Source organism: Oceanobacillus halophilus (genome assembly GCF_003628505.1).
Classification (GTDB): domain Bacteria; phylum Bacillota; class Bacilli; order Bacillales; family Amphibacillaceae; genus Oceanobacillus; species Oceanobacillus halophilus.
In genome coordinates this window covers 57,672-173,014 of sequence record NZ_RBZP01000001.1, presented here as the reverse complement: position 1 = coordinate 173,014, position 115,343 = coordinate 57,672, and the positions used below count along the sequence as shown (strand labels likewise).

The window sequence follows — 115,343 nt, the reverse complement described above, 5'->3', positions numbered from 1 at the left end:
TTTTCTTGAAATCCTTCCATCTCTTTCACTACCTCAATGGCAGCTTTCATGGATGTTGGAGAGGCATTATATGCATCATTAATGATAGTTACACCATTCATACCCTTTATTAAATCAAAACGCATGCCAGTTTTCTGAACCGAAAGCAAAGCGTCTTGTCTTTTTTTAACATCTATTCCCAAGCAATCACTAATAGCTATTGCGAATGATGCATTTTTCGCATGATGTTTCCCAAATAGAGGTACCTTATACGTTTCTCCATCTGATAAAGTGAAAATAGTTTCCTTTGCAGTTACTTTACATTCAACAATAGATAAGTCATTGGCATCGCCAAAACCGCATGTAATGGTATTGGTTTTATTGTGCAATAATTGAAGAAGACTTTCATCTCCATCAATAATAACTTTCCCATTTTTACTTAATCCATTAAGAATTTCGATTTTTGCTTTAGCAATACCTTCTCTCGAGCCTAAAAATTCAATATGTGATTCTCCAATATTGGTAATAATAGCATAATCTGGTTTTGCTATTTTGGATAATAAATCAATTTCACCAAAACCACTCATTCCCATTTCTAAGATGAGTACTTCTGTTCCCCTTTCCATCGAAAGGATGGTTAAAGGCATTCCAATATGATTGTTGAAGTTTCCATTTGTATAATGCGTAACAAAAGATGACTTAACGACTGAAGCCACTAAATCTTTTGTAGTGGTCTTACCGTTAGAGCCAGTAATTCCTATAACAATAGGATTGACCATTTCCCGATAATAACTAGCAAGTTTTTGAAGTGCATCTAACGTGTCTTCCACAAAGAATACAGGAAAATCATTAGGAATGCTGGAAGGGAGAGTTCTCTCTTTTTCCCACAAAACAGCAACGGCACCTTGTTCCAACGCTTGCATAACAAATTGATGCCCGTCAAAGTTTTCACCAACAAGTGGAATAAAAAGAGAATTGCTCGTATCAATCCGACTATCCGTATTTACCTCGTGTATTTCTATAGGTTCATCCACTTTTCCTTGTGTAGTAGGGAACAAAGTGATTAAGCTTTTTGTCGTAAATAACATTCTCATTTCCCCTTAGCTTTCATTGCTTTTTTGGCAATCTCTCTATCATCGAAATCATACTTAACATGACCGATTTGCTGGTATGTTTCATGTCCTTTTCCTGCAATTAATATAATATCATCTTTTTTTGCGTAATGGATTGCTTTTTGGATTGCTTCTTTTCTATCTGCAATAACTTCATAATCATTTGCCTCGACTAATCCTTCCACCATATCCTCTAGAATCGCCATCGGATCCTCCGTTCTCGGATTATCGGATGTTAAGATGGCCAAATCTGTATACTTTTGAGCTATCTGTGCCATTAAAGGCCGCTTCGTACGATCACGATCTCCTCCACAACCAACTACTACATATATATCGTTCTCTGCAAATTCCTTAACAGTTTGTAATACATTTTCTAACGAGTCGGGTGTGTGTGCGTAATCAACAATTACTGTGTAATCCTGACCAACATCTACTGCTTCAAAACGGCCATTTACTCCTTTTATGCTCTCTAAGGCTGATTTGATAACCTCTAATGAAACACCTCTAGCTATAGCTGCAGCAGAAGCAGCAAGCATATTGTAAATATTAAACATACCTATTAATTTGCTATGGATATGAAGGCTACCAATAGGAGTGACTAACATAAAAGAGGTACCAGAAGCGTCGAGTTTTATGTTCTCTGCTGATATATCAGCTTTTTTCTGACATCCGTATGTTAGAGTATGTTGCGCTGTACTCCTCATTAGAAGATCAGAAGAAGTATCATCTGCATTAATAACCGCAAATTTTTGTTTATCTTGATTGTAATTATTTCCTAATTGACTAAACAACAGACTCTTCGCACGAAGATAATCATCTAAATCCTTGTGATAATCTAAATGATCCTGGGACAAATTGGTAAATATGGCAACATCATAATCACAACCATACACCCTCCCTAAATCCAGAGCATGGGAAGATACCTCCATAATTCCTTGTTCAACCTGCTCATCAGACATTTTCTTAAAGAAGCGTTGGAGATCTAAAGCATTCGGAGTTGTATTAGGAGTAGAATATGTATCTCCACCAATTTTCATCTGAATGGTTCCAATGATACCAGTCTTTTCTTTATTATCATTAAAAATCTTTTCTAATAAATATGTGACTGTTGTTTTTCCATTGGTTCCTGTCACGCCTATTAGAGGAATATTGCTTGTAGGAAAATCATAAAACTTATTTGCTAATATTGCTAGAGTTCGTGAAGTGTCATTCACTATTATTACTGGCACCTTAGCTTCAATATGCTTTTCTGCAATAATGGCCACAGCGCCATTTTTCACCGCTTCGTCCGCATACTGATGGCCATCTACCGTAAAACCTGAAATACAAACAAATAAAAATCCTGGTTTAACCTTTCTTGAATCCATTTCAATATCAACTATCTCTAAATCTTCATCAAACCTATTCCCATTGTAGAATGGAATTGCTGATAATAATTTTTTTAATTTCATGGAAAACATCCTTTATTTAATTTAATCTTTCGTTGGTAATTTATATTCTTTGCAGTGGCACTACATATGTATTCTTATAAAAACTCATTTTTTAGAGGGTGCTAGCACCCTCTAAAAAAGTTCGAAATATTTATACAGTATCGCGTTTTATTTAATTAGCATTTTTCCATCCATATATTATAGCAAATTTTAGTCATCTTCACGATTCTTTTTTTCATTTTTGTCTTCACTTAAATAAATTCGGACAGTCGAGCCAGGTTCTAACTTCGTACCTGGACTAGGTGCTTGCTCAATAATATATTTTCCAGTTCCGCTTGTTTCAATAGACAGGTTTGTAAGCATTTCAGCTAAATCACTTGTGGATAACCCAATTAAATCCGGTACCTCTACAGCTGGTTCTTCCGGCCACTGATATTCTTTCTTTATACCACCAGTACGTGGCTCAACATTCATTGCTCGAAGACTATCTCCTATGATTGTACCAACAACTGGCGCTGCAACTACGCCACCAAATTGAATGGTGTTTTTCGGGTTATCTACTGCAACATAAACAACTATTTCAGGATCATCTGCTGGTGCAAACCCAATGAAAGATACAATATAATTATTTTCAAGATAACCACCATTTGGTCCTACCTTCTGAGCTGTACCTGTCTTTCCCCCAACCCGATATCCTTCAACATATGCCGGTCTCCCTGTCCCCTGTGCAACTACGCTTTCAAGTGCATATCGAAGCTCTTTGGAAGTAGCTTCTGATAGGACTCTCCCTTTTAAATTAGGTTCCATTTTTTCAACTACTTCTTCATTTTGTGGATTTATCCACTCATCAGCAAGATGTGGTTCATATAAATAACCTCCATTAATAGCCGCTGCAACGGCCATAACTTGCTGAATTGGAGTTACTGAAACACCTTGACCAAAAGATGTCGTTGCAAGCTCTACAGGGCCAACATTCTCAGGTTTAAATAAAATCCCATTGGCTTCCCCTTGCAAGTCAATTCCTGTTTTCTCTCCAAATCCGAAACCGTCAATATATGAAAACAATTTTTCGGTACCAAGCATTTGACCAAGATTAACAAATCCTGGGTTGCAGGAATTTTGCACAACTTCTAAATAAGATTGGTGACCATGCCCACCACTTTTCCAACAGTGAATATTGGCTCCACCAACTTCAATTGATCCATCATCATTAAATTCATCTTCCTCTAAATCAACAGCATCTTCTTCAAGTGCTGCAGCAAGCGTAATAATCTTAAAAGTAGAACCAGGCTCATAAGTACTCCAAATCGGCAAATTCCTGTTAAAGATAGACTGATCCACATCCATATAATTTTCTGGATGAAAGTTTGGTCTTGAAGACATACCAAGCACACCACCAGTTTTAGGATTTACCGCAATGGCTAATGCTGAATCCGGATCATATTTAGTCTCGACTAAGTCTAATTCCCGTTCAATAATTGTTTGTACCTTTGAATTAATCGTTGTTTTAAGGTGTAAACCATCCTTTGGTGGATAATATATATCAGCTAGGGTTTCTAATCTTCTCCCCTTCGCATCTGAATAAAAGGCAAGACTCCCCTTTTCACCTTTCAATTTGTCATCATAATAAAGCTCCAGCCCCATTAGCCCTTGATTATCAATTCCCGCAAATCCTAACACATGTGATAAGTCATCTCCCAATGGATAATGACGTTTTGAATCCTTCGAAAGGTACACACCATTCATATTCAAAGTTCGTATTGCTTTTTCCTGATTCGCTGATATCTTAATTCCTTCTGGGCGTATATTGACACTGGAAGCATTTTTTGTGATTTTTTCCAAAACCTTTTCTTTTTCCATATCTAATATTTCTGACAGCTTAGCAGCTGTATCTTCAGGATTTTCAATTTGTCTTGGGACGATTACTATGGAAGGAGCTGTTACATTCTCCGCCAACACCTCTCCTTCTGTATCCAAAATATTTCCTCGTTCTGGTTCAAATTCGATATCCCTTGTCCATAAATCCGTAGCTTGTCCGACCAATTCATCGCCTAAGAAAAATTGAACATAACCTAGTCGAATGGTAATAATAGTAAAAATTAAGATGGCAAAAAGAAAAACAGTTACTATTCGTTTTCTAACCGTAACAGTGGATACACGCTTCATCTTCTAAATCCCCTTTTCATAGGTAGGCTTGTATCAACTATATGATGTTAAAAAAATGAATAGAACACTGTTTCTAAACTAGCTTAATCATTTGAGTTATTTTCCATATCTTCTATATTTCCCGCTTCATCTTCATCATTTTCTCCACTAGTCTCTTCACCAGGAGGAATCAATTCGATAGCTACATAATCATTTTCTTTAATTGCAGCTCCTTCTTTAATATTTTGAGAGATAACATAACCATTACCAAAGGTCTCCAGTTTCAAATTGGTCAAGTCTGCCAATTGTAAGACATCTCTTATGGACCAACCAATTACGTTTGGCATAGTTGGTTTATCAGTCACTAAAATAATTCTCTCGTGTGGTATTACGGTGTCTCCTTCTTTTACATTTGCTTTCACTATTTTCTCACCTTCACCAATTACTGTTACATTTAGATCATTTTCAGCAAATTGGTGCACCACTTGGGATGTATCCTTTTCCATTATTTCTGGAATTTCAAATACAGTTGATTCATTTTCTTGCTCTTTATCTGGATTAATATCTAAATAATGTAAACTATTTTCCATCACATTGCGGTAAATGAATGAAACAGGATCCGAACCTACTTCATAGTTTTCTAGTTTCGGTTGTTTAACAGATACATACATTACTAATTGAGGATCATCAATTGGTGCTGCACCAAGAAAAGAAAAAATATAATTGTTCCTACCCGTTAAATAACCACCGCCATTAGGATTAGGAATCTCTGCAGTACCTGTTTTTCCACCTGTAGTGTAATCTTCTAATTTAAACTTTTTACCTGTTCCATGTTCTCCTACAACCACTGATTCCATCAAAGCTAATACATGATTCGCTGTATCCTCGGATATTGGTTGCCCGACTATATTTGGTGACTTTTCTTCAATTATTTCACCAGTAGTGGAATCTACTATTTTTTCAATGACATATGGTTGGACCATTTTTCCTTTATTAGCAATGGCAGACACTGCTTTTATTTGTTGCATTGGTGTCATCGTGGACCCTTGTCCAAATGAAGTAGTAATCTTCTCAAGCGGCCAATTATACAGAATCTCTCCAGCCACTTCACCTGGTAAATCAATATCAGACTTCTCATCTAAATCAAATGCTTGTAGATAATCAAAATATTTTTCCGTCCCTATCTTTTCCCATGCCAGTTTAGCCGCAGCTACATTGGATGATCGAGAAAAACCTTCATCATAAGAAATAGTTCCCCAACCCTTCCCACCATTATGATCATGGATTGGAGAAATTTGCTCATTTACTTGGTAACTACCAGTTTTATACCCTTCTTCACCATTATAAACACCTTCTTCAATTGCAGCTGCCCAGGTGAAAATCTTCACGGTAGACCCTGGTTCGAACGGGGTAGAGATGACATCATTATACCAGTTCTCTACATTTGCTGGATTATTCGGATTATAACTTGGCCGATTACCCATAGCTAGTACTTCTCCTGTTTTGGGATTCATTACTACCGCTGTCATTCGTTCAGGATTGTACTCTTCTTCTACTTGGCTTAGAACATCCTCCACTAAGGTTTGTATTTTCTGGTCAATGGTCAGATAAACATCGTCCCCATCTTCTGGCTCCGTAATAATTTCATTTGGATTTAATAAACGATCATTATATTTATCACGCTGGTAAGAAATATAGCCATCTTTCCCTTTTAGTAATTCATTCATTTCATTTTCAATTCCGGCTATACCAGTGATTTCTTCAATGATTGTTCCGTCTTCTAACTCCTTTTCCTCATTTCTAGCAAATCCTATAATATGAGAGGCGAATGTTCCGTTGGGATAATTACGTAAGGAGTCTTCCTGGAAATTAATTCCTGGTAGATTTAACTTTTCAATCTGTTCTTTATCCTGTTGTGAAATTTGATTCCCTGCTTTTCCAAACTCTACTTGGAATCTATCACTTTCTATACCTTCTTCTATCCGTTCCAGTATGACACTTTCTTCTACTTCGAGAATAGGTGCTAACGCTTCAGCAGTCTTCTTAGGATCAACGACGTGTTTTGGTTTGTCCAGGTTTTCAGAATATTCCTCCCGAACAATCGCATACATCTTGTAAACTGGCATATCATAAGCAAGTGTCATTCCGTTGTTATCATAAATCTTTCCTCTTTCAGAATTAATTGTATAGGAAGATGTCCGTTTTTCTTTTGCAAATTCCTCTAATGAAATTCCATCAATTTCTCCAGTTGCCTGAATATACATATACCTTCCTGTTAAAATAATAAATACTGTTGAAAAGAAAAGTATTAATACCGCAGACATGAAGTGGGTCGTTTTACTCTTTCTCATACTAATTCACCTTACCTAGTTGCTAAAACTCTTAGCTTGTTTCACTTCAGCATCTTGAATTTTTAAACCTTTCTCCTTTGCGATTTCTAGAATTCTTTCTGGACGACTTAGTTCTTTTTTCTCAAAAACAAGTCCTTCATTGGTAATTTTTTGGTTATTAACCGTTTGTTCCAATGTTTGAACTTCTCTGTTTAAAGTATCCGTTGTGGATGCATAAGAAACCATAAAAACACCTGAGATTATCATTGAAACAAAGACAAGAGAATAGATTACCTTTTCACCTTTAGTAATCCATCCATTTTTTCTCACTTTCACATTGACTTTTGGTTCTTTTTGAGGAGTTCGCTGTGGATTTAAATGTTGCCAGCTGCGGGCATGATTTGCACTCATTACTTCTTCCACCCTTCTTCATAAGTAAATTCTTCATTCCATGGATTAACCTTCTCAACGATTCGAAGTTTCGCCGAACGCGATCTTCGGTTTTTTTCTAATTCCTCGTCCCCTGCAGCAATTGGTTTTCTTGTAATTAACCTGAATGGAGCTTCGAACTCTTTAGGTATAATCGGCAGATTCCGGGGTGTATCTTTGGGTGTACTCCATTTTTTGAAAGCTTGTTTACATAATCTATCTTCTAATGAGTGAAACGTAATCACTGCAATTCTTCCGTTAGTATCCACAACTCTAGCCGCTTGATGAATCGCATCATTAAACGCTTCTAACTCATCATTTACAGCAATACGCAGCGCTTGAAAAATTCTTTTGGCCGGATGTCCACCTTTCCTTCTAGCAGGCGCAGGAATTGCATCTTTAATAATTTCTACTAATTCGTGTGTTGTATCAATTGATTTTGTTTCGCGGTATTGCTCAATCTTTCTAGCAATTTGTTTAGAAAATTTTTCTTCACCATAGCGAAAAAAAATGGAAACTAATTGGTTATACGACCAATTGTTTACAATTTCGTAAGCAGTTAAAAGATCTGTTTGATTCATACGCATGTCCAGTTTGGCATCTTGATGATAACTGAAACCTCTTTCTCCCCTATCTAATTGCGGAGAAGAAACACCTAAATCAAATAAAATACCATCTACATGTTCAATACCATGATCCTGTAATTCTTTTTCCATTTGTCTAAAATTAGCATGGACAAAGAGAATCCGACTTTGGTATTTCTGTAATCTTTTTTTTGCTGCTTCTAATGCATCCAGATCTTGATCAAATGCTATTAATAAACCATTATCATTTAATCTGGAAGCTATTTGTTCTGAATGGCCTCCACCGCCAAGTGTACAATCTATGTATGTGCCATCTTCTTTAATCGCTAATCCTCTAATTGTTTCATCTTTTAATACACTGTAATGTTCAAACATACTTACACCCACTTTTTTATTCTAGATGTTGTTTATAGACACTCTTCAAAAATTGCTATATATCAAAGTCCATGAGATTCTCGGCAATTTCAGCAAAGGATTCTTCAGATTCCTCCACATATTCTTCCCAATTTTCATTAGCCCAAAATTCAATACGATTCGATACACCAATTACTACACATTCTTTTTCCAATGCAGCATATTTCCTAAGTGTCTGTGGAATATTTATTCTTCCCTGTTTATCCACTTCGCATTCTACTGCGCCGGAAAAGAAAAAACGAGTAAAGGCTCTAGCATCTTTTTTTGTTAGTGGGAGTTTCTTTAATTTTTCTTCTAAAATTTTCCACTCTTCCATCGGATAAGCAAATAAACATTTATCTAGTCCACGGGTCACAACAAAAGCTTCTCCAAGATCTTCACGGAACTTGGACGGGACAATAATTCTACCTTTTGGATCAATGTTGTGTTGAAATTCACCCATGAACATACAATGCGCCCCACTTTCATAATTCTAATATTACCACATTCCCCCACTATTCACCACCAGTATTACAAAAATATTTATATTTTTTATAAATCTAGTTTTATCATTCATTTTCAAACAATAAAAAAAGCTGTTATCACTTGTGATAGCAGCTTTTTAACATGTATTATTCAATTGGTGGTGGAAGGTGGGGGAACCAGTGGAAACTTTTTAATAATGGATGATTCTCTAAGTTATTTTCTAAAAGATTTTTGCTTTTCACACATAACTTTGTTCCATATTTTACATAGAACGTTGATATATTTAATTCAGAATAGTGTAGTTCTCGCTCACACTTATGTTTGATATGTGCGATCATTCGCTCCGGCTGCTTCATTAGTTATTTATTCTTAATTAAATAAGTCAACAATTTCTATCAACTGTAACATTTAAAAGCACTACAAGTATACAAGATAATGTTCCTCAGAAAATGAACACTCATAATTTGTGGTCGCCTTAATAAAATCGAGCCCATATTTATTAATAAAGGGTAGCGGATTCCATGTACGTTCCTGAAAGCCGTCTGGACGAAGGGTCAATTGAATATAATCTAATTCCCTTAATTCACGTTTATATTTTTCTTCCACCGCTTTAATTATACGACCCTCTATGAATTCAACATCTTTATATAAATAGTCTAAGTTTTTTTCAGCTAACTCTCCTATGTCCGAACGTATTTCCTGCGCAAGGTCCCTTATAGGGGCGTGCGCTGTTTCTATTGCCTTTTTTAGCTGATCAGCCAAATCTTGAATTGGTGGCTCAGACTTACTTTTAAGCCATTCGTGTTTATAATTTTCTAGACCATGATTCACCACCGGTTCTATTGAAAGATCAAATCGTTCCAGTACTTTTTCTACTTTACGATCAATGTAAGTAAAGGATAATCGCGGCAAAACTGGTGGCATTTTTATGTTAAAGGATTCAAAAACTGGTTTAAGAGCAGACCAATAACTGATTTCCCCTGGCCCGCCAACAAAAGCTAGAGTCGGAAATAATAATTCCTGCATCAAGGGTCTTGTTACAACGTTATTACTTAATAGCTCAGGTTTGTTCTCAGCAATACGAATTAATTCTTTAGTAGATAAAACTACTTCATTTTGTTTCCCCACCCAGTTATTCTCACTATTTCTCATGAGTAACACACGCTCATTATCTCGATGATAAAATAAATTGGCACTATTCTCATCAACATCTAATGGAACCGAATAACCATAAGCTTTAAGTTTCTCCAATGTTTTATTTACTTCACTACTGATTAATGACTGTTTTTCTATCAATTGTACAAAATAGGATTTCTCAAGTTCACGCACAAGCGGATGTGCAGAATCCATTAACACCAAGCCCTCATCAGGAAATAATTGGAAAATAAGTCTTGCGAAAAAGTCTGTATATGACCTGGATTGCTCTAAACATGCCATTATTGAGGTATATAATTCGTTCGTATAAGCGGCTTCTTCTAATTGCGTAAAGAGCTGATTTAGCCAGATAGTTACTTCTTCTTTGTCCATCCCAATGTGTGAAACAGAACTTTTACCTGCTCCCTGTTGCTTTACCTTGTATTTTCTCATCCGTGATTCTTCAGGCAAATAGATATGATTAATTTCATCAAAATCATGATCTTCTCCCGCTATCCAAAATACTGGAACAACAGGTATTTGTTGTTTAGACTCACGTTGTTTTGCTAACTGTAAAATTGAGATTATCTTATTTATTGTATACATCGGGCCTGTTAGTAACCCAGCCTGTTGACCTGCTACAACCACAACGCTATCGGTGTCTTTTAATCGTTCGATGCTTTGCAAGGTAGATTTTGGCGCACTCCACTCTTTGTTTATTTTATGTAAGACTTCTGTTAAACCTATCCGATCAAAATTTCTCCTTTTTAAATCATTCACCCTTTGCTCAAAACTACTAAATGGGGAATAATCGAAAAATTCCATGACATTATCCTTCATTTGTCGATAATCGGAAACCAGTTTATTTTGATTAGATATCCGTATTGGATCAATCCGCATAAATTCTGTACTCCTTTAACTAAATAGTCCATCTTGTATTGTACATAAATACCCTGTATTTTTCATTTAATCTGTTTACCTTTTCTAAACCGACGATTTTTTACATTTTAAAATATTCTCATTATAATACCGATACATACCAATAAAATATAGATCAATAGAAATAATAAAAAGCAAAATCGCCATAAAACTCTAAATGCCTTTTTTAATTCTATTTCTACACCAACTTTCCATTGATACAAAATAATTATCGTTAGAACACCAAGAATAAATATTAATATATAGCCCGTAGATTTAATTGAAAAATTAATTTGGAAAAGAATTATTACTGCTATCACATAAAAAATAGTTGTCCAATTCACAGCTGTATGAAATGCTTTCTTTTTGATACGTTGCAATTTCAAAGAAATGAAATATACGAGTGCTGTAGCTATCATAGGTATTGTAATAAGAAACGCGAAGATATAAACAATGAAATTAACCATCCCTAAACCCCTAACCCTTTATTCACATAGCAAAACCTTTTACTTTTTTTCAGTTACCACTTTCTCATATATTGTATCAAATGAATAATAATTTAGCTCAAAGAATATCATTTTTAAGTAATTTTCTTATTGTTTAAAAATTAACGCTTTTATATTATAATATCATTATAAGACTTTATTTATAATTAAAAATCATGTTAGCGTCTTCAAGTGCTACAGTACTAACATTCGGGAGAGTGAGTTACATGGAAGACATAAAAGTAGAAAGATTATTAATCAATTATAAAACACTTGAAATGTTTAAACGTTTCAGAGAGTATGGGCATCAGGAATTATCGATGATGGAAGAATTACAGAATAATATAGTTGAGAATAATAGTGAATCCCCATTTTACGGAATTTATTACGGAAATAATCTTGTAGCCAGGATGAGCCTATCAGAAATAAAAAAAGAATACGATAATTATTTTGATCCTCCACAAGATTACCTTACACTTTGGAAACTAGAAGTCCTGCCCGATTATCGAGGAAGAGGTTACGGAAAAGCATTGGTTGACTTTGCGAAAAGCTTCAACTTGCCAATTAAAACAAACCCATTAATAAATTCTCACGGTTTCTGGGAAAAAATGGGTTTCCAAAAAGCACAATATGATATACAGCGTGACTTAGGAGAGAATCCGCTAATTTGGTTACCAGTCGGTGTGAAAGAGAAGGAACTAGCAAGCAAGTAAATACTTCCTGAAAAAGACATGAATGATGAAAACATTCATGTCTTTTTTACCTGCAAGCTATATATAGCTTAACTAGACTTCACTTCATTCAAAAGTTTTTCAATATCAGTCCATATTTCTTCATGTCTTTTTAAAACTTCTTTTAATCTTTTATTTTCATTTTTTAAGTTTGACACAATCTCTTCATGTTCTTGTTTTGTCAAACTATTTTCTTCAAACTTCGCTTTCATCTTTTCTAATAAAAAAATGGCAGATTCAATGGTATCTTTTTCCTGTATATCGGTTTTCACTAATTTCCATACATCTTTTTTGGATCCTTGTTTTCTTTCTTCTTTTGCTAATTCAATGGCATCTTGGTACTGTTTACGTATGGTTGCATTCCAACGAAAACCACACGCGGCCGGTGTACGTGATAATTTGTTAGCCACTTCTTTAAAAGCTTCTAGTTGTGTTTTTCCTTCTCTAATATAACGAAGAACTGTTTCTGCTAAGATAATATCTTCATCTTTCATCCAAGCGTCCTGACGAGTTTCATTCATTCACACCCCTCCTTCTTTCTTTGCTATCAATGTATGCAAAAAATAGGTGTGATAGAATAATTGTTTGCTTATTTACGTGCTAAAAATTTTCCAACAGCCAATTTATGTTCCTCAGAACCCCATATCGACGCGGTTTGCTCTACTTCCGCTGACATATCCCCATAAAGCGTATTCCTTTTCCTATTTTTAATATATTGTTTTTTTAATAATAGCATCTGGCGAGAATTTTTAGATATGTAAGATTGCAATAGTTTGTCATAATCCTCTAACTCATGCTCCGCCACTATTCTATTTATCCATCCTTTATCTTTCAGAAGATGAGTGTCATATACTTTGCCTTCCATTAACCATTGTAACGCGAAGGTCGGATGAACCTTTTCATATAATAGGACACCACCACCCCATCCAGGAAGAATACCTAGATTCGATTGTACAAAACCAAACTTTGCACTTTCCTTTGCAATACGAATGTCGCATGCTGTTGCTAGTTCGCATCCGCCACCTAGAGCGTCTCCATTTAACACTCCAATAACAGGTACAGGAAAAGATGCAATCTCGTATAAAACATCTTTCATAGGATTTAATCGTTCAAGAGCCTCACTTTCTCCTAAATTAGCGTGTAAGTACGTTAAATCACCACCGGAACAAAACATCTTCTCACCAGCAGAAGTAATAACTAAAAACTTTATATTGTCCTTTCTGGCTTGTTTAAGACACCTACGGAACATCGCAATCATCTCTTCTGATATAGCATTTCTTTTCTCTGGTCTATTGATTAATATTATTCCATAACCCTGATCTGCTTTTTGATATTCTAATGCCACCATAAACTCCCCCATCCCCACTTATCTAATTATCCCTTTTTTAATTTTATAATGTAAGTCTACCATAACATATGAAAAAATATTTGCTTTAGAAAGCGTTATCCTTACCATTTAAAAGTTATTTTCAAGATAATTAGTACGATGGCTATTCTCAAGCATCAGAACTCTAAAACAAATCGCTTTTGTATAGATTCTTCATTTATTTAAACGTAAGGCTTTTTTATAAAACATTATAACAATTTAAGATGACTCTACTTTATATTTTATATAGACTGTTGATATCTTTAATTCAGAATAGTCTAGCTCTCGCTCACACTGATGATTATTTTGTGCAGTTATTCGCTCCGGCAGAATACTTGCGGTTCGTGGGCACGGCCTCTGCCTCCTCGCGGAAAGACATACCTGCGCCTGCGTCTACTAGTAACGCTCCGAAGTAGGCTTCCTCGGCGCAAGGGCCAAAGAAGCTTAATCAAGTAGTTCCCTCGCTGCTCAGGTCTGGACACGTGCTTTTCCCGCAGGACAAGGAAGGCTTCGTCAGCATTACATCACACGAAAAAAATTGCACTTTATTTTCGAGGAGTCTCCGCATTCTTCCTCCGCTTAAATAGGAGCTCAAAATTATTTTGGGCTTATAGCTCTAGAAATTACGTTTTAAGACCGTTATAATCCCAGCATATTTCTTGTTTATACAAGTAGAGCAGACACACAGCGGAGTGTATTTCCGTAGCGGTGTTAACGAATCGCTCCATTAGTTATTTATTCTTAATTAAATATATCAACAGTTTCTATCAACTGTAAAATTCTTCAAAGGACAAACTATAGAAAAAGAGAAAAACATAAATGTCTACAACAAAAAAACAGACCACGTTATGTGATCTGTTTTTTATTTATGGAAATTAGTCGTTTACAACTTCTTTTCCATCATAATGTCCGCAAGATTTGCAGACATGGTGTGGCTTAGTTAATTCTCCACAGTTTGAGCATTCTACCATGCCAGGTACGTGTAATTTTTTATGAGTACGACGTTGATTTTTTACTTTTTTAGACGTTCTTCTTTTAGGTACTGCCATGACTTACACCTCCTTTAAATGAAAGAAAGTATTAATTTTCTTTCGACTTTTTATCAAGTAATGATTGCAATTTCTGAAAACGTGGATCAATCTTACTCTTTTCTTGCTCTTCGGAGAGGAACTCCCAGCCATCACCACTAAAAGGAGCATCTTCAGCATCTTTATCAGAAATAACTCTAAAAGGCTTTTCTAATAAGATGTTCTCCTTTATGTATGGAGTCAAGTCGATAACATCTCCATCTATTGGATGGATTTCCTGTTCCTCTTCTTCCGCACTTATATATGATGAAATGGAAAATACCTCGTTCGCTTTTATTTTAAAAGGATAAGGAACATCCACTAATGTACGTGCGTCAGGTAAAATCATTTCTCCCTCAATAGTAAATGAAAAGAAGAATTGTTCCCCTCTTTGTGTACAGTGTCCATGAACCCGCACAGGATTTATTTCACGTATATCATTATTCATCGATTCAAGTTCGGAAACGTCCACATTATCATCAAATGTGAAAGGTTCATTATTAGCATGTTTTCTAATTTGACCTAATGTAAATTTCATTGTTTTCACCTCAAGGCAACAAGAGTTATTTTAAAAGAAAAAGAGACTTTTGTCAATATGTTTTCATTACACCAATACTATTATTCCCTATCACGTATTCAAGTAATCATTAAATCAACCTCATTTTTGGTTAGGATTTCTTTAATTAAGATGTTCTTTTCTAAAAGATTGTTGCATTTTAACACATTATATATAGACTGTTGATCTTTAATTAAATATACTGCTTAACCCTCGCTCCGAATATCTATCAACTACTTAATTATAATACTTACATAAATAGGTGCACGACACCTTATATTTTGGTACAATAATTAGCAAAATATTACAGGAGTTGAACCTTATGAAAGCATGTGGCCTTATTGTTGAATACAACCCCTTTCATAACGGACATGCCTATCATATTCAAGAAGCTAAAAAAGTATCCAATGCCGACTGTATGATAGCAATTATGAGTGGTTCTTTCCTTCAAAGAGGAGAACCTGCAATAATCGATAAATTTCATCGAACAAAAGCTGCAATAAGTGCAGGGATAGATATAGTTCTAGAACTCCCATATGTCTTCGCAGTACAAAATAGTGATATCTTCGCTAAAGGTGCCGTTCTAAGTTTAAATGAGCTAGGTGTATCGAGCATTTGTTTTGGTAGTGAATCTGGTAATATATCTTATTTTATAAAAAGCTATGAGAACTATAAAGAAAAAGAACCCATTTTCAAAAACATTTTAAAATCTAGACTGGCAGAAGGTATGTCTTTCCCAGAAGCAAGTAAACTTGCTTATCAAGAAATTGGGCTTACTAACAAGGAATTAGATTTAGCACAACCAAATAATATTCTAGGATTCAGCTATGTGAAAGCTATAATGGATAATCAATTACCTATAGAGCCACTGACAATTGAACGAACAAAAAATAACTTCCATGACCAAATGATAACAGATAAAATAGCAAGTGCAACCAGTATAAGAAAAAATCTAATAGATATGAATCAGCTAACTGAAGAGATTACAAAAGCAATTCCAAATGCGACAATCAATCAATTGGAACATTATAAAAAATTAGCAAATATCTGGCATACATGGGAGCATTACTTTCATCTCCTTCATTACCGAGTAATGACAATGTCCAAAGAAGAGCTTAGAGAAATACATGGAGTAACGGAAGGTATAGAAAACAGAATAAAAAATGCAGCAAAACAAGCTAACTCCCTATATGAATGGATTGAGTTAGTGAAGACCAAAAGATATACATGGACTAGAATCCAGCGCATCTTTGTCCATATTTTAACCAATACGACAAAAAAGGATATTGAACCAATCATACATAGTCAAAAAATCCCCTATACACGAATTCTTGGTTTAACAAATAGAGGTCGGAAGTTTCTTAATACCAGGAAAAAGGATATTTCAACCCCTATTATTACAAGTTTTAATCGTGAAACAAATCAAATGCTTGAAATGGAAGAAAGAGCTACTCATGCCTACTTGAGCATATTAAATCCTGATACTAGAAGAAAATTATTTCAGCAGGAACTTAGAGCCCCGATCATTTCTGAAACGGAAAAAGACTAGCTATATATAGCTAGTCTTTTTCAATCACTTCATTTTCAAGAAAATCCAATGCATCCGAGAATGTATCTACTGGGATAATTTTCATATCCGCTCCAATCTCTTCTGCTTTTTCCCTTGCTACATTGTAGTTGGAATCATCTGCTCCATCTTCATTAGGCGCGAAGAAGATATCAATCCCTTCTCTATCTGCAGCAACAACTTTTTTGTCAATGCCACCAATTCGATAAACATTTCCGTGATAATCAATTTCACCAGTACCAGCTATCTCGTAGCCTTTTGTTAAGTCCCCTTCTGTTAACTGGTCATATATCTCCAATGAGAACATTAAGCCCGCACTTGGTCCGCCAATACTTCCACTGGAAAAATCAACTCCTGGTTCAACTGTAACATTTCTATCTGTCACTAAGCTAATCCCTACTCCTACCTTATCTTCCATTCCTTCAAAAGCTTTAAGTATAATATTTTCTGTTAGGTTGTCATCATCCCGAATAAATTCTAATGTGATGGTTTCATTAGCTTGCTTCGTTTCCACATAACTGATTAAATCATTTGCTTCTTCAATGGGATTCCCGTCAATACCAATGATTCTGTCTCCTGTTTGCAGTATTCCTTCAGCTGGCATTCCTTCGACAACTGAAACGACATAAACACCATTATATTCAATTATTATATCGCTCCCAGCTGCTTCATACGCAACCACTGTCGCTGCCTCTTGGGAACTTTCCATCACTTGTAATTGTGCTTGCATATATTCATCTTGTGATATACCTTCAGGAAAAACTTGTTCAATTGGTAAGATATCATTATGAGGAAATATTTTAGCAATAGCGTATTGAACAGGTGTTGCTTGTAGGCCACTCACTGTAACCAGATGCATATCTCCTTCACTATCATATCCACCTTCTACTTCAACAATAGGATTCAGCGCGTCTGCGCCCCCAGGCCTTTGTATGTAATAAGGAAGCTGATAGGAAGCTAAAAAATAAGCCAGGATAACAACAATCACTAAATAAATAATATTTTTTTTTGTATATTTCATAAATGTGGTTTGTCCCCTTCCATTGCAGTTAAACAACAAAAAACAAAAATGTTTTATAAAAGTGTATGGCATAAAACAGCTATGTATGTGCGTATATTGTATAGACTTGTACAATCTTTCGGCTAAAATAATTCTACTATTAAACAAACTAGATGTACAGGATTAAAAAAGGCTTTCCTTTCACTTCAACGCACAAACCTTTGCACTGAATTACTTTGTATTCTCTACAACATGCCGGTAAGCATCACACGTCAACTAAGAAACAAACAGTAATTGTTTAGGGGGCATCCTATTGAAACAAATCATAAAAACATTAATCTATTCCAGTATAACCATATTTATAACCATATCCTTAATAAAATTTCCAGACCCCGCATTAGAAGCAAGTATTCGTGGTTTGAACCTGTGGTGGGAAGTAGTATTTCCTTCACTATTACCATTTTTTATTACCGCTGAGCTATTGCTCTCATTTGGAGTTGTGAAATTTATAGGTGTATTATTTGAACCAATCATGCGGCCACTATTTAATATACCTGGTGTTGGCAGCTTTGGTTGGATGATGGGAATGGCAAGTGGTTATCCTACAGGGGCAAAAATAGCTTCTCGTCTAAGAGAAGAAAAACACTTAACAAAAGTCGAAGCGGAGAGACTTGTTTCGTTTACGAACAATTCTAGCCCTTTGTTCATTTTTGGTGCAATATCAGTAGGTTTTTTTCACGATGCAAGACTCGGTATTTTACTTGCAACTTGTCACTACGTTGGAAATGCAATCGTAGGGATAAGTATGCGATTTTACGGTAGAAGGGAAGAAAAGCAAAAGCAAAAAGAAAAACCAAAAGGAATATCTTTTAAAAGAGCTTTTCAAGAAATGCATGAAACTAGAGTAAATGACAAACGGCCATTAGGAGAAATACTTGGGGATGCTGTTCTAAATTCTATTAAAACATTAGTTATGGTTGGTGGATTTATTGTATTGTTCTCTGTACTTATTAAGATTCTCTTTTTAGTTGGAGTTTCTTCTATCATTGCTGCCATTTTTGAATTGTTACTAATTGTGCTATCACTACCAAGTGAATATGCACTACCATTTTTCTCTGGTCTATTCGAAATTACAATTGGTGCAGATATGATATCTAAAGTAGCTTCTGACACATTGCTGCAACAAGCGGTTCTAATTAGTTTTATTTTAGGGTTTAATGGATTTTCTGTACAAGCACAAGTGGCGAGCATATTAGCAAAAACTGATATACGTTTTGCCCCTTACTTTTATGCACGGATACTGCATGGGACTATCGCTAGCTTTTTAACAATCATCTTATATAAACCATTATATCTTAACAAGCAAACGTTCGAAATTGGTGATATACCCGTGTCTTCCCCAGCCACAGGAAATATTTGGATAACCTCTTTAGAAATAATAAAAGATACAGGACCAATCATTACGTTTATCTTTCTTGCAATCGGTGTATTCCTTGTCATTAAGAGAAACAGGAAAGACTATAAGCAATTTCCACGACTATAACTATAAGTTAAAAAGCTTTGTATATATTTATGTTATTAAATGTCGCAATTGTTAGAAACTCCTGATATATTTAATTAAGAATAGTTAGCTCTCGCTTTCACTTATGAATGTTTTCAGCTGGCATTCGCTCCGGCAGAATACTGCGCTTTCCGCGGGCACGGCTCAGCCTCCTCGGAAGAAACCCACTTCCTGCGGGGTCTTCGGACACGTGCTTTTCCCGCAGGAGTCTCCGCATTCTGCCTACGCTATTTTACATGCACTAGATATTATTAAAGCTAAACTTCATAGATTCACGTTTAGGGTAGTTGGTCCTCCTAGAATACAGAATTTTTCCTAGTAAAAATTAAGTAGAGCAGGAACTAAGCGGAGGAAATACACGTAGACTCCTGCGGGAAGAAGAGCATTGGTGAGACTACGTAGTGCGTCAGCACGGAGGAGGCTCACCAGCTCCCCGCGGAAAGCGTAGTGTATTTCCGTAGCGCATGTTTAGCAGTATTCTGAATTAAAGTTATCAACAGTCTATATAAAAAGCGTAATAATGTTATATTGTAAAAAGGGACAGTCTTTTGGAAAACAGAGTAAAAAAAGAAATGATGCAAAAAATGCATCATTTCTCACCATACGCTATTCATACCTTTTTATATTTTACTTTTAGTGCTTCATCCACCACATCAGGAACAAGACCTGAAATATCACCATGATACTTTGCAGCTTCTTTTACCATACTGGAACTAAGAAAAGAATATTGATTATTGGTCATCATAAACAGTGTTTCAATATCAGGATTAAGTTTTTTGTTCATAGAAGTAATTTGCATTTCATACTCGAAATCACTTACCGCACGTAACCCTCTAACAATAGCATCTGCGTTTTTTTCTTTTGCATAATCCATCAATAAGTGATCAGAGGAGTCAATAACAATATTAGGTAGATAACTAGTAGAATCCTCTAATAAATGGATTCTTTCTTCAACAGTAAATAATGGTGACTTCGCTTCATTATTAAAGACAGCAACAATAACTTCGTCAAAAATCTTAGATGCACGCTCAATAATGTCTAGATGTCCATTGGTAATCGGATCAAAACTCCCAGGGTAAATCGCTAATTTTCCCATTAAATAAACTCCCTTTTAATTCTTTTGATATATGGTAATACCTATTGTTCCCCCATAATTATCTTGCTTCAACAAGTTCAAGTTCTCATTAACACCATTGAAGTCTTCTTTAGGATCATGTTCACAATAAATAAGTCCATCTTCATTTATTAAGTTAAATTGTATTATTTGATTTATTAATTTTACATAGTTAACTTTCCCATATGGTGGATCTATTATTATAAGGTCAAAGACTAGTCCTCTTTTTGCAGACGCTTTCACAGCTTGAAAAGCATCCGTACGAAAAACTTCAACTTTGTCTTCTAATTTGCATGTCTTAATATTCTCTTTTATGGTATGTATTGCTTTAGGATGTTTGTCAACGAAAACCCCTGACTCTATCCCTCTGCTAATTGCTTCAACTCCCAACGAACCACTACCTGCAAATAAATCTAACACTTTACCACCATTGAAGAATGGTCCAAGTACTTGAAATACTGCTTCTTTTACTTTGTCTGTAGTAGGTCTTGTTGATTTACCTGGAACTGATTTTAATTGTCTTCCTTTAAATTCACCTGCAATAACTCGCATGTATTCACCTCTATTACTGCCGCTCGCCTTATATCCTACCATAAAATTTAAAACCTGCAAATAGATATAGAAGTGTTTGTTGGGAAAAAAATATATATTTATATGTATAATATAAAATCGTCTGTACATAATACATAGTGATACAACTAAATTAACTTAGTTGTTTTCAAAACGCGGAGAAGACTTAAACTTCCCCATAAGTTCTTCCTCCGGTTTCTCCTCTCCCTTTGCCTATTTGTTTTTCTATGAAAAAACAAAGGGACCTGCAGAATAATTTCTGCAGGTTTATTTTTTTCATTCCGTTATATTCCCATTTTGTAATCATATTGTTTTGCTTTATCGGGTTTAGCATTTTCGTAACTCGTTCGAACATACGGTTTATATGATTTCTCTACCTTAGATACAAATGGAAGCTTTAATAGTTTCTTTTCAATTTGATCTATATCCGTTTGGTTTACATACACTATGGCATATTTTAACCTCTTAGAAGCGTATATTAAGTTTCCATAACGCTTAATTTGTTTTAAATTCTTCATATGCTTGAACCAAACAACTAACCCCTGTCGATCCATTCTCATTACTAATTCCTCACTAATTCATAATATTTATCAAGATTTTATGTATATTGTTATCAGTCATGTTAACGTATCAACTAACCCTCAGACCGCTCTGAAAGTTAGTTGAAATTATAGTTCTAGGACGCACATCCACAAGCCCCACCATGACCACAACCTGTATCTGTTAATGCTGCGCCATCTTTCGGCGCCTTTATATCATCGCTGACACTATGAGCAACGTATTGACTTATCTCATCCAAAAGATTTTGAAGGTTACGTTCTGCGATTTTGAATGAAGCAACTCTTTCATTCATGTCCATTTCACGCTTCGTGGAACGGACCTTTTTCATTATTTCATTATAATCAGGATGATATCTACCAAATCTTTGAATATCATCATAATGGCTTTTCATTTCAGTAAAAGCCTTAATTAGTTGTTGTGCCTCTATATCTTCATCGAGTGCAACCCGAGACTTCTTGTAGTTTTCCATCACATCGGATTCCAGAACCATTTTTCCAAGTTTTTCTGAATAATCTAGAATCTCTACATATTCTAAAGTTGCTATCATCAAAACACCTCCAGATATTATTTTAGCATTTATTTAACAATCTGAAAACACATTCAAACTCTCAAGTCTATCAAGGAGGTGTTAATCTTTCATTGCACCAGCAAATTGCATTAGCATGTTTAACATCTGAACATTGTTCCCTATCTTTTCAATCTTTTGTGGAAAAGTTTTTCCATAAAACCTTTTGGCTTCTTTTTCCATCTCACTTATTCTACTAGGATCTCTAGATAGGTATCGATACCAAATAGGATTATAACGTACAAAGTTTTGTAAATCCGGACGTTCTAATAAATAGTGGTAAACGGATGAATCCATTAAATCTCTCCTTAGTCATTAAACCAATTAAATGGCTGACTTTGAGTGTTTTGCGTTTCTTTTTTTGATTGTTGAAATTGGTCAACCAGTTCTTGTACTGTACCGATTGTTTTGCTTAAGTTCGATACTTGACCTTGAATTTTATTGATATCTATATTTTCTGTTATTTTAATTAACTGATCCAATAATTCAAAATTTTTATCCTTGCTATCTTCTCCATCTGTATCCTTTTTACTTTTAGTGGTTTTCTCTGTTGGTTTAGTAGTTGATTTAAATTGGTCCCAAAACGGATCATCTTCACCTAATAATAACCATTTTTCATAGTATTCTTGCCAAGATCTTCCACTTTTTCTGATCTCCCTGCGTAATTCTGGATGATTATTGATAAATTGTTTAAACGATGCCACAGTCGGGTCCAGTTTTTGTTCTTCCATGCATTTCCCCCCTGTAATAGTCATATTTACTAATTAAAATATGCTTTTGACACATATGTGTGCCTTTCGTAATATGGGTAGAGGAAAACAAAAAACAACAAGATGAACAAAAGACAAAACACCTTGTTGTTTCAGATTATGTATAGATTGCGAATTACTTTAATTCAGTATTGGGCGAAACACTTGTTCTTGAAACACACTTTGTATCTAGTACGACCTAAAAGCTACAAAAATAGGTAATATAAAACGAATGGACGTTCATCATCGTGCTTCTGCTAAAAAGTTTTGTGTATAATATAACCGATACACTCCTACCCCAATATGTGTGTACGCTTCATTAAATAAAGCCTCACGATGGCCCTCACTGTTTAACCAACCTTCCATAGCGGCTGGAGCGTCCGTATACTGTGCAGCAATGTTTTCACCAGCAGAAATGTAGAAAACTTCTTGTGCAGCTAATCGTTCCTTCAATCCACTACCATCCAATCCAAAATGAGAAAAATAATCATTTTCTGCCATATCCTTGCTATGAAGGTAAGCTACTTGTTGAATAGAATCTTTCCATTCAAGATTGTTTTTATCGTGTCTATTTCGCATTACATTCGTAATATCAAATATTTGCTGCTCCATTCCAGTTTCAATTTCTTGCCATTCTTCCTCAGATAAAACGGGGTTATCTGGAAGATCCCCACGATATACAATCTCATACGGACGATGTTTCAATAATGTACTAGCCGTTAATACACGTATAGAAGATAGCCTCTCTGTAAAAGTATCAAAATAAAATTGTACAAATATTTCATCCGTAACTTTCGTTAAAGGACGCATCTTTAAATCTTCAGCAGTTAATCGAAACGTATAGGATGATAATCCCTTATTATAAGTAACCTCATCTTCAAAACTAAATTCCTTCCTAATTTCTTCATAAGGCTTTCCAATATAATATGAATCTAAATCATCACCTTCACCTGTTGCATAAATAGTCACAATTTTATGATCCATAATTCCAATCTGAATATATTCTTTGTTAGAATCATTATAAATCCACCACTCATATTCATAAGCACTTACATCCCTACGAATTGGTTCACCAAGTTCGTCTAATAAATAATCTTCAGTTTTACCAATCCAAGAAGTTATATCATTTTTTAAAATCTTTTCTGGTACAACCTTAGTTTGTAGTACACTTGACTTTTCATTTACAACTTTTGAAATATGATCAATTGTTTCATTTTCGGAGAGACCATTTTGTTCAACAAAATAAAATACAATTAAGGCAATAATGGCTAGTAATACGAGGCTTCGAATAAACCGCATGTAAGATTCCCCTTCTTATGATATTTAAATATATTTCATTCTATGTTTGAAAAAGAGGATACATTCACTATTCTCTATCATTACTATGTTAAAATATATTTAAACGCTTAATTAATACTAAATTTCACGTATTTTACTTATAAATATATTATTAATAATATTTTCAATTGCATATTAAGTGTTTTCGTACTATTATAAATTAATGAAGACAAATATGCGAGGTGAAGGAAATGAAGATTGAAAACACTGGATTAGATGATGTAGTTATTGATCTGGAACCTTTAGATCATCTTACTGGTAAGCATGCATTTATTCGTGCTGGTCAATGGGATTACGAAAGAGTAACATATGATTACAAAATAGCTTCTGATGAGAAAAATATTACATACTACATTCGTATTCAAGGCCATGCACTAGAAGGCGATGTTGATAGTGGTAATGCCGTAATAAAACTACATACTCCATTATTAGGAAAACATTATTATCCTCATGGAGTAGAATATGGTGAAGAAGAGAACTTCTCTAAAGACTTAGTTGATCGAGCAAATACTTTATTAACTAATCTTGCTAAAGAACTTGTTCCATATAAAAAATAACAATAAAAAGGGTTCAGGCTAAATCTAGCTTGAACCCTTCCTTATTTAAAAATAAAAACTTTAATGAGCTACAGACAGTTAAAATCCCCATATCGCTCTAAATAAATTGGTTGTTTCCCCAACATCAAACAATACATATAAAAATAGATAAACCATAATACCAGTTATGGCAGTAAAGAACCAAATAACGGCTGTCACAGGACCTATCTTCCTATGCTTCCTAATATTGCGCTTAAAAGCTAAAATCAGCGTTATAATCCCAAAAACTGCACCTGTTGTCGCTAATATAATATGAAACACTAAAAATAGTGTGTAGTAAATTTCTAATTCTGCTGGTCCCCCAAAACTTGTATTCCCTATGAATATCGTACGAGACATATAGATTATAAAGAATAGCAAAGCACTTAAGGCAGCAGCAATCATCGTTTTTTTATGTGATTTAGCTTGTCCGATATGAATGAATCTCCATCCAATAGCAACTAAAACAGCACTTAATAAAATAAAAAATGTGCTAATTGTAGGTAATAAATACATAATCTGATACAACCCTTTCTTTTGGTTTAAGGTGTTTCCACTTCTGTTTTGGAGTTTGGTAGTGGATCAATGGTTGAGCCATCCTTTTTAAACCATTGGTACAATACCGATGATAAAACAGCCCCATAGGTAAGTTCCTGTATAATCTTCATAATAATACCCCCTAGTTGCTGATCCCACATTATACTTAAAGGGGAGAACATCTCAGGTCCAGATAACTCCGAACTAATACCACTCAATACCTCAGTCGGTACACAAAGGCTTAAAGCAGTTATCCAAGCTCCATCTTGAGTGTAAGCAGCGTACAACGGACTTGGAGCAAATATAATGAGAACACACGCCGGAGTGATTAACACACTGTTTACAAAAATATAGCCGACTTTTAATATTGGTTTTAGTTTATCTAATTCTTTAACTGGAGATAACAACGGAAGCCACATAATAAATGCAGCAACTAACAAGAGCAAATGAATCATTGTATGCGCCACTGGAGTTGATTTTGAGAAATCAAAAATCACTGGAATATGATATAAGCTAAAAAGCCCGTTAAAAAGCAACAGTGAAACAACCGGCTTCGTTAAAACCTTTAATATTCCCCCTAATTTTGTGCTAAACATGATTTTCTTCCATATCCACTCCGGAATACCTTTAATAATAAGAATTGGAGCAATTATTAAATATATTGCCATTTGGGTCATATGGGCAGTTAGCATAATATGAGATAACAAGTCTACTGGAGATCCTTTTGCAATATAGATCAATACCAATGCAAAGTAGAAAGAGAATTGCTGTATTGCAGCAGGTTTAATATCCCCACCTAATTTAGACCTAAATGGTCCAGTTATTAAATAATAAACAGCTGCTAATAATATAACAAAAATTAAAAAGTAGGGGCTCCATAACGCTCGAAAGCCAAATATCTGAAGTTCTAGCCACATACATTTTTCACTCCATTAAAAGGATTTTATTCTTATTATACAACATGAAGATAGGGAGAACCTACCATTTTGTGACGATATTCAAAACAAGTCACCGCAATTAGTCAAGTATTCTATCTCCACCTGCAAAAAAGGTCGAGATATATAATCCCGACCTTTTTTCTTCATTCCTTACTGAATTTTTCAAATTACTTTTACCACCAAATAATTGTTGTAAAAGTTAGAACTGTAACAGCAGCTATCCAGATCCCTCCAAAGATTAGAGAGGAAATTATTTCATGACCTTTATCCTTCATATGCATGAAATAATAAAATTGGAATCCAACTTGAACGACTGCTAATAGAAGTATAAACGGAATAACAAATGTCCTGCTCAATTCAGCAGCAACTACAAGAAATGCAATTAAGGTAAAAGCAATCATTAATACAAAAGTGATAACCTGATGTTTCATTTCTTCTTTTCTTCTAGTGTTCTCATAGGAATTAATTTTGTTAATGTTTGTATTATCAGTCATAAATTAACTCACCATCCCCATCAAGTATACTACTGTAAAGATGAATACCCACACCACGTCAATAAAATGCCAATAAATAGCAAATGTATTATATTTTGGAGCATTATACAAACTCAAACCCCGTTTTGCATTTCGAACCATTAAGGAAATCAACCAGCTTAATCCAAAAACTACGTGTCCACCGTGGAAACCAACTAAAGTGTAAAACGCAGATCCAAATGCTGAAGAACGAAATGTAAATTCATACTCAATTATATAGTGTGCAAATTCATAAATCTCACAAGCCAAGAATGCTATACCGAGTAGTGCAGTAATTCCAAACCATAACTGCATTTTTTTGAAGTTATTGTTTTTCATGTGATATATAGCATACACACTTGTTAAAGAACTTGTTAATAACAATACAGTCATAATGAATACAAGCTCTAAGCCGAATAATTCTTGTGAGGTAGGACCACCGGCAGTTGATTCTCTTAAAGATAAATACGTAGCAAAGAAACTAGCAAAGAGAACTGTTTCGCCCCCTAGGAAGAACCATAATCCAAGAAACTTGTTCTTCCCTTCCATTGTAGCCTTCGCTGGATCCTCATGTGAGTTTTTAAGATTCAAGGAATGATCTTGACTCATATTAGTCAGCCTCCCTTTCTAGATCTTCTTTATGGATGTGGTAACCATGATCATCTTTCAATGATCTAATTAACATGGATCCTAAAGCAATAGCAAATCCAATGAATACTAGAGCCAACCATGATTTATTATCTACTTGATAAATAAATCCAAAGGAAGCTATAAAGAAACCTATTGTCATAGTCACTGGTAAAATGGATCCGTTTGGCATATGAATGTCGACTAGCGGTTCAGCTGGTGTCATTTTATCATTGCCATCCATCTTCTCAATCCAGTATGCATCCAATCCACGTACTAATGGTAACTTTTTAAAGTTGTACTCTGGAGGAGGAGAAGAAACAGCCCATTCCAATGTACGACCAGTTCCCCAAGGATCTGCAGAAGCCTTCTCACCTTTTATACTAGTGTAAACAATATTGATTATAAAAATGATTGTACCGATAGTCATCAAGAATGCCCCTATTGTACTCACCAAGTTACCAGTATCCAAACCTTGGTTTTCTAAAAACACCCAATAACGACGTGGCATACCCATTAAACCAAGGAAGTGCTGTACAAAGAAAGTTAAATGGAATCCAATAAAGAAAATCCAGAAAGCAATTTTACCCATGCCTTCATGCAGAACTTTACCGAATAATTTTGGCCACCAATAATGTAATCCAGCTAAAATACCAAATAGAGTTCCTCCAACGATTACATAGTGGAAATGTCCGATTACAAAATACGTATCATGGTACTGATAATCTGCAGTTGCCGTTGCTAGCATAACACCTGTCATCCCACCTATTGTAAAGGATGGAATAAATGCCAATGACCAAAGCATTGCAGAATTAATTCTGATACTACCGCCCCACATAGTCGCTAACCAGTTAAAAATCTTAATACCTGTCGGCACGGCTATGGCCATTGTAGCAACAGCAAATATAGAGTTAGCTACCGGACCAAGTCCAACTGTTAACATGTGGTGTGCCCATACCATAAAACCTAGAAAGGCAATCATAAATGTTGCAAACACCATGGATGAATATCCAAATAAACGTTTCTTAGAAAATACCGGGAAAATTTCACTGAAAATTCCAAACGCCGGCAGAATTAAGATATACACTTCCGGATGACCAAAAATCCAGAATAAATGCTGCCATATGATCGAGTTACCACCTAAAGCAACATCAAAGAATGCTGAACCAAACATACGGTCAAACATAAGCAAAAACAAACCAACCGTTAATGCCGGAAATGCGAATAATATTAGAATACTAGCAATGAAAGTAGTCCATGTAAATAATGGCATACGCATATAAGTCATACCTGGTCCACGCATTGTAACGATTGTAACCAGGAAGTTAATACCACCAATTAGTGTCCCTGCACCAGATAATTGAAGACCCATTACATAAAAGTCAACACCATGACCTGGCGATTGGGTTGATAGTGGCGTGTATGCTGTCCAACCGGCATCAGGTGCTCCACCCAAGAACCAGCTCAGGTTCAGCATAATTCCACCAAACAAGAATAACCAAAAACCTAATGAGTTTAAAAATGGAAAAGCAACGTCACGGGCACCAATCTGCAAAGGCATAATGGCATTCATTAGACCTAGAAGGATTGGCATGGCCGCAAAGAAAATCATAGTTGTTCCATGCATGGTAATCATTTCATTATAAAGCCCTGCACTAATGAAATCATTTTCTGGTTTCATTAATTGAATACGAATTACGAGTGCTTCGATACCGCCAAGTATAAAGAAAAATGCACCTGCAACGATATACATATTACCAAGCTTTTTATGGTCTACTGTTGTTAAATAATCCCATAAAACAGCACCGAAGCTTTTCTTTTGAGTAGATGCTAGACTCAAAGCTTTAACCTCCCTTTTGTATCTTTCATCCCATTAATTAAAATACATAATTTCTAATTCCCAGCACTGTCTGGTGTAGTTTCTGAATGATCTAACTGCATTAGATACTCAGCTATACTACTTGCTTCGTCTTCAGATAGACTAGGATAATTACCCGTCATTTTGTTTCCTGGTTTAATTGATTCTGGATCCATTAACCATTCCACCATGTTTTCTTTTGATGGTTCAAGAATTCCTGCAATCGATGTTCTGTTGGCGTAGTTTGTTAAGTTCGGACCAGTTGCTACTGGGGAAGACCCAATTGCATGACATGCCATACAATTGTTTGCTTCAAACAACTCTTTACCTTCTTGGGCAACAGCATCTTGTGGTACTTCTTCAGCATCAACATTTTTCATATCTTCTACCCAAGCATCAAATTCTTCTTGACTAACTACAACAACCTTGAAGTCCATTAATGAATGGGACGGTCCACATAGTTCAGCACATTTACCCCAATATACGCCTTCCTCATATGCTTCAATAAACATGGTGTTCACATTTTCAGGGTTTGCATCAATTTTACCTGAAATAGTAGGAACCCAAAAAGAATGAATAACATCTGATGATTGAATGTCTAAATAAACTTTTTGATTAACCGGGATATATAAGTCCTGACTTGTTTGTATTTCTTCCCCTTCGTAATTAAAGTGCCACCAGTATTGATTTCCAGTAACTTCTACATTCACTGAACTACTAGCTTCTGTCGTATCCGCAAGATCGAAAACGGAGATTACAGTCGGTACAGCAAGAACTAAGACCAAAAGAATTGGTATAGCTGTCCACACTATTTCTAATGTGTGATTACCTTCTACTTGTTTCGGAATGTAATCCTCTTGTCCTTTCTTTTGACGGAAACGAATAAGAACAATGGTATATATCAACATTACTATGATAAAAACTGAAACCATAACAATAATTGAAAGAACCATTATATTCATTGCATCTTGTGCACCGTAACCTTTAGGATCAAGAGCAGTTAAGTTTTCTTTACCACAAGCAGATAACACTAGCGCTGCAAAACTTAACAAAACAAAAACTTTTAATTTTCCCATCCAACGACTCATGTATTCATACCTCTCTTTCTTTTTTTCTATTATTTATATTTATAAAATAAATAACAAACGAGGTGACAACTAATTAAAAACCGGTAATGTAACAACAATCATCAATAAAAAGATTACCATTAGATAATTTAAAGAAAAGATAAATATCATATTTGCCCATTTCAAATCATCTTTCATAAAAAATCCTCTTATACCGATTAATAGCCATATAATATTGAATATGCTAGCAATTACAACAAATGTAGTGCCCAAAGATGTCAAGAACAACGGTAATGGTAATAAACTAGCAATGTATATGACTATTTGACGTTTTGTCATATTAAAGCCATATACAACTGGAAGCATCGGAATTCCAGCGTCCCTGTAATCTTCTGTTTTCTTCATAGCTAATGAAAGAAAATGAGGTGTCTGCCATATAAACATAATTAAGAACAAGATGAAGGGAACGACATGAAATTCTGGATAAACAGCTGCCCAACCTATGACAGGGGGCATTGCTCCCGAGAAACTACCTACAATTGTATTTAATGTAGTTTTCCTTTTTGTCCACATAGTATACAGTACAACATAAACGAACCACCCGAAAAAGCCAAACAATGCAGCTTCAACTGTCGTTAAAAATAATAGTATTAAACCTATTAAAGTTGTTACTAGTCCCATAGTTAGTACAGCCTTTAGAGAGAAGAAGCCTGTTACGGTTGGCCGGTTTTTTGTACGACTCATTTTGGGATCGATATCTATATCAAACCAGTTATTTAGAATACAACCTCCCGCTATAACTAAAGCGCTTCCTAACATCGATAGTACGAATAAATCCCAATTTAATGGCAATGTGGATCCGGTAAAATAAATAGCTAACCAAAAACCCGCGAAAGTAGTTATTAAATTAGAATTAACTATTCCAATTTTTATTAATGATTTTAACTCTGAGATAATTCTTTTAATTTTTTGTCTATTTGATACAGTGGAATCATGTATCATTTCTGTATCTGGCGTACCCGCTTTATTCATATTCCTCTATACCCCCTTTTATCACAATGGCAATGTTGTTAATATATTCTAGCTTGTCATCAAAAAGGACACTAGTAAATATTAATTTTATCTTATCATGGATACTAAATTTAATCTATTTAGCCATATTGTATAATATCATACCACGGTATACGCCTGTATTATGTGACAAAAATCTGACAAAATTTCGAACTAATCTCAGTATTTCCAAAAATATGTACTTTCTCCCTAACGACTTGAATTAGCATTTATTCCCTATTCTATTTCTAGCAAACTCACACCAATAATGCAAGGAGTTTTTACTGATTCCATAGTGAAAATGTCAAATTCTCATGTTACTATGTTATAAGTGAAGTCTTTTGTTGGATTATTTCTTAATCTAATATTAATATAAATAGTAAAGGTTAATCATCTGGAATAATTTGTATGAGTATTAACATCATAAAGTGAGGCCTAGATAAAAAATGATTAAACAATTGAAATGGTTATCATTAGTAGCTACAATCGGCATGTTACTAATATTATTGGGAGGAGCACTTGTTACAAAAACTGGCTCAGAAGATGGGTGTGGGGATAGTTGGCCATTATGTGAAGGACAAATAATTCCTTCCGAATTTACATTTGAAATGGTAGTTGAGTTAAGTCATCGAGCAGTGTCTGGGATTGTTGGTATTGTTGTTGTTATCTTGGCAGTACTTGCATGGAAGAACATTGGATATATTCGTGAAGTAAAGTTTTTATCAGTAGCTTCTGTCTTCGTATTAATCTTGCAAGCCTTGATCGGCGCAGCAGCAGTTGTGTGGGGGCAATCAGACTTTATCCTTGCAGCACACTTTGGAATATCTTTAGTTTCGTTTGCTTCGGTATTTTTGCTAATGTTGCTTATCTTTGAGATTGACAAAAAATGGGACACAAAGACACTTTTTATCCAGAAGAAACATAGAATTGAAATATATTCCTTAACAGTTTACACACTCTTTGTTGTTTATACAGGGGCATTAGTTCGGCACACAGAATCAAATTTAATATGTGGCGACTGGCCGTTTTGTAATAATCAGTCTGCTCTGGCTTTTTCGGAATACAATTTTCAACAATGGGTACAAATGGGACATCGATTAGCTGCTGGGGTTCTGTTTATTTGGACAATCTTTCTCTTTATAAAAATGATTAAAAACTACAAATCAAATCAAGTAATGTACTGGGGTTGGATTATAACGGCTATTCTTATAACTCTGCAAGTGTTCTTTGGTGCGATGATAATATTTACGATGTTAAATCTTGGTGTTGCACTAATGCACGCTCTAGTTATTTCTTGTTATTTTGGAATGGTAAGCTACTTTATCTTACTTGCAACAAGAAGTGCAAAAATGGAAAAAAACGCGTTAGATCAAAAGAAACATTTAAACAACTCTGCTATTAAGTTCTAACAAATAAGTATAAGAAAACTTCTGCAATTGGCTCTTACCCCTGTCCAATGCAGAAGTTTTTATTTTTGGCACTTTTCTAAGAGATTGTTACTTTTTAATAATAACACTACTTACATTTTGTATAGAGTCCTGATATCTTTAATTCGGAATACTGCTCTGTCTCGCTACGGAAACACACTACGCTTAGTTCCTGCTCTACTTAATTTTTACTAGGAAAAATTCTGTATTCTAGGAGGACCAACTACCCTAAACGTGAATCTATGAAGTTTAGCTTTAATAATATCTAGTGCATGTAAAATAGCGGAAACAGAATGCGGAGACTCCTCGAAAATAAAGTGCAATTTTCTTTTTCAAGGAAGTGTGTTTCTTCCGAGGAGGCTGAGGCCGTGCCCGCGGAAAGCGCAGTATTCCGCCGCAGCAAATACCAGCAGAGAACATTCATAAGTGAAAGCGAGAGCTAACTATTCTTAATTAAATAAATCAGGAATCTCTAACAAATGGAGAACTTAAAAAACAACAAAATATGCGCAAAGAGTCATATTTTAAAACCAATGGCCATAATCCACTCTATAATCGCTATTTACATAAAAAACACAGGAAGTACTCCTTTGTGAGCTGACTTCCTGTGTTATTACTACTGTTTTTTATTCGAATTCAATTAGCAGGTCATCTACTGCTATACTATCACCTTTGTTTACATGTATTTCTTTGACTACTCCCCGATAAGGTGCTTGAATGGTGGTTTCCATTTTCATAGCTTCCGTGGTTAATAAATAATCACCTTTATTAACACTGTCCCCTCTAGAACAATTCACTTCCAATACGGTACCAGGCATTGTTGCCCCAATATGTTTCTCGTTACTTTTATCTACTTTCGGTTTTGAAGCAAAGGCAGACTCTACACTTTTATCTTTTATTTCAACTTGCCTTGGCTGACCATTCAACTCAAAATATACAGTTCGCATCCCATCAGGTCTTGCTTCAGAAACAGAAATTAAACGAACAAATAATGTTTTCCCTTTTTCAATTTCAACTTCTATTTCTTCCCCTAGCTTCATTCCGTAGAAGAAAGTCGGAGTGTCCAATACAGACATATCTCCATATTCTTCACAGAACTTTTGGTAATCCAAAAATACTTTTGGATATAGAGCATGGGAAATCACATCAAAGCTAGTAACTTGACGGTTTAATGTTTTAAACAAGGATTTTCTAACTTCAGTAAAGTCAATTGGATCCAACAATTCACCAGGTCGTACAGTGATTGCTTCTCTTCCTTTTAGGATAATACGCTGTAGTTCTTTTGGAAATCCTTGATAAGGCTGTCCGATAAACCCTTGAGCAAATTCTATGACGGAATCTGGAAAATCAATAGATTCTCCACGATCATAAATATCATCTTCCGTTAAATTATTTTGCACCATAAACAATGCCATATCTCCTATGACTTTTGAAGATGGTGTAACTTTTACAATATCTCCAAACATATCATTTACTTGACGGAACATCGCTTTTACTTCATCCCAGCGTTCTCCTAACCCAACTGCTTTTGCTTGTTGCTGCAGGTTACTATACTGCCCCCCAGGCATTTCGTGGAAATAGACTTCCGTATGAGGGGCATTCATACCACTTTCAAAATCTTTATAGTAACCACGTACGCCTTCCCAGTAAGATGAAAGACTTTCATAATTATCTATATCTACTTTTGGTTGACGTTGATTTCCTTCTAGAGCATAATATAAAGATTGTGCACTAGGCTGAGATGTATGTCCTGCCATTGATCCGCTTGCTACATCTACTACATCTACTCCAGCGTCAATTGCTCTAGCATAAGTATATATTCCATTACCGCTAGTATCATGCGTATGCAAGTGAATTGGTATATCCGTTGCTTCTTTCAAAGTTGAAATTAACTGGTAAGCAGCTTCTGGTTTTAACAACCCTGCCATATCCTTAATCCCAAGAATATGTGCACCAGATGCTTCCAATTCCTTGGCCATGTTCTTGTAGTAATCTAAATCATACTTCTTACGCCCTACATCTAAGATATCTCCTGTATAACATAAGGACGCCTCTGCAATTTTATTATTCTCTCGAACAGACTCAATAGCTAATCTCATTCCATTAATCCAATTCAGACTATCGAAAATTCGGAAAATATCGATTCCCGCATTAGAGCTTTTCTCAACGAATTCATGAATTAGGTTATCTGGGTAGTTTTTGTATCCAACAGCATTGCTTGCTCTCAACAACATCTGGAAAAGTACATTAGGCATTTTTTCACGTAATTTCAATAATCTAGTCCATGGATCTTCTTTTAAGAAACGATATGCGACGTCGAATGTTGCCCCACCCCACATTTCCACAGAGAAAAGGTTAGGAAGCAGTCGTGATGTTGGTTCTGCTATTTGCAATAAATCCTTTGTTCTAATTCTTGTTGCCAGCAGTGATTGATGTGCATCACGGAATGTAGTATCTGTAAGCAATACCTCTTTTTGTTCTTTCAGCCAGTTCGATAATCCTTCCGGCCCTTGTTCATCTAAAATTTGTTTTGTTCCTCGTGGGACTTCATCTAAACTATTTACTTTCGGAATTTTTAACGGTTCGAAATCAGGTTTGTCCACCTTTTCTGCACCATCAACTCCATTAACCGTTGTATTCGCTATATAATTAAGCATTTTTGTTCCACGGTCTTTTCGTTTTGGAAAGACGAATAACTCAGGCGTCTTATCAATAAATGTCGTATCATACTCGCCAGATAGAAATTGTTCATGCATAATTACATTTTCGAGAAAGTGAATATTGGTTTTAATCCCACGTATTCGGAACTCCTTTAAATTTCTAACCATCTTATGTGCAGCTTGCTCAAATGTTAAAGCATGCGTTGAGACTTTTACTAATAAGGAATCATAATGAGGTGATATAACTGCCCCCTGATATGCATTACCAGCATCTAATCGTACACCAAAACCTCCACCAGATCGGTATGCCATAATCTTTCCAGTATCGGGCATAAAGTTATTTAACGGATCTTCCGTAGTTATTCTTGATTGAATAGCATAGCCATTCGTTCTAATTTCACTTTGTTCTGGAATTCCAACTTCCTCACTATGTAAGCTATATCCCTCTGCTACTTTTACTTGCGTTTGTACAATATCGACACCAGTAATCATTTCAGTAATTGTATGCTCTACTTGAACACGAGGATTTACCTCAATAAAATAATATTCATTATCTGTAACTAAGAACTCTACTGTTCCAGCATTAATATAATTTATATTTTCCATTAATCGTACAGCAGCATCACAAATTCGCAATCTTAATTCATCTGGCAATGAAATACTTGGAGCCACTTCAATTACTTTTTGATGACGACGTTGAACAGAGCAATCCCTTTCATACAAATGAACAATATTGCCATCCTTATCTCCAATAATTTGAACCTCAATATGTTTTGGATTCTCTATTAATTTTTCTACATATATTTCATCATTACCGAATGCGGCCTTGGCTTCTGATTTGGCGCGTTCATAAGCTTCCGAAACAGACTTCGCTTGACGGACAATACGCATTCCTCGTCCACCACCACCGAGAGAGGCTTTTATAATAATAGGATAACCGTATTTTTCACCAAACTCTATCACTTCATCAACGGAGTCAACAGGCCCATCACTTCCAGGTATAACAGGGAGTCCTGCATTAGTGGCTTGTTCCCGAGCCTTCACTTTATCACCAAACATATTTAAATGTTCACTGGTTGGACCAATAAATGTAATACCTTCTTCTTCACAGCGTTTAGCAAAATGAATATTCTCTGATAAAAAACCATACCCAGGGTGAATAGCGTCTACGTGCACTTTTTTTGCTAGTTCAATAATACCCTCTATATCTAAATAGGCATCTATCGGCTTCTTTCCCTCACCTATTAAGTAAGCTTCGTCTGCCTTAAAGCGATGATAGGATCCTGTATCCTCTTTCGAGTAAACGGCTACAGTACGGATATTCAACTCCGTACACGCTCGAAATACTCGAATAGCAATTTCACCACGATTAGCAACTAATACTTTTTTGATTCGTTTCTTTTCTCCCATAATATTCCTCCTCTATTAAACTTTATTTAGTAGTTTCATTTCGTTTTCTGTTTACATTCATGGCAATATTATTTAGAATCCCCATCGATGTTAGTAGTACTAACAAAGATGATCCCCCATAACTAATAAATGGAAGTGGTACACCTGTGATCGGTAAAAGCCCACTAATTGCTCCTAAATTGACAAAAGCTTGAATACCAACCATGGAAGATATACCAATTGCTAACAATGCTCCAAAACTATCTTCACATTTTCTAGCAATAAAAATGCCACGCAGAACAATAATTGCCAGCAAACCAATTACTATAACTACCCCTACAAGCCCAAGTTCTTCCGCAATAATTGCCATGATAAAATCTGTGTGTGCTTCCATTAAATACCCTAATTTCTGCACACTTTGTCCCAATCCCTCCCCCGTTAGCCCACCAACACCTATAGCTAGATAGGACTGAATTAAATGGTAACCATCTGTATCCGGTGTCTCGAACGGTTCATAAGCTCCAGTAAATCGGGAAATTCGTTCATCAGTCACCATAAAGGGGTAAGAGAGTAAAATGATACCTACTCCAATAGCTATCAATAATGATAAATGTTTCATTCTAATCCCTGAGCTAAAAATAACGGAACATGCTATCAAGAAAATAATTGCTGCAGTACCAATGTCAGGCTGTAACACTATTAAACCAAGAATAATGCAAGTCATCACTAGCGGTGGTAGCACACCACGGTAGAATTCATTTAGATACGATTGTTTTTTTGAATAGACAGAAGCTAAGTACATAATTAGAGCTAATTTTGCGAATTCGGATGGTTGTAAACTTGCCGGCCCCAATAAATACCATGATTTTGCATTATTGACTGTATTTCCAAATGGGAATAACCCAATAAGTAACAAAATTACACCAATGATAATAACCTTCATAAGTTTTTGATATTTCCAATACGGAAAAATCGAAGTAATAATAAAACCTACTAGGCCCATCACAAACCACATCGATTGCCTTGCTAAATAATGAGTACTTTCTAAGCCTTCTACTACCGCAGTTACCATACTTGCACTATATATCATGACTAGACCAAATAATGTTAATAGTATTGGTGTTATGATTAGTGTATAATCATAATCTTTTAATCTCTCTATCATCTTACTACTCCCTACTAAATATGTATTCGAAAAAGATAGTAGATGAAAATAAAATATTTCTAATAGTTTACCATATTTCGACTTATCATGTAAATCTATTAAAAATTACAATTTTCAACATATCTTAACAAAGCTGCGAAAACAGCGAAAACTATTCTAAACAAAAAAACCTTGCCATTTACAATATATAGGCAAAGTTTTTGCAACATCTTACGTGAAATGAACATAATAACTACAAAGAATTTTGTGAGCCATCATGGAGAATATTTAGCTTCTTTTCCAAATTTTCCAGAAGAGCCTTACCCTCATTCTCTGTAATTAAGTTCAAACGTACTGCAAAATCAATTTCCCTCGATAGACCAAACATTTGTGTATCAAGTACATCCTCATAAACAGGACATTGCGGCATCGTCAGATTTTCTATTTGAACTTCAATAAGTCTTAAAATTTTGTCAGCATCAGCCTTAAGAAGAGCGTGGGCTTTATCACGATGATTCACAGTAACCTCAGGCATCAAATTTATCCCCTCCGCTAAAAAGACTTTCTTTTTATTATATTATCGTTAGCACACAAAAAATGCAAATAATATCAAATGAATCGATAGATAATGAAATTTATTATTATCTCTGCTATTCTTATTAAAGAGACATACATGAGGGGGAGAAAAAATGATTATACCAATTGCTGGAAAGGTTTCCTATTCTATAACTTTAGATCCCACCGTTTGGATCTTTGATGAAAGAAAAATTTTATTAGAAAATGCATTTTCACCTAGAGGAGAAAAAAAGAAGGAAGATTCCATAAAAAAAGCAGCTGAAAGGTTTGACAGAGCAGTTCTTCAGAAAAGCAAACCACCCATTAATCCCGGTATAACGAAAAAAGAAGGAGAAGAAATCCTTAAGAATTCTTATGTTATGCCTATTCGAGACTTCATTAATAATGCAGTAGTTGACGATTCTGCAAAAGATGTTACTCTCATAACTAGTGACGACGCTGAAAACACCACTTTATCACTAGAAGTTTTAAAAGAAGGTTACTTTTTATTTTCAATAAATGGAAAACCGATAATGGAAGATGGACCTGTTTACTTCTACTATAAGGATGGTTCAAACAAAGATAATCCGATTAAAAATATAAAAAAAATATTGATTAATTGATATGTACTCTAAAAAAATGATTGTTAGCTGTGCCTAATTTAAGAGCAGCAGCTTTTTGTTTTGTTGAAGTATAATTTATTCCTTTCTATCCAAAATAAGTGTAACAGCGGTATTATAGGAGGAATGTTCTAATGAGACTTCAACTAAGTATTATATCCATGTTATTACTTATTATTTTTGCCGGTTGCCAACAGGAAGAAGAGAACTCTCTTGAATCAGAACAGACAAATAATAAATTAATACAAGTAAAGAATTCTGACCCCAGTGAATTACCAGAACTAACGAATAGTGAAATTGCTGCACACTTATCAAATGTTGCTACGGAAGTTCCAGATGTAAATGATGCTGCATCCGTAGTTGCAGGTCCATACACTGTTGTTGGTATAGATGTAGACAAAGACTTGGACAGGTCACGTGTTGGCACGATTAAATATACGGTTCTTGAAGCTCTGTATCATGACCCATACGGAAAAACAGCTATTGTAATAGCTGACGCGGATATTACTGAAAGATTAAGAAATATGGCAGAAAAGATAAGACAAGGACACCCCGTTCAAGGGTTCGTGAATGAATTATCAGCTATTGTTGGAAGGTATATGCCTGACTTTCCAATAAATAATAATCAGCCAGAACAACCAGACCAAAATAAAGAAACAATTCCAGAAGAAAAAGAAAAACAATTAGAAGAAATAGAAGAAAACCAGTCAAATCGCAATTTGAACAAACAATAAGTAGCTAAAACAAGAGTGTTTAGACTAAGAAAATCCGAACTTTTTATTACAACAGTTCGGATTTTCTTATTAGTTAAGATGTTATATGATACTAGTTTCCCCTTTCACTTTATTGATTCAAATTATTGTAATACTGCACACCAAATTGAGAACCTTCTGAAACCATTTTGGCATTTTCTACATGGGAGAAATTTGATTCTGATACTTGGTCCGGTTTACCAGCAAGTTCCAAACTAGAATGGAATGAGTATTTTTCTTCCTCTTTTACTAAATAACTAATAAAAATGAGAACCAAGGTACCAAGTATACTTAAACCAAGTAATTTATTACTTTTTCTCACACAAATCACCTCTCCTATTTATATAATTCCCGATAGGATACACTCTAAAACATTATTAATGTATGTTATAATGGTTAATAAATGGTCCAGTATTGAGGTGATTTTTTTGCAAGTCCAATGTACACTATGTGATAGAATAGACTCACTAGAGGATAATACATTGCAAGCAAAGCGTTTAAGAAATAGAAGAATATATATGTATTTATGCAGAACCTGTTATGAAAGAATTGATAATAAAACCAAGCAAAGACACGCAACTGGAAAGTTTCAATTATATAATGAGAAAAAAGAAAAGGATCATTTGTTTTAGTATCTACAAGTCAACATTTATAATTGATTGGAATCATTAAAAAAACGCCCAGACTGGCGTTTTTTATTCGTTAGAAGTATTATCTTTTTTTGCTTTCCGCTGAAAATGAAGCCGTGTCCGATAGATTGCCAATACAAGGTTGATAACGATCAAACTTTCTACACTTGGCATTCTCATAACAGTACTGAAAATAGTAAGAATAAACACGCCAATCAGTAGAAGAAAATATACGAATACGTTCTTTAGTAATGGTAACTTTTTTGCGAATCCTAACTCGTAAGCAATAATACTTAAAACTAAATTTAAAATATAAAATATCCAAAAAATATTTTCTGTTCCGTTTTTATCCATCACTAAATCAAATACAAGTCTAAAATTATCCATCTGTCTCCCCCACTAGTAGTTCACTCTTCTATCATCATACTAAAAATTTGAAAATCTAGCTAGAATTAGATAGTTTATGACCTGTATTTTTTGAATATATTTGCAGATTGCTTTATACTATTGAATAGAAATAGAGGTGTGTTGACATGGAGAGATTAAATATTCCAATGTTGTTTATGGCATTTTTAGTCATAGCAATGTTTGCAGGTGTAGGAATTTCTATCGCATTTCGTAATATTTGGATGATTCTTCTATTCATTATCTTGGGGTTTGGTATTATGGGATATGGCTTATTTTTGAAAAAGAAGGAAAGAAGTGACGCATAAGCATGTCACTTCCTTCCTTCTTTTATAAATTCTATTATTTTCTCTTGCAAACATAAGTTACATGTTAATACAGGATTTTTTTCTAACATGTCCAAATTTTCACCCTCAATATTTGTAGTTACCCCTCCTACTTCATTAACGATGACAATTCCTGCTGCTATGTCCCATGGAGAAAGACTCATCGCAAGATAACCATCCATTATACCTTCTGCGAGAAAAGCAAACTCTAATGCTGCTGAACCATATGTTCTAGCCCCTCTTATAGTACGAACAAATTGCTGCATTGTTTTTTCTTCAACGAAATGATTATCACATAACCAGAAATGATTCATGCCAATGATTGCGTCTTCAAGAACTACATTATTATTCAAAGGTGATAATTTTTCATTATTTTTAAAAGCTCCATCATTTCTTTTTGCATGGTATAGATTATCTTCCATTACATCATAAATCAGTCCTATCTCACCAACACCATCGAAATAAATCCCTACTGATATTGCAAAGTTTCTTTTCTGATGAACAAAATTCATCGTGCCATCGATTGGGTCAATAATCCAGACAACTCCATTAAGATTATCTAATTTATCACCATACCCTTCTTCTCCAATAATTGAGTGTTCCGGATATGTTTCTTTAATCTTTGTTACAAAAAAAGATTCTGTTTCTCTATCCATAGTTGTTACCAAATCATTACGGTTGGATTTCGTATCAATAACTAAGGGACTATTGATTTTTCTGCGTATGTGCTCCCCAGCCTCTTCTACCCATTTTCTTGCGGTAAGATATATTTCTTCACGAACCTCAGCTTTCATACTAATTCCTCCATTACTGCAATATAAGTTATATTGTATCAAAATACATGTTCCAAGTCATTTGAATGTGTATTCTATGAAAGGCTATTTCTTAATTGATTTGTTGTTTTTCTTGCTTATGTTAAATTATATAGAGTCCGATGTAACTAGTACAGATAGTTGGTACTATTTTACTGCTAAGGAATTAGCTAAACTGCAATAAAACTTATGAAAATAGCCATTGAAAAAAGACCCCAATAAGTATGTGAACGTTATTAATATAATGTGCATATACTTATTGGGGCCTAGCTTTCCTATATTTGTTCTAATTCAATGAGCTGTTTCCTTAAAAACTTTAACCGTTCCTTCGATTTTATAATCTGTATTTGATCATCTTCTTGTAAGGCATCATAAAGTGTTAATAGTTCATAATCAATCTCCATTTTTATTACTGGCAATTTCACTTTTGCCTCTTCCCATTTGATAAGGTCCATCACAAATTTCAAACAATCAACTCCCTTCAGATCATTGCAGCTTCATTCCACTATCTTTCTATATTTTATGTCGAACTTTTTTATTTGGTTCATTAAATTTTCTGAAAGGCCTTTTTCGTATATTTGTTGCTTTTCGAACTTAAACAGCTGATAGAAACTTTGAATTAAGAATAAATGTCTATTGCAGCGCGTTGTTGATTTCCGCTCCGGGCAGTCGCTTTCCGTAGCGGGTATATAGCAGTATTCATAATTAAAGTAATCCACAGTCTATACAAAAATGTAAAGCAACTTTATACTAAAAAGCCTTCTGAAATTATGATTTATTATGCATTACCCAAATTTTAAGTGAGGCAAACCTCATCTCATTTATCCTAAAGTTATATAGCTTGACTTCAATTGATGAATGCTTAATAATAATCATTATAATTTGATATTAGGAAGGATGACCGTCGTGAATTTACAGGGTTTTACGAAAAAGGATTTTGATACATTTAATATAGATGGTTTAGATGAAAGAATGGAAGCAATTCAAACAAGAATACAACCGAAGTTCCAGGTAATTGGCAGTGAGTTAGTTTCTTTTCTTTCAGCCCAATTAGGTAATGAAGTATTCTTACATATCGCCAAACATGCTAGAAGAACAGTGAATCCACCAAAAGACACTTGGATGGCAATTGCAGACAATAAAAGAGGCTACAAAAAACATCCCCATTTTCAATTAGGATTATTTGATGATCATTTATTCCTTTGGCTTGCTTTCATATATGAGTTACCTAATAAGAAAAACATTGCACAGACATTTATTGACAATTTCGCTGATTTAACGGAACTACCTAAAGATTTTGTTGTATCACTGGATCACACGAAAAAGGAATCCATTCCATTAGAAGAATTAGATGTAAAACACCTAGAGAGGTTACGAGACATTAAAAAAGGAGAGTTTCTTATTGGAAGACATCTCCCGATCGATGATGACCGTGTATATGATGGAGAAAAATTACTAGAAATAGCAAAAGATACGTTCCAGACATTAATTCCCTTTTATCAAAGTGCATTACAATCCAGATAAACACTCACATCGTAAGATACTTTCTAATAGATTGCTGTTTTATCGTTTATGCTCCAACAGCAAAACTTATTAAAAAATGCGTATAGAAAAACCGGAGGCATATGTACCTCCGGTCTATTTCTTATTTCCACTTATTTGTAATATCTTCCGCTTCACGAACGATATGTTGTATTAATTCTTCTACTGATGGTATGTCATTAATTCTAACAGAAGACTGACCTGCCCAACCGAAACCACCTTCTTTATCACCTTCATAGATAAACCGCTTATTTGCAGTCCCGCTTATATAATCCTTCAATGATTCATACCCTTTGTTTTGCTTTTCAATTTCAAGGATCTTATCTGTCCAAGAATTTCTTAGAGCCCTCGCTGGAGCACCGATAGAACGTTTTATCACAACGGTACTATCCTCTTCAGCATCTAAGATAGCTTGTTTATATCTATCATGTGCATCCACACATTCTTTGGTTGCAAGGAATCGTGTCCCCATCTCGATTCCCTCTGCTCCCAAACTTAATGCAGCCATCAGGCCACGACCATCCACAATTCCGCCAGAAGAGATGACCGGAATAGAAACATTATCAACTACTTCTGGAGTTAGCACTATTGTTCCTATATCACTCCTACCTAAATGCCCTCCTCCTTCTTGACCTACGACCATTACAGCATCAGCCCCTAGTTCTTCTGCTTTTTGGGCCTGTCTTTTGGCAGCAACTAGCACTAGTGACTTGATATTGTGACCTTCTATAAGATCAAGGACTCCTTTAGGATTTCCGCCTGTTACTGAAATAACAGGAACATCCTCTTTTATTGCAGCCTCAACCATATGCTCGAAACGTCGACCATGCTGACCAATGGCAAAATTAACTCCAAATGGTTTATCTGTAAGCGTTTTAACTTTCTGGATTTCTTTACGTAACTCTTCGGGACTACCCAAACTCATTGCTGTAATTTGCCCTAACCCTCCAGCGTTAGAAACTGCTGCAGCTAGGTCTGAATACGCAATATATGCTAGCCCCCCTTGAATAATTGGATATTTGATGTTCAAAAGCTCTGTAACTCTAGTTTTAAAATTCATTGAACCCTTCCCCCTTTTTCAATTCAGCTATTAATTAAATTTTAACATTTATATATGCTTTCTAGCTAATACTATATCTTAACTAGAATAACTTAATTTTTTTTGCTATAATACGTTGATTATATTACAGAATGGCTTATGCCTATCATTAATCAACATATGACATAGAGGAGAATATACTATGAAAGAGCAATACAAAACACCATTATTTTCAGGTTTACTCAAGCATATTGAAAAAAACCCCATTCCATTTCATATTCCAGGCCATAAAAAAGGAAAAGCAATTGAACCTGCATTTAGGGACTTCCTCGGAGAAAATGCATTTCAGATGGACTTAATTAATATACAGCCATTAGATGACCTACACCATCCACACGGAATTATAAAAGATGCCCAAGAATTAGCAGCTGAAGCCTTTGGTGCCGATTACACCTATTTTTCAGTTCAAGGTACTAGCGGTGCTATCATGACAATGATATTAAGTATTTGTAATCCAGGGGATAAAATAATCGTTCCCCGGAATGCCCATAAATCGATTACTTCTGCCATTATTTTTTCTGGTGCCATCCCGATATTTGTTCACCCTGCTCTAGACGAGACTTTAGGAATCTCTCATGGTATTACTCCTACTGCCGTTCAACATGCACTACAAGCACATCCAGATGCCAAAGGGGTCTTAGTAATAAATCCAACCTATTTTGGAATTGCAGCTGACTTAGAGAAAATTGTTGCCATAGCCCATCACTACAATGTACCTGTACTTGTAGATGAGGCTCACGGGGTACATATACATTTTCATTCTGAGCTTCCATTATCAGCCATGCAAGCTGGAGCAGATATTGCAGCGACCAGCATTCATAAATTAGGTGGATCTTTAACCCAAAGTTCGGTATTAAATTTGCAAGGAGACCGTATTTCACATGAACGAGTCCAGACGATTATGTCTATGCTGACAACTACCTCTACTTCTTATCTTTTATTAGCATCAATAGATGTTGCAAGAAAACAATTAGCCACTAATGGAAAAGCAATGATTTCAAAAGCGATTCACCTCGCAGAATATACAAGAAGAGAAATTAACAAATTAACCTATATCTTTTGTTCTGGGAAGGAGATAATTGGAACAGAAGCGACTTATAGATTCGATCCAACAAAGTTGATTATTTCTATTAAAGATCTCGGAGTAACTGGTTATGATGCTGAAGTCTGGTTAAGAGAACACTATAATATAGAAGTGGAGTTGTCCGATTTATATAATATTTTATGTATTATTACACCAGGAGACTCTCAAGAAACAGTAGATCAATTAATACATGCACTAAAAGAATTGGAGCAAGAGAAAGAAAAATTTATAACAAAAAAACAAGTACACGTAACAATACCAGATATTCCACTACTTGCAATACTTCCTCGAGATGCTTTTTATGCAGAAACAGAAATCATTCCCTTTTCAGATGCTGCTGGCCGTATTAGCGCGGAATCTATTATGGTTTATCCACCAGGGATTCCTATTTTTATTCCAGGTGAAATAATAACGGAGGATAATATTCATTATATATATAAAAATTTACAAGCAGGCTTGCCGGTACAAGGATTACAGGATGAAACACTAGAAACTATTCGGGTAATAAAAGAACGAAAAGCAATTTTATAAGTGTTTATAAACATAAAAAACGCTCAAAGCGAGCGTTTTTTGTTGGAATATTATTTTGTATCACAGCTAGGACATGTACTATAAAGAGTTGATACTTTTTCATCTTCAAAAGCTTCAATAACCTTTTCGCAGTCTTGACAAACAATTGTACCCATTCAGCCCATCTCCCTTTAATTGATTGAGTTATCTTGTGTTTATTATAATATGTCACAATTAGTGTGTCAAGATAAATTAGTATAACATTATTCGATTAGTATGTTACATACTGATAATTAGTATGTTCAAGTAATAATATGCTTTCCAATAAAGCAAGCTTCATTAATGTCAATCTGTTTTAATATGTTTCGGGTCAATGATTTCAAAGCCTTGTTGTCGTAAGCCCTTGATAATTTCAGGCAAAGCTTGATTGGTCCACTCTCGATCATGCATTAAGATATTTGCCCCATTAGTTAACAAATCTGTATTTAATATAATAGTAACTAATGATTCTTTTGTGTTATACTTTTCTTCCCAATCATAACCAAAGGACCAATTCATTAGGGTTAAACCTTCTTCCTTAACAACTTTACGAGAATAATCCGTATTCACACCATTCGGAGCACGGAAAAATTTTGGTCGTACGCCGATTATCTCCTCCACTGTGTCGTTCAAACTAACAATCTCATCTCGTTGTTCTGATTCTGATAAATCAGAAAGCAATTGATGATTGAAAGTATGATTTCCAATCTCAAAACCCATATCATAAATCTTTTTTAAAGTTTCTTTTTCTTCGGGTGTGTCAAGATAATGACCATTCACAAAAAATATTGCTTCAGCATTTAGGCTTCTAAGAGTTTTAGCCATTTCTAATGAGTATGCACTAGGAGCATCATCAATTGTAAGTAAAACTACTTTCTCATTCACTCCATTTTTCATGGGGACAATAGACCAGTTTTTGGAAACGTGGTATAGAAAGTCAATTTCTTTTTCTTGTATGGTAAGTACTTCTTTTTCACTTATATTCACTATTCTTCCATCAACCGTGGATGATCTAACAATCTCCTTTGGGGAATAATCACATCCAGCAAAAACAAGCATCAATAACATTAGAATAAAATTTAAATACTTCAAATGTTAAACCTCCATTGTATCCCTATATATCTATGTATTATATTGCAGATTAACAGATAAACACTCTAAAGTTTTGACCGTTCAGGTTTATCTTTTCCATAAAAAGGTAAAAGTGTTATAATTATTAATTGCTGTGCTTTTTCCATTTAAAGATGCTTAACAAGAAATATGATAAACCTTCATTGGGTGTTTTTATAATGCATTTTGTAATTTTTTTGGATGATGGAATATGAAAAAGAATTAATCTGCCAGGATAACTTTCTCCCCAGCCACATTAATTACTATAAACCAAACTTTATTAATTTAGTAATTACTGTCTCTTCAAAATGAACTAATTATTCAGGAATATTACAAAAATGCTTGTTAAATAACTGAATTGTTAAGATAACTTTTGGGAAAAGTAAAGACATCAATGAACATTAAAAATGAAAGGATTAGTCAAATGAAAAAAAGTATAACCAATGTTTTTTATATCTCTGTAATAATAGTACTATTATTTATTATCTGGGGAATCATCCCTGACACTGTCTTACCAAATGGTAACTTAAATAATGTAACTACCATCATACAGGGTTTTCTTGTAAATAATTTTGGATGGTTTTATTTAATTAGTGCAACAGGTTTTCTTGTGTTTGCGATTTATCTAATCTTCTCCAGGTATGGAAAAATTAAATTAGGACGACCCGACGATAAACCTGAGTTCTCCTATCTAACATGGTTTGCAATGTTATTTAGTGCCGGAATGGGAATTGGGCTTGTATTCTGGGGAGCCGCTGAACCACTTATGCATTTCTATACCCCTCCATTTGGAGAAGGTGGTACAGAAGAAGCAGCTAAAAATGCCATGAAATACAGTTTCTTACATTGGGGCTTTCATCCCTGGGCAGTTTATGCAACGGTTGCTTTAGCATTAGCTTATTTTAAATTTAGAAAACAAGCGCCAGGTGTGGTTAGTTCTATTTTATCCCCCTTATTTGGGGATAAAACGAAAGGGACGATGGGCACAGTTATTGATACCATAGTAGTCTTTGCTACAGTATTTGGCGTAGCAACTTCTTTAGGTTTCGGAGCCATTCAAATCAGTGGTGGACTATCTTACATTTTCAATTTTGATTCCACTATCTCACTACAGTTAATCATTATAGCAATTGTAACCGTTCTGTTTATGACATCTGCAATGACGGGATTGAGCCGAGGTATTAAATACCTAAGCAATACAAACCTTGTATTAGCTTTTCTATTGATGATTTTTGTCCTAATTCTTGGACCGACAGGATTCATTGCAAATTTCTTTACAACAACACTTGGAAGTTATATCCAAGATTTACCAAGTATGAGTCTACGTATGTCTCCATTTAACGAAGAAAATATGGGTTGGACAAACGGTTGGACAATTTTTTATTGGGCATGGTGGATTGCATGGGCACCTTTTGTCGGAACTTTCATTGCCAGAGTATCACGCGGAAGAACAGTGCGTGAATTTGTATTAGGAGTTCTTTTGGTTCCTACAGTTATTGGGGCAATCTGGTTTAGTGTATTTGGAGGTACTGCAATCAATCTAGATTTATTCTACGGAACTAATATTATTGAGGAAATTAATACTTATGGAGAAGAAGTTGCGTTATTTGCAGTATTAGAACATCTGCCATTAGGTACCCTTGTTTCCATTATCGGTATTTTACTTATCAGTACCTTTTTTATAACATCTGCTGATTCGGCAACCCTGGTACTAGGAATGCAAACAACAGGCGGTAGTTTAGATCCTTCTAATAATGTTAAATTCACCTGGGGTATTATTCAATCTGCAACAGCAGCAGTTCTATTATGGCAAGGTGGATTAGAGGCACTTCAAACTGCATCAATTATTGCAGCATTTCCATTTACAATTATCATGATATTAATCGTATTCTCCCTAGTTAAAGCGTTTAGAGAAGATGCAAAAGCAATCGAACACCATCGTAGGAAGAAAATCATAAAAGAAATAAAGAGTAATATTAAATAAAGTAAAATCTATAAAAAAGGTGATTCAGATAAAATCTGAATCACCTTTTTATTTCTTATTATATTACATAATGTGAATTGGAGAACCTAGAGCTACTTCAGCAGCTTCCATTGTAATTTCTCCTAAAGTTGGATGTGCGTGGATAGTAAGTGCTAAGTCTTCTGCAGTCATACCCGCTTCAACCGCTAATCCAATTTCAGAAATCATATCACTAGCATTTGGACCTGCAATTTGACCTCCTAGAACTAATCCATCTTCTTTGCGTGTAACAAGTTTTAAGAAACCGTCAGTGTTATTTAATGATAAAGCTCGTCCATTAGCTGCAAATGGGAATTTACCTACTTTAACATCATATCCTTGTTCTTTTGCTTCCTCTTCGGAAAGGCCAACCATAGCTAATTCTGGTTCTACGAAAGCCACTGCAGGCATTCCGATATAATCAACTTCTGATTTTTCACCGCTGATTGCCTCTGCAGCAATTTTTCCTTCATAAGAAGCTTTATGAGCTAATGCTGCACCAGGAACGATATCACCGATAGCGAAGATATTCTTGACATTTGTGCGCCCTTGTTTATCAACCTTAATTAGGCCTCTGTCATCCATATCAATACCCACTTGTTCCAAACCAATTTCTTCTGTATTTGGACGACGGCCCACTGTTACTAATACATAATCAGCATCAATTGTTTCTTCTTTTCCTTTTACTTCATACGTAACTTTGACACCATCTTTTGTTTCTTCTACACCTTTAGCCATAGCTTCAGTGATGATTTTAGCGCCTTTTTTCTTCAAGCCTTTTTTAACAACCTGAGTCATGGATTTTTCAAATCCGCCTAAAATATCCTTAGCTCCTTCAAGGAACGTAACTTCTGTACCAAAGTTTGCATACGCAGTACCAAGTTCGCTTCCAATATAGCCAGCACCTATTACAACCAATTTCTTTGGAATTTCTTTTAGGTTTAGTGCTCCAGTTGAATCTAGAACGCGATTAGAAAATTTAAAAGTTGGAATTTCGATTGGTGTAGAACCAGTTGCGATAATACAGTTATTGAACTTATAAGTTTGAGAATTTTTCTCATCCATAATTTTAGCTGTATTAGCATCAACAAAGTATGCTTCACCTTTTACGATGTCCACTTTATTTCCTTTTAATAGGCCTTCAACACCAGAGGTAAGTTTATTTACAACAGAACCTTTCCATGCTTGGACTTTATCAAAATCTACAGAGACATCTTTCGTTGTTATTCCAATATCTTCACTACCATGTGCATTTTCAACCATATGACCTGCTTGGATAAGTGCTTTAGAAGGAATACAGCCAACATTTAAGCAAACTCCTCCAAGAGCTCCTTTATCAACAATTGTCACTTTTTGCCCTAACTGTGCAGCACGAATAGCAGCTACATAACCGCCAGGTCCTGCTCCGACAACTAGAGTATCTACTTCTATTGGAAAATCTCCTACTACCATTTACCTACGCCTCCATCATGATTAATTGTGGATCACTTAATAAACGTTTCATTTGGTTAAGAGCTTGTTGAGCTGTAGCACCATCTACAATACGGTGGTCAAAACTTAAGGATAGTGCAAGTACTGGTGCAATTGCCACCTCTCCATCTTTAACTACAGGTTTTTCAGCAATACGACCTATACCTAAAATAGCTACTTCCGGATGGTTAATAACAGGTGTAAACCATTGCCCACCAGCAGAACCAATGTTTGTAATAGTACTTGAAGCTCCTTGCATCTCTCCAGGTGCTAGTTTACCACTTCTTGCCTTATCTGCCAATTCATTGATTTCCTGTGAAATTCCAAAAATGGATTTTCTGTCCGCATTTTTTACTACTGGTACTAATAATCCTTTATCAGTATCAGCAGCAATACCAATATTGTAGTAATGTTTTTGTACAATTTCATCTGTTGAATCATCAATAGATGCATTTAATATCGGATATTGTTTTAATGCAGAGACAAGTGCTTTAACAACATATGGTAGATAGGTTAATTTAATTCCTTGATCTAAGCCAACTTGTTTGAATCTCTTACGATGAGCAACTAACTCTGTTACATCAACTTCATCTAATAATGTAACGTGAGGAGCCGTTCTCTTCGAATTAACCATCGCACCCGCAATCGCTTTACGGATACCTGACATTTTTTCTCTTGTTTCTGGGAATTCTTCTCCAGCAGAAACATATGGTTTCTTAGGCGCTTCTTCTTTCGGAGTTGATTTAGCAGACTTAGCAGTTTCTGTTTTTGTTTCTGTAGTCTTAGTAGCCTGCTCCCCATTTGCAAATGCATCAATATCTTCTTTAAGAATACGTCCATTTTTACCAGAGCCAGAAACTTCTGAGATATTAACATTGTTTTCACGTGCATATTTTCTTACCGATGGCATTGCAATAACACGTTTACCTTCATTATTATTATCTGCGTTAGATACACTTTCTTTTGCTTGAGATGGTTTTTCATCAGAAGTATCTGCTGAACTTTCTTGAGACTCATATCCCTCTGCCTCAAATGTTATGAACACATCTCCAACAGTAGCGACTTCTCCTTCTCCAACGTGAACCTGTTTAACCGTACCATCCACTGGTGAAGGTATTTCTACGACTGCTTTATCATTTTGAACTTCACAAAGTACATCGTCTTCTTTTACTTCGTCGCCTTCTTTATAGAACCATTTTACGATTTCGCCTTCTGCAATCCCTTCACCGATATCTGGGAATTTAAATTCAAAGGTTCCTTTAGAAGAACCTGTTTCTGCAGGCTTAGCATCATTTTTTGGTTCTGGTTCGTTAGACTCTTCAGATTCATAGCCCTCAGCATCAAATGTAATGAAAATGTTCCCTACCGTTGCTACTTCTCCTTCACCAACATGAATCTTTTTAACCGTTCCATCCACCGGAGAAGGAATTTCTACGACTGCTTTATCATTTTGAACTTCACAAAGCACATCATCTTCTTTTACTTCATCGCCTTCTTTATAAAACCATTTTACGATTTCGCCTTCTGCTATTCCTTCACCGATATCTGGGAATTTAAATTCAAATGCCATTATTTGTACCTCCTGTTTTAGAAATTGATTACAGTGTTTACTTTCTCTATGATGTCTTTATGGTTTGGAAGCCATACTTCTTCAGCATCGGAGAATGCATATACCGTATCTGGTGCCGCTACACGTAACACTGGTGCTTCAAGATGCAAAATTGCTCTTTCTTGAATTTCAGAAACCACATTCGCAGCTACACCAGCTTGTTTTTGTGCTTCCTGCACAACTACTGCACGATTCGTTTTCTTCACTGATTCTAAGATAGTTTCTATATCAATAGGTGAAACTGTACGAAGGTCGATTACCTCAGCAGAAATCCCATCTTTTTCAAGTTCTTCTGCAGCTTTCAGACAGGAATGAACCATTGCACCATAGGATACTAATGTAACGTCTTTTCCTTCACGTTTCACATCTGCTTTACCTAATTCAACTGTGTACTCTTCTTCCGGAACTTCTTCACGGAATGAGCGGTATAGTTTCATATGCTCTAAGAAGACAACTGGATCATTATCGCGAATTGCAGAAATCAATAATCCTTTTGCTTCATACGGTGTGGAAGGAATAACTACTTTTAATCCTGGCTGTTGTGCCATTAATCCTTCTAATGAATCAGCATGTAATTCTGGAGTATGTACCCCACCACCAAATGGAGCACGAACAGTGATTGGCATATGCCATCTGCCACCAGAACGATAACGCATACGAGCCATTTGGCCACTAATTGAGTCCATTACTTCATAAACGAAGCCGAAAAATTGGATTTCAGGTACAGGACGATAGCCTTGTGTTGCAAGACCAATAGCTAAACCACCGATTCCTGATTCAGCTAACGGTGTATCGTATACGCGGTCTTCACCAAATTCAGCTTGAAGTCCTTCAGTAGCACGGAATACACCACCGTTTTTACCAACATCCTCACCAAACACAAGCACGTTTTCATCATTTTTTAATTCTGTGCGCATTGCATCAGTGATTGCTTGTATCATTGTCATTTGTGCCATGATTTATTTCGACTCCTTCTCTTTGTATTCTTCCATTTGTTCTTGCAAATTACTAGGAAGTTCTTCATACATATACCCAATTAAATCCGTAACTTTTTGTTTTGGATATTTTTCTGCTTCTTTAATCGCATTCTTAATATCTTCTTTTGCTTCTTCAATTACTTTATTTTCTTCTTCTTCGGACCATAATTTCTTAGCTTCTAAGAATTTACGGAAGCGCACTAATGGGTCTTTTTTCGCCCACTCATTGTCCATTTCTTCAGAACGATAACGTGTTGGATCATCACCAGACATAGTATGTGGTCCGTAACGATATGTTAGTGTTTCGATTAACATTGGACCTTCTCCTGCTACAGCGCGATCGCGAGCGTGTTTTGTTGCTGCATAAACAGCCAGAACATCCATTCCATCGACTTGGATCCCTTCAATACCTGCTGCAACAGCTTTTTGAGCTAATGTAGTTGCATTAGTTTGTAATTCTCTAGGCACAGAGATTGCAAAACCATTATTTTGAACAACGAAAATCGCTGGAGCCTTGTACGCACCTGCAAAGTTAATTCCTTCATAGAAGTCACCTTGAGAAGTACCACCATCACCTGTATAAGTGATTGCTACTGTTTTCGCACCACGTTTCTTCATTCCTAATGCCACACCAGCGGTTTGAACATATTGTGCACCGATAATAATTTGAGGACTTAATGCTTGTAAATCCTCAGGCATTTGGTTTCCGTGAAAATGTCCTTTAGAGAATAAGAACGCTTGATACAACGGAAGTCCTTGCCAAATAAGCTGAGGTACATCGCGGTATCCAGGTAAAACAAAGTCATCTTTTTCTAAAGCAAATTGACTTCCTAATTGTGAAGCTTCCTGCCCTGCTGTTGGCGCATAGAAACCTAAGCGGCCTTGACGGTTTAAAGCAATAGAACGCTGATCTAAGATTCGTGTATATACCATACGGCGCATTAATTCCTTTAATTGATCGTCAGACAGATCTGGCATATCATCTTTATTTACTACTTCTCCATCCTCATTTAGGATTTGGAATGTCTCGAACATACTTTCAACATCTTTTAATACATGTTTCAAAATAGTTCACCTCTTCCTTTCTTTAACCCAAAATTTTATTTTCAGTCTTAGCTTTTCCAAAAAACGAAAAAACTGTACTTCTTATTTATAATTCTTGTACCCTTTTTCTTGTTTTTAAATCACTTCTAAAATCGGTGCGTATGTAAACCTGTTATAAAAACTACCGAAAAATAACTGGTACAATTATTAACTAAACTAAATATATCGTAATCATGAGCAAAGGTCAATTACTTTGTTTCATTTTATTTCATTTGTCAATAGACTCACTATCAGGATACCCATTTCACAAACACCGTAATCAAAAAACTGTTATAATAAGTGACAAAAACTGTATTAATATAAGTTGTAACAACATGGAATTATAAATGATCAAGCATCCTATTTATTCTCATTTGAAATTCAACAAAAAAAGGACTGATTCCAAAAAAAATGAAATTAGTCCCTTTTTCATATTATTTATTGTCATTCTCTTCATCTGAAGTTGGGTTCTCTTCAAAATCTACTTCAATTCCTGCTATTTCATAGAATTCTTTTTTTAGATTATTGTACTCAACTGTAAACTCATTAAACTGTTCGTTAGCCTCCAACACTTCTTGATAGCTTTCATTAATATTATTTATGTGTTCTGTAAGTTCGTCTTGCTCTAAATCTTCTTGTTGGAGCATTTCGTATAATTTCTTTTCTAAATCTAAGGAGACTATATATGCTTCATTCAGTTGATCATAGGATCTATACCTTTCTTCCATCACTTCGAACATTTCTTCTGCTTTAGCTTTAACTTCTTCATCTTTAATTTCTTTTATAAGACCCTCAGTTTCTTTGAACTCACTTTCAGATGAATCAATACTTTCCTTCTCCAAATCAATTAACTCTGCTCTTTCACCTATTATTTGTATCGCTTCTTGTGACAATTCAGTAATCTGATCAAACTCATCCATATCCAAATCTATAATTTGACTATAAATCTGTTGTTCCTTCCGTTCCAATTCTGTAATTTCGTTTTGCTGTTTTTCAAATTCCGCTTCCAAGCGAACTGCTTCTTCTAAATGTGTGTACATTTTTTCCTCAATCGTTTCACTATTACATCCAGATAAAACTACTATAATACCTATCATCACCAATAACTGTTTCGTTTTTTTTAATATCACTTACTTTTATCCCTCCAGCATACCATTACTACTTTAATTATGTTTTACAGTATATCATAAATCATACAACAATTAGTTCAATGAGATAGCCTTCTCGTACAAATATATGATTTTTCTAATTAACATATGTTAAAATATTGAATTGACATAGGTCTACACGAGGAGCTTGCGAAATTACCAAAATAAAATAAGAAATCCTTTTGTGTTTAATCAAATCTAAATTAGATAGAGGAGTATGAAACATGATTACAATGAAAGATATCGTTCGTGAAGGGCATCCATCTCTAGTAACTGTGGCTAAAGAAGTTCCCCTTCCGATTAACGACGAGGAAAAGCAATTATTAGATGATATGCAAACGTTCTTAAAGAATAGTCAGGATGAAGAAATTGCAAAGGAATATAATTTACGCGCAGGTGTAGGTTTAGCTGCACCACAATTAGGAATTGAAAAGCGTATTATCGCAATCCACTTTGAAGATGCTGATGGTAACTTATACAGCTACGGTCTAGTCAATCCGAAAATTATAAGTCATTCTGTAGAAGGTGCGTATTTAGCTGGTGGGGAAGGATGTTTATCTGTTGATCGACCAGTAGAAGGTTATGTCCCCCGTCACAGAAGAATTACTGTTACTGCAACAGACAAGGATGGCAATCCTGTAAAACTACGCTTAAAAGGCTATCCTGCTATTGTATTCCAGCATGAAATTGATCATTTAAATGGAATAATGTTCTATGACCACATCAATAAAGAGAATCCATTTCATGTTCCAGAAAATTCTGTACCAATTGAATAGTTATTTTTTAAGTGTCCGATTGCGGGCACTTTTTTTAAGGGTTCTAATTATTTTCTGCTAGATATTATTTATATGCATAAATATCTTAAGTTAGTAAAACCTAGAAATAGCAAAATCCCCTTTAAGTAATAATAACTATTTTTCCGTAAATAATGGATTTTTATTTCAATATTTCCAGAAACATACTATAATATATATTAAGAGGGATTGGAACGGTAGATGTTTTTTATTGCTTTTCTTGATTATTTGAAAGGAGACGTGCATCATCATGTTAAAACGCCTTAAAGAAAAGCTCAAGAAACGTTGGAAGGAATTTTTAGGAAAAGAAGGACGTGTACCTACTACTTTTGAAAAAGACTACCATTAAATTTACCAATCAATATTCTATAGATGACTTATGTATCCATGTAGCCACGGACGGAATGTAGCTGCTTAACGTGAATAGTCCAAATGACTGATTGCAAACAGACCGTTGGATATGGACAAGGCCATTTATAACCAGGTTATTTATTAAGTATTTCACAAGTACCATAACTTTAGCAGGTTAACTTTACTTATATGGAACGGATATTTAATAACACATCATAATTACTAAATAAAAAGAAATTGATAGGAGAGATGAAATGATATTTAAAGTATTATATCAAGAATTAGCGGATGAGATACCTGTTCGAGAACGTACTAAAAGTCTGTACGTAGAAGCAGAATCCGTCCGCCAAGTACGTGACAAATTAATTGAAAAAGGCTATAAAATTAATATCGAACATATCCAGCAACTTGACGAGGCTCATTTAGAATACGAAAAGAAATCCGAAGACTTTGAACTGGAGAATGTATAAATAATGAAATTCGTTAAAAATGATCAAACAGCTATTTATGCATTAGGTGGATTAGGCGAAATCGGAAAAAATATGTATGCCGTTCAATTTCAGGATGAAATAATCATTATTGACTCAGGTATTAAATTTCCTGAAGATGAATTACTCGGTATAGATTATGTAATTCCTGATTTTACTTACCTCGTACAAAATCAGGATAAAATTAAAGGATTGTTTATTACTCACGGACACGAAGATCATATTGGTGGAATACCATACCTCTTGCGTGAGATTAACATACCTATATACGCTGGAAAACTTGCCCTAGGATTAATTCGCAATAAATTAGATGAGCATGGATTATTAAGAAACGCAAAGTTAACTACTATTCAAGAAGATGATGTTATTAAATTCCGTAAAACCTCTGTAGCGTTTTTCCGTACTACTCATAGTATTCCAGACGCTTTTGGGATAGTTGTCAAAACCCCACCTGGCAATATCGTGCATACAGGTGACTTCAAATTTGACTTCACCCCTGTTGGTGAACCTGCTAATTTAACAAAAATGGCTGAAATAGGAAAAGAAGGAGTACTATGCTTGCTTTCTGACAGCACAAATAGTGAAGTACCTGGCTTTACGATGTCCGAGAGAATAGTAGGAGATAGTATTAATGATATCTTCAGTCGTGTTGATGGACGTTTAATCTTTGCTACTTTCGCTTCAAATATCTACCGATTGCAACAAGTTGTTGAATCAGCTGTTAAACACAACCGTAAAGTTGCTGTATTTGGACGAAGCATGGAAAATGCCATTAACTTGGGACAGGAATTAGGCTACATTCAAGTTCCAAAAGAAACCTTTATAGATGGAAATCAAATCAATCGATTACCAGCTCATGAGGTAACCATTTTATGTACTGGTTCTCAAGGGGAAGCAATGGCAGCATTGTCCAGAATAGCTAATGGTACACACAGACAGATACAACTAATTCCTGGAGACACTGTAGTATTTTCTTCTTCTCCAATCCCTGGAAATACCATTAGTGTGTCTAAGATTATCAACAAATTATACCGTGCAGGCGCTGATGTCATTCACGGAAAACTAAACAATATCCATACATCTGGTCATGGTAGCCAAGAAGAGCAAAAACTTATGTTGCGATTAATCAAACCAAAGTATTTCATGCCTATTCATGGCGAATATCGAATGTTAAAAGAGCATGTAAAACTAGCTACATCCTGTGATGTTGATCCAGATAATTGTTTTGTAATGGATAACGGTGATGTCCTTGCCTTAGGTAAAGATAATGCTTCCATTGCAGGAAAAATTCCATCTGCTTCCATTTATGTTGATGGTAGTGGTATTGGAGATATCGGAAATATTGTTCTAAGAGACCGCAGAATCTTATCTGAAGAAGGTCTGGTTATTGTAGTTGTCAGCATAAATATGAAAGAATTTAAAATAGCTGCTGGACCAGACATTATATCTCGTGGATTTGTATACATGAGAGAATCTGAAGATCTAATAAATGAAGCACAAAAACTAGTATCTAAACACTTGGATAAAGTTATGGAAAGAAAGACAAGTCAGTGGTCTGAGATTAAGAATGAAATTACAGATACCATTGCTCCTTTCCTATATGAAAAAACAAAACGCAGACCAATGGTACTGCCAATAATAATGGAAATATAAGAAAGAGGGATTGCAAAATGCAATCCCTCTTTTAATTCTTTTAACACCTAATCATTAGTCATCGATAACAAGATGTTTTTCGAATCTTGATAAATCTATATCAGCTCCTATCACAATTAAAACATCATCTCCTCTTAGTGCATCATCTGCTTGAGGTGAGACGTTAATTTCCTTTCCTCGTTTGATAGCAACAACATTACATCCATAATTAGCACGAATATCAAGTTCGACTAAAGATTTACCTACCATCTTCTTCCCGACTTTCACTTCCGCAATGCTGTGATCATCAGATAATTCCAAGTAGTCTAAGATGTTATTGGATATGAAGTTATGTGCCAGTCTTTTTCCCATATCACGTTCGGGATGAACCACTTGATCAGCACCGATTTTATTTAATATTTTTTCATGATAATCATTTTGTGCTTTTACAGTCACTTTTTTTACACCTAAATCTTTTAAAATAACTGTAGTTAAGATACTGGCTTGGATATTCTCTCCAATAGCGACGATTACATGTTCAAAGTTTGAGATACCAATTTCTTTAAGAGAATCTTCATCGGTTGAATCCAAAATTACGGCGTGAGAAGCTATGTTCTTAAATTCATTTACTTTGTCTTCATCACTATCAATTGCTAATACCGGCATCCCCTCTTCACTTAATTCACGACAAATACTTCCTCCAAAACGTCCAAGACCAATTACAGCAAATTCTTTTTTCTTCATTACAATTCCTCCGAGAAACACCTTTTTATGTATATATCAATGTCACCATTTTATCATAATAAAAAAGGAAAAGAAGCAAATAAATAATTTATTTATCCCCTCTCCCCCACTTATCCTAGAACCTTTTCTATAAGATTGTTGCTTTTAAAATGACTTTACTTTACATTTTATATAGACTGTTTATATCTTAAATTTAAAATACTGCTCAATACCCGTAACGGAATATGGCAAAATTATATCGCATCCAACATTTGAAATTGTGATTTAACTAGCTCATGGTATTTGCCTCTTTGATTCATTAAATCATTATGGTTTCCATTTTCAAGCACTTTTCCATTTTCCAAAACAAAGATATTGTCCGCTTCTCGAATGGTGGATAAACGGTGTGCGATAATAATGGATGTTCTCCCATTTAGGAGTTTCTTAAGTGCTTTTTGAATTTTTACTTCCGATTCAGTATCTATACTAGCTGTTGCTTCGTCAAGAATAATAATACTTGGATTTGCTAAAAGAGCTCTTGCGAATGAGAGAAGCTGCCTTTCACCAGCAGACAGAATGTTACCTCGTTCCTCCACTTCTGTCCAATATCCATCATTTAAACGAAGGATAAAATCATTTGCTCCTACTACTTTGGCCGCCTCAACAACTTCCTCATCAGTGGCATCAGGTCTGCCAAAACGAATATTTTCCATAATAGTTCCTGAGAAAATAAATGTATCTTGCAATACTACACTTATTTTACTGCGAAGACTATCCAATTTCACATCCCTTAAATCCTGCCCATCAATCTTCACAGACCCATTCGTTGGATCATAAAACCGACTGATTAAATTAGCAATAGTTGATTTACCACTACCCGTATGTCCAACCAAAGCTATTGTTTGCCCTTCTTTCATCTCCAATGAAATCTTTTCAAGCGCAGTACGGCCATTGTCATAAGAAAACTCCACATCTTCAAATTCAATATGCCCTCTCATATTAGTAAATTCAAAGGCATTATTTTTTTCTTTTACGTTAGGCTGCTCATCCAAAAATTCAAAAATACGCTCCGAGGATGCCATGGCCATTAATAATTGATTATACATTTGTCCCAACCTGGATATTGGTTCCCAGAACATACCTAAGAAAAAAGCAAAGGATACAAATGTACCGATAGCAATACCACCATTTTCTTCACCTAATAAAATTAAATATGCCCCGAAAGCGATTAATATAATAGTTCCTATTGCATCACTCAAATCAACAAGTGGGCGAAAAGCTGCACTTTTCTTCGCTGCATCCCGAAAACTATGAAAATATCCGGAATTTACTCCATCGAAAAATTCTGCATTCTCTTTTTCCTGTGAAAAAGATTGCGTAATACGCATTCCTTGTATGCTTTCGTTCAAATGAGAATTTAAACGAGATTGATGAATACGTACCTGCTGCCATGAGCGACGAATCTTCCTTCGAAGTTTTGTTGAGATATAAAACATTAACGGTATAACCACCACAACAGCTATTGCAAGCTGTGGACTTAAAACAAATAAAATAACCAAAATTCCTATTAATGTGACCATATCCATCAATAAATTAATAATCCCGTTTGTAAAAAGTTCTTGTAACGAGTTTACGTCATTTAAAATTCTAACAAGAATGGAACCAGCAGAACGTGTATCAAAAAAACGATGTGACAACCGTTGTACATGCGAGAATAAATGCTGGCGCAAATCATAAATGACGTTTTGCCCCAAAATATTGACCCATTTAATTCGAAATGTATTTGCCACATAATTTAGTACATACAATATTCCAATCCCAATAACTAGGTTCGTTAGTAGGTTCGTATCCCTTTGCAGAATGGCAATATCAATTGCTACTTTACCAACAAGAACCGGAACACTTAATCGTACTATTGTTGATATAAGCATTGCAATAATGGCACCTGGCAAATAAGTCCGTGCGTATGGTTTTACATATTGCAGCAACCGCCACATTTGCTTCCAATTAAAGGGCTTTTCGATTGCGGTATCTACAGTATAATGGAATCTATTTGAATGACGACTCTTTTTACCTGTTTTCGTCTTGCCCATATAATAACGCCACCTCTCCTTAGTGATTACCTGCTGGCTTTAAGATTTCTTCCTTATCTTGATATTGGATATTATATATATTTTCATAAGCACCATTATTACTTAATAATTCACTATGTGTACCACGCTCTACAATCTCACCATCATTCAGTACTAAAATTTCATCAGCATGTTTTAAGGACGAGATTCGATGAGCGATGATAAATGAAGTTCTTCCTTTCATAACCTCTTTTAATGCTTTTTGTATTTCAAACTCTGTTTCCATATCTACCGCACTCGTTGCGTCATCCAAGACTAGAATACTAGGGTTTATACAAATAGCTCTTGCAATTGCAATTCGTTGTTTCTGCCCACCAGAAAGCCCCATTCCGCGTTCGCCAAGAATCGTATGATATCCATCTGGCATGCTCATGATAAAGTCGTGTGCCTGGGCACGTTTAGCTGCATCTACTATTTGTTCATCTGTTACGTCTGAATTTCCATAAGAAATGTTTTCCTTTATAGTTGTAGAGAATAGGAAAGGTTCTTGTAAGACAAAACCAATATTCTTGCGTAATGCCTTTAGCTTATAATCAGCCACCGGTCTCCCATCAATAAGAATCTCCCCTTTTTCTGGTTCATAAAAACGAGTAATTAATTGAGTAATACTTGTTTTACCAGAACCTGTGGGACCTATTAATCCAATAATCTTCCCTTTCGGTGCTTCAAAGCTTATATTTTTTAATGCTGAATCGTCATTTTCTGAATAGGTTAACGTGACATTTTTAAAAGAAACATGGCCCTTAATCGGTACTTCTATTGCATCACTTTTTTCCTCAATGTCTTCTTTCGCTTCTAATATCTCAAGCAGTCGTTCCCCAGATGCTTTTGCTTGAGAAAATTGGTTGATAACAAATCCGAAGTTCTGCAACGGTCCTAAGATATACCAAACCAAACTAAAAAAAGCAACGAGTTCTCCTAAAGTTAAATTATTATTTATGACGAGCATTCCACCGTATGCAAGCAATACTACCACACTAATATTCCCTATAAGTTCCATCATCGGGAAGTACTTTGACCAAATTTTTGAAGTATCTAAATACGTATGTTTATAATGATTATTACTAGTAGAAAAACGATCAATTTCAAAGTCTTCTCTCGATAATGACTTTACCGTGTTTATTCCACTAACATTTTCTTGAATTCGTGTATTAAGACTTCCCATTGACTTTCTTACTTTTCTGAATGCTGGGTGTACACGTTTATCAAATTGCAAAACAACAATAATGAGAAAAGGCATTGCAGCCATTGTGACAAAGGCAAGTGGAATAGAAAAATAGAACATCACACTTAAACTAATGCTAATTAATGTAACGATTCGTATCAGTTCTGCAAATCCTGCAGAAAGAAAGAAACGAAACCCTTCAACATCAGAGGTTAAGCGTGACATAATATCACCTGTTTTGGCATTATCATAAAACTTGAATGCCAATGACTGTAATTTATCATACAAAGACTCACGAAGTTTATAAACAGATGTCATCCCAAAAATATCACCCAGATATTGAAATGAGAAAGTTGATATACCTTTTAATACCATCAGACCAAGAAATATCATAGAAATATAGGGTATTAACTCATACCTGTCTTGCAGTACCACTTCATCGATTGTAACTTGAAGAATAATCGGATACACAACCGTTATTGCAGTGACAAAAATTAAAAAGAATAATGACCAAAATAAAAATTTCTTATGCGGCCAATAATATTGTTTTAACTTTTTAAATGTATTCAAACTCATTCCCCCTCCTGATGTTGTTTTCCCGTAACTACTAATATAACGGTTTCCGAAATAAATTGCTATAGTTTTATTTAAATTTTTTAAAAATTTGTGGGACGTTTTTCGACTAAATCATTGAAAATATCTTGTGCAATATATAGACTTTATTATATATAGACAAAAAAACAGACTCAGAATAACTGAGTCTGTTTCTTATTTCTAATCACTCATTTATGTCATTTTCTGATTAACCATTTGAACAATATCCTGTGCCGCTAATCCATGTGCATTAATAACTGATCCTTCTGTACTGACATCAGCCATACCCATTACATCTTTATCCTGACCGGAAATAATGCAGCAGTCACATCCAGTTGCGTCCGATTCAGATCTAAGATCAACAACTTCATGACCCATTTCCATTAAAGCTGCCTTAACATCTGTCAGCGTCCCTTCTACTCCAATACGTGCCATAAGTATTTCCTCCTCTAATTGAGATTTACAGAGTTAGTTTCTACTAATTCATACAAAATATGCAATATCTCAATTGGAAAGAATGTGATCAGATCATACTAATGACAAAATAGTAATTACTTATTAAAAAGTTTTGAAGTATATATTTCTTTTTTTAGCTCTTTTAAAATAGCTCTTCTAGTTAATATCCCATCAAAATAGTTATGTTTATCTACAACACAGACGAAAGCATGATCAATCATTGAATTTAATCCATCCAATAGATTATCATCTTTAGATAAAGTAGGTATATCTTGATTCATCACATCTTTGACCCGTATTTCCGAAAGTTTTTCCGTTTCAAATCGTTCCATGCCCAAAATTTGATTTAAAATGACCGTTTTACCAATAACTCCTGCTAATTTATAAGTTGAATCTAATACAGGAACAGCAGCATATCCAGATTTGACCAATACTAATAATGCATGTTCTAATGGGTTATTCATCTGTACGTGTGCTACTTTTTCAGAGGGAATCATTAATTTAGCCACAGAAATATCTGTGAGCTGCCTATCTTCTTGTAACATACTCATACTTAAACTCCCCTTTCAAAAACTAAAACAATAAAACTGTACACGTTTTCTTTCCGACAATAATAAGTTTACCATAATAAAACAAAAGACACACATTACATGAATAGTCACATATGTTATAATATGAACATATGTTCATATAGTATAGGGGTGTTATTCATGTTTCAACCAATGAATGAAGATTTAGTGGAAAAAGTCGCACAAACATTTAAAGCTCTGTCAGATCCAACAAGAGTGAAAATATTACACTTACTATATAATAAAGAGTGTTCAGTAAGTGAAATAGCTAATGAGCTGCAAATGAACCAGTCTACCATTTCTCATCAACTGAAGTACTTAAGACAATTGCATCTTGTTAAAAAAAGGAGAGATAAAACAAATTACTTTTATTCTCCGGATGATTATCATGTAATGAATTTATTAGAACAGACCGTAGAGCATACGAAGCATACCGAATAGGAGGTTATCTTATGGGACATCACCATCATGATCATCAACACGCACACAATCACACAACCAATACACGCGTTCTCTTCTGGAGCTTTATTATTATATTCTCCTATATGATTATAGAAGTAATTGGTGGATTACTTACCAACAGTCTGGCATTATTATCCGATGCTGGACATATGTTAAGTGATGCTGCGGCCCTCGGTTTAAGCTTATTTGCATTTAAAATTGGAGAAAAAAAAGCGACACAAGATAAGACATTTGGATATAGACGATTTGAAATTGTAGCAGCCTTCATCAATGGGATTACACTGATAGTTATTTCTATCATTATTTTTTACGAAGCCTATTGGCGTTTTCTTGAACCACCCAGTGTCAATGCAAATATGATGTTTATAGCTAGTATTGGATTGATTGTAAATATTGTTGTTGCTTTTTTATTGCATCGAGGTGATTCAAAGGAAAACCTTAATGTTAGAAGCGCCTTGCTCCACGTAATGGGTGATTTATTAGGATCAGTAGGAGCAATAACTGCAGGTATTCTGATTTTCTTATTCGGATGGAACATCGCAGACCCTATTGCAAGTGTGGTTGTTGCATTTCTGATTATTATTTCAGGTATTAGAGTAACAAAAGAGTCCTTACACATCTTGATGGAAGGAAAGCCTCAGAATGTAAATATTAATCATATTTCCGAAACTATTATGAATGTAAATGGAGTACTTAACGTCCATGACTTACATGTTTGGTCTATTACATCTGAATTTCCTACACTAAGTTGTCACGTAGTTGTGCAAGAATCAATTAATAGAGACAATTTATTGCATGAAATTAATGAATTAATTTATTATCACTTTAATATTGCACATTGCACGATTCAGATGGAAGGCTCCCAGTCAGAAATGATAGAACATTGCTCTTCCTGTGATTAACCCATACTGTTCATAATAAATTATATAAGAATAGAGATTAAATGTTGCATACAATCTAACAATAGAACACACGGATAGAAAGCGGGTCTGTTGATTTCTAAGCTGACACGCTTTCTTTCTTCGTTTAAAATATAATTATTGCCCTGTAATTATCCCGTATACTTACATAGTATACAAAAAATATAAAATAGTCAAACAATTAAGAGGTATATGAGAAAGGTTTGTTTTTATGAATCGACGCACCTTTTTAAAAAGAGGTCTGGGAAGTATCCTTGCTGTGTTGGGTTTAAGTGGTGGTGGTTATTTTTACGCACGAGATTTGGAACCAAATATGTTAAAGATACAAGAAGAAACCATTCAATCAAATGCTATCCCATTACAATTTAAGGATTTTAAAATTGTCCAGTTTTCTGACACACATATAGGTTTTCATTATTCAATCGAACAATTGGATAAGTTAATAGACAAGATTAATTCACTGCATCCAGACATGATTGTTTTCACTGGAGATTTAATCGATAAACCAAATAAATTTAATCAATATAGTCAATTACAGAAAAAACTTGAAAAATTACATGGGAAATATGGTAAATTCTGGATTTACGGCAATCATGATCATGGTGGATATGGTACAGAACTAATTCGAGAAGTAATGGAGTTGTCAGGTTTTACATTATTACAAAATTCGCACACTCTTATTGAAAAAGGACTGGATCGCATTGTTATATCAGGTATCGATGATGTCATGTTAGGAAAGCCTGACATAGATGCTACATTAAGAAATGTTAGCTCAGATCTTTTTACCATATTACTAGCACATGAACCTGATTTTGCAGATAAAGCAATGGAATATCCGGTAAATCTACAATTGTCTGGTCATAGTCATGGTGGACAGGTTAGGTTCCCTTTTATAGGTCATTTATATACTCCGGCCTACGCTGAGAAATACGTACAAGGAAAATATCAACTAAAACAAGATTCGTTTGCATTATATGTTAACAGTGGTATTGGCACAACTCGTCTCCCCTATCGTTTTCTTTGCAGACCAGAATTGCATGTCTATACATTGTCTCACAGAGGTTAAATTAAAACTATTGGGCCCTTTTTCACTCTAACAAACTGTAGATAAAATGATTGGTCTGGATTATATTAATAATCCAGACTATTTGTTATACGGTTCGTATGTACTTATTTGCTCAGACACCGTCATTGAAAATGTTCATAATATCTTCATAACATTTTAACTATGACTTTGTTATTTAAACAGCTAGAATGTTATACTATATATAGTTTTATTTATTTTACATATTGATTCAGCTATGAAAGGAGCATTGTGATGAAGTATGGGAAATTAGTAGTATTAGGTCTCATTTTAATTTTAGTAGCTTGTGGTGGATACCCAATAGAAACAAACATGTCTGAAGATGTAGCGAACTTTGAGTTCACTACTCAGGATAATGAAAAGCTAAGTTTAAGTGATTTAGAAGGTGAATGGTGGATAGCAGATTTTGTTTTTACTAACTGTACAACGGTTTGCCTTCCGATGACGGCTAATATGTCTCAATTGCAAAATAAAATCAAGGAAGAGAACCTAGATGTTCAATTGATTTCCTTTAGTGTCGATCCCGAAAACGATACACCTGAAGTCTTAAAAAACTACGGAGAAAGTTATGAAGCTGATTTTTCAAGCTGGACGTTCTTAACCGGGTACGACTTTGAAACTATTAAAGAATTATCCATCAAATCCTTTAAGAATCTTGTATCTGAACCACCGGAAGGATCTAATCAGGTAACGCACGGCACAAGCTTTTTTTTAGTTAGCCCTGAAGGGGAAGTAGTTAAAAATTACAGTGGTGTAAATTCTAGTGAAATACCTTCGATTATTTCTGACCTCAAAAAAATAAATGAATCTTAAATATTATTAAATCTAAGAAGAACAGCAATAGTTGTTCTTTTTTTTCTTGCACATGGACAAGCTTTGCGATACGATAGACTTGAAAAAGATAATACAAATATTTCTTTTAAAAGGAGGGACAACATGTAATGGAAGAATCTAGAATCTCCTTAGCAGAACTTGCTAAAGCATTGTATACGATTAATCGTCACGCGAAAACCGCTCCCGAACCTAAACATTTATACTATATTAAGAAGGAAACTATTAGCAAATTATTAAAAGAAAAGCGCGCAAACAAGATTGGACTTCACTTTTCTGATCACCCAAAGTTTAGTAATCAGCACTCTACCTTATTAGTTAAAGTTGACGATTATTATTTTCATATCCCCCCAACTAAAGAAGACTTCAAAGAACTTAAACATTTAGGTTCACTTGATCAAAATTATCGAAATCCTCAAACAAAGATGTCTTTATCAAAAGCTAAAAAGATTGTCTATAATTATATAGACTGGAAGCCTGCGAAAAAACAACAATCAGTCAAACGAAGATACACCTCTTCCTATTATACACCCTCATCTCTTGGGAAGATGGAATGGCCACTAACAAAAAAGAGTCGAAAGTTTTGATTTTTCATACTTCTAATACGGTAATCAGATAAAAAAGCCTAGACAATGTCTAAGCTTTTTTTATAGAAGATGTATCATTTTGGAAAAAATTCACGCTTTTGCATTGTATACACATCAGGTTTTCCCTGAAAATCTTTTAAAACCATAGTACAATATTAAACTTAAACCAAACAATGCCAAAACCTGCATTAACATCTCCAGGAGAATGAATAACAACGATGTAATATCCGGTACTAATAATACAACGACAAAAAATAAACTGATAGCTAGCAAACTGCTAACAATATAACTTAGTAACCTCGTAGATCTCAAAGTTACAAACCATTGAACAAAAGGCTTTACTATGAAGTAGATTAAAATTGCACTTAAAAATATGAGGATAAAATACAGATATTCTTCTTTTACACCTAGTGCTGAAAGATGTGAAAATTTAATAAAAAATAGCATTTTTCCTATCATCCCCTAACTAAACCCTACTTCTTTTACTTTTCATTCTGTCCGCAAAATAAAAATCTATACAATTTCCCTTATTAATTTTCAAAGATTTGTTATAATTTCAGATAAAAGATTCATAATGCAACGGAAACGAGAAGGGTTGGGAGATTATTGAATAAAGCATTTATGTACATTATTATTGGGGCAGCATTATGGGGAACTATTGGCTGGTATGTAAAGAACTTATATGATTATGGTTTTACTCCAATGGAAGTTGTAACCTTGAGAGTGTGTACAGCGGCAATTCTATTACTTCTATACATGGCAGTTACTTCACGAAAAAAATTAAAACTGCGTAAGTTACCAGATATTAAATATTTCTTAGGAACTGGAATTATAAGTATCATATTCTTTAACTACTGTTTATTTACGGCAATGGAAATCTCAACCATTCCAATTGCAACTGCATTGCTGTATACCGCCCCAGCGATTGTTTCGATTTTGTCTTACTTTCTTTTTAAAGAGTCCTTTACTAAGAATAAATTATTTGCTCTTATCATTACAATTTTAGGTACTTGCTTAGTAGTAGGCTTAATTCCATTAAATATAGAGATCCTTAGCCTAAGTGGAATTTTATTTGGTTTAGGCTCAGCATTAGGTTATGCGTTGTATAGTATTTTTAGTAAATATGCGCTACAGTATTATTCAAGCCTGACCATTACTACCTATACATTTGTCGTTGCGACTCTAACATTAGTACCCTTCTTCCCTTTTCAGGAAAAGGGATTCCTGCTAGTTAATCCTACTATTCTCCTTTATGCTTTTGGGTTAGGATTTTTACCAACAGCTGCAGCATACATTATTTATACATTTGGACTCCAAAGAACGGAAGCTTCTAAAGCCTCTATCTTATCAACTATAGAACCAGTTGTAGCTACTATTATTGGCATTATGATCTTTAATGAACCATTCAGTTTGATTCAAATGACTGGAATGCTATTTATCATCGGTGCAGTAATATTAGTACAACATAAAGGTAAGAATCAAGATAAGTTACGTCATCGGAACATTAGTTAACGCTTGAATAAATAAAGACAGGAAAGATAATAAAATCTTTCCTGTCTTTTTTATATAGTATGATTTAATTATACATTAACATTTTCATTTTCATCTTCTTTATGAAGATCTAGTAATTTCTTATGTTTTTTCTCCAATCGTAATTCGATTTGATTAATACTGCTTTCATCATCTAATAATTCCTGTTTATTTTGTTTTACTAATTGTTCAAAATTTAATGATTTGGGTCTCATCTGCTACACTCCTTAATATGTTCTAGTTCTATTATACCCTATTTCTTTCAAATATTAAATCAAATTTTTTGAACATTTTATTAAAATATTACAATTCGCAAAAAGGTAGTTTAGTGATTACTTTCGAAAACGTTCACAATGCATGATAATAAAGATGTTACAATGGATTAAGAACTGAGAAGGAATGCATCAGACTTCACTTTTCAAAATATAATTATGAATACATACCATTGAAAATGATAATACCACCTAAATGAGATACATTTCGAAATAATCTGGAATTAACGTATTAAGGAAGTAGTTTGAAGATAGCTATGAAGATTTGAGGGCAAGTATTACCAAAGAATAATAAGGTAAAATTGTGAAGTAAGTGATGGAAGGCAAGGAATGAGATTAGACGTTTCTCAACTTTAGTATTGGGACTATCTAAAAGGAAAAGAGTACAGTAGTTTCTACAACTTTCTTTTCTTTTGATGGAAGGATTGTTCAGAAGGATTTCAATCTAATGTTATTATTAGGAAAAACTAGTTATTCTTTTCCTTTGTTTTTTCATAGAGGTTTAACAGCCTGTCCAGTTCCTGACTAATGGCAACCGATTCTAGGTCTGTGTAGCCTTTACTAAGTGCAACTTTGGTCATTTTCTTTCGCAGATATTCAATTTTAATTAAAAGATTATGGCTGGAATTCATTTTTGGTTACTAAACCTCCTTTGCAAGTCCCTTTTATACTTTAGCACAGGTAATCAGTAATTGACAAGCATTTCTATCAATTTAATTTATTCAGTAAATTATCTGATTTTATATAGGATAAAATTTAATAGTCGATTACTACGTGTGACTATGCTACTATAAGTAATATACTGATATGGGAAGGAATGTCGTTTTTGGCAGAAATAAAAACGAAAAAGAAAAATGAGTGGCTGGAATGGGGAAAGGCAATTATAATTGCTATACTAATCGCTCTGTTTTTACGGACATTTATTTTTGCAACATCTATTGTAGAAGGTGAAAGCATGGGTCCGACTCTTCAAGATGGTGAAAGAGTTATCTTTAATAAACTAGTATATCTAATTGACGAACCTGATCGTGGTGATATTGTTATTATTCAAAGACCAACAAAAAACTATGTAAAAAGAGTTATTGGCTTACCAGGTGAAACCGTTGAAATTAAAGATGGTGAATTACTTATCAATGGTGAAAGATATATCCAAAACTTTCTTACGGAAGAAGCAAAGTTACAAACAAACAATTATGGTCCCGTGACCATTCCTGATGAAAATTACTTTGTTATGGGTGATAATCGAGCAATTAGTAAGGATAGCCGAAATGGACTAGGCCTTATCCTTGAAAGCGAAATTATTGGAAAATCTGAGATCATTATTTTTCCTATTTCAGAATGGGAAAGAACGAAATAATATATGTGCAGAGGGGGCAGTCAAACGACTGTCCCTTCTTTTCTTATTTTTCATTATCTAATATTGAAAAACTTATATTCATTGCAAGAATACCAAAACAAACAATCCCAAAAATTACCTCTAATTCTGTCATGTATCATTCTCCCCTTTCAAGTAAATTAACATGAAATTAACAAAAATGCTCTCCTCTTTATCATATACCATTCACGCACACTAAATAAAGTAATTATATGTTAAAATATTTTATAGAAATACTATTTAAAAAGAAGGTACCTTGTCTAATAGATTTGCTTTTATAGTTAAGTCGTATTTTAACATAGACTGTTGAAAACTTTAATTCAGAATACTGCTAAACATGCGCTACTTGATTTTAACTAGAGTAATTCTATTTACGAGGAACAACTGCCCCAAGCGCGACATTATAGACTATAGCTTTAAAAATATCTAGAGGGTATATCATAGCGGAGGCAGAATACGTAGACTCCTGTGGGAACAGCACGTGTCCGAAGACCCCGCAGGACAAGGAAAGCTTCGTCAGTGAAACATCGCACGCAGAAAAAGTGCTCTTCTTTTTCAAGGAAGTGGTTTTCTTCCGAGGAGGCTGAGGCCGTGCCCGCGGAAAGCAAGTATTCTGCCGGAGCGAATGCCAGCAAAAAACATTCATAAGTGAAAGCGAGGGCTAACTATTCTGAATTAAATAAATCAGGAATCTCTAACAACTCCTACTTAATTAAAAAGCTACAAAACGAATTGGTTGGCGCCTGATAAATATACTCTTAGAATATAAATGACCTAAGTAATAATTATCAAACCCCTCCCTCGTTTTTGCAGACTTTTAAATAATCCCAGAAATGATTATAACTATCAACCTGGATAAATTGAGGTGAAACAATGTATTATTGCCCTAATTGTGGTTCAAGCGTTAAAGAAGACGAACATTTCTGTGTTAATTGCGGGAAGAAACTACCAACAGACATAGATGATCGAATGAACCGAAAGAAACCATTTAATAAATACTGGATTATCCCAATTGTGGTTTCCATTCTAGTAATTTTGACTTTTAGCATAATCCAGCTATTATTACAAAATAGAATCGCTGATGCAAAGGATTTCTACAACTCGGGGGAAGAAAAAGTATTAGAAGGGAATTATGATGAAGCAATTCCTGATTTTGAACAAGCGATTCAACTGCACAGTCATTTTCCCCAAGCACAAATCGCATTAGATTTCGCATCCAATGCAACTAGTATTGAAAAAATGACTGACGATGCAAAAAAACTATCAGATGAACAAGAATTTCAAGAAGCATTAGCAATGCTCAACTCAGCTGAAAATAACTTAAAAAACTATAAAGGCGCTGCTGTTAATGAACTAATTAATCAGATAAAAAATAATCATGATGAAATAAAAATTGCAGAACTATCTAACAATCTAGATAAAAATCCGAGTATTGATGAATTAAAGACACTATTATGGGATGCAGAAGCAGTTGGAAAAAAAGCAGAAGGTATTACAGAGACCATTCGCAGCCAAATTATTGACTACTCTTTCTCAAAGGCTAGTGAACTCATAACTAACAATCACTTCTCAGATGCCTATCTTTTTGTTGAGGATGCTTTAAAATATGCACCAGATTCAGAAAAGCTTAATAGTCTCAAAACAACAATTGATAAAGAAAAAACAGCATTTGAAACAGCCCAGCAAAACAGAATAGAACAAGCAATGACTATTGCACAAGCTGATCAAGAATTCAATGAAACCGATGCTGTTAGTTTAGTTTCTGCGAATACTGAAAAAGATGATAGCGGAAATATCACGGTTGTAGGTGAAGTAGAAAGTGTTGCAACCATACCTATTAATTCAGTGCTAGTAAAATATTCTCTTCTATCAAAAAGTGATACCGAAATTTTATCCAACGAGGTGTTTGTTTATCCTGATACACTTTATCCAGAAGAAAAAGGAAACTTTGAGTTTACCCACTACAAATTAACAGAAAATGTTTCTGATGTAAAACTAAAGGTTGATAAGATTACATGGTACACCGATTAATCAAGCATCATACATTGAGGTGAAACAAAATGCGTCAAAAGAAATCCTACCCTATTTTACTCACCATCATCATTCTTATTATAGGAACCACTGGAGTGATAATAACCATTAATAAATCAAATTCACAATTAATTTCAATTAATAACCCATCCATTAGTGAAGTTACAACAGATAGTAATAATCTAAATTTACAATCGATTGTTCATGAAGCTGAAAAAAATGTCATTCAAATTGAGGGGAAGAACGAATCAAACACGATCACTGGGTCAGGCTTTCTTTATAATAATAAGGGAGATATCATAACCAACGCCCATGTCATAAACGAAGCAGATGTATTGAATGTTCGTACAGCAAATGCGCGAGTCTACCCTGCAGCTGTAGTTGGTATCAGCGAAAAAACGGATATTGCTGTCATTCGTGTTCCACAACTTGCCAGTGAACAATCACTCCCAATAGAAAAAGAGGAAGTTGCTGAGATCGGTGATGAAGTAATAGCACTTGGAAGCCCGCATGGATTTCACAACACGGTAACACTTGGCATCATTTCTGGTAAAGACCGTAATTTCTCTGTAGATGGATTTGACTATAACAATGTCTACCAAATCTCCGCTCCAATTACCCATGGAAATAGTGGAGGACCATTAATTAAACGTGACACTGGGGAAATTATTGGTATAAATTCAGTTGGAACGGAAGATGGTCTTATCGGTTTTAGTATACCTATAGCAGAGGTCATTAATCAAATTGAACAATGGTCTAACGAAGTAAAAAACGATGACCTACAGTTTGCAAGCACTTCAGATATAATTAGTATTCAGAAACCTGATTTGGTATTGGAAGATGCTGAATACGTAGTAAACTATTTCCTAGAGAGTATAACAATGAGAGACTATGTTAGTGCATACGCCCTACTCGGAAGTCCATTACAACTTGAAACTTCTTATGCTGATTTTCGTGATAATTATATAAATATTATTAATCTAAAATACGACGATTTAAAAAGTAATACCAATAAAAACAATATCGAAGTAGCTTTAAGTATAACAGCAGAAAGGAAACTGCAGAAAGATCATGATACAAAAATCGAGACATTCCCAGTTACTTTTGAGATAGGATTTGAGAATGATCAATTAAAAATACTTAAAATTACAAAATCAGATTAATGCATCCTTTTTATGGGTGTTTTTTCTTTTATAGACCATTATGCAACTTAACGTTCGATAAAGCAACAAACCGGACTCCTTGCGTCAAAAACTGTTTTCTTCCATAGAAAATTGCTTTTTTCGTGAAAACTAGTGCAAACGTCCAGACAATTTGTACAGATGTACATATAGTATTATTGAATCAATTTGGGAGGTGAAAGCATGGGCTATTGTGGAGGCTACGGCTACGGTGGTGGCTATGGATATGGAAACAATTTTGCGTTAATTGTGGTGCTTTTTATTCTTTTAATCATCGTAGGAGCAGCGTTTTACTGCTAAATAATACCAAAACAGCTTGTGCTCTTCACTAGGAATAGCACAAGCTGCATTTTGTAAGTTAAAGTTGATAATATTCAATAGGTAGTGACGTACATAATTTATATAGACTGTTGATTAACTTAATTAAAGATAAATGCCTAATGAAGTGCTTTGTCAATTTCCACTTCGGCAGTCGCTTTTCCGCGGGCACGGCCTTAGCCTCCCTCTCCTCGGAAGAAAACCACTTCCTTGAAAAAGAAGAGCCTTTTTCTGCGTGCGATGTTTCGCTGACGAGGCTTTCCTTGTCCTGCGGGGTCTTCAGACACGTGCTTTTCCCGCAGGAGTCGACTGCCCTCCGCTCCAATCAACCAGCTTAATCGTGGTAGGCTGCTTTATTTACATAGATAATAACGTGCAACGGAGCCAAAAGAACCAAACTAGCGAAGGAAATACACGGAGACTCCTGTGGGAGGAAAGGCCTAGGTGAGACCCCGCAGAGCGTCAGCTCGAGGAGGCTCAGCAGCCGCCCACGGAAAGCGCAGTGTATTTCCGTAGCGGGGTTAAGCACTATTCTTAATTAAATAAATCAGGAGTTTCTATCAAACCTTCACCAGTAAGTTATTTATCCTATAATTATCTTCTCTTTTGGATAATGGTAATTCCCATTCTTTTTGTTTGACTTAAACATCAGCAAGAAAGTTAGTATTCCAACTCTACCAATAAACATAAGAATCATAAGTATAACTTTACTTATTGTAGTTAATTCACTTGTAATACCCAATGACAGTCCAACCGTACCGAAAGCAGATGTTATTTCAAAAATGATTTGCATTAAGGAGAATGGTTCTATTTTCATCACAATTAATATCGAGAAGAATACAATAATCCCAGCCATGAAAGTAACTGTTACTGCTTTCGCTAAATCACTTTCGTAAATTTCACGATTAAAGACTCGAATGTTCTTGACTCCACGAGCATAGCTAATTACATAAATTAAAACTAAAGCAAAAGTCGTTGTTCGAATTCCCCCTCCTGCACTACTAGGAGAAGCTCCGATAAACATAAGAAACGACATAAAAAGATGGTTTTCCTCCGTTAGCAATCTGACATCCATTGTTGAGAGACCACCACTTCTAGTTGTTACAGACTGAAATAGGGAATAAAAAAATGATTCATGCCATGTTTTTCCTACAAAGAAGTGGTTTAAATCCAAAAGAAAAATGCCTAATGCCCCAACAACTACTAAACTAAAGAAAGTAAATGTAGTAACCTTGGTAAATAAACTAAATCTTTGAATTTTCCTTTGATGTTTTTTCGCAAATATGTATTCTTTCACTTCAATAAGTACCGGAAATCCTATTGCCCCAAATATAATAAGCAACATATTAATAAATTGTACAAAGTAATCATGACTAAAAGTCCTTAAAGAATCCCCTGTAATATCAAAACCACCATTAGAAATTGCACTAATGGTTCCAAAAAAACCTTGTAAATAAGCGTCCTTTGCAGTTGGAAAGAATTGAAGAAAATAAGTCCCTAGAACTAAAAAACCTATCAATTCAATCATTAATAATACATAAATAATCTGCTTAACCAAACGAACCATTCCTTGAAAACTCGTCTGGTTTTGATCAGTCATAATGAGTCGTCTTTCTTTCAGCCCAATTTTTTTTCCAATTAAAAGCCATAACAACGTTCCTATCGCCATCACACCTACTGCACCAAATTGCAAAATAATGGCTAAAATAATAATACCTGTTGTACTAAGTGTGTCCACGATAGTGATAGTACTTAGTCCCGTTACACTAACAGCGCTTACTGCAGTAAACAGTATATCTATGAAAGCTATATTTACCCCATCTTTATGTGAAACTGGTAATGAAAGCAAAACAGTTGATATAGTGACAGCAAGTAAATAAAAAATAAATAAAATCTGAACAGGCGATAACCTGTTAATCCAATTAATACGTGAATGATATAGTTTCATAATGAACTCCTATTTTTTCCACAATCAAAGTGTGTGTTAATATAAAAATGATTTTAACATAAGTATTGCTACTTGAGCTAAATTTTTTTGTTTTTTCGGTATCACACAACAAGATTATTTATACATCACTTTTCAATATACCCCTTCAATAATACATTGATGTTTTCCCCAATATCATTTACACCTATTACCTGTGATTGGAATAGGACTGAATCATTATCTTCTTTTGTTATTTTCACTCGAGCTCTTATTTCATTGTTTTCTTTGAGGATAGTTTCAAAATAAGCCTTATAAGACTTCTGTATATATGCTTCGATTAACCATTGATCAGGGTATCGATCATCTTCTCTATTAATAATTAATCCATCAATTAGCCGGATCTTTCTATAATCTTCCTTATCGAAAACGATATCTAGCATTTTTAACTTAAATGTTTTCATTTTTTTCCTCCCCAATATTTAGATTGGTAATTTCCGGTGATTTGTATAATAATTTAATCATATTTTTCAAAGTTATTGTATAATTTTAGTGATGTTAAAAGTTTAAAAATAGGAGCGTTGTTATGAAGAAGCTTAAGTTAGCTATTATCCATCTAATTTTTTTTATCGTATTGTCTGCCTGTTCCAACCAGTCCACTCAACCCGTCATTCAGAAAGCAGGTGAAGCGGAAGATGAGAATCTGACAGAACCTGTTATTGTAGAAGAAAAAGTAGATGAACAAGAAATAAATGAATTCATAGAATTTCAAGTGAATAATGATGTCCTCAGATTAAACTTAAAAGCAGTTCCTATTCTAGAACAATATCTAATGGCAGTGAAAAATCCAAGTCAGTCTGTAGAAGAGATGCAAATATACAACTTCGACATTAATAATCAAGAAATTTTACTCCTCGAGTTCTCTTGTAATGAAAATTCTTGTTCGTACCTGCTTATTAATCAGGCTGATGACAATCAATCTTATCTCGTTGCTGATTTGGCCAAATTTGAAAATATTTCTTTATCACCAGATCAATCTAGATTCTTATTAAAATTTAGTCGCACCAAAACATCTTCTGAGACTTCTTATTTTGTACATGATATCATGGTTGTGGATATGGATTCATGGTCCATACTAGATGTACGTTCAAAGACAGAAGCAGTGGTGTTAAATTATACTCGGCCAATCAATGCTATGGAATGGTTAGATAATGAAACAATTTCTTTAACTACACCAGATATGATTTCTTCAGGAGAAAATATCGATTCTAACCCCATTGATGTAACACCAGACAATTTGACAATCGAAATATTATACATTGAACAAAACTAAAGGAGAGTTGATGAATGAATACTACGATTGAGACAATCTTAAATCACCGTTCCATCCGTAAATTTAAGGATGAAAAACTAACAAAAAATCAAATCCATACATTAGTTAAATCAGCACAACAGGCCTCAACTTCCAGTTTCGTTATGGCTTATACCATTATCGGCGTGACAGATGAAAAATTAAAAGAAGAGCTGCAGAAAGTATCTGGACATCCTCAAGTTACAAATAATGGACATTTATTTATGTTCTGTGGTGATTTGCACCGAGTACAATTAGTTGCAGATGATAACGAATTAGAAAATATGAAAGAAAGCATTGAAAGTACGGAGCAGTTTATTGTGACCACAATAGATGCATCATTAGCTGCTCAAAACTTAGCCATCGCCGCTGAATCCATGGAGTTAGGCATATGTTACTTAGGCAGTATTCGAAACGATATTAATCGAGTTAGTGAATTATTAAATCTACCAGACCATGTTGTTCCGTTGTTCGGAATTGCTGTTGGTTATCCTGATGATAACCCTGAAATAAAACCACGTTTCCCACTAGATATTGTTTATCATGAAAATCAGTATGCAAACGATGAGGAACAACGTCAATTGCTATCTGATTTCGATATTGAACTAAAAGCTTATTATGAAAAACGCTCAACAAATCGCCGAGTTGATACTTGGAAGGATCAAATGATTAGAAAATATACAAAATCACTACGTATGGATGTTACCTCCTTTGTTCAAAATAAAAATCTGAATAAACGTTAAAGAATCAGAGGTTAATCCCTCTGATTTTTTTTAGTTAATTAAACCTTAATGTTTCCACATGTTCAATATTTACTGGTTCACCATCTGCTAAAAATTTTGCCTTTACATATAAATTCTTTTCTCCTTTTCCCTCTGTTGAAAGCGTAACAGGCTCCTGATAGTATATACTTCCTTTCTGTAAATATTTAGGCACCATGCTTCCAGTGAAATCATGATTTTTTGTTTGTAAGGAAATGGAGACAAGGGGAGTTTGATGCTCTATACGAATTGACTCATCCCCAACGTATTGAAGGGAGTGGTGTATTTTAATGCCATTATCTCCCCTCTCCACTTTCATATGTAATATAAAATCGTCCAATTTCTTCTCTATGGACTTTTCTTTATCTAGTCTAGTCACTTCTCCTTGAGCCGAAGCAAAAATATAAACGAAAAACACAAGAAATAAAATAAATACAATGATAATCATTTTTTTCATTCTCTATTCCTCCCGATATTGCCCCCTATTAATAAGACGGATATGACATGGGAAATGTTTCAAATTTATGGATATTTGTTTCGATTCGTTTAATGAAAATTTACTCCGATTATCTTAGGAAAATAATAGAAAGTATAATTCAGCTTATTAAATCTAAAACTTATAACGATAAAGATCAAAGGAGGAATTCACTTGACAGTTGCAACACAGGTTAAACAGACAATCGCTGGTTTAAAGAGTGCACAAGCAAGTTTTGAACAATTTGCTTTACAAACAGAAAATAAACAAGCGAAACAATTATACCAAAGTGCTGCTCAACAAACACAAGCAATTTTACAAAGTGTAGAACCAAGAATGCAGCAAATAGAACAGGAAGAACCTCAATATAAACAATAAAAGTTATTCATAAAGAGAGGTTGGGACAAAAGAATTTATTTGAAAAAAACGTTTTCGACGCTCACTTTTGTGTTATTCGTTTTTTTCATTTAAAAACTTTAAAGATGTCCCTGCCTCCCTACATAATCATAAGCGAAACGGGGGTTTACGTATGTTGGAAAAAAATAATTTAATGCTTATTATTTTTGTACTTGTCCTACTATCGGCTTGTGGTAATGGAACAGCCAGTGATAATTCTAGTAATACCAATCAAAATAATAAGCAACAAACAGTCGAAATTAATAATATCTCTGCTAATAAATTAATTGATCAGGAGCCATCCAATAAGGCTAAAGATATTCTAAAAAAGCATGATGAAGTGACCGGTATTAAAGGAGCGAACACTTCCAATAAACTAATTATCGCTGTTCAAATCAAACATAACAAACGATTTCAATTATCCAAAATCAAGAAAGAACTGTCTAAAGAACTAAAAGAGAACTTCAAAAACTTTCATGTTGAACTAACAATCGATAAAAAAATTTATTTGGAATTAGAGAAATTAGAGGAAAAAATACAATCCAATTCCATAAAACCCGGAAAACTAGGAAAGGAAATAGACCGTATAACTAAGTTGTCTAAAGAAAAGACATAATTGATGATGCTAGATAACTTCAATTAGAAAGAGTGAAAACAAATGTCAAATAATAAGAAAAAGAATTTACCACCACAAGCACAAGAGTATCAATCCTTCCAACAAGAACGGGAAGTAAAAAGACCAGTGCTAAAAAATTGTATAAAAGCCTTTTTAGTTGGAGGTTCTATTTGCTTAATAGGTCAAGTAATAACAACATTCTATATCTACTATTTCAACTTTACCGAACAAACAGCTGGAAATCCAACGGTAGCGACCCTAATTTTTCTCACCATGTTACTAACTGGTTTGGGCGTTTATGATCGGATAGGCCAATTTGCAGGAGCCGGTACAGCTGTTCCTGTTACCGGATTCGGGAACGCAGTTATATCTGCTGCTATTGAGCACCGTACGGAAGGTTTCATTTTAGGTGTTGGTAGCAGCATGTTCAAAGTTGCGGGACCAGTTATTGTTTATGGAGTGTTTTCTGCATTTGTAGTGGCACTTATTAAAACCATTCTTATAAAATGGGGTGGATTATAATGCTAAATGGGCATCAAACCTGGATATTTCAGAATAAACCCGTCATTATCAATACAGGAACAGTTGGAGGCCCTTTTGAAGCAAAAGGGAATATTCCAAAAGCCTTCGATATCCTACACGAAGATATGTGGTTAAAGCAAGAGTCCTTTGAAAAAGCACAACAAGTAATGATGGAAGAAGCATGTCAAGTTGCCATTAAGAAAAGTACCATTGAGAAGGAACAAGTTCAATTTTTCATAAGCGGTGACCTTACCAATCAAATTACACCTACAACCTTAGCAGCTAGAAAAATGGGACTTCCCTATTTTGGATTATTTAATGCTTGTGCTACCTCTACGGAAAGCTTAGCTTTGTCAGCTGCAATTATTAATGGAAACGGTGCAAACTATATTCTTAGTGGTGTCTCAAGTCATAATGCAGCAGCAGAAAAACAATTTCGCTATCCTACGGAATATGGTGGTCAAAAACCTCCTACAGCCCAATGGACTGTAACTGGTGCTGGATGTGCATTAGTTGCCAAGGACGGAGAAGGGCCTGTAATTACCTCCGCTACGATTGGAAAAATAGTAGATATGGGGATGACGGACCCTTTTAATATGGGTGGGGCTATGGCACCAGCAGCAGTAGATACTATAGAAACACATTTGAAAGAAAGAAATATTGATCACACGTACTATGACTTAATTATTACTGGTGATTTAGCGCATATTGGTAGAGAGGTATCATTAGACCTTCTGCATAAACGAGGTATTGAGATTCCTGAAGAAAAATATGTAGACTGCGGTTTAACAATATATAGGGAAGATCAACCTGTTCTAGCTGGAGCAAGCGGACCAGCTTGTTCTGCAATTGTAACGTATGGACATTTCTTAGACTTAATGAAACAAGGTGAATTGAACCGTATTCTGGTTGTAGCTACCGGCTCACTTCACTCTCCATTGAGTGTAAATCAAGGTGATTCTATACCTTGTATTGCTCATGCAGTATCTATAGAGACAGGAAGTGATAACCTATGATTTTCTTCTGGGCATTTGTTATTGGGGGACTCATTTGTGTTATCGGGCAAATTATGTTTGATGTCTTCAAACTCTCCCCTGCCCATACATTAACCACCCTAGTTGTACTAGGGGCTATTCTTGATGGATTCGGCCTCTATGAACCTTTGATTGATTTTGCGGGAGCAGGTGCTACTGTCCCTATAACAAGCTTCGGAAATAATTTAGTTCATGGTGCTCTGGAGGAAGCAAAGCAACATGGCATTATTGGGGTAGTCACTGGTATGTTTGAAGTAACCAGTTCGGGTATATCAGCAGCTATAATTTTTGGAGTAATTGGTGCATTATTATTTAAACCTAAAGGATAAAATTTTACTGATAAAGGAGTATCTTCTGATGACGGTAGGATCACAAGTAAAAACTTGCTATGCATCCATTAAAAATATTGAAGCAAGTTTACAGATATTGGAAAATAAAGCACAACACGCGGAAGCCCAAAAAGCATATAAAGAGGCAAAAGAAATTATGAAAGACATAAAAGGTGACCTCGGCAAGCAAGTTATTTACCTTACACAAGAAGAACCTCAATACAAATAATAATCAGAAAGGATATGAATTTATATGCCAGATTGGATAGTGGTGATTTTAAAATCTCTTACACTAATCGTCGTTTTATTCACTTTCACAAAATTGCTCGGAACCAAACATATATCACAAATGAATATTTTTGAATATATATCTGGTGTTGTATTAGGGGGGATAGTAGCCATTCATACGTTTGATCCTCAAGCTAACATCTTTCATGCAATTCTTGCGCTATTCATTTGGTTTATTATCCCTTTTGGCGTAGAAAAAATCACCTTAAAAAGTAAAGCATTTCGCAATTTTACCGAGGGAAAAAGTACCGTCTTCATTCAAGATGGTAAAATTATGGAAGACAATTTGAAAAAAGAAGGATATTCAACAGATGACTTACTTGAGAAGTTGAGGGAAAGAGATATTTTTTTAGCATCTGATGTTGAGTTTGCTGTACTTGAACCTAATGGATCCGTAAATGTGTTACCAAAAAGAGAAAATCGCCCTCTTACAGCCAAAGATTTGGGAATCCCATTAGCTCCACAAAAAGAACCACAAACTATTATTATGGATGGCAAAGTTATGAATGAGTCCCTTTCAAATCTTAACCTAAATTTAAAATGGTTAGAAACGGAACTCGAAAAGCTTAATGTAAGTATTGAAAATGTTTTCCTTGGACAAGCAGACACAGATGGACAATTATATGTAGACTTATTTGATGACAGTTTAGCAGTCCCTTCCCCAACCGAAAAACCATTATTACTTGCAACGATGAAAAAATGTCAAGCAGACTTAGAATTATTTTCTTTATCTACTGACAATCAAGCGTCCAAACAAATGTACGAACATAATAGCAAAAAATTACAGGAAGCAATAGATAAAATCGAAGCTTACCTAACATAGGGACTGTCATCATCTTTAAGAGACGGCCCTATTTCTTTTCTTACAGAGGTTGTTCAACATACACTTACATAATTATTAGAGTTCCGTGGGACCTTAAATGTATAACTTGGAGTTGATCATTTGTTCAATATTATTCAAAAGATGAAACCTAAGACAAGAACTCAACATGGGAATAAGATGGGAAAGAAAAAATTAGCACAAGATGTAAATCCCAACTTGCAGAAAAACTTAGATACGTTAAAAGTTGTTTATTCCTACCCTGATAATACTGACTTTCTTATTAGAGAGCTATTCATTAGCGGACTTAATAAAAAAGCGGCCATACTGTTTATAAGTACGATTACTGACTTTAAACTAATAGACGAGCATATTATAGCCCCTTTACTTAATAACAAAGATGAAAATATTCCAATACATAATATCATTACTATTCAGTCAATAGAAAATAAACATACTATACAAGATACAATGAAAGATATTAATAGCGGGAATGCAGCTCTTTTCATTGAAGGTGAAAAACAAGCATATTCCGTAAATGTAGCGAACTTTGAAGGAAGAGGAATTGAGAACCCAGAAAATGAAACAGTTGTTAAAGGTCCCAAAGAGTCTTTTAATGAAAAGGCATTTACAAATATTTCCTTAATTAGAAAAAGGTTAAAAAACGAAAACTTAGTCATTGAGAATAGTGTTGTTTCCCAACGCTCAAATAATGTCGTTTATACACTATACATCAAAGATATTACCAGCGAAAAACTATTAGAAAATGTAAGGGAAAGATTAAATACGTTAGATGTGGATGCGATACAAAACCTTTCCTTATTAGAGCAGTACATTGAAGAAAGAAAATATTCGTTATTTCCAACAGTTTTATATACAGAAAGGCCCGATCGCGCTGTCTCTTTTTTAGAAGATGGGTATATTGTACTCTTGATGGATAACTCTCCTGATTCTATTGTTCTCCCGGCAACATTCTGGTCGTTTTTTCATACATCAGAAGACCATTACTTACGGTTTATGTATGGAAATTTCACCAGATTATTGCGGATATTTGCCTTATTTATAACTATATTTACCTCTTCCATTTATATTTCAGTAGTCACCTTTCATATTGAAATGATACCTCCTGACTTGCTGTTGGCAATCGCTGCTTCAAGGGAAAAGGTTCCCTTCCCTGCAGTTATTGAGGTGTTGCTTATGGAAGTTGCTTTCGAACTTATTAGAGAGGCAGGGTTAAGAGTTCCGAGTCCAATCGGCCCAACAATTGGTATTGTCGGTGCACTCATTCTGGGACAGGCTGCTGTTGAAGCTAATATTGTTAGTCCCATTGTTGTTATCGTGGTAGCATTAAGCGGCCTAAGCTCGTTTGCTGTCGGTGACATAAGTATGAATTTTACTATACGTATTTTACGGTTTGGGTTTATTTTAGCCGCAAGTGTATTTGGTATATATGGCATGACTGCGGTATTTACATTAGGACTGTTTTATATGATTTCTTTAAAATCATTTGGTGTACCATACTTATCTCCACTAACACCCAAGTACAAATCTTCAGGAGATACGGTCTTTAGAAGAGTATTACAACATGAAACCTTTAGACCAGGTTATGTGAAGCCAAAAGATATAACAAAAAGATAAGGAGCTCTATAATGGGTGAACCAAAGGATAAAATAGGAATCAAAGAATATATAGCAATTGCCTTGTTTATGATTGGCACAAAAACAACAGACGATATTCCGTCTATGTTATTTGATTCCCTACAGAACGCCGGATGGATAGCACCCATTATTAGTGGGATATTAGCTATTCTTCCATTATTTCTTTTATTACACATTGCAGCAAATTATCAAGATAAAAGTCTAATTGATATTATTTACCATATCTTTGGTAAATTCCTCGGTTTTTTGGTTTTATTTTTCTTATGGGCTATTGGATTTTTCTATATTGTACTCGATACTGCAACCTATACAGATATCATTTCGACTATGTATTTTGTTAAAACCCCTGCTATTCTTATCTATGCAACATTAATGGGAGTCTGTGCTTATGGGGCAAAAAGAGGTTTAGAACAGATTGGTTCTGTTTCATGGTCTGTGCTCCCTTATTTGCAAGTTTCCTTATTTTTATCTCTAATATTAACGATAGGTCAAGGAAATCTGGGTTTTCTTTTCCCTGTTTTCGGCCCGGGTGAATGGGATGTATTGAAAGAAAGTACGATGAAAATATCTTTATACATGGATTTCCTTTATTTGTTTATGCTTTTTCCCTTTGTAAAAAGCACTAAAGATTTTAAAAAAGGAACATGGATTGCATTTTTTTTAATTCTAATTAATCTTTCCATTACCATGGTTAGTTATGTCATGTTATTTGATTATAAATCAGTGATGTTGTTGAATTATCCCTATCATGAAACGATTCGATCCATAAGTCTTGGTTTTTTAACGAACATAGAAACCTTATTCTTCCCCTTTTGGCTCATTGCTTCCTTTATAAAATTTGCGGCATATCTTTATATAAATATCATGCTATTTGGAAAACTGTTTAAGATAGAGCATTTTGAATACATTATGCCTGCCTTTGCAACCCTAATTGTCTTTCTGGGATTACTGCCAGAAAGCCCGACTTTTGCAATTTTTGATTTAAAAGCGATGGTTGGAAACCTTGCTTCACCTTTGTTTTTCTTCCTGCCAATTATTATGTGGACATTAGCTAAATTTAAAGGAGATTTACGCAAATGAGCAAACTTCGCACCACAGGAAAAATATTTATCATTATATTACTTGTATTCATTCTTAGTGGCTGCATGGATCAAACGGAAGTAGATCAATTAGCTTATGTTGTTGCTATTGGTCTAGGTAAATCGGAAGAAGATGATAATCTCGTAAAAATAACCTATATATTTGCCAATCCTGAATCCGGAACGCAAGCTGGTGGTAGTGGTGGTGACGAGCCTCCCCAGGAAACCATCTCCTTTTCAGCAACAGATTTTATCACTTCACGGAGTTTAGCAAATGCGGTAATTGCCAAACAGGTTACTTATGATTTACTCAGACTTATCATTGTATCAGAGGATTTTGCTAAAGATGAAGATTTTATTCGATGGATTTATGATGCTACCAAAGCGATGGAAATCAGAAGAGATATCAGATTGTTAGTATCTCAGGAAGAGCCTAGTGTGTTTGTTCAAAATAATCAACCCAAACTTGATACACGACCACACCAATATTTTGAGTTGATGTTTAATCGTGGACTTAATACAGGGACTGTCCCCCCCTCTAAACTAAATCGGTTCTTCCGAATTACAGAAGCAGATGCAAACTTATTTTTATCCATCTATGCAACTACCGAACTAAATGATGATACGAAAGAAAATAAGGATCCTGATAATATAGCAGCAGGTGAGTTTGAATTTGAAGGGGAAACGAACAATACACAATTTGCAGGGTCAGCAGTTTTTAAGGAAGGGATCATGATTGACACACTGACTATTGAAGAAACACGTCTAGCTTTTTTGCTCAGTAATGTCCTTCAACAACCAGATGAAATTCTAACATCCTTACCAGACCCTTTTACGGATGAACATTATTTGACCGTAAGAATACGAAGGGAGTCTAATGTTGACCTAAAAATGAATCTTGATAAGACCAAACCGTCTATTCTTGCAACCATTCCCATTTCTATCGAAGTCATGACTAATCACGGGATGACAGATTTTACAGACAGTGAGAAAATTAGACAAACGTTAGAAAAATCTTTTGAAGATACACTAACAGAAAAGTTTGATGAGTTAATTAAAAAGACACAAGAAAAATATAGCACAGAACCCTTTGGATGGTCACTTGTTGCACGCAAAGAATTTCTTACAATTCCTGAGTGGGAATCGTTCGATTGGATGAAAACTTACCCCAACATGGAAATACATACAGATGTACGAGTAGACCTTGAGAAATTCGGTAGACAAACAGAATTACCTAGCTTAGATGAAATGAGGGATTAAATGAACTTCTTCGTATCAACTGTAATGATCTTAGTCTTTTTCTACACATGTGGCTTTGGAATTAGTCTGTGGAAAGAGAAAAACAAAGTAGGTTCATTAGCCATATTTATTTTAGCCATTAGTATCGTTGTGACCCCTTTTTTTTCAGTATTTAGATAAGGCTGTTTTCTGCAGAATACTTGCGGTTCGCGGGCACGGCCTCAGCCTCCCCGCGGAAAGCGGAGTTTATTTCCGTAGCGGTTGTGAAGCGCTATTCTGAATTAAATAAATCAGGAGTTTCTATAGAGTATGACGTATAAAAAGCAACAAAGTATACGAAATGAGTCTTAAATAAACAAAGCGGAGGGTCCCTTCATCTAGACGCGTCCGCTTTATTTATATTATTGACTAATTTTTAAAGCTATTTTCCCAAATTGATTTCCTTCATTTAAATAATCTAGTGCATCTTGGGCTTCGTATAAAGAAAATGACCGATCAACTACGGGATGCATTTTATATTTTTCCATATGCTCAAGAACCTCTCTTAATTCTTGTCTACTCCCCATGGTAGACCCAAATAACTGATACTGGCCGTAAAAGAATTTTCTTAGATTAAACTGGATATCATCCTCTGTTGTAGAACCAAATGTAACAATTCTTCCACCTTTTTTCACAACTTCTAAGGAACGATTAAATGTTGAACCACCTACACTGTCAATAACTAAATCAATGGTTTCATCAGCCAATTGCTGATTCCAATCACTATTCGTATCAAGAACAATATCGGCACCTAACTTTTTTGCATTCTCTTGTTTTTCTTTACTTCTAGAGGTAACAATGACCTTTGCACCGATATTCTTAGCAAATTGTATAAGGTAAGTAGCAACGCCACTTCCAGCTCCAGGGATAAACACCGTATCTTCTTTCTTAATTTGACCTTTTGTAACTAGGGCTCGATATCCAGTTAATGCGGATAACGCAAGTACCCCGGCTTCTTCCCAAGAGAGGTAATCTGGTTTTGGTTCTAATTGTTCTTCTGATATTACTATCTTTTCAGCAAATGTTCCATGATCTGGCATTCCCAAAATATCAAACTGTTTCGGAGGTGCATCAGTGGTTTCATACCATCGTAAAGCAGGATTAATAATTACTTCATCCCCAACTTTAAAATTAGTAACTCTCTCCCCTATCGATTCCACCACACCAGAACCATCAGAACCAAGTATTAATGCTTTCTTATTATCTCCTCTACGGTTTGGTATATAAAGGTCACGACGATTTAATCCAGCAGCTCTTAGTGAAACGACTACTTGCCCTTCACCTGCAATAGGATTATCCATCTCTTTTATATTCTGCTTGCCATCTTCGAGTACAAATGCTTTCATCACTTGTCATCCTTTCTAGTAATAACTACTAATTTTCTCTAATTGCTGTTTACTTGTAATATCTTTTGCAAATAGTGGAACATAAATTAGCTGTTGATGTTTGAACGTATCTTCAATCATTTCCACATAGTGTTTTTCATGTTCCTTCCGTTGTTGTAAAAAATCTCCATCTACATCATCTGGTAATATCTTATTTATAATTAATGTTTTCACATGTAGGTGATACTTGTCTAATAATTCGATTGCTTTTTTAGTTTCTAAAATAGGCAATCTTTCTGCATTAAGTACAAAAACAAATCCTGTATTATCATGATCTAACAAAACCTCTCGTGCTTTTTGAAACCTATCCTTCCTTTCTTTTAAGACATCGTATATTGGATCTTCTATCGGTTCACCGTCATTTAACAATTGTGTGTAATTTTCATTCGTTTTCTTACGTCTTTTTAGTAAACCTTCAATCCAAACACCCATTAACTCCGGTAATGAAAGAAGTCTTATAGTATGTCCTGTAGGAGCGGTATCAAAGATAAGCTTATCATAGTTCGTTCTTTCCTCTAGAATGATTGATATAAGTTTATCAAATAATGCAGCTTCATCCGCACCTGGTGATGCCTTTGCAGTATCCAGTTGTCTATGAACTTCTTGCATCATCGTTGTATTGACTGTACCTTTTATATTCTCTTTAACACTATTAATATATTTTGTTGTTTCTATTTCCGGATCAATTTCTAGAGCATCCAGGTTCTCTGATATATTAATAGTCTTTCCTCCAATTTTCTGGTTAAATATATCACCCAGATTATGAGCTGGATCCGTAGATATCAACAATGTACGATTACCTGATTGTGCTGATTTCCAAGCAATGGCGGCTGCTGATGTAGACTTTCCAACACCACCTTTTCCTCCAACAAAGATAATTTTTTTCTCTAATTCTTTCATTTCATCCCCTCTTTTCTCTATGTTAGCAGCAACGTATACCTGTTAATGGTGACTTATCCATTCCCATTCTTAGGTGCCAATCATGGAATTTTTCAATCATGTATGGATAAAGTTCCAATGTGTAGTAATATACGGGATTTGGTATTCCAATCATTTCGGAATAAAGTAGTAAAAGAAATAGATCATCTTCATTTCTTAGTTCTCTCGCAATTTCTGTTCGATGTGGCATACTAAGTACTTCCTCATACCATTCAATAAGTTGTTTTAATTTATCTAGCATCATCCGTCTCGCCACCTTTTTGTAAGTTTATAATAAGAACACATTTCTAAGTAAATTGTTTATTTTTTATAGTTTACGTGTATTCTGTATAGAGTCTTGATATCTTTAATTCAGAATACTGCTCTGTCTCCGCTACGGAAATACACTACGCTTTCCGCGGGGAGCTGGTGAGCCTCCTTCGCGCTGGCGCACTCAGCAGTCTCACCGATGCTCTTCTTCCCGCAGGAGTCTCCGTGTATTTCCTTCGCTAAGTGCCTGCTCTACTTGTTTCTAACCTCGAAAACTCTGTTTAAACAAGAAACAACTACCTCAAACGTGACATTATGGTCTATAGCTTTAAAGCTATCAAGAGCTTATAACATAGCGGAGGCAGAATACGAAGACTCCTCGAAAATAAATACCAATTTTCTTCGTGCGATGTAATGCTGACGAAGCCTTCCTTGTCCTGCGGGAAAAGCACGTGTCCGAAGACCCCACAGCGAGGGTACTACTTGACTAGCTCCTTTGGCCCTTGCGCCGAGGTAGCCTACTTCGAAGCGTTACTAGGAGACGCAGGCGCAAGTATGTCTTTCCGCGAGGAGGCTGAGGCCGTGCCCGCGGAAAGCGAAGTATTCTGCCGGAGCGATTGTCAGCAGAAAACATTCATAAGTGAAAGCGAGCGCTACTATTTTGAATTAAATATATCAACAGTTTCTATCAACTACGACATAGTTAAATAATCCTTCAACATTAATACAAATGTGAAATATATAAACAAATTACGCACGGGGACTATCTGGCGCGAATAAAAAGCACTATTGCTCCAAATTCACGCATGTTCTAATGCAAGTATGTAGAAAAAGGGATCATGTGTAATGACCCCTTTTTCATAGTTTTATCTTTATCCTACCTTGTTTTTATTAATTTCATCATCAAATTTACCTGTGATAACTGAATACGACGTTAGTGCGATCCAGAATGCAAAGACGAAGATGATTGCTCCTAATACGAATAGTAATGTGTTGGAACCTGTGCCCCACCAAGCCCATTCAAGGAATACTTGTTGGAACAAGGCAACCATTGTCATAATCATTAGGAATATCATCGGTATCAATGTAATGGCGTAACTTCTTCCTTTTCGTTTTAACCAGATTGAAATTAACATTAAACTTATACCAGCAAGCAATTGATTAGATGTACCAAATAATGGCCAAATTAGGTACCCACCGGAACCAAATCCATTTGGTCCTTCAGGGATTAACACAAGTGCCGCACTGGATAGTACTGCAATTGAGGTAGCAACATGTGTTTTAGTTAATGCAGGAACTTTATATTCCTCACCTAGTTCTGCAATAATGTAGCGCATTAAACGAACAGCTGTATCGAGTGTAGTCGCTGCAAAACTAACAACAATTACGGAAACAATGGTTGCCGCAATATGAGCTGGAATACCTAATCCACCAGCTAATACAGCTGCCCCCTCTACAAATACACCGAGTCCAGCTCCATTGGCTGCATTGAAACTGCTATATGTTCCAAAGAACTCATCAGCATTTGCAAAGAATGTTCCTACAGCTAGAATGGAAATTAAGGCTAGTATACCTTCACCTACTGCACCAAAATAACCGACAAATCGAGCATCTGTTTCCTTATCTAACTGCTTGGAAGAAGTTCCAGAAGAAACTAGTCCATGGAAACCAGAAATAGCACCACAAGCAACTGTAATGAATAATAGTGGCAACCAATTTCTATCAGGGTTTTCGTTATACACTGGTGCAGTTAATTCTGGATTTGTGAATAGTAATCCAAGATATAAAATTGCTAAACCAACTACTAATTGATGGGAATTAATAAAGTCCCTTGGCTGCAATAGCTTCCAGACTGGTAAAGTGGATGCGATATAACAATAAACCATTAAAAATACAATCCAAATCATAAATGCCGTAGACACTGCTCCAAGTCCAAATAAACCGGCACCGTCTTCTCCACCCATGTATCGAACTAAGTCAATTTGTAACACTTCATATTGAGCTGCCAGTACTGCAATAAAATACATTATAGCAAGAACGATAAGAGAAGGAATAAGCATCTTTACGTTCTTCTTGTAAACTAAATATCCAATTGCAATTGCAAGTGGAATTTGAAACATAACTGGTAATACACTTGATGGGAAAGTAATAAATAAATTGGCAATTACCCAGGCAAATACGGCATTGACCATCAAGACAAGAATTAAAATAATAAATAAGAACAGTAACTTTCCTCTTTTTCCAATTAACTTATCAGCAATAGTACCAATAGACTGCCCCTTGTTTCTTACTGATAATGCCAATGTACCAAAATCATGCACTCCTGCAGCAAACACTGTACCTAGAATAACCCATAATAATGCTGGTAACCATCCCCAATAGAGTGCAATCGCTGGACCTAAAATAGGTGCTGCACCAGCAACTGATGTAAAATGATGTCCCCACAAAACAAATTTATTTGTAGGCACAAAGTCCACCCCGTCTTTATATTTATGGGCTGGTGTAACATAATTTGGATCTAATCTAAAAATCTTTTCTGCTACAAACTTAGAATAATAGCGATAACCTAATGCAAACACAACAAGACCAATAATCGCAACTAAAATAGCATTCAATTCTTTCTACCTCCCCTGTAATAGTAATTTCCCCTCATATGAAAGCGCATTGACCTAAGTACTGAACTTATTCTATAACAGTTTTATATAAATGTAAATATCTGAATAATTAATAATAATATTTTTTTCATACTTTTCCATTAAAAAACCAGTTCCTTTTTACTAGGAACTGATCTTTATATAAGGCTATATTTTTTATTGTATTTTGTATAGATTGTGGATTAACTTAATTAAATAAATCAGGAATATCTATCAACTTCGACATAGTACATAAACTTTATAAAGTAAAGCGAAAAGGCTCTGTTATATAAAAGTTTTAGTATAACTTTCCTTGTTTATATAAAACAGTTGAAAGCTTCATTATCGCTTCTATATAACAATTTTCTCTTAATGGAAGATTGTCGCTTACAAATTGCGGGTAAACGACATCAAAGGTTGTTTTCATTTTATTAAACAGACGTTTATAAACTTCTTTTTCTGTGTAGAATTGAGTTTCTCTACCTTGCAGCCATTCGAAATACGATACAATTACACCACCTGCATTCACCAGAATATCAGGAATTATAACTGTTCCCCTGTCGCTTAAATACGAATCTGCAATACCTGTAATAGGAGCATTTGCACCTTCAATGATAACTTTAGCTTTTATTTGATCCATATTATCCTTGTGTACTTGGTCCTCTAGAGCTGCTAGAAAAAGTATATCAGCATCTATCTGTAACAACCAATCTCTCTTCTTTATTTGTGCTGAAATAGAAGCCTGTTGCAGATGTTCATTACTTATTGGAAGGTCCCCACCATGTTTAGAAGCATATTCGATTAACTTTGGTATATTCAGACCACTTGGATTGTACAATGTTACATTTCGGTCACTTACTGCCACTATTTGATTATCTAAATGTGTACAATTAAAAGCTTCTAGCGCTACAACTGAACCTACATTTCCAAAACCTTGAATAGCAAGCTTCAACGGTTTTCCTTCCTGTTCTAGAATCGTGTCAGCAAATTTATTCTTAAGATTATTCAAGTAATTCTTGTGTTCTTTTGGAAAATCATGAAGTAAATAGCGTAATGAAAAATATACTCCTTTTCCTGTTGCCATTTTTCTTCCAAGAGAACCACCATTTATGACACTTTTTCCTGTAAAACTATCAAGATAGCTTTCTCCCGGGTGGATACTCTTGTATTCACCCATCATCCAGTCCATTTCTCTTTCGCTTGTTCCCATATCTGGTGCTGGGATATCTTTGTCAGGTCCAATAATACTGCTAAAATACTGTACATATCTCTTGCAAATTAAGTGCAGTTCTCTAACAGAATAATCTCTCGGATTTATCACAACTCCACCCTTAGCACCTCCAAATGGAACATCATGCAAGGCATTTTTTAATGTCATCAAAGTTGCTAAATTTACAACTTCCTCTTCATTGACTGTTTCATGAAATCGAATCCCGCCCTTATAAGCCCCTAATATATTGTTATGCTGAACACGAAAAGCTGGAATTCTTACAATCTCTCCATTTTCTAATGAAACTCTCAAAAATGATTTATGGACTTGATTCGGGGTAGAAAGAATGGAGCGTAAGGAACGTAAAGCTTTCTCCCTTATTTCACTTTGTAATTCTGGTAAAAAATCATTATCATTAAATAATACTTGAAGTGAGCTTTGCACAATTTCTTCCGTATTCTTTGTCATATTTACCCTCCCATCCATCGGTAAATTTTTCCGATTAAAAAATAAATACTGCTGCCAATGTCGTTACAATTAACCCTATAAAAACTGGGAAGAAATTCTTTCGGACTAACTCCATTACGGAAACTCCACAGAGACCCGCTATAGCAATTAGTGATGACCAGGCTACTAATGTTCCCCCACCAGTCCAAATTGCACCTAATTGACCAAGAGCTGCAAGTGTTGAGGCGTCAATAGAAGCTGTTTCTAATGATGCTGCTAATGCACCTGTTAATGGTAATCCAGAGAATCCTGACCCATCCAAACCGGTGATAATACCAATAACCATGACACTAAGTGCAGCAAATATAGCACTTTGAGGGAGGAATCCCTGTACAGATTCAATTAAACCAAATAACAAGGATGGTCCGCTTTCAACACCTAATATCGAACTCGAGAAATCAGGACTTCCCAGGAAAAAAAACCCTGCTATGGGAATAACTGGTCCCATTGCTTTAAAAGCAAAAACAAACCCATCCGTAATGTGGTTGCTAATATAATTTAAAGCATGATGCTTACCAAAAGCTACGGTTGAGAGAAGCAAGAGAATAGCAGCAACCCCACCTACAAATGCTGCACCATCACCACCTACCAATCCACCATCTCCAGAAAAGAGTTTACCGTACATCATAACCACAACTACCATAAGAAGTGATAATGGTACTAAAATAGCAAAAACCTTACTCCAAGTAGACAAGTTCTCCGTTTTTGCTTCATTTTCAGTCTTCTCCGATGTTCGCAACAACTCTAGTTCTTTTTCATTCAAAGTATCATCTTTCGACCGAATTGATTTTCTGTATAATAAATAAGCTAATCCAATAGCAACAACACCTGCTATCATCGACAAGATAAAGGCCTTATCAGCTACTGCACCAGCATCAATGGAGGCTCCAGTTCCCGATAGACTTGGTGCAACCTGTACGATATAGTCAGAGGAAAGTGCCATCCCTTGACCAGCTAAAGCAATAGCCACTGCAGCTGTCATAGCCGGAAGCCCTGCTCTTACAGCTGCCGGAACAAGCAATGCACAAATTAAAGGTACAGCAGGTGTTGGCCAGAAAAAGAGGGAGATGACATATGTTACGATTACGAGTATAAAAAAAGAAACATGACCATTCACCATTAATTTTTGTATGGGTTGAATCATCCGCTTATCTGCCCCTAAATCTCGCAAGGAATTTAATAAGGCAAGCATAAACATGATGATTAGAAAAATACTAAATAGCTCTTGAGCTGCAATTAAATTGGCATTAAAAATCGCAGTAAAACCATCTATCAGATTACCTGTATACACCCACGCAATAACAAATGTTCCAAGGATAGTTGGCAAAACAACCCCTTTTCTAAAAATCATAGTTACGATAATAATAATTGTAAACAGACCATATAGAAGATGGGATAAGGTTAAATCCATTTTAATCCCTTCCTTTCTCAAATTGTGCTATAGCCTATGCAAGAAATAGTCATAACGCTACAATTCTTTCGAGAAGGATATTTTAAAATATAATTGTTTGCTATAGCTTTTCGGAAAGTTAGCCCAGTATCCAAAATAAAATAAAAAAAGATGCCCTTCATACGAGCATCCACTTCCATTTCTTATTCTGTTTCTTCACTACTTTCACTCCATACATCTGAACAGGAGCGACAAGATAGTACCCCATCTTCTTGAACACCATCAAAAAAACCATTCACACAATAAACTTCTTTCCTACAGTTATGACAAAGACCAATCAATTCTCGCAATCAAATCCCCCTCATAAATAGTAAGGCTCTTTTCGTAGAGTTTGTTGCTTTTTGAAGTTTTACAGTTGATAGAAACTCCTGATTAATTTAATTTAGATTAGTTAGCTCTCGCTTACACTAATGAAAGTTTTGTGCTGCCATTCGCTCCGGCAGAATACTTCGCTTTCCGTAGCGGGGGTTAAGCAGTTTTCTGAATTAAAGATATCAATAGTCATTACAAAAATGTAAACTAAAGTCATGGTTATAAGCATCAATCTTTAAAAAAAGTGCCAATAGTTAAGAGGCTGGGTCATAAGTATTTTCTCAAAGGAAAATCCGAACATGATTGGTGGACGGTGCATAAATACCGCTCCGGAAATATACTTCGCTATGTAGCACATTGTTCGTTTTCTGAGTTAAACACTTTAGTTATGTCCCAACCTCTAATTGTGAGCAGAGTATCAATAAAATTTAACTAGTAGCATTCAACAAGGTTCTTGGTTGTTTATGGAAAAGAAAGAAGACTAAGATTGCACTTAAGATAAATGATGGTAACATATAAGAGCCATTATAGATTAATGAATAGATCCATGCTGGTTGTCCTTCAACAGCAGATCCAAAGAAAACAATTCCTGCAGCATAATGAGCAAGAAATCTAAGAACTGACCCTAGAAATACCCCTAAAGATATATACATAAGATAAGCACTTGTATTACCTTCCTTAACATTATGTTGTATCTGCTTTGCAAACACCCCAGCAAAACCCAGTACAGTAAATGCTAATGCATAATCAATAAAGCCTTGAACTGGATGCATAATCCATGCTGTACCTGTTGCAATTTGCAAAACACCCCATAAAAAACCTGATAGCAATCCACCCTTGATCCCCCAACGAAATGCAACAATAAATACTGGAATCATTGCAAAGGAAACAGAACCACCCTGTGCCCAAATTTTAAATGAGATTGGTAAAATATCCAACAATAAAGCTAATGCTGTAAAAATTGAAACTTCTACTAAAAACAAGATTTTCTTCGACATCGTTCTTCTCTCCCCTATTTAAAAACTTTTTAACACAACAAAAAAAGCAATGCCTAGGGGAAGCTTCCTGATGGGATTTGACGATTAAATCAAATCTGCTCCGCTCACATTGCAAATTTATCCATCAAAAAAACCACCAATCCCTACGCTAGTACTAACTAACAGGTTCAAAGGGTCTGAGCACGTTAGTGTCATATATGCTCACTCTCAGCCAAATGGCTCCCCCTGTTGGCTTCTATTAAATTGCTTTTTTGTTACTTATATTGTACGCTTCTGCAGCTGCAAATACAACCAAAACCAAGTTAATAGGATTTCAGACATTTCCATCCACTAGAATTCATAATTTATCTTCCTTAAGGATTCTTTTTCTTTGTTAATCCATTTTGTTCTAATATTTCTTTTTGCTTTTTCCCGTTTTTTGTAACGTAATTGTTTTTAAACCATGCAGCTAGTGAAGTCACAACTGTAAATATGGATGAAACAATTTGTTCGATTAATTCACTATCAATTGGAAGTGGTGACTTTCCAAACATTACAAGAAATTGGTTCGTTAAAGCAATAACTAATGCAGCCGTACGGATAATAGTACCTCTATCCAAGTATCCTTACCCCCTTGAACAAACTGGCTTATATATTATATTTATTAAAAAGCCAGTAATATTGGAACGGCTAAACAACCCCACCATCGCATTAATAACTATTCAAGTAGCACCTAACCAAATTAACATACAAGCATCTTTCATTCCTAATTACCGCGTGATACTGATCCTGTTAACAAAGAGATTATGTCTAATTCAGATTTTGTATAGAAGGCGAATTACTTTAATTAAAGATAAATGTAGTGCCTTGTTGATTTCCGCTCCGGGCAGTCGCTTTCCGCGGGCGGCTGATGAGACTACGTAGTGAGGGAACTACTTGAATAATCTCCCTTGTACCCTTGCGCCGAGAAAGCCCGCTTCGAAGCATTACTGGAAGACGCAGGCGCACACGCTTTTCAGCACGAAGGAGGCTCACCAGCTCCCCGCGGAAAGCGTAGTGTATTTCCGTAGCGAGGATTAAGCAGTATTCTTAATTAAATATATTAACAATCTCTATCAACTTAGAAACAAAATACAATAATAACTTACTTTTTTATAATTAATTAAAGATTTTTTAATTAATTATACTTGACCTAACGAAATTATTATTTTATACTTAGTAACATAAAGTAACTAACATACAAATTACGGAGGGGATTTTTTTATGACTAAAGCAACATGGACAATTGATGCCGTACACAGTGAGATAGGTTTTACAGTTAAGCATATGATGATTTCAAAAGCAAAAGGTACGTTTGAAAAATATGATGCAGTTATTGAAGCAAATCCAGAAGACTTATCAGATTCTAAAGTAGAAGTGGCGATTGATGCAGCAAGTATAAATACACGTAACGATGGTCGTGACGAACATTTACGCTCTGCGGATTTCTTTGATGTAGAAAATCATCCAAAAATAACTTTTAAAGCATCTGATATTAAAAAAACATCTGATTCTACCTACGATTTAACTGGCAACTTAACGATTCGTGATACAACAAAGCCAGTAACAGTTAATGTAACATTTGAAGGAATCAGCAAAGATCCAATGAGCGGAAATACTGTGGCAGGATTTAGTGGGGAAGCAAAAATTAATCGTAAAGATTACGGCCTAACTTGGAATGCTGCTGTAGAAACAGGCGGCGTACTTATTGCTGATGAAGTTAAAATTAACTTTGAATTAGAGTTACACAAACAAGACTAAATTCAATATAAAAAAGAAGTTATTTTCCAAACTGGAATTTAACTTCTTTTTTAATAAGATATTGAGAGAATTTTATGGAGGTGAAAACATGATTATCTATTATGATAGCTACTGTAAACTATGTACAACATCTTCTACAGTATGGAAAAAATTAGACTGGGGTAATCATTTAACTTTTAAAACTTTTCGAGATCTAGAAGATTATCCTGTTGAAATGGAGCATAGTTTACATGTGTATCATCATGACACGTGGTATAAAGGTTTTAATGCTATTATTCAAATTGCAAAGACCCTTCCATTACTATGGAGTTTTTTACCATTTCTATACTTATTTAAGATTATTGGTCTTGGTGATGTAATTTATAAGCATATAGCCAAAAACAGAAAACTAGTACCTGTTGCACAATGCAAAGCTGGTGAGGCCTGTAAAAACCCCTCTAATCATTCCCGGTAAAGTGTTCAGCAGACTCTGAGGAATACACAGATACAATCATTTTACCTTGATTTGCTTTAGCACGGATTAAAATAGGCTCATTATATAAGTTTTTGAAAACAAAATCTGGTCCCCACCAGCTTACTGTAGCATCACGCCCATCAGGTACATATGGAACCCTTTTACTATGAGCATATCGTTCAATGACTTGAATTCCACTAAGGTCCACTGCATTAAATAGTGTTGATGAAACCTGGCATATTCCTCCCCCTATATCTTCAGATAATTCTCCCTTCACAATAACTGGCGCTCGTTTATATCCTTTTTCTTTGGTTCTTTCTCCAACAACTTCATTAAATGAAAATGTCTCGCCAGGAAATAATACCGTATTGTTAATTGCTTCAGCTGCTAGATTTATGTTGTGTGATCGTTCCTTATTACTTGTCTTAAAAAAGGTTGCATAACTTCCAAGCTGACGTGAACTGATCTCTCTTATTAATCCGCTATCAACCTTAGGATGTACCTTGACTATAGGTACTTGTAACTTTTGGTTCTTGTTCTGATAAAAATATTCACGAAACAATATTTCAAATTTGCTTCTATCTAATGTTATCCCTGGCTTTTCAGATATAACTTGATTGTCATCAGCGAGTTTTGCATTTACTGGAGCTTTATACAATGTTTTTTCTAAATTATCCATCAATACATTTAACTTCTTCTCATCTATAAAAACTCGATCAAAATAAGATAAATAATATTGATCAATTTCAACTTGATCTAAAACAATCTTTTGATCATCTTCCACTTGAAACACTTCGGTCTCAGCGGAGCTAGTAAATAAAAATATGGAAAACAATACTGTCAACAATTGTTTCACCTCCCATCACTAGTATGAGATAAAGCAATTATTTCATGTAAGGGCTAAAAGAAAAAACCATTTAGCATCATGCTAAATGGTCTGCGTTTTAATTAATGAAAGTCTCTTGTGTCTTCTATATAATCACTAGCAATTCTATACCCGACTAATGCTGCTAGTACAAGTAACAAACCGTATAAGAAATTTTTCATTCAAAATTACCTCCTCAATTTGCAACAAATTTATAGAGCGATTACGGCCACTTCCGCTTTAATGTTAGAAAGGACGGAATTTACCTTTTTTAAGTACTGTTTTTGGTCCGCCAACTAAGAATAATGTACGATCATCTACTACTTTCTTCATAGCTGCTGCTGATTTACCTTTGATCTTCGTACCTTGAAAAATATTTCCAATACCATCTGTCACACCTAGTGATGCAACTGTTCCTTTATCACTAAAAATAAAGTCTTTTAATGGTTCATTATTAATTAACGCTTTAATATTTTCAGCTGCTACTACACCCTCTTGAGTTGCTAATTGTCCAGTTGGAGGATATGGTCTTCCTGACTCTTTATCCATTACCCATGAACAATCTCCAAGTGCAAAGATATTTTCTTCTCCTTGAACGCGTAGGTCAGCATCTACATTAACTTTACCTTTTACAATTTCAAAGCCAGATTTTCCGAGTACAGGGTTACCCGTTACACCGCCTGTCCATACTACAGTGCCACCCTTGATGAGTTCTTTATCTTCGCCAACAATAAAGCCTTCTTTAGTACATTCTGAAATTGCAGCGCCCATGCGGAATTCAACACCACGAGATTCTAGAGATTGGATGGCATAAGATACTAAATCCTTATCAAACATTGGCAAGATAGATGGTGCTGCTTCCACATTAATAATACGCACTTTATTACGTGGAATGTCATATTTTTTACACAGTCTTGGAACTTCTTCGACTAGCTCCCCAACAAATTCAATACCAGTGAATCCACCTCCACCAACTATGATGTTCAATTCATCATCATCAGTGATTTCTCCAGCACTATATTTAGCAAATTGGTATTCGATATGCTCTGCAATTAAGCGGCTAGATTCGATATCTTGAATAAAGAAGGCATTTTCTTCCATTCCTTTTATACCGAATGTGTTCGTTACGAAACCAAGTGCAATAACAAGGTAATCATAAGTAACTTCGCTATTCTCTAATACAACACGTTGATCGTCTTTATTTACTTCTAAAACAGTATCATAAATTAAACGCACACGATTAGGGTTAACTACGTCACTAATCATGAAACGTGCTTGGTTAGGAGTAAGTGTACCTGCAGCTACTTCGTGTAACCAAGTACTCTCATAATGGTAATTGTGTTTATTAATAAGTACAATTTCCGCTTCTTCTTGTGATAATTTCTTTGTTAACTGTCTAGCTGTAACTAAACCAGCATACCCTGCACCGAGTATTACTACTTTTGGTTTACTCATGAAACCTCCACCTTTCCTTCTATAGGTATGTACTTACAAATTTAAATGTACAAGCGTTCACACATTTATATAGACTAAATAGACTAAATAATCCACGCTTGAACTAATATAAGTAAAGTATAATTATTTTACAATAATATCATAACAAATTTTTCACAGATAGGCTAATAAACATCTCTTCTTCTAAAAAAATCTTTCATAGAAAAACTGTCCAAAAATAGAATCTTGGACAGTTTTTTTAGAACAAATCATCTTGTTGTTCTTTTATTTGCCTCATTTCTTCTTTCCATTCATCAACCATATCTCTAATTTCTTCCGCTTCCTGATCAATTACTTCTAATTTCTCCGAACGCAATTCACTCATTAAATCTAATTTCATTCGATATTCATCAATAATAATATCAGATAACTCATCCATAACTTCTGGATCCGTTAACTGTTCCACACGAATAATTTGTACTGCTTGGTCATATCTTGATTTTTCTATCTTTATAATTTCTCTTATCTTATTTAGATCAACATCAAACCGATCATATTCATCCAATATTTCCCATGGGCCTGGGGCTTTCGTATGTGCCCATGCTAAATCAATATATGATGGTAACCACTCTTTTTCAATAGTTGTATCTAATTCCTCCGCGTTATCCGCAGAATAATAAGAGCCGTTTCCTGCTTGTGAAATCTGTTTTAGTTCATTCTCTATCTCTTCATCAACGTCAAAACCGATAACATTAATTTGTTGTTCTTCCATATTACTAGAAAAATTCTCTGCTTCTATTACAGGGTCACCATCGCATGTTTCTACCCCATCACTGACAATATATACAGTGACTGGCCCAGAATAATCTATAGCCATCTCGTTCGCTTTCTTTATAGCACCTGCTAATGGAGTATAGCCCTTACTTTCAAATGTTGTTAATGATTGTTCAAATGCTGCTTTATTGTAACTATTCATAGGATATACAACCTCTATACCGTTACACGATAAATCTTTATCTATTTCAGACTCTGACCCTTTGTGTCCATAAACAATTAAAGAAATATCATTATCCGCACCGATTGATTCTCCAAATTCCTTTACCGCTCTTTTAGCAATATCCATTTTCACCTGCCCATCAACTGATAGTAACATGCTGGAACTTGCATCAAGTAAGATAATAGCTTTTTCATTATCTGATTTTGATATTTCACCTTTAGAGGCTCCAGATTCAGGTAAGTCAGGTTTTTCAAATTCTGGCTTAAAACTTTCTGCCTTTTCAATAGTTTCTTTATAATTAGGTGATCCTAATAAATAAACGATTCCCTTATACAGTTCTTTTGGATCTTGTATATGTTCAGTAAGATTTTCCAGTTCTTCTTTGATTTCTATAATTTGCGCAGAGCCCAGAGGTTTGTTATTAGTATCCTCGACCTCATCTTCTATAGAAATCCCATCAACTAGTAGTCCACCCTTCTGTGACTTTAGCTCTTCACGTGAATCTATTAGGGAGATAGTTTCTAAATCACTTAAATATTTTATATCTGGTCCAATCTTTTTTTCTGCACCTGATTCATCATCTTCATTTAGCAAGCTTTCTTCTTCCCCATTATAGTCATTCGTTTGATCTTTACCAGTTACTTCAACTGGATTTTCATCATTCTCTGAATCAATCTTCATTGTCGTATTCTCAGTCGTACAAGCGGATAACATTAAAACCAAAATGAAAAGAATAATTGCTGTTTCTTTTTTGAACACATTCTCCCTCCAATCTATTATCTTAAGATTGAACATAAAATTCTTTCTAGTCAATATTACAAAACTACTAAAGATGTTGCAACATTAGATAAAAAGTACTAATGAATATTCTTTTCTAAACATTTACTAATATTTTATCCAACACACTTAAGGTAAACAGATATTAATCTTATTATAAGAAATAGAAACATCCATTATGACAACGAAAAATTATCTCCTAAATAAACCCTCTTGAACAGTAAATTTTACATGAACATTGATTTTGTGAAGTACTTATTTCTTAAAATCCATGTTCCAACTATAGTATTCATTGTCTGTATTTTTTGTATAACTTAAGTAAGCATTATACTTCTTCCCATTTTTGCTGGTCAATCCTTTTACATATACCTTATTATTTTTTAAAAGTTCCTTAACCATGGTTTTTGTTGGTTTCTTCTTCATTGTTTTTAAATATTTGTCATTTTTCCATATTACAAACTTGCAACCTTTCCTCCAATTACTGCATCCGAATCCCTTTCTTCCTTCAATAACCTTATTCCCACATTCAGGACATTTTCCAAGCACCTCATTGGTTGCTTTTTGAGCTGAAACTTCATGAATGATTACATCTTCTGCATTTTTTATTGTATCTACAGATTGATTGGTAAAACGAAAGATAACATTTAAAAATTCTTTTTTGCTTGCTTTACCTTTTTGGATATCAGATAATATTTTTTCTAATTTACCAGTGAATTCTAAATCAAATAAGTGCTGAACTGGAAATACCTCCACCAGTTTATTTCCTAAGTCCGTACAAGCCAAATTTTTCCCGGAACTTGTAATATAACCTACATCCTTTAATTTTTTAATTGTTTCTGCTCTAGTCGCTGGCGTACCAATACTAAAGCCTGTTAGAATTGCTCCTAGCTCTTCCTCACTATCCTCTTCTTTATAGCCTTTTCCACAAGTTTCCATTATCCGAAGCAGCGTTCTCTCCGTATGAGGCTTTGGTGGTTTTGTAACATGACTTGTAACCTCCAAATGCGTCGTTTGTACATTCTCATTCAATTCGACAGAAGGTAATATCATATCCTTTGATTGAATGTTTTCTACCTTTTTCCATCCCTCTATGAGTTGGACTCTTCCTTTTGAATGAAAGACTCCATTAATTTGTTCATCATGAATCTTTGTGGTTAATTTTGTTTCTTCATATTCTGCTACCGGCATAAATTGCATGATAAAGCGATTTTTAATTGCATGATAGACGATGGCTTCATCTCTTGATAACCTTTTTGGTTTTAAATACGTAGGTATAATTGCACTATGGCTTTCTACTTTTGTATTATTAAATACTCGTTTTGATTTCATAAATTTAATCTCATCTTTATAAGGAAGATCTGCAGAGTGTGCTTTTAATACTTGGGCCGTTTTTTCCACTAAACTCTCTTCTAGAGCTATACTGGAAGTACGTGGATACGTAATTAACTTCTTCTCATAAAGGGACTGTGCAACTTTTAAAACTTTATCTGAAGTCCATCCTTGATATTTATTTGTTATATATCCCTGTAAGTTTGAGAGATTAAACAGGAAAGGTGGAAATTCCTTTTTTTTCTTAACTTGCTTACCTATGATAGTACCTGGTTTTTTCAAAATTATATCCTGTAACCGGTCTAAATCAGCTTTTTGTTTAAACTTCTCTTCATTCTCCACAGTGTAAAATCCTTCATAGGACTCATTTTCGTTTGTCTTAAAAGTAGCTTTGAGTTTAAAATAATCTTCAGGTACAAAGTTTTCTATTTCTTTATCACGGTCATAAATGATTTTTAGTGTAGGTAGTAAAACTCGTCCAATATTCAAAGCCTTTCCTCTACCTTTTTGATACTTCATTGTGGCTACAGAAGTTAAGTTAATCCCAATGACCCAGTCTGCCCACTGTCTGCTAATACCCGCATCTCTCAAAGGTTTCATCGTCTGGTTTGGCTGTATTTTTTCCAGACCTTGCATTACCTCTGCGGGTGTCCATTCATTGAGCAATAATCGGTAGACTGGCTTTGACTGATGGCCACCACGATAGATAATACTATCTCCTATCAACTGCCCTTCTCGGTCATAATCACAGGCAGATATAATCGCTTCAACATCTGAACGTTTGATTAACTGATGAATAACTTTTAGTTGTTTTGCCGCACCACCGTCTGTTTGTTTTCTATTTCTAGGGTTACTCTTAATCTTGTATTTAAACTCATTTGGTATAAATGGAAAATAATCCATCTTCCATCGTGCCATTTTACTGTCATAATCTTTGGCATCATAAAGTTCAACTAGATGCCCAAATGCCCATGTAATCACATAATTATTGCCCTCAAAATAACCATCTTTCTTTGTCTTAATTTTCAAAGCATCAGCGATGTTTTTGGCAACGGAAGGTTTTTCAGCAAGTATTAATTTCAATATTATCACCTATTCTATTGTTTGATTTTGGGAATGAATCGGAAGGTAAGTACGCAGAAATCAATGAGAGTTTTTAATCAAGTTATTTATCATTCTATCATAAACTTGAAGAATTATAGCAGAAAATGATAGTTCTAATAGACACAAAAACTTTTTTTGTTAGTCCCTTAATCACCTGCATAGTTGATAGAAACTCCTGACTTATTTAATCAAGAATAGTGCTTAACCCCGCTACGGAAATACACTGCGCTTTCCGTGGGCGGCTGCTGAGCCTCCTCGAGCTGACGCTCTGCGGGGTCTCACCTAGGCCTTTCCTCCCACAGGAGTCTCCGTGTATTTCCTTCGCTAGTTTGGTTCTTTTGGCTCCCTTGCACGTTATTATCTATGTAAATATAGCCTACCACTATTAAGCTGGTTGATTGGAGCGGAGGGCATTCGACTCCTGCGGGAAAAGCACGTGTCTGAAGACCCCGCAGGACAAGGAAAGCTTCGTCAGCGAAACATCGCACGCAGAAAAAGTGCTCTTCTTTTTCAAGGAAGTGGTTTTCTTCCGAGGAGACTGAGGCCCTGCCCGCGGAAAGCGACTGCCCGAAGTGAAATCAACAAAGCACTTCATTAGGCATTTATCTTTAATTAAGTTAATCAACAGTCTATATAAATTACGACCTAAGCTTAAAATAACGCATTTTAACAACGCAAAAGACTATCCAAATGATGATCATTTAGATAGTCTCTTATCAATCTGCTTCGTATAGGGGATTTATGGAATGTGAAGTTTGTGGGGCAAATATGATTATATTAGTAGATACCTTTTTAGCTAAAGAGGATTACGCAAGTTTGGATGTAAATATAGATACGATTTCTATATTATTTTCTGTCCCAAAAACGCTGTTTAGCAATTGCTGAAACAAAATCTTCACCAAAATTTGGATTATTTGCAGCAAATACAACACCTGCTAGGTTATTTTTGTTCGACGTTTGAATATAAGATTGACCAGTTGTTGCAACACCAATTGGTTTATAGTGTTTATACTGCTCATGAATAAAGTTCATAATATCAGCATTAAATTTATCTTGATTTTTGGCGCTTCCGCCAACTACATAAATAGAATCATATAAAACCGGATACTTCGTTAGAAATGTCTCATTTACTTCCATTTTACTGCCATCGTTCCCTGTAACAGTACCTAATTTATTACTGATAATGTCCATAAAAACGCCATTTTTCTTTAATACATGCAATACGTTTCTTACTTCTCGCCCGTCAAAACCATTTCCAATTAATACACCTACTTTTTGTGTATAGGCATAAAAAGGTGTGTTTAATTGACTAATCGCAGGAGAACTTTTGGTAACAGGTACATGGGTGCCTTTTGGACGATCTACACCTAATTCATCAGCCATAATCGTTGCCATCTCTTTATCAACATTTACCCACATATCGACATTTTGCTGCCTAACTGATTTACTTTTTACATATTGTAGATGAAAAATAATGGTTTCTAATAGGTCCTTTTTTTCTACCGATGACAAGCTGTTCCAAAAAAGTCTTGCTTGTGAAAAGAAATCCTCAAATGATTCACTCGGGACATCTCTTGTGATGTTCCCCTCTACCTTCTCCGGAAAACTTACATATCCTCCTTCTTCTGGAGAAGCCTCTGATGGTGTATTTCCAGCTAATGAATTCTTATGATAGTGTACATTATCTACATCAATCCGATGCCTTAGATAACTTCTTCTTAAATTATAGTTTTGTTCAACAATAGGCTTGTTAACTGGGAGGTTCTCAAAATTGCCTGAATGATGTCGATGTAATTCCGTATCTCTATAAGGAAAGGCCCTACTCTGCAGAACAGGGTCGTTGGTGAAGTCTATTCCCGGTACAAGATTAGCTGGATCAAATGCTGACTGTTCTTCCTCTGCGAAAAAATTATCAACAAGACGATTCAACGTCATTTTTCCTATAGTTTGGACAGGGATTTCTTCTTCTGGCCAAAGTTTTGTATCATCTAATACGTCAAAGTCAAACTTGTATTCATCCTCCTCAGCAATTAACTGTACTCCCAATTCATATTCAGGATAAGCTCCTTTTTCAATCGCTTCGATAATATCCCGACGATGAAAATCTGGATCTACCCCACCAATAATATTTGCTTCATCAAGTAAAAGGGAATGAACACCTAGCTTAGGAATCCATTTAAATCGAACAAAAGTTCCTTTTCCATGTTCATTAACAAACCAAAATGTATTAATTGGCCACCCATCCATCATACGCCAGCTTCTAGGACGTCCTCGCATAGACATAAGCCACATCACCATATGTGCAGATTCCTGATTATTCGCTACGTAATCCCAAAATTCATCATGTGCAGTTGTAGCTTGAGGAACATGTACTTTCGGGTTCGGTTTAGCTGCATGGGTGACATCCATAAATTTCATACCATCTGCTAGTATGAAAACAGGAAACTGTAGTGCTAACATATCGTAATTTCCTTCTTCTGTATAGAATTTAGTTGCAAAACCACGTATATCTACAGCTGTATCCTTTGATCCTTTATTTCCAACAAAATTAGAAAATCGAACAAAAACTGGTGTTTTACGACCGGCCTTTCCCAAAAAATGCGCACTAGTAAGATTTTTCAATGATTTATAGGCTTCAAATTCTCCATATACTCCGAATCCCCTTGCATGAACGACTTTTTCTGGTATTCTTTCTCTATCAAAGTGTGATTGCTTTTTATAAAAATGAAAATCTTGCCATAGACCCGGACCACGCTTACCAGCCCTTAAAGTCGTTCTATCATTTGAAACCCTCACCCCAGTATCATCCGTCATTTTTTTTCCTGGACCTGTGTTTTTTTTCCGATATTTTTCTAATTGCTCATCCTTCTTATCCTTTTGTCTTTTATCTTTATCCTTATCCATTCATCACCCATCCCTTGTTAAAAATTTCAACACCTTTAGATAAATATGCATCTTCCATTATTTTAGAACAGTTTTATTTTTCATATCTGTTATACGCAAACGAAGTACGCACTAATGTTAGATATGTTGACAGAGTAAATACATTCAAATATACATTTCATTCAATGGGAAAGTTGCTTTCTCGCTTGCATCCACTAATTGTTTCGTGTAAAGTAATAATTCATAATGAATATATTATTAAACTTATTCTTATCAAGAGAGACGGAGGGACTGGCCCAAGGATGTCTCAGCAACCGGCCATATATTGGTAATGGTGCTAATTCCAGCAGGTATTGTAAGATACTTGGAAGATAGGAAGAGTGCCTGTTTACAGGGACCTCTTCTTAAGGGGGTCCCTTTTATTTTATAATCTTTGGGGGTATGCGATCATGTCAAATAAAGGGTTAGAAACAAAATTAGTGCAATTAGGCAATAAAAGTGACAAAGGTACAGGCGCCGTTAGCACACCAATTTATTTATCTACAGCCTATCAGCATGAAGGATTAGGACAATCAACAGGGTATGATTATACTCGAACAAAAAATCCAACTCGTTCTATTTTAGAAGAAGGTATATCGAATCTAGAGGAAGGTGATGGAGGATTTGCTTGCAGTTCAGGAATGGCTGCCATTCAGTTAGTATTATCTTTATTTAAATCAGGTGATCATTTACTTGCAGCTGAGGATATATACGGTGGTACCTATCGCTTGCTTGACCAATATGCAAAAAATTACAATATCTTAACCTCTTATACTACTTTCCAAAATATAGAGGAAACCGAGAATCTAATTACATCAAGGACAAAAGCTCTATTTATCGAAACACCAACGAATCCTCTGATGCAGGAAATCGACATCCAGCTATACGCTGAATTAGCCCATAAATATAATCTCTTATTAATTGTAGACAATACTTTTTTGACTCCATATCTGCAACAACCGCTTAATCTTGGGGCAGATATTGTAATACATAGTGCAACCAAATACATCGGTGGGCATAATGATGTATTAGCGGGACTTGTTGTAGCTAAAGGTGAAGAATTATGTAAACAGTTGACAATTAATCATAATGCATCCGGTGCAATTCTTTCTCCATTTGACTGTTGGTTGTTAATTAGAGGATTAAAAACCTTAGCCATAAGAATGAATAAGCATGAAGAGAATGCTAGACTAGTAGTTAAATATTTAGAAAATCATCCAAAAGTTACAGAAGTGCTGTATCCAAATAAAGGTGGTATGCTTTCCTTTTGTTTAAAAGAGAGCGGTTGGGTGGACACATTTCTGAGTAACCTTCAATTAATTGTTTTTGCAGAAAGTCTTGGTGGTGTCGAAAGTTTCATTACATACCCTTCCACCCAAACTCATGCAGAAATACCGAAGGAAGAAAGAGAACGCAGAGGAATAAATGATAAGCTATTACGTTTTTCGGTTGGGATTGAAAATGGTGAAGACTTGAAAATGGATTTAGAACAGGCTCTCGCAAAATCAGATTCACTTAAATAAAAGTAACTAGAACAATGAAAGCTACCCACTCTTAAAACGAGTAAAATCCGAACTTTTATTTATACTAAAGTTCGGATTTCACTTTGACTAAGCTACTTATGATTCTCTGTGACCAACATCCTGTTAGCCCAAACTCAGCACTCCCACGGAAGGTTACAGACTCTTTACAGCTTTATTATATGCTCTTTTCTAGTTATTTAATGCCATTAATATTCTGTTTGGATCAAAACCAACGACCCATTTCCCATTAACTTCTGTTTGCGGTACGCCCATTTGTCCAGTTGTTTCCACTAATTTTCTCATTGCCTCTGGCTTCGTCTCTACATTCACTTCGTTAAAAGGGATATTTTTTTCTGATAGGAAATTTTTTAACATCACACAGTAAGGACATTGAGAAGTAGTGTAAACCGTGATATTAGTATTCATTTTAACAGCCTCCTAATTAATTTTATGTTTTATTAAGATCATATACCGGTAGGGGTATATTTAAAAATAAAAAAATATGCAAACTATATACCTATATAGGTATGATAAATCAATCGAATCCAATTGTCAATTATTAACCACGGTGAAACATACAGTCTGATTGTAAGTGTATGTTTCACCCTGACTTATTCTTGAGTTTTAAAAGAATTAATTCATCTTCTCATACTCTTGAACCATCATGCTGTATGTCATTGGCCCAAATGTTTTAAATTGAATAATACCATCTGTATCAATCATATAGGATGTTGGAATTGGTTGTATTGCATATAGTCCTGCCACTAAAATCGATTTATCTAATAGTATCGGAAAGGTTAAATTATAGTCGTCCACAAATCTTTGTATCTGTTGTATATTTGTTTCTGTCTCTGTTAAATTAACTGCTAAAATAGTTACATTTGTTTCTTGATAGAACTTTTCCATATCCGGCATTTCCGCTTTACAAGGGGGACACCATGTTGCCCAAAAGTTAATCATTACCCGTTCACCACGAAAATCAGATAATGTAACAACTTCCCCATCCAATGTCTCTAATTCAAAATCTGGTGCTAAGTTTCCAATGTCAAGACCCACTATCGGATTCTCATCACTAGAGGTCCCGTCATTTATTTTCTCCTTACTAGTAGAGTTTACATCTTCTGTGTTATTGGTATTTTGAGTATCGATATTCTTTTTTGAGTCGGTAAAGTCAAAAACCGCCCATGTTAGCATTCCTAGTAAAACCACTATTATAATTATACCTTTTTTCATCAAATTACCTCCAGCTTAATATAAGTCGTCTATTACCAAACGACCATGCTTGTACAAACTAGGTATAACAATAAAATGTGAAAATTTGATGAAAAAGAATGAAAGGTAAAGAATATTGTTTGTCCCCCATTAGAGAACTGCGAATTATATACTCTTATCTATACAAGAAATCAATCTTCTTTCTATATCACTTGCGAATTCACTTAAATTGGCATCATCAAGATTTTGAATCATTGAAGTTGGCTTAGGAAGACCAATTTTTGTTATCCCATTATCATCATAGACTACAATTTTACATGGAAGGAAATAGCCTACAAGTTGGTTCTCTTTTAATACTTGTTGTGCTTCTTTTGGATTACAAACTTCTAGCACTTTATAGTCCTGATCAAATTCAAAGCCTTTCTTCAGTAAAGTGTCTTTAATATCAAACTGCCAGAGAATACCGAACTTTTCTTCTTTCAAGTTCTCTTCAAGAGATTGAATTGCTTCTCCTATAGACTTTTTCGTTTCTACAGTATAATGAAACATAACAATATCCCCTTTATATTTAGTTTAATACTCTTTTTTAATCATTCGTTTTCCTATCATTAACTAATGCTTGAACAAAAATATTAACCTATACCCAGGCGCTCATTCCACCTTTAACGTTGGACACATTTGTAAACCCTGATTTTTTTAAAAGTTTTGCTGCCTTTGCACTTCTCATTCCACTTTGGCAAATTACCACTACTTCTTTGTTTTCATTTAATTCACTTATTCGCTTTGGCAGTTGATTCAATGGAATATTCTTAAATGGTTTGCGATGGTTCGCTTTATATTCTCCTGGTGTTCTTACGTCTATAAACTGTACATCCTTATCTTTAAATTTGTTTTTCGCCTGCTCGGTTGTGATATTGGTAATTCCTTTAACAGGCATAAATCGTTGAATAAGAAAAACAGCTATAATGATGATAAAAATCCACTGTATAATATCCATTACTTCCTCACCCTTCTTATTTTGCTTAGATTAGTATTGTGTATAATTCCATCTGATTTTTCTACTCTACTTCACCATTCCAGTTCATCATTCCACCAGTTACATTCGATACATTATAGCCTTCTTTGCTTAAAAAGGCACATGCATTACTGCTTCTCGCACCAGACCTGCAAACCATGTAGTAATGTTTGTTTTTATCGATTTCATCCAAACGCTCAGGAATTTGCCCTAATGGTATATGTTTTACACCAGGTATCTTTCCAGCTGCTACTTCTATATCTTCTCGAACATCTATAATATGAAGTTGTTCCCCATTACTTAATTTTTGCTCTAACTCTTTTGCTGTTATCTGTTTCATCTTATCTTCCTCCAAACCTTCCGTTTTATACATATAGGTGTATAGGTATTTTGCTTTTCGTGAAAATGAGGGTAATCAATAAATTACCCTCGCAGGTATATGATAATTTATATAGAAAAGTAAGTCAACTCCCTATTTATGCTCCTATCAATTATCTGCTTTTCACCAATAAATCAACCGCTTCTTTCACCAGGTTCTCTGTTTTCTCTCCACTCTCAATATTCGTACGAACACATTGTTCCAGATTCATACTAACAATTAATCCCATCGTACGATCAATCGCACTTCTTGCTGCCGACAATTGTGTCACAATGTCTTTACATTCTTTATTCTGATCCATCATGCTCAGTACACCTTTTATTTGACCATCAACCCGTTTTAAGCGATTCTTCACGTTTTTATCGTACTCCAAATTCGAAACCTCCTTTCTTACAAGGACAATTTGCAATCTCATAACTAATAACCTTGAAACCTTTTTTTAACAAAAAACGTAAACCAAGATTGAGTTCTAATTTATCTGAAGCTATTACATGTATATTATCATCGGAAATTTCATGATTAAAACGTCTTAAATAAGCATAAGGTATGTTCAATATATCTTCAGAACGATTATTGGTTGTATTGTAATCTCTTATATCTAAAATTGTCGCATTCAAGTCCTTACAACCATCTTTTAGGCAAGGAACATTTCTTACAGGTACATAACGCTTATAAGAAGAAATAATTAATGCTACGAGTATTATTGTGAAAAAATAGATAATAGTGCTCACCACCTATCTTAGAATTGCTTCTTCATCATATACCCGTATAGGTATAAAGTCAAGTCAAATACTTATAACTGCATTAATAGCTTTTTTCTTAATATTTAAAATATACCCTCGTAGTACATACTTACATTTTTATCATAATTTTACTAACCACAATTAAAAGGCACCCAATGCAGTGTGCCTTTTAATTAACTTTCCCTTATAATGAATTCGATTATATCATCTTCTATTTTCTTCCCTTCATCTTCGTCCAATAGATGATTAATCATAATGGAGAAAATTAGTTGATTTCCTTTTCTATTAGTTAAAAATCCAGATAAAGTACTTACACCTTCTATGGTTCCTGTTTTCGCACAGACGTCCAATTCATATAAACGCTCACTTAAAGTACCGCCAACCATTCTATCCTCTTTTCCAGCCACTGGCAAAGAATTTAAATAGACCTCAAACCAGTCTTCAGTCTGAACTTCATATAATAATTTAGTAATTTCATTAGGTGGAATGGCATTGCTATGTGAAATTCCGGAGCCATCTTTTAATACCAATGTATCCACATTTATGCCATAGTTAATCAATTCCTTTTTTATAACTTCTAACCCTTTTTCCCAACTTCCCTCATTTTTCACTAATTTTCCCATTTCCTTTACCAACATCTCCGCATGGCCGTTATTACTTAATTTCATAAATGGGACAAGTATTTCAGATAGTGGTAAAGACTCTGTTGTCAGTAGAATATTACTGTTTTGTGGAGCCTTCCCCATTTCCACTAATCCCTCACAAGTGATCCCAACTTTCTCTAACGACTGTTGAAAAGTTTGCATCACATATTGCGACACATCCCAAACAGCCATAAATTCATTCAGACTTTCAGAATTTGTAGAGATTTTTCCACTAATTATTATTTGATTTGTTGCATGTTTACGTTCCACAATTAATTCATCTTCTACATCTTCATTGACAGTTATCGCATTATTTTCTATTGTAATATAGTTAGTTTCTGGATATACCGATACAATAGGTTTATCCCCTGATATTTTAGATGGTGTCACTTCAATAATAACTGATCCAGTATCATAATCTTGATTAGGTGAGATAGTTAATGCAGACACTTGTGCCCCATAATAATATTGTTCATCATACCAAACTAAATCAGGAGAAAGCCGCTCATCATCAAACCAAGTATCATCTCCAATAATGCTTCCTGTAATTGTTTTAATTCCTATATCCTTCAGTTTAACTGCCAAATCATCAAGATCTAACGGCAACAAAGTTGGATTTCCCTTCCCAATTAGATAAAGATTACCTGATAGTGTACCAGACTCTACTCTTCCATCTGTTCTTATTTCAGTTGAAAACTTATAATCCTTCCCCAAAACTGATAATGCCACAG

General features: G+C 35.0%; 115 protein-coding genes, 1 pseudogene and 2 riboswitches (2 of these 118 cut by a window edge). Of the genes and pseudogenes, 40 read left to right on the top strand and 76 right to left on the bottom strand.

The genetic code is table 11. The features are described from left to right. The 9 genes from D8M06_RS00915 to D8M06_RS20395 form a co-directional block, all read right to left on the bottom strand. Nucleotides 1–1,067, bottom strand: the 5' portion of a protein-coding gene (locus tag D8M06_RS00915; RefSeq protein ID WP_121202477.1) for a UDP-N-acetylmuramoyl-tripeptide--D-alanyl-D-alanine ligase. The gene continues 292 nt to the left of window position 1, outside the view; 1,067 of the gene's 1,359 nt are visible here — the first part of the coding sequence; the start codon lies at nt 1,065–1,067; the stop codon falls past the left edge of the window. Between the two features lie 2 nt (nt 1,068–1,069). Then, on the bottom strand, nt 1,070–2,542 hold the full coding sequence (locus D8M06_RS00910; protein ID WP_121202476.1) for a UDP-N-acetylmuramoyl-L-alanyl-D-glutamate--2,6-diaminopimelate ligase: 1,473 nt from the start codon (nt 2,540–2,542) through the stop codon (nt 1,070–1,072). A 189-nt stretch (nt 2,543–2,731) separates the two neighbouring features. Then, the gene (locus D8M06_RS00905) at nt 2,732–4,687 is read right to left on the bottom strand and encodes a stage V sporulation protein D (protein ID WP_121202475.1); all 1,956 of its coding nucleotides are present in this window, start codon (nt 4,685–4,687) and stop codon (nt 2,732–2,734) included. A gap of 83 nt (nt 4,688–4,770) precedes the next feature. Then, nucleotides 4,771–7,017, bottom strand: coding sequence for a penicillin-binding transpeptidase domain-containing protein (locus D8M06_RS00900; protein WP_121202474.1), 2,247 nt, complete (start codon nt 7,015–7,017; stop codon nt 4,771–4,773). Between the two features lie 15 nt (nt 7,018–7,032). Then, a complete protein-coding gene (ftsL, locus tag D8M06_RS00895; protein WP_121202473.1) occupies nt 7,033–7,407 on the bottom strand; it encodes a cell division protein FtsL in 375 nt (124 codons plus the stop codon). After that, on the bottom strand, nt 7,407–8,384 hold the full coding sequence (gene rsmH / locus D8M06_RS00890) for a 16S rRNA (cytosine(1402)-N(4))-methyltransferase RsmH (RefSeq protein WP_194074603.1): 978 nt from the start codon (nt 8,382–8,384) through the stop codon (nt 7,407–7,409). Before rsmH ends, ftsL begins: the two co-directional genes overlap by 1 nt. Before the next feature lie 55 nt (nt 8,385–8,439). Next, nucleotides 8,440–8,871, bottom strand: coding sequence for a division/cell wall cluster transcriptional repressor MraZ (gene mraZ / locus D8M06_RS00885; protein WP_121202471.1), 432 nt, complete (start codon nt 8,869–8,871; stop codon nt 8,440–8,442). 434 nt (nt 8,872–9,305) lie between these two features. Next, nucleotides 9,306–10,922: a bacillithiol biosynthesis cysteine-adding enzyme BshC gene (gene bshC, locus D8M06_RS00880; RefSeq protein ID WP_121202470.1), complete on the bottom strand. Its 1,617-nt coding sequence runs from the start codon at nt 10,920–10,922 to the stop codon at nt 9,306–9,308. A 107-nt stretch (nt 10,923–11,029) separates the two neighbouring features. Beyond that, complete coding sequence (locus D8M06_RS20395; protein ID WP_121202469.1) at nt 11,030–11,407, bottom strand: DUF3397 domain-containing protein; 378 nt, start codon at nt 11,405–11,407, stop codon at nt 11,030–11,032. 245 nt (nt 11,408–11,652) lie between these two features. On the opposite strand from D8M06_RS20395, the gene D8M06_RS00870 reads away from it, so the two are divergent. After that, nucleotides 11,653–12,138 (top strand): N-acetyltransferase, encoded by a 486-nt coding sequence (locus D8M06_RS00870; protein ID WP_121202468.1) that lies wholly within the window; start codon nt 11,653–11,655, stop codon nt 12,136–12,138. A gap of 68 nt (nt 12,139–12,206) precedes the next feature. On the opposite strand, the gene D8M06_RS00865 is transcribed toward D8M06_RS00870, so the two are convergent. The 4 genes from D8M06_RS00865 to D8M06_RS00850 form a co-directional block, all read right to left on the bottom strand. After that, a complete protein-coding gene (locus D8M06_RS00865; RefSeq protein WP_121202467.1) occupies nt 12,207–12,677 on the bottom strand; it encodes an RsfA family transcriptional regulator in 471 nt (156 codons plus the stop codon). 68 nt (nt 12,678–12,745) lie between these two features. Continuing rightward, nucleotides 12,746–13,504, bottom strand: a complete 759-nt coding sequence (locus D8M06_RS00860; protein WP_121202466.1) for an enoyl-CoA hydratase/isomerase family protein — start codon at nt 13,502–13,504, stop codon at nt 12,746–12,748. A gap of 893 nt (nt 13,505–14,397) precedes the next feature. Beyond that, entirely contained in the window at nt 14,398–14,571 is a 174-nt protein-coding gene (rpmF, locus tag D8M06_RS00855; RefSeq protein ID WP_072886763.1) for a 50S ribosomal protein L32, read from the bottom strand. Nucleotides 14,572–14,602: 31 nt separating this feature from the next. Next, complete coding sequence (locus tag D8M06_RS00850) at nt 14,603–15,127, bottom strand: YceD family protein (RefSeq protein ID WP_121202465.1); 525 nt, start codon at nt 15,125–15,127, stop codon at nt 14,603–14,605. A 340-nt stretch (nt 15,128–15,467) separates the two neighbouring features. On the opposite strand from D8M06_RS00850, the gene D8M06_RS00845 reads away from it, so the two are divergent. Then, entirely contained in the window at nt 15,468–16,694 is a 1,227-nt protein-coding gene (locus D8M06_RS00845) for a nucleotidyltransferase (protein WP_121202464.1), read from the top strand. Nucleotides 16,695–16,704: 10 nt separating this feature from the next. On the opposite strand, the gene D8M06_RS00840 is transcribed toward D8M06_RS00845, so the two are convergent. Beyond that, nucleotides 16,705–17,733, bottom strand: a complete 1,029-nt coding sequence (locus D8M06_RS00840; protein ID WP_121202463.1) for a SepM family pheromone-processing serine protease — start codon at nt 17,731–17,733, stop codon at nt 16,705–16,707. A 292-nt stretch (nt 17,734–18,025) separates the two neighbouring features. Between D8M06_RS00840 and ylbJ the strand changes: the two genes are divergently transcribed. Further along, nucleotides 18,026–19,255 (top strand): sporulation integral membrane protein YlbJ, encoded by a 1,230-nt coding sequence (gene ylbJ, locus D8M06_RS00835; protein ID WP_121202462.1) that lies wholly within the window; start codon nt 18,026–18,028, stop codon nt 19,253–19,255. Between the two features lie 628 nt (nt 19,256–19,883). Here the strand turns inward: ylbJ and coaD are convergent. The 7 genes from coaD to D8M06_RS00800 form a co-directional block, all read right to left on the bottom strand. Continuing rightward, nucleotides 19,884–20,369, bottom strand: a complete 486-nt coding sequence (coaD, locus tag D8M06_RS00830) for a pantetheine-phosphate adenylyltransferase (protein ID WP_121202461.1) — start codon at nt 20,367–20,369, stop codon at nt 19,884–19,886. Nucleotides 20,370–20,384: 15 nt separating this feature from the next. Then, nucleotides 20,385–20,939 (bottom strand): 16S rRNA (guanine(966)-N(2))-methyltransferase RsmD, encoded by a 555-nt coding sequence (gene rsmD / locus D8M06_RS00825; RefSeq protein ID WP_121202460.1) that lies wholly within the window; start codon nt 20,937–20,939, stop codon nt 20,385–20,387. A 302-nt stretch (nt 20,940–21,241) separates the two neighbouring features. Continuing rightward, nucleotides 21,242–21,517, bottom strand: a complete 276-nt coding sequence (locus D8M06_RS00820) for a YlbG family protein (protein WP_121202459.1) — start codon at nt 21,515–21,517, stop codon at nt 21,242–21,244. Nucleotides 21,518–21,633: 116 nt separating this feature from the next. Next, nucleotides 21,634–22,065, bottom strand: a complete 432-nt coding sequence (locus D8M06_RS00815; protein WP_121202458.1) for a YlbF/YmcA family competence regulator — start codon at nt 22,063–22,065, stop codon at nt 21,634–21,636. An 81-nt stretch (nt 22,066–22,146) separates the two neighbouring features. Then, nucleotides 22,147–22,380: a YlbE-like family protein gene (locus D8M06_RS00810; protein WP_121202457.1), complete on the bottom strand. Its 234-nt coding sequence runs from the start codon at nt 22,378–22,380 to the stop codon at nt 22,147–22,149. Between the two features lie 11 nt (nt 22,381–22,391). After that, nucleotides 22,392–22,814 (bottom strand): spore coat protein YlbD, encoded by a 423-nt coding sequence (gene ylbD / locus D8M06_RS00805; RefSeq protein ID WP_121202456.1) that lies wholly within the window; start codon nt 22,812–22,814, stop codon nt 22,392–22,394. A 261-nt stretch (nt 22,815–23,075) separates the two neighbouring features. Then, nucleotides 23,076–24,131, bottom strand: coding sequence for a CAP domain-containing protein (locus D8M06_RS00800; RefSeq protein WP_121202455.1), 1,056 nt, complete (start codon nt 24,129–24,131; stop codon nt 23,076–23,078). Nucleotides 24,132–24,361: 230 nt separating this feature from the next. Here D8M06_RS00800 and D8M06_RS00795 point away from each other — a divergent pair, with 230 nt between their 5' ends. After that, nucleotides 24,362–24,727 (top strand): YugN family protein, encoded by a 366-nt coding sequence (locus D8M06_RS00795; RefSeq protein WP_121202454.1) that lies wholly within the window; start codon nt 24,362–24,364, stop codon nt 24,725–24,727. A gap of 78 nt (nt 24,728–24,805) precedes the next feature. Here D8M06_RS00795 and D8M06_RS00790 read toward each other — a convergent pair whose 3' ends face one another. The 7 genes from D8M06_RS00790 to cyoE all read right to left on the bottom strand — a co-directional run bounded on the left by D8M06_RS00790 (nt 24,806) and on the right by cyoE (nt 31,316). Beyond that, nucleotides 24,806–25,261 (bottom strand): DUF420 domain-containing protein, encoded by a 456-nt coding sequence (locus D8M06_RS00790; protein WP_121202453.1) that lies wholly within the window; start codon nt 25,259–25,261, stop codon nt 24,806–24,808. A 26-nt stretch (nt 25,262–25,287) separates the two neighbouring features. Further along, nucleotides 25,288–26,199, bottom strand: a complete 912-nt coding sequence (gene ctaG / locus D8M06_RS00785; RefSeq protein ID WP_121202452.1) for a cytochrome c oxidase assembly factor CtaG — start codon at nt 26,197–26,199, stop codon at nt 25,288–25,290. 194 nt (nt 26,200–26,393) lie between these two features. Continuing rightward, complete coding sequence (gene ctaF / locus D8M06_RS00780; RefSeq protein ID WP_121202451.1) at nt 26,394–26,714, bottom strand: cytochrome c oxidase subunit IVB; 321 nt, start codon at nt 26,712–26,714, stop codon at nt 26,394–26,396. A gap of 3 nt (nt 26,715–26,717) precedes the next feature. Then, nucleotides 26,718–27,341 carry a cytochrome (ubi)quinol oxidase subunit III gene (locus D8M06_RS00775; protein WP_121202450.1) on the bottom strand — a complete coding sequence of 208 codons (624 nt, stop codon included), beginning with the start codon at nt 27,339–27,341 and terminating at the stop codon, nt 26,718–26,720. A gap of 1 nt (nt 27,342) precedes the next feature. Continuing rightward, nucleotides 27,343–29,199 (bottom strand): cytochrome c oxidase subunit I, encoded by a 1,857-nt coding sequence (ctaD, locus tag D8M06_RS00770; protein WP_121202449.1) that lies wholly within the window; start codon nt 29,197–29,199, stop codon nt 27,343–27,345. Nucleotides 29,200–29,252: 53 nt separating this feature from the next. Further along, the gene (gene coxB / locus D8M06_RS00765) at nt 29,253–30,305 is read right to left on the bottom strand and encodes a cytochrome c oxidase subunit II (protein ID WP_121202448.1); all 1,053 of its coding nucleotides are present in this window, start codon (nt 30,303–30,305) and stop codon (nt 29,253–29,255) included. A 69-nt stretch (nt 30,306–30,374) separates the two neighbouring features. After that, nucleotides 30,375–31,316, bottom strand: a complete 942-nt coding sequence (cyoE, locus tag D8M06_RS00760) for a heme o synthase (protein ID WP_121202447.1) — start codon at nt 31,314–31,316, stop codon at nt 30,375–30,377. Between the two features lie 464 nt (nt 31,317–31,780). Between cyoE and D8M06_RS00755 the strand changes: the two genes are divergently transcribed. Continuing rightward, complete coding sequence (locus tag D8M06_RS00755) at nt 31,781–32,743, top strand: COX15/CtaA family protein (protein ID WP_121202446.1); 963 nt, start codon at nt 31,781–31,783, stop codon at nt 32,741–32,743. A gap of 644 nt (nt 32,744–33,387) precedes the next feature. Here the strand turns inward: D8M06_RS00755 and pyc are convergent. The 3 genes from pyc to D8M06_RS00740 all read right to left on the bottom strand — a co-directional run bounded on the left by pyc (nt 33,388) and on the right by D8M06_RS00740 (nt 38,489). Further along, complete coding sequence (gene pyc / locus D8M06_RS00750; RefSeq protein ID WP_121202445.1) at nt 33,388–36,831, bottom strand: pyruvate carboxylase; 3,444 nt, start codon at nt 36,829–36,831, stop codon at nt 33,388–33,390. A gap of 22 nt (nt 36,832–36,853) precedes the next feature. Then, nucleotides 36,854–37,975: a putative lipid II flippase FtsW gene (gene ftsW, locus D8M06_RS00745; RefSeq protein WP_121202444.1), complete on the bottom strand. Its 1,122-nt coding sequence runs from the start codon at nt 37,973–37,975 to the stop codon at nt 36,854–36,856. Between the two features lie 232 nt (nt 37,976–38,207). Next, on the bottom strand, nt 38,208–38,489 hold the full coding sequence (locus D8M06_RS00740) for an Fpa/YlaN family protein (protein WP_121202443.1): 282 nt from the start codon (nt 38,487–38,489) through the stop codon (nt 38,208–38,210). A gap of 154 nt (nt 38,490–38,643) precedes the next feature. Between D8M06_RS00740 and D8M06_RS00735 the strand changes: the two genes are divergently transcribed. Both D8M06_RS00735 and D8M06_RS00730 read left to right on the top strand, forming a co-directional pair. Next, the gene (locus tag D8M06_RS00735) at nt 38,644–39,132 is read left to right on the top strand and encodes a hypothetical protein (RefSeq protein ID WP_121202442.1); all 489 of its coding nucleotides are present in this window, start codon (nt 38,644–38,646) and stop codon (nt 39,130–39,132) included. A 131-nt stretch (nt 39,133–39,263) separates the two neighbouring features. Then, nucleotides 39,264–39,863, top strand: a complete 600-nt coding sequence (locus D8M06_RS00730) for a YhcN/YlaJ family sporulation lipoprotein (protein ID WP_121202441.1) — start codon at nt 39,264–39,266, stop codon at nt 39,861–39,863. Nucleotides 39,864–39,972: 109 nt separating this feature from the next. Here the strand turns inward: D8M06_RS00730 and D8M06_RS00725 are convergent, their stop codons facing one another. Next, entirely contained in the window at nt 39,973–40,203 is a 231-nt protein-coding gene (locus tag D8M06_RS00725; RefSeq protein WP_121202440.1) for a hypothetical protein, read from the bottom strand. Between D8M06_RS00725 and D8M06_RS20390 the strand changes: the two genes are divergently transcribed. Then, a complete protein-coding gene (locus D8M06_RS20390; RefSeq protein WP_421903959.1) occupies nt 40,148–40,513 on the top strand; it encodes a YlaI family protein in 366 nt (121 codons plus the stop codon). The genes D8M06_RS00725 and D8M06_RS20390 overlap by 56 nt on opposite strands. Nucleotides 40,514–40,576: 63 nt before the next feature. On the opposite strand, the gene D8M06_RS00715 is transcribed toward D8M06_RS20390, so the two are convergent. Beyond that, nucleotides 40,577–40,897, bottom strand: coding sequence for a YlaH-like family protein (locus D8M06_RS00715; RefSeq protein WP_121202439.1), 321 nt, complete (start codon nt 40,895–40,897; stop codon nt 40,577–40,579). A gap of 146 nt (nt 40,898–41,043) precedes the next feature. On the opposite strand from D8M06_RS00715, the gene D8M06_RS00710 reads away from it, so the two are divergent. Further along, nucleotides 41,044–41,223: a DUF5325 family protein gene (locus D8M06_RS00710; RefSeq protein ID WP_121202438.1), complete on the top strand. Its 180-nt coding sequence runs from the start codon at nt 41,044–41,046 to the stop codon at nt 41,221–41,223. A 5-nt stretch (nt 41,224–41,228) separates the two neighbouring features. Here D8M06_RS00710 and D8M06_RS00705 read toward each other — a convergent pair whose 3' ends face one another. Further along, a complete protein-coding gene (locus D8M06_RS00705) occupies nt 41,229–42,035 on the bottom strand; it encodes an inositol monophosphatase family protein (protein ID WP_121202437.1) in 807 nt (268 codons plus the stop codon). Nucleotides 42,036–42,328: 293 nt separating this feature from the next. After that, nucleotides 42,329–42,511 carry a hypothetical protein gene (locus tag D8M06_RS00700; protein WP_338322947.1) on the bottom strand — a complete coding sequence of 61 codons (183 nt, stop codon included), beginning with the start codon at nt 42,509–42,511 and terminating at the stop codon, nt 42,329–42,331. A gap of 448 nt (nt 42,512–42,959) precedes the next feature. On the opposite strand from D8M06_RS00700, the gene D8M06_RS00695 reads away from it, so the two are divergent. Then, entirely contained in the window at nt 42,960–43,577 is a 618-nt protein-coding gene (locus tag D8M06_RS00695; protein ID WP_121202435.1) for a YktB family protein, read from the top strand. A gap of 121 nt (nt 43,578–43,698) precedes the next feature. On the opposite strand, the gene D8M06_RS00690 is transcribed toward D8M06_RS00695, so the two are convergent. Next, a complete protein-coding gene (locus D8M06_RS00690) occupies nt 43,699–44,655 on the bottom strand; it encodes an NAD(P)H-dependent flavin oxidoreductase (RefSeq protein ID WP_121202434.1) in 957 nt (318 codons plus the stop codon). A gap of 181 nt (nt 44,656–44,836) precedes the next feature. On the opposite strand from D8M06_RS00690, the gene D8M06_RS00685 reads away from it, so the two are divergent. Then, the gene (locus D8M06_RS00685) at nt 44,837–46,309 is read left to right on the top strand and encodes an aminotransferase class I/II-fold pyridoxal phosphate-dependent enzyme (protein ID WP_121202433.1); all 1,473 of its coding nucleotides are present in this window, start codon (nt 44,837–44,839) and stop codon (nt 46,307–46,309) included. Between the two features lie 50 nt (nt 46,310–46,359). Here the strand turns inward: D8M06_RS00685 and D8M06_RS00680 are convergent, their stop codons facing one another. Together D8M06_RS00680 and D8M06_RS00675 are read right to left on the bottom strand one after the other, a co-directional pair. Beyond that, the gene (locus D8M06_RS00680) at nt 46,360–46,464 is read right to left on the bottom strand and encodes a GapA-binding peptide SR1P (RefSeq protein WP_121202432.1); all 105 of its coding nucleotides are present in this window, start codon (nt 46,462–46,464) and stop codon (nt 46,360–46,362) included. Between the two features lie 169 nt (nt 46,465–46,633). After that, nucleotides 46,634–47,419 (bottom strand): polysaccharide deacetylase family protein, encoded by a 786-nt coding sequence (locus D8M06_RS00675; RefSeq protein ID WP_241558783.1) that lies wholly within the window; start codon nt 47,417–47,419, stop codon nt 46,634–46,636. 442 nt (nt 47,420–47,861) lie between these two features. Here D8M06_RS00675 and D8M06_RS00670 point away from each other — a divergent pair, with 442 nt between their 5' ends. Next, on the top strand, nt 47,862–49,421 hold the full coding sequence (locus D8M06_RS00670; RefSeq protein ID WP_121202431.1) for a glycine betaine uptake BCCT transporter: 1,560 nt from the start codon (nt 47,862–47,864) through the stop codon (nt 49,419–49,421). 63 nt (nt 49,422–49,484) lie between these two features. Here the strand turns inward: D8M06_RS00670 and lpdA are convergent, their stop codons facing one another. The 5 genes from lpdA to D8M06_RS00645 form a co-directional block, all read right to left on the bottom strand. Next, nucleotides 49,485–50,891: a dihydrolipoyl dehydrogenase gene (gene lpdA / locus D8M06_RS00665; protein ID WP_121202430.1), complete on the bottom strand. Its 1,407-nt coding sequence runs from the start codon at nt 50,889–50,891 to the stop codon at nt 49,485–49,487. Between the two features lie 4 nt (nt 50,892–50,895). Further along, nucleotides 50,896–52,479: a dihydrolipoyllysine-residue acetyltransferase gene (locus tag D8M06_RS00660; protein WP_121202429.1), complete on the bottom strand. Its 1,584-nt coding sequence runs from the start codon at nt 52,477–52,479 to the stop codon at nt 50,896–50,898. A gap of 17 nt (nt 52,480–52,496) precedes the next feature. Continuing rightward, nucleotides 52,497–53,474, bottom strand: coding sequence for an alpha-ketoacid dehydrogenase subunit beta (locus D8M06_RS00655; protein ID WP_121202428.1), 978 nt, complete (start codon nt 53,472–53,474; stop codon nt 52,497–52,499). Nucleotides 53,475–53,477: 3 nt separating this feature from the next. Then, nucleotides 53,478–54,530 carry a pyruvate dehydrogenase (acetyl-transferring) E1 component subunit alpha gene (gene pdhA, locus D8M06_RS00650; RefSeq protein ID WP_194074609.1) on the bottom strand — a complete coding sequence of 351 codons (1,053 nt, stop codon included), beginning with the start codon at nt 54,528–54,530 and terminating at the stop codon, nt 53,478–53,480. Nucleotides 54,531–55,012: 482 nt separating this feature from the next. Then, nucleotides 55,013–55,708: a YkyA family protein gene (locus D8M06_RS00645; RefSeq protein WP_241558781.1), complete on the bottom strand. Its 696-nt coding sequence runs from the start codon at nt 55,706–55,708 to the stop codon at nt 55,013–55,015. Between the two features lie 242 nt (nt 55,709–55,950). On the opposite strand from D8M06_RS00645, the gene def reads away from it, so the two are divergent. From def to rnjA, 3 genes are all read left to right on the top strand, one after another. Beyond that, a complete protein-coding gene (def, locus tag D8M06_RS00640; protein ID WP_121202426.1) occupies nt 55,951–56,502 on the top strand; it encodes a peptide deformylase in 552 nt (183 codons plus the stop codon). Nucleotides 56,503–57,125: 623 nt separating this feature from the next. Further along, a complete protein-coding gene (locus D8M06_RS00635) occupies nt 57,126–57,341 on the top strand; it encodes a DNA-dependent RNA polymerase subunit epsilon (RefSeq protein WP_121202425.1) in 216 nt (71 codons plus the stop codon). Nucleotides 57,342–57,344: 3 nt separating this feature from the next. After that, nucleotides 57,345–59,012, top strand: coding sequence for a ribonuclease J1 (rnjA, locus tag D8M06_RS00630; protein WP_121202424.1), 1,668 nt, complete (start codon nt 57,345–57,347; stop codon nt 59,010–59,012). 54 nt (nt 59,013–59,066) lie between these two features. Here the strand turns inward: rnjA and D8M06_RS00625 are convergent, their stop codons facing one another. The 6 genes and pseudogenes from D8M06_RS00625 to cbpB all read right to left on the bottom strand — a co-directional run bounded on the left by D8M06_RS00625 (nt 59,067) and on the right by cbpB (nt 64,612). Then, nucleotides 59,067–59,735, bottom strand: coding sequence for a potassium channel family protein (locus D8M06_RS00625; protein ID WP_121202423.1), 669 nt, complete (start codon nt 59,733–59,735; stop codon nt 59,067–59,069). A 233-nt stretch (nt 59,736–59,968) separates the two neighbouring features. After that, nucleotides 59,969–61,807, bottom strand: coding sequence for an ABC transporter ATP-binding protein (locus D8M06_RS00620; protein WP_121202422.1), 1,839 nt, complete (start codon nt 61,805–61,807; stop codon nt 59,969–59,971). Nucleotides 61,808–61,826: 19 nt separating this feature from the next. After that, entirely contained in the window at nt 61,827–62,717 is an 891-nt protein-coding gene (locus D8M06_RS20380; protein ID WP_421904160.1) for an ABC transporter ATP-binding protein, read from the bottom strand. A 9-nt stretch (nt 62,718–62,726) separates the two neighbouring features. Beyond that, nucleotides 62,727–63,587, bottom strand: a pseudogene (locus D8M06_RS20375) (ABC transporter transmembrane domain-containing protein); the annotation flags it as partial. Between the two features lie 210 nt (nt 63,588–63,797). Continuing rightward, nucleotides 63,798–64,040: a YkuS family protein gene (locus tag D8M06_RS00610; protein ID WP_121202420.1), complete on the bottom strand. Its 243-nt coding sequence runs from the start codon at nt 64,038–64,040 to the stop codon at nt 63,798–63,800. 116 nt (nt 64,041–64,156) lie between these two features. After that, a complete protein-coding gene (cbpB, locus tag D8M06_RS00605) occupies nt 64,157–64,612 on the bottom strand; it encodes a cyclic-di-AMP-binding protein CbpB (RefSeq protein WP_121202419.1) in 456 nt (151 codons plus the stop codon). Between the two features lie 159 nt (nt 64,613–64,771). Between cbpB and D8M06_RS00600 the strand changes: the two genes are divergently transcribed. The 6 genes from D8M06_RS00600 to D8M06_RS00570 all read left to right on the top strand — a co-directional run bounded on the left by D8M06_RS00600 (nt 64,772) and on the right by D8M06_RS00570 (nt 70,026). Then, a complete protein-coding gene (locus D8M06_RS00600; protein WP_158591717.1) occupies nt 64,772–65,071 on the top strand; it encodes an ArsR/SmtB family transcription factor in 300 nt (99 codons plus the stop codon). 11 nt (nt 65,072–65,082) lie between these two features. After that, nucleotides 65,083–65,994 carry a cation diffusion facilitator family transporter gene (locus D8M06_RS00595; protein WP_121202418.1) on the top strand — a complete coding sequence of 304 codons (912 nt, stop codon included), beginning with the start codon at nt 65,083–65,085 and terminating at the stop codon, nt 65,992–65,994. A 229-nt stretch (nt 65,995–66,223) separates the two neighbouring features. Continuing rightward, a complete protein-coding gene (locus D8M06_RS00590) occupies nt 66,224–67,078 on the top strand; it encodes a metallophosphoesterase (RefSeq protein WP_121202417.1) in 855 nt (284 codons plus the stop codon). A gap of 252 nt (nt 67,079–67,330) precedes the next feature. Next, the gene (locus D8M06_RS00585; RefSeq protein WP_121202416.1) at nt 67,331–67,909 is read left to right on the top strand and encodes an SCO family protein; all 579 of its coding nucleotides are present in this window, start codon (nt 67,331–67,333) and stop codon (nt 67,907–67,909) included. 128 nt (nt 67,910–68,037) lie between these two features. Then, entirely contained in the window at nt 68,038–68,514 is a 477-nt protein-coding gene (locus D8M06_RS00580; RefSeq protein ID WP_121202415.1) for a YkyB family protein, read from the top strand. A gap of 606 nt (nt 68,515–69,120) precedes the next feature. Then, complete coding sequence (locus D8M06_RS00570) at nt 69,121–70,026, top strand: DMT family transporter (RefSeq protein WP_121202413.1); 906 nt, start codon at nt 69,121–69,123, stop codon at nt 70,024–70,026. Nucleotides 70,027–70,094: 68 nt separating this feature from the next. Here D8M06_RS00570 and D8M06_RS00565 read toward each other — a convergent pair whose 3' ends face one another. Both D8M06_RS00565 and D8M06_RS00560 read right to left on the bottom strand, forming a co-directional pair. Further along, nucleotides 70,095–70,259: an FbpB family small basic protein gene (locus D8M06_RS00565; RefSeq protein WP_121202412.1), complete on the bottom strand. Its 165-nt coding sequence runs from the start codon at nt 70,257–70,259 to the stop codon at nt 70,095–70,097. A 524-nt stretch (nt 70,260–70,783) separates the two neighbouring features. Beyond that, on the bottom strand, nt 70,784–70,948 hold the full coding sequence (locus D8M06_RS00560) for an aspartyl-phosphate phosphatase Spo0E family protein (protein WP_121202411.1): 165 nt from the start codon (nt 70,946–70,948) through the stop codon (nt 70,784–70,786). A 203-nt stretch (nt 70,949–71,151) separates the two neighbouring features. Between D8M06_RS00560 and lepB the strand changes: the two genes are divergently transcribed. From lepB to D8M06_RS00540, 4 genes are all read left to right on the top strand, one after another. After that, complete coding sequence (lepB, locus tag D8M06_RS00555) at nt 71,152–71,673, top strand: signal peptidase I (protein ID WP_241558807.1); 522 nt, start codon at nt 71,152–71,154, stop codon at nt 71,671–71,673. A gap of 891 nt (nt 71,674–72,564) precedes the next feature. Next, nucleotides 72,565–73,722 carry a zinc ribbon domain-containing protein gene (locus tag D8M06_RS00550; RefSeq protein WP_121202409.1) on the top strand — a complete coding sequence of 386 codons (1,158 nt, stop codon included), beginning with the start codon at nt 72,565–72,567 and terminating at the stop codon, nt 73,720–73,722. Between the two features lie 29 nt (nt 73,723–73,751). Further along, the gene (locus D8M06_RS00545) at nt 73,752–74,885 is read left to right on the top strand and encodes a S1C family serine protease (protein ID WP_121202408.1); all 1,134 of its coding nucleotides are present in this window, start codon (nt 73,752–73,754) and stop codon (nt 74,883–74,885) included. 201 nt (nt 74,886–75,086) lie between these two features. Beyond that, entirely contained in the window at nt 75,087–75,203 is a 117-nt protein-coding gene (locus D8M06_RS00540; RefSeq protein ID WP_085992537.1) for a YjcZ family sporulation protein, read from the top strand. Nucleotides 75,204–75,804: 601 nt separating this feature from the next. On the opposite strand, the gene D8M06_RS00535 is transcribed toward D8M06_RS00540, so the two are convergent. Both D8M06_RS00535 and D8M06_RS00530 read right to left on the bottom strand, forming a co-directional pair. Next, nucleotides 75,805–77,169 carry a TrkH family potassium uptake protein gene (locus tag D8M06_RS00535; protein ID WP_121202407.1) on the bottom strand — a complete coding sequence of 455 codons (1,365 nt, stop codon included), beginning with the start codon at nt 77,167–77,169 and terminating at the stop codon, nt 75,805–75,807. A gap of 125 nt (nt 77,170–77,294) precedes the next feature. Beyond that, nucleotides 77,295–77,609, bottom strand: coding sequence for a YwpF family protein (locus D8M06_RS00530; protein WP_121202406.1), 315 nt, complete (start codon nt 77,607–77,609; stop codon nt 77,295–77,297). A 122-nt stretch (nt 77,610–77,731) separates the two neighbouring features. Here D8M06_RS00530 and D8M06_RS00525 point away from each other — a divergent pair, with 122 nt between their 5' ends. Both D8M06_RS00525 and nfsA read left to right on the top strand, forming a co-directional pair. Continuing rightward, nucleotides 77,732–78,478: a hypothetical protein gene (locus D8M06_RS00525; protein ID WP_121202405.1), complete on the top strand. Its 747-nt coding sequence runs from the start codon at nt 77,732–77,734 to the stop codon at nt 78,476–78,478. Nucleotides 78,479–78,492: 14 nt separating this feature from the next. Then, nucleotides 78,493–79,239 carry an oxygen-insensitive NADPH nitroreductase gene (gene nfsA / locus D8M06_RS00520; RefSeq protein WP_121202404.1) on the top strand — a complete coding sequence of 249 codons (747 nt, stop codon included), beginning with the start codon at nt 78,493–78,495 and terminating at the stop codon, nt 79,237–79,239. A 34-nt stretch (nt 79,240–79,273) separates the two neighbouring features. On the opposite strand, the gene D8M06_RS00515 is transcribed toward nfsA, so the two are convergent. Continuing rightward, nucleotides 79,274–79,714, bottom strand: coding sequence for a hypothetical protein (locus tag D8M06_RS00515; protein ID WP_121202403.1), 441 nt, complete (start codon nt 79,712–79,714; stop codon nt 79,274–79,276). A gap of 192 nt (nt 79,715–79,906) precedes the next feature. Between D8M06_RS00515 and D8M06_RS00510 the strand changes: the two genes are divergently transcribed. From D8M06_RS00510 to D8M06_RS00465, 10 genes are all read left to right on the top strand, one after another. Continuing rightward, nucleotides 79,907–80,110: a DUF1657 domain-containing protein gene (locus D8M06_RS00510; protein ID WP_121202402.1), complete on the top strand. Its 204-nt coding sequence runs from the start codon at nt 79,907–79,909 to the stop codon at nt 80,108–80,110. Between the two features lie 151 nt (nt 80,111–80,261). Beyond that, nucleotides 80,262–80,744: a hypothetical protein gene (locus tag D8M06_RS00505; RefSeq protein WP_121202401.1), complete on the top strand. Its 483-nt coding sequence runs from the start codon at nt 80,262–80,264 to the stop codon at nt 80,742–80,744. Between the two features lie 42 nt (nt 80,745–80,786). Further along, nucleotides 80,787–81,266: a stage V sporulation protein AC gene (spoVAC, locus tag D8M06_RS00500; protein WP_121202400.1), complete on the top strand. Its 480-nt coding sequence runs from the start codon at nt 80,787–80,789 to the stop codon at nt 81,264–81,266. Then, nucleotides 81,266–82,282: a stage V sporulation protein AD gene (gene spoVAD, locus D8M06_RS00495; protein ID WP_121202399.1), complete on the top strand. Its 1,017-nt coding sequence runs from the start codon at nt 81,266–81,268 to the stop codon at nt 82,280–82,282. The genes spoVAC and spoVAD overlap by 1 nt, the downstream gene beginning before the upstream one ends. Next, on the top strand, nt 82,279–82,629 hold the full coding sequence (spoVAE, locus tag D8M06_RS00490; protein WP_121202398.1) for a stage V sporulation protein AE: 351 nt from the start codon (nt 82,279–82,281) through the stop codon (nt 82,627–82,629). Before spoVAD ends, spoVAE begins: the two co-directional genes overlap by 4 nt. A gap of 28 nt (nt 82,630–82,657) precedes the next feature. Continuing rightward, the gene (locus tag D8M06_RS00485) at nt 82,658–82,858 is read left to right on the top strand and encodes a DUF1657 domain-containing protein (protein WP_121202397.1); all 201 of its coding nucleotides are present in this window, start codon (nt 82,658–82,660) and stop codon (nt 82,856–82,858) included. Between the two features lie 24 nt (nt 82,859–82,882). Then, entirely contained in the window at nt 82,883–83,740 is an 858-nt protein-coding gene (locus D8M06_RS00480; RefSeq protein WP_121202396.1) for a DUF421 domain-containing protein, read from the top strand. 120 nt (nt 83,741–83,860) lie between these two features. Then, nucleotides 83,861–85,375 carry a spore germination protein gene (locus D8M06_RS00475; protein ID WP_338322936.1) on the top strand — a complete coding sequence of 505 codons (1,515 nt, stop codon included), beginning with the start codon at nt 83,861–83,863 and terminating at the stop codon, nt 85,373–85,375. A gap of 11 nt (nt 85,376–85,386) precedes the next feature. Then, complete coding sequence (locus D8M06_RS00470; RefSeq protein WP_121202395.1) at nt 85,387–86,475, top strand: GerAB/ArcD/ProY family transporter; 1,089 nt, start codon at nt 85,387–85,389, stop codon at nt 86,473–86,475. Next, entirely contained in the window at nt 86,472–87,734 is a 1,263-nt protein-coding gene (locus D8M06_RS00465; RefSeq protein ID WP_121202394.1) for a Ger(x)C family spore germination protein, read from the top strand. The genes D8M06_RS00470 and D8M06_RS00465 overlap by 4 nt, the downstream gene beginning before the upstream one ends. A gap of 380 nt (nt 87,735–88,114) precedes the next feature. Here D8M06_RS00465 and D8M06_RS00460 read toward each other — a convergent pair whose 3' ends face one another. The 9 genes from D8M06_RS00460 to D8M06_RS00425 all read right to left on the bottom strand — a co-directional run bounded on the left by D8M06_RS00460 (nt 88,115) and on the right by D8M06_RS00425 (nt 98,034). Further along, a complete protein-coding gene (locus tag D8M06_RS00460; RefSeq protein WP_121202393.1) occupies nt 88,115–89,098 on the bottom strand; it encodes a zinc-binding dehydrogenase in 984 nt (327 codons plus the stop codon). 15 nt (nt 89,099–89,113) lie between these two features. Then, nucleotides 89,114–90,037 (bottom strand): ArsA family ATPase, encoded by a 924-nt coding sequence (locus D8M06_RS00455; RefSeq protein WP_121202392.1) that lies wholly within the window; start codon nt 90,035–90,037, stop codon nt 89,114–89,116. Nucleotides 90,038–90,059: 22 nt separating this feature from the next. After that, nucleotides 90,060–90,317 carry a cory-CC-star protein gene (locus D8M06_RS00450; RefSeq protein WP_121203060.1) on the bottom strand — a complete coding sequence of 86 codons (258 nt, stop codon included), beginning with the start codon at nt 90,315–90,317 and terminating at the stop codon, nt 90,060–90,062. 880 nt (nt 90,318–91,197) lie between these two features. Then, nucleotides 91,198–92,940, bottom strand: coding sequence for a carbon starvation CstA family protein (locus tag D8M06_RS00445; protein WP_121202391.1), 1,743 nt, complete (start codon nt 92,938–92,940; stop codon nt 91,198–91,200). Nucleotides 92,941–93,256: 316 nt separating this feature from the next. Then, a complete protein-coding gene (locus D8M06_RS00440) occupies nt 93,257–94,636 on the bottom strand; it encodes a Glu/Leu/Phe/Val family dehydrogenase (protein WP_121202390.1) in 1,380 nt (459 codons plus the stop codon). A gap of 34 nt (nt 94,637–94,670) precedes the next feature. Beyond that, complete coding sequence (locus D8M06_RS00435) at nt 94,671–96,086, bottom strand: hypothetical protein (protein ID WP_121202389.1); 1,416 nt, start codon at nt 96,084–96,086, stop codon at nt 94,671–94,673. Between the two features lie 182 nt (nt 96,087–96,268). Continuing rightward, nucleotides 96,269–96,415: a hypothetical protein gene (locus D8M06_RS19935; protein WP_170150252.1), complete on the bottom strand. Its 147-nt coding sequence runs from the start codon at nt 96,413–96,415 to the stop codon at nt 96,269–96,271. A gap of 450 nt (nt 96,416–96,865) precedes the next feature. Beyond that, on the bottom strand, nt 96,866–97,435 hold the full coding sequence (gene thiT / locus D8M06_RS00430) for an energy-coupled thiamine transporter ThiT (protein ID WP_121202388.1): 570 nt from the start codon (nt 97,433–97,435) through the stop codon (nt 96,866–96,868). A 122-nt stretch (nt 97,436–97,557) separates the two neighbouring features. Next, nucleotides 97,558–97,671: riboswitch (TPP riboswitch) on the bottom strand. 117 nt (nt 97,672–97,788) lie between these two features. After that, entirely contained in the window at nt 97,789–98,034 is a 246-nt protein-coding gene (locus D8M06_RS00425; RefSeq protein WP_121202387.1) for a phage holin, read from the bottom strand. Between the two features lie 643 nt (nt 98,035–98,677). On the opposite strand from D8M06_RS00425, the gene D8M06_RS00420 reads away from it, so the two are divergent. Then, a complete protein-coding gene (locus tag D8M06_RS00420; RefSeq protein WP_121202386.1) occupies nt 98,678–99,214 on the top strand; it encodes a YceI family protein in 537 nt (178 codons plus the stop codon). Between the two features lie 88 nt (nt 99,215–99,302). After that, on the top strand, nt 99,303–99,668 hold the full coding sequence (locus D8M06_RS00415) for a thiol-disulfide oxidoreductase DCC family protein (RefSeq protein WP_121202385.1): 366 nt from the start codon (nt 99,303–99,305) through the stop codon (nt 99,666–99,668). Here D8M06_RS00415 and D8M06_RS00410 read toward each other — a convergent pair. The 5 genes from D8M06_RS00410 to D8M06_RS00390 all read right to left on the bottom strand — a co-directional run bounded on the left by D8M06_RS00410 (nt 99,652) and on the right by D8M06_RS00390 (nt 109,078). After that, on the bottom strand, nt 99,652–100,524 hold the full coding sequence (locus D8M06_RS00410; RefSeq protein WP_421903940.1) for a VanW family protein: 873 nt from the start codon (nt 100,522–100,524) through the stop codon (nt 99,652–99,654). The genes D8M06_RS00415 and D8M06_RS00410 overlap by 17 nt on opposite strands. Before the next feature lie 255 nt (nt 100,525–100,779). Beyond that, entirely contained in the window at nt 100,780–101,988 is a 1,209-nt protein-coding gene (locus D8M06_RS00405; protein WP_121202383.1) for an NAD(P)/FAD-dependent oxidoreductase, read from the bottom strand. Between the two features lie 238 nt (nt 101,989–102,226). Next, nucleotides 102,227–103,723 carry a vWA domain-containing protein gene (locus D8M06_RS00400; RefSeq protein WP_158591716.1) on the bottom strand — a complete coding sequence of 499 codons (1,497 nt, stop codon included), beginning with the start codon at nt 103,721–103,723 and terminating at the stop codon, nt 102,227–102,229. A 273-nt stretch (nt 103,724–103,996) separates the two neighbouring features. Continuing rightward, a complete protein-coding gene (locus D8M06_RS00395; protein WP_121202381.1) occupies nt 103,997–106,153 on the bottom strand; it encodes a type IA DNA topoisomerase in 2,157 nt (718 codons plus the stop codon). Between the two features lie 867 nt (nt 106,154–107,020). Then, on the bottom strand, nt 107,021–109,078 hold the full coding sequence (locus D8M06_RS00390) for a catalase (RefSeq protein ID WP_121202380.1): 2,058 nt from the start codon (nt 109,076–109,078) through the stop codon (nt 107,021–107,023). A gap of 246 nt (nt 109,079–109,324) precedes the next feature. Then, nucleotides 109,325–109,435, top strand: a riboswitch (SAM riboswitch). A 71-nt stretch (nt 109,436–109,506) separates the two neighbouring features. Between D8M06_RS00390 and D8M06_RS00385 the strand changes: the two genes are divergently transcribed. Beyond that, nucleotides 109,507–110,619 (top strand): methionine biosynthesis PLP-dependent protein, encoded by a 1,113-nt coding sequence (locus tag D8M06_RS00385; RefSeq protein WP_121202379.1) that lies wholly within the window; start codon nt 109,507–109,509, stop codon nt 110,617–110,619. Nucleotides 110,620–110,808: 189 nt separating this feature from the next. Here D8M06_RS00385 and D8M06_RS00380 read toward each other — a convergent pair whose 3' ends face one another. The 8 genes from D8M06_RS00380 to dacB all read right to left on the bottom strand — a co-directional run. Continuing rightward, on the bottom strand, nt 110,809–111,045 hold the full coding sequence (locus tag D8M06_RS00380; RefSeq protein WP_121202378.1) for a glutaredoxin family protein: 237 nt from the start codon (nt 111,043–111,045) through the stop codon (nt 110,809–110,811). A 207-nt stretch (nt 111,046–111,252) separates the two neighbouring features. Continuing rightward, nucleotides 111,253–111,852, bottom strand: coding sequence for a redoxin domain-containing protein (locus D8M06_RS00375; RefSeq protein ID WP_121202377.1), 600 nt, complete (start codon nt 111,850–111,852; stop codon nt 111,253–111,255). 144 nt (nt 111,853–111,996) lie between these two features. Next, nucleotides 111,997–112,380 (bottom strand): DUF302 domain-containing protein, encoded by a 384-nt coding sequence (locus D8M06_RS00370; protein WP_121202376.1) that lies wholly within the window; start codon nt 112,378–112,380, stop codon nt 111,997–111,999. A gap of 88 nt (nt 112,381–112,468) precedes the next feature. After that, nucleotides 112,469–112,828, bottom strand: coding sequence for a rhodanese-like domain-containing protein (locus D8M06_RS00365; protein ID WP_121202375.1), 360 nt, complete (start codon nt 112,826–112,828; stop codon nt 112,469–112,471). A 61-nt stretch (nt 112,829–112,889) separates the two neighbouring features. Continuing rightward, nucleotides 112,890–113,186 (bottom strand): rhodanese-like domain-containing protein, encoded by a 297-nt coding sequence (locus D8M06_RS00360; RefSeq protein ID WP_121202374.1) that lies wholly within the window; start codon nt 113,184–113,186, stop codon nt 112,890–112,892. A gap of 151 nt (nt 113,187–113,337) precedes the next feature. Beyond that, on the bottom strand, nt 113,338–113,598 hold the full coding sequence (locus D8M06_RS00355) for a metal-sensitive transcriptional regulator (RefSeq protein WP_121202373.1): 261 nt from the start codon (nt 113,596–113,598) through the stop codon (nt 113,338–113,340). After that, nucleotides 113,585–113,842: a sulfurtransferase gene (locus D8M06_RS00350; protein WP_338322935.1), complete on the bottom strand. Its 258-nt coding sequence runs from the start codon at nt 113,840–113,842 to the stop codon at nt 113,585–113,587. Before D8M06_RS00350 ends, D8M06_RS00355 begins: the two co-directional genes overlap by 14 nt. A gap of 299 nt (nt 113,843–114,141) precedes the next feature. After that, on the bottom strand, nt 114,142–115,343 hold the 3' portion of the coding sequence (gene dacB / locus D8M06_RS00345; RefSeq protein WP_241558779.1) for a D-alanyl-D-alanine carboxypeptidase/D-alanyl-D-alanine endopeptidase. 160 nt of this gene lie beyond the right edge of the window; the window shows 1,202 of its 1,362 coding nt (coding positions 161–1,362); its start codon lies beyond the right edge, outside the window; its stop codon occupies nt 114,142–114,144.

Coding starts and splice junctions, on each gene's coding strand:
- D8M06_RS00910 (WP_121202476.1), bottom strand. CDS start 2,542: ATGAAATTAAAAAAATTATTATCAGCAATTCCATTCTACAATGGGAAT.
- D8M06_RS00905 (WP_121202475.1), bottom strand. CDS start 4,687: ATGAAGCGTGTATCCACTGTTACGGTTAGAAAACGAATAGTAACTGTT.
- D8M06_RS00900 (WP_121202474.1), bottom strand. CDS start 7,017: ATGAGAAAGAGTAAAACGACCCACTTCATGTCTGCGGTATTAATACTT.
- ftsL (WP_121202473.1), bottom strand. CDS start 7,407: ATGAGTGCAAATCATGCCCGCAGCTGGCAACATTTAAATCCACAGCGA.
- rsmH (WP_194074603.1), bottom strand. CDS start 8,384: ATGTTTGAACATTACAGTGTATTAAAAGATGAAACAATTAGAGGATTA.
- mraZ (WP_121202471.1), bottom strand. CDS start 8,871: ATGTTCATGGGTGAATTTCAACACAACATTGATCCAAAAGGTAGAATT.
- bshC (WP_121202470.1), bottom strand. CDS start 10,922: ATGCGGATTGATCCAATACGGATATCTAATCAAAATAAACTGGTTTCC.
- D8M06_RS20395 (WP_121202469.1), bottom strand. CDS start 11,407: ATGGTTAATTTCATTGTTTATATCTTCGCGTTTCTTATTACAATACCT.
- D8M06_RS00870 (WP_121202468.1), top strand. CDS start 11,653: ATGGAAGACATAAAAGTAGAAAGATTATTAATCAATTATAAAACACTT.
- D8M06_RS00865 (WP_121202467.1), bottom strand. CDS start 12,677: ATGAATGAAACTCGTCAGGACGCTTGGATGAAAGATGAAGATATTATC.
- D8M06_RS00860 (WP_121202466.1), bottom strand. CDS start 13,504: ATGGTGGCATTAGAATATCAAAAAGCAGATCAGGGTTATGGAATAATA.
- rpmF (WP_072886763.1), bottom strand. CDS start 14,571: ATGGCAGTACCTAAAAGAAGAACGTCTAAAAAAGTAAAAAATCAACGT.
- D8M06_RS00850 (WP_121202465.1), bottom strand. CDS start 15,127: ATGAAATTTACATTAGGTCAAATTAGAAAACATGCTAATAATGAACCT.
- D8M06_RS00845 (WP_121202464.1), top strand. CDS start 15,468: ATGAAAGCATGTGGCCTTATTGTTGAATACAACCCCTTTCATAACGGA.
- D8M06_RS00840 (WP_121202463.1), bottom strand. CDS start 17,733: ATGAAATATACAAAAAAAAATATTATTTATTTAGTGATTGTTGTTATC.
- coaD (WP_121202461.1), bottom strand. CDS start 20,369: ATGGGAAAATTAGCGATTTACCCTGGGAGTTTTGATCCGATTACCAAT.
- rsmD (WP_121202460.1), bottom strand. CDS start 20,939: ATGCGAGTTATTGCAGGTGAATTTAAAGGAAGACAATTAAAATCAGTT.
- D8M06_RS00820 (WP_121202459.1), bottom strand. CDS start 21,517: ATGAGAATGGATCGACAGGGGTTAGTTGTTTGGTTCAAGCATATGAAG.
- D8M06_RS00815 (WP_121202458.1), bottom strand. CDS start 22,065: ATGATAGCAACTTTAGAATATGTAGAGATTCTAGATTATTCAGAAAAA.
- D8M06_RS00810 (WP_121202457.1), bottom strand. CDS start 22,380: ATGGATTCATCCGTTTACCACTATTTATTAGAACGTCCGGATTTACAA.
- ylbD (WP_121202456.1), bottom strand. CDS start 22,814: ATGGAAGAACAAAAACTGGACCCGACTGTGGCATCGTTTAAACAATTT.
- D8M06_RS00800 (WP_121202455.1), bottom strand. CDS start 24,131: ATGCGGTTTATTCGAAGCCTCGTATTACTAGCCATTATTGCCTTAATT.
- D8M06_RS00795 (WP_121202454.1), top strand. CDS start 24,362: ATGAAGATTGAAAACACTGGATTAGATGATGTAGTTATTGATCTGGAA.
- D8M06_RS00790 (WP_121202453.1), bottom strand. CDS start 25,261: ATGTATTTATTACCTACAATTAGCACATTTTTTATTTTATTAAGTGCT.
- ctaG (WP_121202452.1), bottom strand. CDS start 26,199: ATGTGGCTAGAACTTCAGATATTTGGCTTTCGAGCGTTATGGAGCCCC.
- ctaF (WP_121202451.1), bottom strand. CDS start 26,714: ATGACTGATAATACAAACATTAACAAAATTAATTCCTATGAGAACACT.
- D8M06_RS00775 (WP_121202450.1), bottom strand. CDS start 27,341: ATGAGTCAAGATCATTCCTTGAATCTTAAAAACTCACATGAGGATCCA.
- coxB (WP_121202448.1), bottom strand. CDS start 30,305: ATGAGTCGTTGGATGGGAAAATTAAAAGTTTTTGTTTTGTTAAGTTTT.
- cyoE (WP_121202447.1), bottom strand. CDS start 31,316: ATGAATAAAGCGGGTACGCCAGATACAGAAATGATACATGATTCCACT.
- D8M06_RS00755 (WP_121202446.1), top strand. CDS start 31,781: ATGATTAAACAATTGAAATGGTTATCATTAGTAGCTACAATCGGCATG.
- pyc (WP_121202445.1), bottom strand. CDS start 36,831: ATGGGAGAAAAGAAACGAATCAAAAAAGTATTAGTTGCTAATCGTGGT.
- ftsW (WP_121202444.1), bottom strand. CDS start 37,975: ATGATAGAGAGATTAAAAGATTATGATTATACACTAATCATAACACCA.
- D8M06_RS00740 (WP_121202443.1), bottom strand. CDS start 38,489: ATGCCTGAGGTTACTGTGAATCATCGTGATAAAGCCCACGCTCTTCTT.
- D8M06_RS00735 (WP_121202442.1), top strand. CDS start 38,644: ATGATTATACCAATTGCTGGAAAGGTTTCCTATTCTATAACTTTAGAT.
- D8M06_RS00730 (WP_121202441.1), top strand. CDS start 39,264: ATGAGACTTCAACTAAGTATTATATCCATGTTATTACTTATTATTTTT.
- D8M06_RS20390 (WP_421903959.1), top strand. CDS start 40,148: ATGAGAACCAAGGTACCAAGTATACTTAAACCAAGTAATTTATTACTT.
- D8M06_RS00715 (WP_121202439.1), bottom strand. CDS start 40,897: ATGGATAATTTTAGACTTGTATTTGATTTAGTGATGGATAAAAACGGA.
- D8M06_RS00710 (WP_121202438.1), top strand. CDS start 41,044: ATGGAGAGATTAAATATTCCAATGTTGTTTATGGCATTTTTAGTCATA.
- D8M06_RS00705 (WP_121202437.1), bottom strand. CDS start 42,035: ATGAAAGCTGAGGTTCGTGAAGAAATATATCTTACCGCAAGAAAATGG.
- D8M06_RS00690 (WP_121202434.1), bottom strand. CDS start 44,655: ATGAATTTTAAAACTAGAGTTACAGAGCTTTTGAACATCAAATATCCA.
- D8M06_RS00685 (WP_121202433.1), top strand. CDS start 44,837: ATGAAAGAGCAATACAAAACACCATTATTTTCAGGTTTACTCAAGCAT.
- D8M06_RS00680 (WP_121202432.1), bottom strand. CDS start 46,464: ATGGGTACAATTGTTTGTCAAGACTGCGAAAAGGTTATTGAAGCTTTT.
- D8M06_RS00670 (WP_121202431.1), top strand. CDS start 47,862: ATGAAAAAAAGTATAACCAATGTTTTTTATATCTCTGTAATAATAGTA.
- lpdA (WP_121202430.1), bottom strand. CDS start 50,891: ATGGTAGTAGGAGATTTTCCAATAGAAGTAGATACTCTAGTTGTCGGA.
- D8M06_RS00660 (WP_121202429.1), bottom strand. CDS start 52,479: ATGGCATTTGAATTTAAATTCCCAGATATCGGTGAAGGAATAGCAGAA.
- D8M06_RS00655 (WP_121202428.1), bottom strand. CDS start 53,474: ATGGCACAAATGACAATGATACAAGCAATCACTGATGCAATGCGCACA.
- pdhA (WP_194074609.1), bottom strand. CDS start 54,530: ATGTTCGAGACATTCCAAATCCTAAATGAGGATGGAGAAGTAGTAAAT.
- def (WP_121202426.1), top strand. CDS start 55,951: ATGATTACAATGAAAGATATCGTTCGTGAAGGGCATCCATCTCTAGTA.
- D8M06_RS00635 (WP_121202425.1), top strand. CDS start 57,126: ATGATATTTAAAGTATTATATCAAGAATTAGCGGATGAGATACCTGTT.
- rnjA (WP_121202424.1), top strand. CDS start 57,345: ATGAAATTCGTTAAAAATGATCAAACAGCTATTTATGCATTAGGTGGA.
- D8M06_RS00625 (WP_121202423.1), bottom strand. CDS start 59,735: ATGAAGAAAAAAGAATTTGCTGTAATTGGTCTTGGACGTTTTGGAGGA.
- D8M06_RS00620 (WP_121202422.1), bottom strand. CDS start 61,807: ATGGGCAAGACGAAAACAGGTAAAAAGAGTCGTCATTCAAATAGATTC.
- D8M06_RS00610 (WP_121202420.1), bottom strand. CDS start 64,040: ATGGCACGTATTGGAGTAGAAGGGACGCTGACAGATGTTAAGGCAGCT.
- cbpB (WP_121202419.1), bottom strand. CDS start 64,612: ATGAGTATGTTACAAGAAGATAGGCAGCTCACAGATATTTCTGTGGCT.
- D8M06_RS00600 (WP_158591717.1), top strand. CDS start 64,772: ATGTTTCAACCAATGAATGAAGATTTAGTGGAAAAAGTCGCACAAACA.
- D8M06_RS00595 (WP_121202418.1), top strand. CDS start 65,083: ATGGGACATCACCATCATGATCATCAACACGCACACAATCACACAACC.
- D8M06_RS00590 (WP_121202417.1), top strand. CDS start 66,224: ATGAATCGACGCACCTTTTTAAAAAGAGGTCTGGGAAGTATCCTTGCT.
- D8M06_RS00585 (WP_121202416.1), top strand. CDS start 67,331: ATGAAGTATGGGAAATTAGTAGTATTAGGTCTCATTTTAATTTTAGTA.
- D8M06_RS00580 (WP_121202415.1), top strand. CDS start 68,038: ATGGAAGAATCTAGAATCTCCTTAGCAGAACTTGCTAAAGCATTGTAT.
- D8M06_RS00565 (WP_121202412.1), bottom strand. CDS start 70,259: ATGAGACCCAAATCATTAAATTTTGAACAATTAGTAAAACAAAATAAA.
- D8M06_RS00560 (WP_121202411.1), bottom strand. CDS start 70,948: ATGAATTCCAGCCATAATCTTTTAATTAAAATTGAATATCTGCGAAAG.
- D8M06_RS00550 (WP_121202409.1), top strand. CDS start 72,565: ATGTATTATTGCCCTAATTGTGGTTCAAGCGTTAAAGAAGACGAACAT.
- D8M06_RS00545 (WP_121202408.1), top strand. CDS start 73,752: ATGCGTCAAAAGAAATCCTACCCTATTTTACTCACCATCATCATTCTT.
- D8M06_RS00540 (WP_085992537.1), top strand. CDS start 75,087: ATGGGCTATTGTGGAGGCTACGGCTACGGTGGTGGCTATGGATATGGA.
- D8M06_RS00535 (WP_121202407.1), bottom strand. CDS start 77,169: ATGAAACTATATCATTCACGTATTAATTGGATTAACAGGTTATCGCCT.
- D8M06_RS00530 (WP_121202406.1), bottom strand. CDS start 77,609: ATGAAAACATTTAAGTTAAAAATGCTAGATATCGTTTTCGATAAGGAA.
- D8M06_RS00525 (WP_121202405.1), top strand. CDS start 77,732: ATGAAGAAGCTTAAGTTAGCTATTATCCATCTAATTTTTTTTATCGTA.
- nfsA (WP_121202404.1), top strand. CDS start 78,493: ATGAATACTACGATTGAGACAATCTTAAATCACCGTTCCATCCGTAAA.
- D8M06_RS00515 (WP_121202403.1), bottom strand. CDS start 79,714: ATGAAAAAAATGATTATCATTGTATTTATTTTATTTCTTGTGTTTTTC.
- D8M06_RS00505 (WP_121202401.1), top strand. CDS start 80,262: ATGTTGGAAAAAAATAATTTAATGCTTATTATTTTTGTACTTGTCCTA.
- spoVAC (WP_121202400.1), top strand. CDS start 80,787: ATGTCAAATAATAAGAAAAAGAATTTACCACCACAAGCACAAGAGTAT.
- spoVAD (WP_121202399.1), top strand. CDS start 81,266: ATGCTAAATGGGCATCAAACCTGGATATTTCAGAATAAACCCGTCATT.
- spoVAE (WP_121202398.1), top strand. CDS start 82,279: ATGATTTTCTTCTGGGCATTTGTTATTGGGGGACTCATTTGTGTTATC.
- D8M06_RS00485 (WP_121202397.1), top strand. CDS start 82,658: ATGACGGTAGGATCACAAGTAAAAACTTGCTATGCATCCATTAAAAAT.
- D8M06_RS00480 (WP_121202396.1), top strand. CDS start 82,883: ATGCCAGATTGGATAGTGGTGATTTTAAAATCTCTTACACTAATCGTC.
- D8M06_RS00470 (WP_121202395.1), top strand. CDS start 85,387: ATGGGTGAACCAAAGGATAAAATAGGAATCAAAGAATATATAGCAATT.
- D8M06_RS00465 (WP_121202394.1), top strand. CDS start 86,472: ATGAGCAAACTTCGCACCACAGGAAAAATATTTATCATTATATTACTT.
- D8M06_RS00460 (WP_121202393.1), bottom strand. CDS start 89,098: ATGAAAGCATTTGTACTCGAAGATGGCAAGCAGAATATAAAAGAGATG.
- D8M06_RS00455 (WP_121202392.1), bottom strand. CDS start 90,037: ATGAAAGAATTAGAGAAAAAAATTATCTTTGTTGGAGGAAAAGGTGGT.
- D8M06_RS00450 (WP_121203060.1), bottom strand. CDS start 90,317: ATGCTAGATAAATTAAAACAACTTATTGAATGGTATGAGGAAGTACTT.
- D8M06_RS00440 (WP_121202390.1), bottom strand. CDS start 94,636: ATGACAAAGAATACGGAAGAAATTGTGCAAAGCTCACTTCAAGTATTA.
- D8M06_RS00435 (WP_121202389.1), bottom strand. CDS start 96,086: ATGGATTTAACCTTATCCCATCTTCTATATGGTCTGTTTACAATTATT.
- thiT (WP_121202388.1), bottom strand. CDS start 97,435: ATGTCGAAGAAAATCTTGTTTTTAGTAGAAGTTTCAATTTTTACAGCA.
- D8M06_RS00420 (WP_121202386.1), top strand. CDS start 98,678: ATGACTAAAGCAACATGGACAATTGATGCCGTACACAGTGAGATAGGT.
- D8M06_RS00415 (WP_121202385.1), top strand. CDS start 99,303: ATGATTATCTATTATGATAGCTACTGTAAACTATGTACAACATCTTCT.
- D8M06_RS00405 (WP_121202383.1), bottom strand. CDS start 101,988: ATGAGTAAACCAAAAGTAGTAATACTCGGTGCAGGGTATGCTGGTTTA.
- D8M06_RS00390 (WP_121202380.1), bottom strand. CDS start 109,078: ATGGATAAGGATAAAGATAAAAGACAAAAGGATAAGAAGGATGAGCAA.
- D8M06_RS00385 (WP_121202379.1), top strand. CDS start 109,507: ATGTCAAATAAAGGGTTAGAAACAAAATTAGTGCAATTAGGCAATAAA.
- D8M06_RS00380 (WP_121202378.1), bottom strand. CDS start 111,045: ATGAATACTAATATCACGGTTTACACTACTTCTCAATGTCCTTACTGT.
- D8M06_RS00375 (WP_121202377.1), bottom strand. CDS start 111,852: ATGAAAAAAGGTATAATTATAATAGTGGTTTTACTAGGAATGCTAACA.
- D8M06_RS00370 (WP_121202376.1), bottom strand. CDS start 112,380: ATGTTTCATTATACTGTAGAAACGAAAAAGTCTATAGGAGAAGCAATT.
- D8M06_RS00365 (WP_121202375.1), bottom strand. CDS start 112,828: ATGGATATTATACAGTGGATTTTTATCATCATTATAGCTGTTTTTCTT.
- D8M06_RS00360 (WP_121202374.1), bottom strand. CDS start 113,186: ATGAAACAGATAACAGCAAAAGAGTTAGAGCAAAAATTAAGTAATGGG.